We start from the raw sequence: 105,597 nt of genomic DNA, 5'->3' as shown, positions 1-105,597 counted from the left end.
CCCCGCCCCCCCCGCTCCCCCCCGGCCCGGGCCCGCGCCCCGCCCTCCCCGGGCGCCGGCGCCGCCGCCCCGGCCCGCCCCCCGGGGCGGGCGGGGGGCCCCCGCCCCCCCGCCGGGGCCACGCCCCGGGCTTCCGGAAGGCCCAGCAGCCGCTGCACGAACCAGGTCTTGCCGACCCCCGCCTCCCCCTCGACCACCACCAAGCCGGGCCGGCCGTCGACGGCCGATCCCAGCACTCTCCGTAGTCTCCGTTCGTTGACGCCTTCGCGCATCCGGTACCTTCCAGGCTCTGGTCATGGGTCGGCGCCTTGTCGCGAACGTGTTCGCGGCAAGGCGCCGAGTGGGGAACTGGCTTCGGGGACATCCCGGCAGTGCGGGCGTCCGGAGTCAGGCGTGCCGCCATCTGATGCTGAACTGGTCGCCGTCGAGCTGGGAGTTGGCGGTCAGCCGGGTGCCGCTGCGCGTGAGGTCGGTGGAGTTGGGTGTGCCGGCATCGCCGAGCGACTGATCGTTCGCGGTGGCGTCGGTGAAGTTCAACGCTCCGAAGTCGGCGACCGGCTGGATGCCGCTGCCGAGGTCCTCGAGTATCACCTCGGCGGAGTTGAGCTGGTAGTCGCCGGTCTCGTGGTAGGTCTTCGACCAGCCCTGGGTGCTGTCGGTCTCGGTGAGCGTGAAGTCCTGGCCGTCGACGTCGACGGAGGCCGCGATGTGGTCGCCGGCCTCCATGGTCTCGTCGAAGTAGACCGAGTGCTTCGGGTACATCTCGACCCACGGCTCGTACTTCACCCTGCCGTTGCTGCAGTCCTGGTCGAAGCCGATCTGTTCGACGGTGTCGGAGTCGAAGCCGTCCAGTCCGACCCAGGGCGAGACCACGCTGTCGGGAGTGGAGTCGCAGTCCAGGCTCGGCACCCTCCACTGGGCGCTGACCGAGGTGAACGTGTCACCGGTCTCGGTGTAGCCGGCCCAGAACTCGTCGGCGCGCACCCCGTGGTCGAAGTGCGGGAACCCGCCTCGGGCCGCGGCAGCGGCGGTCGGGGCGGAGGCGGCCAGTGCCGCGGTGAGCAGGGTGGCCGCGACGGTGGCCAGGGTCAGGGCCTTGCGGCAGTTGATACCGGTCATGACCGATGTCTCCTTACTGGTGTGGCTTTGCAGGGTCGTAGAATTCACCGAAATCACCGGCGAAATATATAGAGAACAGGCAAAAAGATTGCAAATAACAGTCAAGTCTCCCTCCACGGTGCATATACAGTTCCGCCGGGTCAGGATTTGTTTGCGTATGAGTGGTGCCGCAAATCCGTATTGCTCGCCCGCTCTCCGGTCGCGACCGTGGTCGGCACCGTCACCGGTCGCGGCACAGGCCGCGACCACTCAGGTCGACGGGCCCGACTCGCACTGGAGACGAGAATGTCCTCACGCCCCAAGTACCGCCGCGGTCTCGCCGCCCTCGGCCTCGCCATCGCCGCGCTCGGCCTCTCGGTCCAGCCCGGCCTTGCCGCCACCCCGGACGCCGGCCCCGCCGACACCGGCAAACTGACCTACCACGGCGGTCCGGTCCAGCACACCCCGCGGGTCTTCGTCGTCTACTGGGGCTCGCAGTGGGGCAGCGGCGGCATCACCAACGACCCGGCCGGCGAAGCCCCGTTGCAGCGGGACTTCCTGAACGGCCTTGGCACCCCGCACGACAACTGGAGCAGTTCGGTGACCCAGTACTGCTCCGGCATCCCGGCCGGATCCGCCGACTGCTCGGGTGCCACCGACTTCGCCGGACGCGCCTCGTTCTACTCGCTGCTCGGCATCTGGCTCGACGACAGCGCACCCGCGCCGGCGGCGCCGAGCAGCGCCGACATCCAGGCCGAGGCGGTCAAGGTCGCCCTGCGCTTCGGCCTCAACCAGTCGGAGACCCAGATCGTGATCGACTCACCCACCGGCGTGGTGCCGGCCGGCTTCGCCGCAGGCACGGCGGGCGGCTACTGCGCCTGGCACGACAGCGCGACACTGCCGGACGGCAGCCAGATCTCCTACACCAACATGCCGTACGTCTCCGACGCGGGTGCCGCCTGTGGTGCCGGCGCCGTCGACCCGGGCGACAGCGGGGTGAACCCCGCCACCGAGGGTGTCACCGAGGTCGGCGGACGCGAGTGGGCCGAGAGCGTCACCAACCCGATCGTCGAGCCCAACGCCACCGGCTGGGCCACCGACAACGACGCCGGCACGGACAGCGCCGACAAGTGCTCGTCGGACAGGAGCACCTACGGCCTCGTCACGCTGGGCGGTCAGAAGTTCGCCGTCCAACCGCTGTGGAGCAACAACGCCGCCAACGGCGCCGGCGGCTGCGACCTGTACTACAACTCGCCCACCGACCAGGGCTGAGCCGCTCCGGGCGGGCGGGTCCGCCAACCGGCCACCCGCCCGCCCGGCCCCTTCGTGACGACCTGAGGCACACACCGTGACCCACCGCGGAACCACCGGCGCAGCCCGCGCCGCTCTGCTGCTGCTCCTGACCGCGGGCTGCGCCGGCCCCGTCGCCCACGCCGCCGCTCCGACCACACCGGCCGCGCGGCCCTGCCGGGCAGCCGGCGAAGCCGTGCTGCCGCACACCGCCGGCACCCTCACCCAGGCGGACGGCGGTGCCCGCATCTGCCTGCGCACCGGACAACAGGTGGCCGTACTCCTGCACTCCCCGGCCACCGATCCGGCCGGGCGGTGGCAGCCCATCCAGATTCGGCCGGATGGTCGGGTCCGCCGGGGCGACAGCGGGGTGATGACCCCCTCGATCGGCACCACGACGGGCCTGTTCACCGCGACCGCCCCGGGAGAGACCGAGCTGACGAGCCGTCAGACCTCGGGTGCGGTATGGCAGCTGACCCTGGTGGTGAGCTGACCGGCCTCGGGGCCGACCCGGCATGGGTGCACGGGGGACGTGGCCCGACGTGGCGCGAGAGGCGGTGCATCGTGCCGCGGGCGTCGACGGCCCAGAGCGTGTCGGCGGCGTGCTCGCGCCGGGCCATCCGGACCGTCGCCGGGCGGCCGTCCGGCAGGTCGATCGTGCGGCCGACCCACTCCTGCCAGGCCGGATCGGAGCTGACCAGCATCGCACTCACCACTTCGCAGCCGGCGGAAGTTCCAGCACCTGGCAGCCGACGACGCCGAGTTGCCGGGTCACGAACCGGGCCTCCTGGTCATCGAGCGAGAAGACGAACGGCCCCGGCACCAGGACGGTGCGAAAGCTCCCCAGGGCCGCGAGCCGGATGAGCCGGTCCAGCGCCGGGCGCGGGCCACGGGACGGGCAGCCGTTGTCCATGAACACGGCCGGCTCCGCGACGCCCAGCTGACGGGCGTAGAGCCGCAGTGCGGCCCGATGGAAGACCAACTGCGTGGCGTCGTAAGGAAAGCAGCGCAGGTACATCGCGCTGTCGGCGTACCCGCCGTTCACCGGGTCGACCTCGACCGTCTCCTCCTCGGCGGTGGCTCGCACCACGTCGTGTCCGACGGGGTCCGGCCCCGCGACGGGGATCTCCAGCCGGTCGAGCAGCGCCTCCAGGCCGCCGGCCGGGCCGCGCTTGCGCACACCTGCCGGACCGGCCCGGCCGTCCGCGCCTGCCTCCTTCGACCGCTCCCAGCGTTTGGCCGCGGGTGTGGCGGGAGCCCGCTTGGTCGCGGCCGAAGGCAGTTGCACGATCCGGCGGCAGCCGGCAGCGCTGAGCATCCGGATCGCCAGGCCGGCTCTGGCGTCGTCGGCGGAGAAGACCCACTGGCCGGGCACCATCACCAGCCGGTGGGAGCCCTCCAGGACGGCTCGGGCGAGCCGCTCGAAGGCGGGGCGGGAGCCGGTGGACGGGTAGCCGTTGTCGATGTAGAACGTGGGCGCCGGCACGCCCAGGCGGGCGGCGAAACGGCGCATCGCCTCGCTCTGGTGCTCCACGGCACCGGAGTTCTGGGGGAAGATCCGCAGGTAGGCGGCAGGTACCAGGTCAGCTGACATCAGGAGACTCCGTTCCAGGTCGTGCGGTGGGGGGAGGGTATTTCCAGCACTAGGCAGCCGGCCGCGAGCAGCCGTTCGACGGTGTGCCCGGCTTCGACGTCGTCCAGGGAGAAGACGAACGGCCCGGGCACCAGCACGACGTCGACCAGGCCGAGGGCCGCCTGTTCCAGCAGTCGCTCCAGTGCCGGCCGCGCCTCGCACGACCGGGCGCCGTTGTCCAGATACAGCACCGGTTCCGGTAGACCGTTCTGACGGGCGAGGGTGCGCAGGGCGTCCTGGTGGCAGCCCATTCCCCAGGTGTCGGCGGGGTAGCAGCGCAGGTACATCGCTGCCCGGACGCATCGTTCTCTTGCTGCGGCTCTGGACATCGCTGCCTCCCACTCCATGGATTCCGGCCCGAATGCGGCCGAATTCCCGAGTGCGGGACAGGCTCTCCGGCGCACTTCCATGGAAGATCCGCGCGGCCCGCGAATCAATGAACCGCATGCCCGACTGAGGTCACGACTCGCACCGACCCTGCGGGAGACCATGCGTACGGCCGCGCCGGACACTGCGCAGTGGTCTGGGTAGTGACATGGGTAGTCGCCGGTCGTCCGGCGGGCAGCGGAAAGCGCCCCACTCGCGTGCTCCCGTTCGGTGGTCCGTCCCGGCGCGCGCGCGTTCGCGGCACGGCCCGGACGGTGCTGGCTCCGCCCAGGCTGGCGGCCGCCGGCACTCGGGATCAATCAGGGAGACGTGCGGCACGGATACCCGAACAGGGCGCGAACGTCAGTCCCACTCCCAGCGGATCCCGACCCGGGACGGTGCCTGGTCCAGCCAGACCGCGTGCACGGCCGCCGAGGTGTCGAGCCGCAACATGCTGCGCTCCCGGTCGGCGCCCGCCCCCGGATCGCCCTCGTAGCGGTAGCAGTACGCCGGGGTGACGCCCGGCGGGAACTGGGCCTCGAGCAGGTACTGCCGCACCGGTACGGCGAAGCGGCGTCCGCACCGGGTCACCGGCGTGCGGGCGGCGGAGTGGACCTCGTACTCGAACACCGCCGTGTCACCGGCGCCGAGCGGCGCGTCGAGCAGCAGTTCCGCGGCGACCATCCCGGACTTGGACCGGGTCCGGACCCGGCCGAGGCGGGCGTGGTGGAGCGCGGTGATGACCGGCGGGCCGGCGTCGGCGTCCTCGGCGGCGTGCACCACCAGGCAGCGGGAGACGCCGTTGGCGGTGGCCCGGACCACCTGGCCGGTGCGCGTGATGCACTCGCCGCGCCGGGCGTCGAAACGGAAGAGGTCATGGACGGAGAGCCGCTCCAGGTGGTCGCCCGGTACCGCCTCGAACTCCTCGGCCACCTCGGCCAGCCACGGCTCGCCGGGCCAGAGCTCGGCCGGCCTGAGCGGCCGGGACCACAGCCTGGGCGACGACTCCTTCCCCCAGCGCCCGCGCGGCCGGGGCGGCCCGATCAGGCTGCTCAGGCTGCTCGGCGGCAACTGGAGGATCTCCTCGATCAGTTGGACTGCCGGCATCGAGGATTCACGTTCCGGTTGGCTGCGGCCGCGCCGCCAGTGGCTCAGGGTGGTGGTGCTGATCCGGATGCCGCGAGCGTCCAGCTGACACCGGATGCGCTCCAGGCTGAGTCCGCTCGCCTCGATGGCGGCGCGAAGCGCCTCGGCGAAGTCCGTGCCGGGGCCGGCGGCCGGGCGCGGCGATGCGGCGGTGCGGCGATGGGACGGCGGCATGGCGCCCTTCCTCAATCCGTGGGAAAGCGAACGAATCGGTCCGGAGTGGCCGGGTCCGGGGACAGTACGTGCGCGGCACAGCGCGTGTCACTACTGCACGGGTCTCGCTTTGCTCGCGATGGACCCCGTACGCCCGCCGGGGTGGGCCCGGCGGGCGTACGGGGATGACGATCAGGTCACGGTTCGCAGGGTCGGCCTCCCGGCGTCAATTGCCGCCGCCCAGCAGGGCGCCGGCCAGCCCGTCGGCGATCGGCGAGCCCAGACCGGTCACCTCGTCGTAGCCGGGGCCGGCCGCGAAGCCGCCGTTGCCCTGCGGGACCTGGCTCGACTTGTTGGTGCCGGTGGTGATGTCGTTGAACGCGCCGGGGTAGCCCGGGCCGGCCGCGATCCGGTAGAGCGCCGGGTTGGCGAAGCCCAGGTTCGACTGCTTCTGCGCCTGCGCCTTCTGGTTGTAGAGCACCGCGAAGCCGGCCCAGAGCGGGGCCGCCGCGCTGGTGCCGCCGTTGGTGGGGGACCAGGCTGGCGCCGGGTTGTTCCTGCCGCCGGCGGTGTAGAGGCTGAAGCCGCTCTTCGGGTCTGCGACCGAGGCGACGTCCGGCACCGTGCGGCCGCCGCTACCGGGCTGCCAGTCCGGCTTGTCCCACACCGCGGACTCCCCGCCACCGCCGCCGCTCCACGCCGACTCGGAGTTGTAGGAGCCGTCGGGGTTGAGGCTGAGCGTGGTGCCGCCGACCGCCGTGTCGTACGGGCTGGAGGCGGGGAAGTCGACAGCCGCGGCATAGCCGTCGACGGGCTTCCCGTCGGCGTCCTTGGGGTTCGGGTCGTCCGGGCTGTAGCAGTCCTGGTAGCCGTAGTCACCCGTGGCGCTGAAGGTGCTGATGCCCTGCGCGGCCGCCTCCTTGAAAATGTCGTTGACGGCGTCGAGGTGGGCGTCGGCCTCTACGTCCTCGCACTCGCCCCAGGAGTTGGAGATGACCGTCGCCCGGCCGTCGGAGACGATCCGGTTGTAGATGTCGATCTCGCCCTGGTCACTGTTGGGTGCTTCGTAGACCACCTGGGTGGCCTGGGGTGCGACGCCGCGGATGATCTCGCTGTCCATCTCCACCTCGTCCTCGCCCGAAGTCCAGGCGGGGCCGTCGTAGTGGGCACCGTCGAGCGAGACCGTGCTGACGGCCGGGCCCTTAAGACCGTACTGCTGGTCGTAGGTGGCGAGGTTGGCCGGGTTGTAGCCGGCGAGCTCGAACAGCGCGACGGTCTGGCCGTCGCCGTGCCCGCCCACCTTGTCGAGATGGTAGGCGGAGTCGTACTGGCTCGGGGTGAGGCCCGGGGTGGGAGCCGCGCTCGCGCTCTCGTCGGCCCTCGTCACGGCACTGTGGTGGTGGACCGCGACGTTGTCGAGGCCGGATATGCCGGCGACCACGGAGGCCACGCCGGCCGGCAGCGAGACGGCCTTGTCGGGGGCGTAGAAGGTGCGCCGTTCGGTCCGGTCGAGGTAGCTGGCCTCGGTGGTGTGGAACGCCGCATCGATGCGGGCCACGCTGCCGGTCACGTCGACCACCTGCCGGTTGGCGCTGACGGCGGTCGTGGTCAGACCCTGGCCGCGCAGATAGGCCTGCACCCGCTGGACGTCGGACTGGCTGGGGGCGTACTGGGCGGTGAACTGCGCAGGCGTGAGGTAGTGGCCGTGCTCGGCGGAGCCGGGGGTGCTGACCTCGGCGATGAACCTGTCCAGCTCGGCGGAGTTGCGCAACTTCAGGCTGACGGCCACGGACAGCTGCTGCCCGGCCGGCAGCGCGCCCTGCCGCTGGGCGCCGACGGTGGCCGGCGTGACGGTCCCGGCCAGGGCCACCGTCGGCTCGGCCGACGCGGTGCCGGCGAGGACCGGGCTGCCGAGCGGCAGCAGCGAGAGTGCCGCGACGGCGGCGAGGTGACGGAGCTTCACGAGGTCCTCCTGGTGCCAGGCGTCCCAGCGAATCGGAACGCGCGGCCGAAACATGGCAGACGGGGGCCATCCAGGTGGACGGGAAGAAGGTAATGATTCAGCAAAGAACAGTAAGGCCCTGAATTCCCTTCCCTATACAGTTATGAGCCGCCCGGCCGATCGGGTCGGAACAAGTGCTCGCGGATTTCTCTTGACTCCGGTTCGCACCGCCCCGCACACTCCGACTCGGCGACCTTCCGCAGGATCTGCCGCGAGTGCCGAAGCATCGCCGCCCCGCCTGCGCGACGCCCGAATTCAGGCAAGTCCAACACCGATGCAACTCCCCATCCCCAAGGCTCATCGGAGGTTTGTCATGTCCTCACCCAAAGTGCACTCCCACCGCCCGCTGGTCGCGGCGGGTTGTGCCGCCGCGCTGGCGACCGGAGCTCTCGGGCTCTGGTCCTCCGTCCCCGCGCACGCGGACACCCTCCCCTCCCCCGACCACGTGGTGGTGGTCGTGATGGAGAACCACGCCTACGGGCAGATCCTCGGCAGCTCCGACGCCCCGTACCTCAACTCCCTGGCGAGCGGCGGCGCCACCCTCACCCAGTCCTACGGAATCACCCACCCCAGCCAGCCGAACTACTACGCGCTGTTCTCCGGCGACACCCAGGGCGTCACCGACGACAGCTGCGTCGACACCGGCTTCACCAGTGCTCCCAACCTGGCCTCCGAACTTCTCAACTCCGGCAAGAGCTGGGGTAGTTACAACGAAGGCCTGCCCTCCCAGGGCAGCACCACGTGCAGCAGCGGCGACTACGCCCAGAAGCACGCGCCGTGGTTCGGCTTCGACAACGTGCCGACCAACACCGAGCACACCTTCAACCAGTTCCCGAGCGACTTCTCGCAGCTGCCGAAGGTCTCCTTCGTGGTCCCCGACCTCTGCGACGACATGCACGACTGCAGCGTCGGCACCGGGGACAGCTGGGTGAAGGACAACCTGGACTCCTACGCGCAGTGGGCCAAGAGCCACAACAGCCTGCTCGTGGTCACCTACGACGAGGACGACCTCAACTCCGGCAACCAGATCCCCACCCTCCTCTACGGCCAGCACGTCGCCCCGGGTTCGAGCTCCAGCAGCAGCTACAACCACTACGACATGCTGCACACCCTGGAGGACCTGGCCGGCCTGAACACCCACGCCGGCGCCTCCGGCGGTGCCTCCGACATCACCGGTATCTGGAACTGACGCCTATGTACCTTGCAGACCGTTGTCGCTCCCTCCCCGGCACCACCGGGAGCAGGGCCGCCGTTCCGAGCGCCGTTCTGGCGCTCGGGGCGGTGAGCCTCATCACCGACGTCTCCTCCGAAATGATCACCGCCGTGCTGCCGCTCTACGTGGTGGCCGGCCTCGGCCTCTCCCCGCTCGGGTTCGGCCTGCTGGACGGCGTCAACAACGGCGCCACCGCCCTGGTCCAGCTGCTCGGCGGCGCTCTCGCCGACCGCGGCGGCGGCCGGCACAAGGCGGTGGCCGCCTTCGGCTACGGCCTGTCCGCGCTGTGCAAACCCCTGCTGCTGCTCGCCGGCAGCGTGCCGGCGATCGGCGCGGTGCTCGCCGTCGAGCGCACCGGCAAGGGCCTGCGCACCGCACCCCGGGACGCGATGATCTCGCTCGCCACCGCCCCCGAGCACCGCGGCCGGGCCTTCGGCGTGCACCGCGCCATGGACACCGTCGGCGCGCTGCTCGGCCCGCTCATCGCGTTCGCCGTACTCGCCGCCGCCGACGGTTCGCAGGGCGGCGCGAGCGCCGGTACCGACGGCTACCACGCGGTGTTCACCGTCAGCGCGTGCGTGGCGGCGCTCGGCGTCCTGGTCCTGCTGCTGTTCGTCCCGTCCCGCCGCGCGGTCGGCCCCGCCGCGAAGCCGCCACTGCGCCAGACCCTCGCGCTGATCCGGGTACCGGCCCTGCGCCGGCTGACCCTGTGCGCGGTGCTGCTGGGCCTCAGCACGGTCAGCGACGCCTTCGTCTACCTCCTGATCCAGCGTCGGACCGGCCTCGCCGTGGGCTTGTTCCCGCTGCTGCCGCTGGGCACCTCGGCCGCATTCCTGCTGCTGGCCGTGCCGTTCGGCTCGCTCGCGGACCGCATCGGCCGACCCAGGCTGTTCCTGGCCGGACACGGCGCGCTGCTGCTCGGGTACGGGCTGCTGCTCTGCCCGCTGTCCGGCGCCGCGCCGGTCCTCCTGGTACTCGCCCTGCACGGCGCGTTCTACGCGGCCACCGACGGCGTCCTCGCCGCCGCCGCGTCCGGCACCGTCCCGGCCGAGCACCAGGGCGCCGGGCTCGCCCTGGTGGGCACCGGCCAGGGCGCCGCCAGGTTCGTCTGCTCGCTCGCCTTCGGCGCGGCGTGGAGCGCCTGGGGCGGGCACACCGCGCTCGCGCTCGCCGCAACCGCCCTGGCGACAACATCAGTTGTGGCCTTCGGCATCCTCCGCACCCACCAGGAGGCAACGACATGACCCGGCGCGTGCTCCTGCTGCTGTTCGCCGTCCTGCTACTCGGCGGCGTCGGCACCACCGCCGTCCTGAACGCCTCCGCGAACGCGGGCCAACGGGAGCACCAACAGGCCGGCGGGCCCGCGGTGCGCAACGGCAACCTCACGCTCCGGCCGCCGAGCGGCCGGGAACTGGTCTTCCGCAACATGACCTGGGGGCCGTACCGCGACGACCTGGTCACCGTCCCGGCCGACCGGCCGGACGCCCCGCGCACCGCCTCCGGTGTCAAGTGCCTGCGCTTCTACGCCGCTTCCGGCACCGGTGTCTGCCTCCAGGCCGAGCACGGCACGCTCGGGGACAGCTACCAGGCCGTCATCCTCGACGCCGGGCTGCGCGAGCTGCACCGCTTCCCGCTGGCCGGCATCCCGACCCGGGCCCGGGTCTCCCCCGACGGCCGGCTCGCCGCGTGGACGGTCTTCGTCGGCGGCGACTCGTACGCGGGGACCAACTTCTCCACCCGCACCTCGATCGTGGACACCCGCACCTGGAAGCTCGACGACAACCTGGAGACGTTCACGATCATCAAGGACGGCCACCCCTACCGGGCGAGCGACATCAACGTCTGGGGCGTCACCTTCGCCGACGACGACCGCTTCTACGCCACCGTGGCGACCGGCGGCCAGACCTACCTGGTCCAGGGATCGCTCTCCGCCCGCACCCTGACCACCCTGCACCAGAACGTCGAGTGCCCCTCGCTGTCGCCCGACGGCACCCGGATCGCCTACAAGAAGCGCGTCCCCGGGGCCTCCCCGGACGCCCCCTGGCGGCTGTACGTCCTGGACCTGCGCACCATGACCGAGACCGCGACCGCCGAGCACCGCAACATCGACGACCAGGCCGTCTGGTCCGACGACTCCACCCTGGTCTACGCCCTGCCCGGCAACTACGGCACCGACCTGTGGACCGTCCCCGCCGACGGCACCGGCGCCGCCCGTCTCCTCACGAAGGCGGCCCTGGCACCCGCCTACCTCCAGGCGAACTGACCGGGGCGTACCGCCGGACCGCCGGATGATCCGGCGGTCCGGCGAGCGCTCACTGCTGGGTCGAGAGGACGATCCGGCCCGCGGAGTCGGTCTGCACCAGCATGCCGCCCGGGCCGAGGACGACGACGTCCTTGATGGTGGCAGCGTCCTGCGGCGACACCATCCGCACCCCGGCCGCCGCCAGGTCGGCGAAGTCGCCGAGCGAGGCGCCGGTGACGGCGGGGCTGTCGGAGGCGTCGATCACCACCCGGACCGGCTGCCCGGTCCGCGCGGCGTAGACCTTCAACTTCTCGCCGATCTTGGCCTTGACTCCGGCCTTGAACGCGTCGGCGGACTTCGGCCCGGACATCCGCACGCAGTCGCCGACGAAGCTCTGGTCCAGCGCGACATAGTCGGGCGTGAGGCCGCTCGCCACCGTCCCGCCCGGCTGCAGGTCCGTGATCCCCGCCTCGTACATGCGCTTGGCCGCGATGGTCTCGCGGGCCACGTCGAGGTTCGCCTTCGGCAGGTAGGTCATGGTGACGCCCTGCCGGTTCGGCGCGGAGAACGCCGCCTCGAGCCGGTCGAACCGCGCCATCGCGTCGGCCGCGGTACGGGAGGGGGACTTCAGCGAATCGGTGAAGTCCTTGACCATCTGCTGGTACTTGGCCGGGCCGCCGGCCACGGTGCCGATCTTCCCGGAGTTCGGATCGAGCAGCTTGGCGATCCCCACGTTCTTCGGACCGAGCACGCCCTTGTCCGCACCGAGGTCGGCGGCCGGGTTCTGCCAGAAGCCCTGCCAGTTGGACTCGGCGGCCGAGCCCGCGGTCATCGCCGTTCCCACCCCGTCGAAGGAGCGGATCACGGCGTCGGAGGGGACGTCGCCCTCGGCGTAGGTGTTCGAGACCTCGTTGGCCGCGTTGAGGAAGCCGTCGGCGGCCGACTGGACCTCGGTGTTGATCCAGTCCGCCAGCTCAGCGGACGTGCGGGTGCCGTCGTACACCTGCTGGAGGTCGGCGGCGAGGTCGAGGTCGTGCTGCCGGGCGAGGTCGACGAGGTGCTGTGCGTCGGCCGGGTCGAGTCCCGGCTCGGCGATGGTCTCCTCGATGAGGTCGACGGCGACCTCCAGCTGCGCGTACGCCTGGGTCGAGGTGCTCTCCAGCGACCCGAACCTCGTCGAGACCGGCGAGATCCCCGACGGCAGGGTTCCGCGGGACAGTCCGACGCCCTGGAACGCGTTGCGGAACGTAGCGGGGCGCACCGGGCCGGCCGGGCTCAGACTGATCGCGAAGGCGATCCAGTTGAACACGTCCAGGAAGGTCGCCAGCCTCGGGTTATTCGCCCGCCACTGCGCGCTCTCCCGCGCCATGCACTGGCTGTCCGCGCAGACCGGGGCAGCCGAGGCCCGAACGGTCGGAAGGCCGGGCGCCACCACGAGGAGGCCGGCCAGCACGAGCGAAACGGCTGTTCCGGTGGCCTTGTTGATTGCTGTCATAGTTTTCTCCCTTCATCCTTGGCCGGACGCTATTCCCGCCGAGCCGGGCCTCGGCAGCGTCGAACTACCCGTGGCGGTACGCGAGTCAAGGGCGAGACGAAGGGTCATCCCAGGTGGCCTGGGAGTAGATCGGGTATCCGCAGCGCGGTCCACCTGATTGATCACCGGCAGCGGCAGCGGGAACGTGGTCCTCGTCCCGCCCGACCACGCACACCGGATCATTGGACTGATGGACCGTGCCCCCACACCCGGTCTGACCCCATGGACGACTCACGACGCCGACCCGGCAACCTCCCCGCGGACACGACCAGCTTCGTCGGCCGCCGCCGCGAACTCACGAGCGCGCGCGCCCTGCTCTCCCGGACCCGACTGCTGACCCTGGTCGGCCTGGGCGGCATCGGCAAGACCCGGCTCGCGCTGCGCCTGGCGACCGAGGTCCAGCGCTCCTACCCGGCCGGGGTGTGGCGGGTGGACGTGGCCGCCGTCGAGCGGGCGGATCTACTCGAACACGCCACACTGGCCGGCCTCGATCTCGAACACGCGGCAGCCCGCCCGCCGCTGGCGGCGCTCACCGACCAGTTGTACGGCCGGCGGCTCCTGCTGCTCCTCGACAACTGCGAACACCTGCTCGACCCCTGCGCGCTGCTGGTCAGCCGCCTGCTGGCCGCGCTGCCCCACCTCCAGCTGCTGGTCACCAGCCGGCAGGCTCTCGGGGTCGACGGCGAATGCCCGCTGCCCGTGCCGCCGCTGGCCGCCCCGCACCCGGACCGGCCCCGGACCGGACCCGACATGCCCAATGAGGCGCTGGAGCTCTTCGTCGACCGGGCCGCGGCCGCCCTCGGCGAGTTCACCCCGACCCAGCCGCAGGCGCACGCCGCCGCCCTGATCTGCCACCTGCTGGAGGGCATACCGCTCGCCGTCGAGCTCGCCGCCACCCGTCTGCGAACCCTGACCTGCCGGCAGATCCTGGACCGGCTGGACCGGCGCTTCGACCTGCTCACTCAGGGAAACCGGGCGGCGCCGGCCCGTCAGCAGACCCTGCGCGCTGTCCTCGACTGGAGCTTCGACCTCTGCACCCCGCAGGAGCGGATCCTGTGGACGCGGCTGTCCGCGTTCGCCGGCAGCATGGACCTGGAGGCCGCCGAGGCCGTGTGCCCGGACGCCCAGCTGCCGCCGGCGGCCGTGCTCGACCTGGTGGCCGGCCTGATCGACAAGTCCGTCCTGATCCGGGAGGAACACGGCGCCCGGGTGCGCTACCGGATGATGGAGACCATCCGCCAGTACGGCCGCCTCCACCTCGGCGAGCCGGACGAGCGCCAGGCCCTGCGCCGCCGGCACCGCGACCACTACCTGACCCTGGTGCTGCGCGCCGACCACGAGTGGTTCACCGCCCAACAGGCCACCTGGGCCTGCCGCCTGGACCAGGAGAGACCCAACCTGCGCGCGGCCCTGGACTTCTGCCTGGACACGCCGGGCGAGGCGGGGGCCGGCCTGCGGATGGCCGCCGCCCTGTGGAGCCCGCAACTCGGCGCGGACCACCTCGAGGAGAACCGGCTCTGGCTGGCCCGGGCCCTCGCCGCCGACACCGCCCGCAGCCCGGCCCGGATCGCGGCCCTGCGGGCCGACGGGTGGCTTGCCCTGCTGGTCGGCGCGGACGAGGCCGCAGCCGCCCGGGTCACCGAGTGCCGGGCACTCGCCGCCGAACTGGACGAACCGCGGGCGAGCGCCCAGGCCGAGCAACTCGCCGGTCTGGCCGCCCTCTTCGCCGACGACCTGGCCACCGGTGTCCAGCTGCTGGAGGACACGCTCGCCCGTCACCGGGCCGACGGCGACCACGGCGACGCCTGGTCCGCGCTCTTCCTGCTCGGCCTGGCCTGCTGTCTGGCGGGGGACAGCCGGGCGAGGGCCCTGTGCCAGGAGGGTCTCGAACTGTGCGAGCGGCAGCAGGCGCAGTGGGCCCGCTCCTGGGCACTGTGGCTGAGCGGCCTCCAGGAGCTCCTGCTCGGTGCGACCGCGGCGGCCGCACGACGACTCCAGGAGAGCCTGCGCTGCGGCCCTCCCGCCCACAACCGGCTCGGCGTCGCCCAGTGTCTGGAGGTCCTCGCCTGGACCCGGGCGCAGCAGGACCGCGCTCCGGAGGCCGCCGAGCTGCTCGGGGCCGCACAGTCCCTGTGGCAGCAGCTCGGTACCAGGCTCCCGGGGGTCGGCCGGCTCCTCCGGCACCACACCGACTGCGAGGCCCGGCTCCGCCGGGCTCTCGGCGACGAGGCCTTCACCCGCTCGGTCCAGGCCGGCCGGGCACTGGCCGTCGAACAGGCCGTCGACCGCGCGCTGGAGCGAACGCCCGGGTGCCGGAGCGCCGCAACGGCCTCCCCGCTCACCGGGCGCGAGCAGCAGGTCGTCCGGTTGGTCGCGCAGGGGCTGACGGACAAGCAGATCGCCGCTCTGCTGGTCGTCTCACCCCGCACCGCGCAGGGCCACGTCCAGCGCATCCTGGTCAAACTGGGCTTCACCTCGCGTACCCAGATAGCCACCTGGACGACCCGGTCGCAGCGCTGAGAGCCCGCTCGGTCGATTCGACCGAGCGGGCTCGGGGATCCGCCGATCCCCCTCTACCGCCGCCTGCGGAGCGACGCGTCAGAGGCTCACTCGAGAATGCCCCCGTAGTCGGGCAGCTTGAAGTGCTTCTCGAAGTAGCCGCCCTCGAAGTCGGTGTCGCGGTTACCGATGTTGGCGGTGATGGTGTAACCGTCCTCGGTGAAGTCCTTCCGGCAGCGCGCCTTGCCGTCCGGCGTCGACTCGCCGTGGTGGCGGGTGCAGACGCCGTCCACCGGGTAACCGGCGTCCTGCATGTCCTGCCAGGCCGACGACGAGTCGGTGCGCGCGGTGACGACCAGCACGTACATGTCGTGGTCCTCCGCCCACTGGGCAACCTTGAGCACCGGCACGTTGGGGTCCCCCGGGTGGTAGTACGACTCCAGCGAGGTGTTGTCGATGTCGAGCACGATGGCCAGCTTGCTGCCGCCCTCGTCGACGCGGTTCTCCAGCCACGGGATCGCGGGAGCGATGTCCTTCTTCACGTCGTGCTGCCACGTCGAGTAGCTGGGCGCCGAGGCGGCCTGCGCCCCGGTGGCGGTACCCAGCGACACGGCCGGCACCGCGAGTGCGAGAGCGGCGAGCAGGGCAATGCGGAACTTCTTGGTCGACATTTCCATTCCCTTCGGTGAGGGGTTTCCGAGCGGATGGGGTAGCGCTCGTTCTGCTGGCCTTATTCACGCAGTTCACCCCTCGGGCGGACATGAGGGACGACCCCTAACCTTTCTCGCCCCCACCCCAACGCCGAGCGCTGATCCGATCGGGTGACATGACGGCGCGCATGTCAAACGCAGCGCCCAGGACGGAAACACTCTGGTCACTCGGCTGCACCGGCCGAAATCGGGAACCGCCCGGGCCGTACGGGAATGCGGGTCCGGGCACCGCAGAGAAAGAAGAACCGATGAGCGAACGACGTCGGCGCCGCGGAGTGAGAGCACTGGCAGCAGCAACGCTGCTGATCGGCTCCGTCCTGCCGTCAGTGGTGGCGGCCGCACCGTCCGCGGCTGCGAACCCATCGCTGGACCACGTCTTTGTGATCATGCTGGAGAACCACTCGTACGACAGCATCATCGGAGACTCGCACGCCCCCTACTTCAACCAGCTGGCCAACCACTACGCCCTGGCAACCAGCTACTACGGCATCACGCACCCCAGCGAGCCGAACTACATCGCGGCCACGTCCGGCCACAACTGGTGGCTGAACAACGACGACCCGGACAACCGCGTCGACCATCGCAACATCGTCGACGAGCTCGAGGCGAACAACGTGCCGTGGGGCGCCTACATGGACGCCATGCCGTCCACGGGCTTCACGGGGAACAGCGCCAACGGCGGGCTGTACGTCAACCGGCACAACCCCTTCATGCTCTACACCGACGTCCGCGACGACAGCGCCCGGCGCCAGCACATCAAGCCCTACACGTCCCTCAGCGATGACCTCAACGGCCGCAACGGCACGATCCCCCGGTACGTCTGGATCAGCCCCGACATCTGCAACGATATGCACGGCGGCGTCGACACCGCCGTCCCGGGGCACCCCGAATCGCCGTGCCCCCTGGCGGACAGCAAGGACGACGCCAACGACATCGCGCTCAAGTCCAAGGCCGAGACTTTCGTGCGCAAGGCGGTCGACACGATCACGGCCAGCCAGGCCTGGAACAACGGCTCGACCAACGCGATCGTCATCGTGCCCGACGAGTCCGATGCCTTCGGCCCCGACAGCACCGGAGGCTACGCGGACACCCACTACTGCTGCGACTCCCCGATCACACCGGCCGGCGACCCGGACATCTCTCCCGACTGGCCCGGCGGGCACTACGGCGGCGGGCACATCCCGGCGATCGTGATCTCCAAGAACGGCCCCCGCAACTTCAAGGACGACTCCGACTACAACCACTACGCCCTGCTGCAGACCATCGAGGACGGCTTCGGTCTGAACCGGCTGGCCCTGACGGCCGACACCAACCGGGTCCATCCGATGTGGCCTCTCATCCTGCCGTAGTGACCCCACGACCGGACACAGGTAGCCGAACAGGTATTCCTCCGCAGGCGCCGCGCCCTGGCGTCGGTGGATGCTTCTCACGTCCGTGATCGGACATACACACCGGCAGCCGGACCACGAGGCCCCCAGCTCGTGGTCCGGCTGCCCGGTCATGCCTGCCCGGGTCGCTGCGGAACAGCCTTCCCCGGCCAACCCGGGCTTCCCGCAGGACACCTGTGGTGTCCGCAACCCGGAAAGAGCGTGCACAGTGGGCAATCGTCCTCAGAAGAAGCGCCGCCGCCTGATAGGCCTCGCCGCCGCCCTGGCGGTGGGGGGAGGATCCGTCGTCCTGCTTGCCCCCGACGCCGCCGCCGGCCCCACCCCGGGCACGTACACGTACTACGGATTTCCCTCCGGAACCGGCGCCCTGCACGACGTCACCTGGACGACGACGCCGCAGACCGACCCCGGCTACACCGCGAACATCTTCTGGAGCCACCAGTTCGGATTCGACAACGGCCAGGGCGCCTACTTCGGCATGCAGAGCAACGGCGGCGACAAGCGCACGCTTCTCTTCTCCGTGTGGGACGCCACGGACTCCAGGCCGGGGCCCGACAGTTCCTGCGAACCGTTCGGTGGGGAGGGCGACGGCCAGCACTGCCAGGCACACGTGGACTGGACGGCCGGCCACACCTACGAGTTCACGGTCGCCCCCCAGGGCCAGGGCTGGTTCACCGCCACCGTCACCGACTCCACCACCCGCACCAGCTACGAGGTCGGCAGCATCAAGGCCGACAAGGGCCGGCCGGCGGCCGGCATCTCCTCCGACGGGATGATGGACTGGACCGAGTACTTCGAGTGGAGCAGCAGCCAGTCCAACTGCTACAACCAGCCGGCCACCGCCGTCGCGTTCGGAGCGCCGACCGCGAACGGCGGCACGGTCAAGGCCACGGTCTCCGGCACCCACGTCAACGACACCTGCGGGTCGGCCGCCAGGGTCGACACCACCGGGCAGGGCACGGTGCAGCGCGCCGCCGTCGACAACACCGCGCGGGGCGCGGTCGAGAACGGCCAGAAGTGCCTGCGCTCTCCCGGCGACGGCAACGCCGCAATGTCCGACTGCAACAGCACTGCCGGTGACCAGGCCTGGGTGTACGCCGCCGACCAGACGCTGCGTCTGAGGTCCGACAACTGCCTCAGCGCTCAGGGCTCCGCCACCGCGGTCGGCGACTGCCAGGGCGACAGCGCCGCCGAGGGCAAGGTCACCGACCCGGTCAAGCGCTGGACCTACGACGCTGCTGCGAAGACCTTCAGGAACCTCCAGTCCGGGCTCTGCCTCACCGCAGCCACCGACGGCACGACCACCGCCAAGGACTGCGCCGGCACGGCAGACCAGCAGTGGACCCTGCCGAGCCCCGGTAGCACGGATGTCCCGGTCCCGTCACCGACAGCGGCCCGCTGACTGGGCCGACCCCAACTCACCTGCAGCTGGCGGTCATCCGCCTGCGGTCCGTGCTTCGGCTACGCGGGTCGTCCCTCCGCAGGCGCGAGCTCTTGTCCCATTCACCCGCTGTGTCCGCCGGGCCCCACCTGGCGGACACAGCCTGGCCTGCAACCGGCAGGTCACCGTCCTATGGGTGGTAGAGCTCGTGGGCACGGGCAGAGTCGATGGGCCTGTCCTGGTACAGGTGCAGGAAGTGGTCGAGCTGCCAGGCTTGCGTGCTGCCGGCCTGGCGGTTGGCGATGGTCACCCAGGGCGGGTAGACGCGGAAGGCTCGTTTCCCGCCGGAACCGTTCACCGATACCACACCGTGTTGGCGGAGCACGTCCAGGGGAAAGACGAACTGGCCAAAGTGGTGACGGTCACGGGTGCTGATGACGAAGAGGTCGACGGGGTCGGTGATGTCAAAGGGCTGGATGGGCCCGCCTGAGGACCTCTTCCATACGGTGACGAACTGGCCGACCTTGGTGGGGGTCGTCTTTCCTGCGCGGAACCGGATGGAGAGTCCGTCAACGGTGAATGCGTGGGCGGCGTACTCGGCACTCTCGGCCTCGGGGACCGGCTGTGTGCAGGTGAACCCGCAGGCGTCGTAGACGAGCACTTTCGCCGCACGTAGATCGCTGTGGACCAGGGCGGTGTCCAACCACGGTTCAAGGCGAGTGGGGCGGAGATGGGATGAGTACTCGTGGTTCGTCGCCATTCGTCCACTCTGTCAGGGTGCTCTGTCAGTCGCGGACTGGACGTGGGAAGCTCGTCCGCCGCCACGGCTGAACGCTTCTGTCGCCCGGCATTCGACGAATGCCGGGCGACAGACGACAGTCCTCTCGACTCAGTTGCAGGTAGGCCAGGTCGGGGTGCTGACCGGTTGGTAGACGGTGGTGCCGGGGCCACCGCTCGGGTTGTTCGCGAGCGGAACGGTGATGGTGTCGTCGGCCGTCCACGAGTACCCGCCGACATCGAAGGTCCAGGTGCCCGTCACCTTGGTCGCCAGCAGCGACAGCGCCACGTAGTTGTACATGCCGGGTTGAGCCGGAATGGTGACCGAGTTGCTGACGGTACTCGAGCCGCTCCAGGTGTGGCTGTAGGACGCCTTGAGGGTGACCGATACCTTCGCGACCAGCTCCGCTACTTTCCCGGTCTCCAACGATGTGCTCAGCTCGGTGCCGGCAGTGTTCGACCAGCCCGTCATGTCCTGCACCGAGAAGGCGTAGGGGAACGGATTGGGCTGAGAATTGTACCAGACAGCTGAGACGCACTTGCTCGGCAGGGGAGCCGCGGGGGACTCGCTGGACTCCACCCAGTAGCAGGTGGAGGTGTCCTGCTGACACTTGTTGGCGGCGTAGTCGACGGCCAGGTTCCTCAGGGCGGCATAAGCGGTGGTATCCACCCAGGTGATCTGTCCTCCAGGAATGACCGGAGACCAGTCCTGGTTGGGGGTTCCGTTGCAGCTGTACTGTCCGACCCAAGCAGTGTCCCAGTCGTTGCCGTTGAAGAGGTCCATGCACTGTCCGGTGTCAACCTGACGGAACATGAAGTCCTTCCAATCCCCCTGTACAGGCTGGACGTACCATCTCTGGCTGCTCTGCCCCCTGCAACTCCACTCGGTGAGGTACCAGTTGGGCGACGAACCCTTGTCGATGCACTTGCCGGTCGAGTTGTTCACGATCGTGAACGTGGAGTCCGCCGGGTTGACGTTCAGGCGCCAGGACTGGGCATGACCGGTTTGCGCCGCGTAGGTTTCGACGGCAGTCCCGTCGTTGGACGAACCGCCCCCAAGATCGAGGTTGCGGTTCGTGTCGGCCTGAAAGAACAGGTTCTGGAGGGGGCCGGCCGCCTGGGCCGACGTCGTGGTGAGCGGGGACACGGTGATCCCCAGGGCGATGAGACAGGCCGCCAGGACAGTGACGATCAGGCGGGCCGACGGCGCGGCCCGGCTCGGGCTCAGCGTCATGGTAGTTCCCTTCTTCTCGGGGCTCCCGTTCTCGCCGCCGGGAGCACGCTCGCGGTGCGGCCGAAACGACGCACACCGCAGGGCACATGAAGGTGGTTCAGACAGATCAGGACAGCTCGGGCGACGCACCGCCGGGAAGCGCCGGATACCGACCCGACCGCCTGATCTCCGTCCGGTTGAGGACGGGATCAGCATCCGCCCGAGTCACGGCGGAGCACCGGCGTACAACCACCCGTGCCGGTACCTGAATCCGCGGCCCACTGTCCATCCCCTGCAACAGAGCTCGGCCATGATCCTCGATCTGTTCAGCGCCGACGCCCCTCCCCCTCCTGCCCCCGGCAGCGCCAACGGCACCCCGCCCAACATCGGCAGTTCCGGCGCACCGGGCAAGGACGGGTGCGTGGTACTCGCCTTCCCCGACAACTGACGCTGAGGCTGGGAGCTGTGCAGCAGAACGCCGCCACCGGCGCCTGCATCCGCCGGCACGACACCCAGGCCGAACCGGAACTCACCCGCACCTCGCGGCTTGCTCGTCCGCAGTTGAACCCGCCCAGCTCCTTGCGGGTGGTCACTCGGCCCAGGGAGAGTCCAGGATCGTGCGGACGAAGTCCCAGCGCTCGAAGCCGGGCACGTAGTGCGCGAGCACGTCGGCGTTGACCGTGCCGAGCGTGGTCTCCGGCCGGGGTCGCATGCCGTCGGTGAAGGCACCCAGGATGCGCTGCTTGAAGTCGGGGCGCGGGTGCAGGGCGACAACCGCGGCGCGGTCCGCCTCGTCGACGTCGTGGTAGCCGATGCCGAGCACGTCGTACTCGACGCCGGCGGTCACCAGGGCCACCTCCGGCTCCATGAACTCGGGGATGCCGGGGGTGGTGTGCAGCGCGATGGCCGTCCACACCCGTCGGATGCTGTCCTCCGGCACCTGCCGGGCCTGCAGGAACCGGCGGGCCTCGTCGGCGCTGTCGACCTCGAAGCGCCGCCCGCCGGCGCGGAAGGCTTCTCCCAGGCCGAGGTCGTGGAACAGCGCCGCGACGTAGAGCAGTTCGGGGTCGAAGCTGAGGTCCCGGTTGCGCCCCTGGAGGCTGCCGAAGAAGAACACCCGGCGCGAGTGGTCGTAGACCAGGTCACTCGCGCTGTCCCGGACGAGCTCGGTCGCCTCGCGGGCGAGCCTCGAGTCCGGCACGCGCACCCCAGCCGGTGCGGAGAAATCGCCAGTCACTGCAACCCCTTGTCCTTCGCTCTGCCGGCGCCTCCGGCAACACCTCCAGTCTCCGAACCACCAGATCGCTGCGCCATGGCTGTCGGTCCATATAGCCCACAGGCACGATCCCGCTGTTGGCACGGCGGGTGGAGGTGCGCGCACGAGCGAGGCGAGCTGTGCTGCTTGCCGGAGTCAAACCGCCGGCCGGACCTCGCCGCGCGGCTGTGTGCCGAGCCCGCTCTCTCGCGCCGGCCAGCGGGCTGGTGCTCCAGCACCGCAGCCCGTACCCCGGACACCTTCTCCAGCAGCTCGGGGGTGAGCACCTCATCCGGGGTGCCCGAGGCGACCACCGCGCCCTCGTGCGGTTTTGCCCCTTTTGCGTTCTAGAGTGATCGGCGTGCGGCCCGGGCCCCGGCGAGAGCTCCGTTCACCGTGGGGCGCCGGACGCTGCCATCGACCGTGACAGGAGTGAGCGACGCCGTGCCACTGGACCCGACTCTGCAGAAACTGCTCGACGGCATGCCGACCACCGACTTCGACACAGTTCCGCTGGAGGAACTGCGCCGCGCCAACATCGCGAACGCCATCGCACAGCCGCGCGTCGTCGAGCTGCCGCGTGTCGAGGACCGCCGCGTCGACGGGGTGGGCGTGCGCATCTACTGGCCCCAGGCCGATGCGGCCGGCCTGCCGGTAGTCGTGTACTACCACGGCGGCGGATTCTTCATGGGCAACCTCGACACCCACGACAACGTCGCCCGCACCATCGCCCACCGAGCCGACGCGGTCGTGGTCTCCGTCGACTACCGGCTCGCCCCCGAGGACCCGTACCCGGCCGCGCTGGAGGATGCGTTCACCGTGCTGCGCTGGACCGCCGCCCACGCCCGCGAACTCGGAGCGGACCCCGACCGCATCGCCGTGGCCGGCGACTCGGCCGGCGGGAACCTGGCCGCCATGGTCGCCCTGCGCGCCCGCGACGCCGGCGGGCCACCGCTGCGCTTCCAGCTGATGTGGTACCCCTGCACACACATCGACCCCACCCTGCCCTCCGAGACGGAGAACGCCAACGCGCCCGTCCTGCCCCGCCGCGCCGTCGAACTGAGCGTCGGCTGGTACCTGGGCGACCGCGACCCCAAGATCTCCGGCGCCGCACCCGCCTACGCCCAGAGCCACACCGGCCTGCCACCCGCCTACATCGCCACCGTCCAAGGCGACGCCATCCGCGACGAAGGCATCCGCTACGCCCAACTGCTGCGCGCAGCCGGCGTCCCGGTCGAGCACCGCAACCACGAGGACCTGGTCCACGCCTTCTGCACCCTCGCCCCGCACGTGCCCGCCGCGGCGAGGGCGCTGGACGACTCCCTCGCCGCACTCAAGACCGGCCTCGCCTCTACCTGATGGCCAGCCAGGGCCTCGCGGACCGATGCACCAATGCCCACGTCGAGCGCGCACCCTCCCACCCGGAGCGCTGGAGCGACCACGCACTCGTGTGAGCTCACATGCCGTCCACCGCGGCGCGGTAGGTGCGGATTCCCTCGATCCGGCAGCTGCCCGCCGTGAAGGCGACGGTGGAGTGGTCACCTGTCAGCCGGACGCTGAGGGGTCCGGAGCCGGCCTGGCGGATGTCGTAGGTGTGCAGGCCGGTGTGGTCCCAGCCGTGGATGTCCAACTCCTCGACGTGGGAGAACACGAGGAAGAACTCCAGCGCGTTCACCCCGCCCTCGAACAGCGGGGAAGCCGCCGCTCCCGGGACCTCGGTGGTGGCGAAGCCCACGGTGATCCCGCTGTCGGCGCGCTCGTCCACGAGCAGGCCGAGCAGGTCGAACTCCGCGAGCGGCACGGGCCCGTGGAAGAGCTGGACGAGGTCAGCCGTGCCGGCGACGAGTTCGGTCCAGTCAGGCGCGGTCATAGTAGTTCTTCTTCCAGGTCTCCGGCGGTGCGGTGTGGAGCCTTCGGTCGAGCGGGCTGAGGTAGTGCCGGGTCGGCTCGCGGTCCGAGCTCCGGGAGTTCCAGGCGCTCAGGCGGCCGATCGTGACGGATCGGTGGCAGGAGAACCCCAGGCGGACGGACTCGCCGCGCACCGCCAGCTCGACCCGGCTGCGCTCCAGCTCGCGGATGTCCAGCGTGACGGTCGCGGGGAGGCGGTGGCCGGCCATCGAGAAGTCCGCGATGTCGAGGAACTGGAGGTGGAACTCGACCGTGTCGCAGTGGGACGCCACCCACTGCGCCGGCGGGTGGTCGGGACGTCCGCTGGTGCTGACCCGCTGGGTGAGCGTCGGGCCGCGCCGGTCGAGATTGACCGAGCGCAGCACCAGCGGCTGAACATCCGACAGGTCCTGGTAGAGCGCGGAGATCCGCTCCGGGTTGCGCAGCAGGTCAGCCCAGTGTGGGGTCATCGTCGTAGTGCGCTTCTGCTGGGGGCGGGAGGACGCCGTTTCGCGGGTCATCGAGGGGTCTTGGTCGAGGGTACCCAGTCCTCGCCTCCCCGGATTCCGCGGCTCCCCAGCCCGCTCGCCCCCCGAATGCGAATCACCACCAAGAGTAATAGCGTGGGAACCCAGTGTAGTTTCCATTGCCATGTCCTGGTGCCCACGAAAAGGGGAAACATGACCAGCAAGGCCAGCATCGTCTTCGCCCACGGACTCTGGGCCGACGGCTCCTGTTTCAGCAAGCTCATCCCCACGCTCCAGGCCGAAGGGCACGAGGTCCTCAGCTCGCAGCACGGCCTCGACTCACTCGAAGGCGACGTCGCGTGCGTCACCCGCGCCATCAACCACGTGCCCGGCCCCGTCGTGCTCGTCGGTCACTCCTACGGCGGGACCCTGATCACCAAGGCCGGCATCCACGACCGCGTGGGTGCTCTGGTCTACATCGCCGCGCTCGCCCCCGACGAGGACGAGACCTCGCAGGATCAGCAGGACAAGTTCGCCCGCATGCCCGTCTTCGGGCACATCGACGTCGCCGACGGCCGCATCTGGCTGCTCGAGTCGGGCATCGGCGACTTCTGCGGCGACCTGCCGGCAGCCGAGCAGAAGCTCGTCCTCGCGACCAGCGCCGTGCCCGTCCCGGACCTGTTCAACCAGCAGGTTCCCGGCACCGCCTGGCGTACGAAGCCGAGTTGGTACATCGTCGCGAACAACGACCGCACCGTGAACCCGGACCTGGAACGGGCCGCTGCCGAGCGCATCGGCGCGAAGACCTACGCCGTCGACAGCAGCCACGTGCCCATGCTCTCGCACCCCGACTTCGTCCTCGACGTCATCCGCGACGCCGCGAAGACCCTCGAGGCATAAGGGCGTGTCCTGATCGCCCTGCCGGGTGTGCGCGAACCGCGCCGCGGCGTGCCGGCCGGTCCGGGGACCGCGGACCGGCCGGCGCGTCAGGTGCTGGGTCAGGGGAAGGAGACCACGTTGCTGGGCACGGTGCTGCCCGTGGGCGTGATCGCTCCCGTGTCGTTGATGACATGGGTGATCGTGCCCTTGCCGCCGAGGGAGACGGTGAACGTGTCGTGGAGCTTCACACCCTGGGTGGCCGGTACCTCGAATGCGTGGTAGCTGTTCACCGACGGGTTGACGTTGAAGTAGCAGTAGCTGCCCAGGCCCCACGCCTCGTGCGAGGTGACGTTGTCGCCCACCTTGTAGGCGGCGTAGCCGTTGACCCCGGTCGGGCTCATCCAGGCGGCCTGGTTCGGCACGTCGTAGGGCATCTCGTTCTGGAAGAAGATCGTCTTGCCGTTCTGGCCGTTCCAGGTGACGTCGTACTTCTGGTAGTGCTCGACGAACAGGCCCGTTGCCTCGACGTTGTCGCCGTTGACGATCAGGCCGTTGTCAGCCGTGTTGACACCCCAGCCGACCGTGCCCGCGTTGCCGTGGTCGGCACGCCAGGCCCAGATGTCGTCGATGATCGCGTCGTTGCTGTTGACGACCAGGCTCGCGGTCGCCCTGCCCGCGATCTCGCCACCGATCCGGAAGAACACGTCCTGGATCGTCGTCGGGTCGGCCGCATGGCTCGCGCCGGATCCGGAGGCCCCAACGGTCAGCAGCGCGGCCGAGTTGGTGGTACCGGCATCGAACAGCAGGCCCTTGAGCCGGACGCCGTCGACGTCGGCCACCTGCATCGCGTTGACTCCGTTGTCCGGCACGAACGTCGGGTAGCCGATGCCCAGGACTACCGTGTCGGCCTTGGTGACGTTGAGCGTCCGGTCGAGGTGGTAGACGCCCGGGGTGACGAACAGGTTGCACCCCTGGGCGAGCGCCGCGTTGATGGTCGAGGCGGTGTCGCCGGCCTTGACGACGTAGAACTGGTTCATCGCCAGCGAACTGCCCGGAGTGCTGCCGCCCGCCCAGCTGGGGCCGGAGGCGTTGGTGCGCAGCGAGGGCAGGAACACCCGGTACTTGCCGGTGCCGTCGACGTACAGGTAGGGCACGTCACGCGAGACGGGGGTGGTGCCCAGAGTGGTCTCCGGTGGGTTCGGGAAGGTGTTCGCCGGTGCGCCGCTGGTGCCGGAGAAGACCATGTTCCACACGCCGCCGTTCCAGCTGCCCAGGTTGCTGTCCCGGGTGTACCACTGCTGCTGCGAGGCGGAGGACGCCTGACCCGTCACCCTGGTGTCGGCGAGGTAACCGCCGCTCGCCCAGCCGTAGCTGGCGGGGTAGAGCTGCAGGTCACCGTGAACGTCGATGCGCCGGAACGGCGCCGCCTGCGCCACCGCCCAGCGGTCGCCACCGGCCGGGTTGATGGCCAGGTTCTCCGCCGATCGCCAGAAGTTCTGCGTCGCGTTGCCTGCGTCCGAGGCGTTGAACGCGTCGACCGTGACGTGGCCGTTGATGGTCACGTCGTCCGGGTTCTGCCCCAGGCCCGCGACCGAGGTGTAGAAGCCGACGTTGTCCTCCACGCTGTACACGCCGGGCTTGAACAGGTCGGCCACCCGGTTCTCGGAGAACTGCGCGGTGTTGGTGTCCTTCATCTGGGCGAACTGGGCGTCGAGCTGGGACTGGACGGTGGCGCTGGACATGCTGGGGTCGAAGACGTGCACGTTCGGCCCGAAGTCCGGGGTGTCGGACTGGGTCGGGCACCCCGGACCGCCGCCTCCGCCCTGCGTGTAGGTGAAGTGCGGGGTGTCGTACTGCGGGCCGTTCTTCTCGTAGGTGAACCAGTACTCGACCAGCGTGCCGGTGGTGAGCGAGCTGATGGTCTGGGTCCAGTTACCGGCGCCGTTCGCCATCCGGAAGTTCTGCTGGCCCGCGCCGTTGATCAGGTAGTGGATGTCGACGTAGAGGGCCGGCGTCGTCGGCGTGAACGTGATCTGTGCCTGCGAGGCGTTGAGCGGGGTGGCGCTCTGGGTGTAGTCGCTGGACGCGGCGGCCGCGGTCCCGGACGTGGACGTGAGGCCGACCAGTCCGGCGAGCGCCAGGGCGAGACCAGCGAGCAGCGCCACGGTGCGTTGACTCCACCCAGGGTGCGACGGCCTGCGGCTCGGAAGGGCAGTGCGATGCATGCGGTGAGGTCCTCTCGTCTGTGTTCGCGAAGTGAACGCCAGATCGGGCCTGTGGAACTGCTGGCATCACCTCGGAGCGTGACTCTCGGCCGCCGTGGGGTAGCTGCCTTCGAATCAGTTCACAAGGGACGTCGTCCAACAGCCGATCGGGGGCGAGCGCGTTCGAAGGGGAGTCTCTTGGTGGTCTGGACCACCGTCAAGAGGTAGCGCAACGTTCACCTTCTGAATGAGGCTGGACGCAGCGTTCAAGGGATCAACGAAAGGGTGGCTTTGGCGAGCCTTAATGCCACACCTCTTGACTCAACCACGCCAACTGGCCAGAGTGGCAGACCATCTGGACCTGAACCGCTTCTCCCCGGGAGTGCTCCGTGATCGCCCGTAGAACACTGATCGGCGCCTCGATCGCCGCCCTGGCCGCCCCGATCGTGCTCACCGCTCAGGAGCGACGTGCCAGGGCCGCCACACCGGCCACGCTGGCCGTGGACCTGTCCAACAACGCGTCCTCGGACACCGTCTACGCCTATGTGCTGGGGCTGGACATCGCTCAGGGCAACACCTGGGCCTTCCTTCAGGCGGACGGCCGGACGCTCTACCACCCGCCCTCCCCCTCCGCCCCCGGAGCCCCGCTCGGCGTCGACTGCGCGATCGCCCTGCCACCCGCCGGAGCAGCGCCCCGCACGATCTCGCTTCCCCGGCTGGCGAGCGGCCGGATCTACTTCTCCATCGGAAGCAAACTCGTGTTCCTGGTCAACCCCGGGCCCGGTATCGCCATGCCGTCGGTGAGCAACCCCAGCGATCCGAACATCAACACGGCTTACAGCTTCTGCGAGTTCACCTACGACCAGAGCCAGCTCTACGCCAACATCAGCTTCGTCGACTTCGTCTCCGTGCCCATCTCCTTCAACCTGCAGACCTCCCAGGGAACCCAGACGGTCCAGGGACTGCCGGCCGGCGGACTCGACTCCGTCTGCTCCGCCCTGCGCACACAGGCTGCGGCGGACGGCAGCGACTGGGCACATCTGATCGTCCAGGACTCCGCGGGGAAGAACCTGCGCGTTCTCAGTCCCAACCTCGCCATCGGGTCGAACAGTTCGCTCTTCGCCGGGTACCTCGACTCCTACATCGACGACGTGTGGCAGAAGTACCAGAGCACGGACCTGGTGATCGACACCCAGTACACCTGGGGCACCGTCAGCGGCCGTGTGAGCAACGGGGTGCTGACGTTCCCCGGCATGGGAAGCTTCACCAAGCCGTCCACCGCAGCCGTCTTCAACTGCAGCAGCGCGCCCTTCACCACGGGCAACGACGAGATGGGAAACCTCAGCGCACGTCTCGCCGCGGCTTTCAACCGCACGACGCTGCTGACCGATCCGAACCAGCCCGACGGCGAGAACCCTGCCGCCTTCTACACCGAGACTCGGAGCAACCACTACGCGCGCATCCTGCACGCGACGACGTCCGACCACCTCGGCTACGCATTCCCCTACGACGACGTCCACCCAGCCGGCGTCGACTTCGAGGGCAAGGTCCAGTCCTCCACCCCCACCCTGTTCACCATCACCGTCGGGGCGGCGGCCCAGGACCCCGGCAACCCGCCACCCCCGGGCGGCAGCAGCGCCTACCGCACGATCCAGGCAACGGCCTACACCTCCCAGTCGGGCACCCGGACCGAGGCATGCAGCGACGTCGGTGGCGGCCAGGACGTCGGTTGGATCTCCACCGGCGACTGGCTCGGCTACGCCGGCATCGACTTCGGCGCCACCGGCGCCACCCAGTTCAAGGCCCGCGTGGCCTCCGGTGCGGCCGCCAACGTCAGCGGCCTCGTCGAAGTCCGGCTCGACAGCCCCACCGCCCCGCCCGTCGGCAGCTTCGCCCTCGCGAACACGGGTGGCTGGCAGAGCTGGACCACCGTCCCGGCCACGATCGCCCGCGTCACCGGCGTCCACACCGTCTACCTCACCTTCACCAGCGGCCAGCCCGCCGACTACGTGAACGTCAACTGGTTCACGTTCGCGGCCAACTGACGACACCGAGCTCCGGAGCACCCGCCGAGCCGGGCTGCGGCGGTCCCGAGCTCTCGCCGCCCGGCGACCTGCTGATGGGGACGGCAGGGACGGAGAGCCGCACGGTGGCCGCAGCAGCCCTTCGAGCGTTCCGACCCGCGCGTATGCCCTCGGCCCCCAACTCCTTGCCGTCAGGCATGTTCAGCCGACGAGTTCCAGATCCCGCCAGGCTCGCCCGGGACCGCCGCCGGCCCAGGTGCCGAGGAGGCTCCTGACCTCGTCCATCGGCGCTGCGAGCGAGACCTGCTGAGTGCCGCCGTGCACGCTGCGCTCCTGCTCGTGGCTGCCCTCACTGCAGCACTTGCACAGCAGGTTGACGCTGCTCGCCGGTTCCGCACCGTAGCCCCGCTCGGCGAACATCTCGACCAGCGCCTCCAGGTCGTCCGGCGCCGGGGCGTTCAGGCTGACGGTGTGCGTCGGCAGGTCGGAGAGCTCGAACAGCATGATCTCGTCGAAGACACTGTGGCTTCGGCCGTCGACGATGCGCTCGCCGGTCGGCGCCCCGTCGTGCAGCACGATCTCACCGAACCGGCGTCCCGACGTCACCGGGACACTGACAACCCGTGCCCGCGTCGGGCACAACCGCTGCGCCCAGACCACCTCGTACTCACCGGCGGTCTCCAGCCGCACGCAGGCCATCCCGAAGCGGCCGACGATCTCTCCCTCGCCTTCGGGCAGCGTGATGCCGAAGCCTGACCAGGCGTCACGGGCCACCGGCCAGTCACGCAGCACCGTCGCGGCGATGCCCAGGTTCCAGTACGCGGGATCGCCCTCCCCGCGCGGCGCCCGGGCCGCGGCCTCCTTGCCGAGCTCGAACGCCTTGTCCCAGTTGCGGAGGAACTTGTGCGCCAACGCGGCGTCGAACCACCAGACACCGCTCGGCTCCTCGTCGGGGTAGTGCCGCAGCACCTCCTCGTAGCGGTCCGCGGAGAGCTGCCACTGCTCCGCCTCCCACGCCGCCCGAGCCTGCTCCAACAGGGCCTTCGCCTCACCCTTGCGCACCGACGCCACTCCCGGTTCAACCGCGCCCAGGCCTGCCACCTGGGCTTCCGCCGCCGAAGTCTTCCACGGGCCCACCCGAGCACCACACCGGGGGCGGCCGCAGGGCCGCACCCGGATGTCCTGACCCGGACCCCGCCAGGAGCTGCGCCGACCAGAGGCGATCCGGACGGTGGTTGCGGTACGGAGTCGAAGCCCGAACCCGGACCGGTTCCAGAACGCAGCCTCACCAGTAGCGGTCGACCCACTCCGGCGGGCCTGCCGGGTCGCGGATCAGAGCCGACCGCACATCACTCCGGGCGCCCCGCACCTGGCTCAGCCGAAGGAGTCATCAGCCCGCCCGCACTACCGAGCTGATCGGGAACGGGCGACGGTGCGCCGCCCAGCATCGCCCTCGTCTCCCGGGCCAACCGGTGCAGAGCCGCTGTCGGGCGGGGCAGCTCCGGCAGCAACGCGGCCCCGGCCGCGAGCGCTGCCCGGGCGACGGCGGGCAGGCAGATCGTCGCGGCTTCGTGGGCGATGCGGAAGTGCTCCTCGGTGACCCTCAGGCCGAGACCCAGCGCGCGCCAAGTGAGAGTAGGGCGCTGCGGTTCCGGAAGGTTGAGGTCGAGTGCCAGTTGGTCCGTGGGCGGGGGCGGGGGCGGGCCGTCGAGTGCGGCGACGGCCCGCTGGAGGGAGCGCCAGGCTGCCTCGATGTCGCCGGCTCTGCGCTGCAGCGAGGCGAGATCGACCAGCGCCGCACCGCGATGCGCGGGGTCGTCCTGGAGGGACGCGTGCAGGTGCCGGGCGCGAGCTGCCTGCGTGAAGTCCCCGAGTCTTGCGAGCTCACCGGCAAGGCCTGCGAGCAGCGCCGCGTCACGTGGTCCGGCGTCGTCGAGCAGACGCAGCAGCGCGGTGCGGGCCAGCTCGGTGCGCCCCTGGCGGCGGGCCAGCTCTGCCCAGGTGAGCTCAGGCTCGTCTCCCGGGTCCATGCCGTGATTGGACTCGTCGAACTCGGCCGCCCAGCTGGTCAACTCCGCTGTGGTGTCCGGGAATCCTCCGAGCAGGTAGTGCGTGTCGACGTTTGCCTCGCGGAGCGTCCGCAGGAGCTGGTGGTCCTGCTCCTGGCCGTGCAGGCCCACGAGCACGGCGGCCAGCCGCAGCTCCTCCGTGGCGCCGTGCTCGTGGGCCTCATGCTGGAGCAGAACGCGCAGGAACGGCAGATCCGTCGCGCGCCGGTCGTACTGGGCCGCGCGCAGGGCCGTCGCCCGCGGCGCCGCACCGCCCGCCACCTCGGACCAGCGGGTGCGATCGGTGCGCAGCAGGGCCAGGTCCGTCCGCCCGGGCTCAAGGACGGTCTGCCACAGCGGTGGGCGGGGCAGCCGGTCCAGGAGCGTGTAGGCGCAGCCCTCCTGCGCGTTGAGGAGCAGGAAGTCGGGCTCGGTGCGCAGCAGGGCCTGGTGCAGGCGGCGGATCAGCTGCGGTTGCGGGAGCTCGCGCAGTCCCAGCGCGGCGAGCAGGGCGCTGCGGTCGGCGTCGAGGTCCGGGCCGTAGTACTCGTGCAGGTCATCCTCGGTGTCTGTCGCCGTTGCCGCGAGCGTGGCGTCGTCGGCGTGGGGGTCGAGGCCGGTGTAGTCGTGCCAGCCCGGCAGGCCGATCAGCACTTCCAGGGCCTCGTCCACGCTGTCGGCTACCAGTCCGGCCTCACCCTCGGAACCGGCGTACAGCACCTCCCCGCCCGCGCAGACGAAGAACGTCCCGCCGGTGTCGTCCCCCGCCACCGCCACCAGCCCCGCACCCGAGGCCAGCCGGACGGCCTCGACGTGCTCGTCCCGGGCGATGTCGAAGTTGAACGGGTACGCCGCGAGCCCCGCGAGATCGGGACGCTCCCGGAGCAACTGGAGAACACGGTGATGGCCTGTCATGGCGGGACGCTAGCAGGCGACTCTCCAGCCGGCCGTACTGCCCTTGATGTAAGGGGTTGGACGATCAGGACCGCAGGCCACCGCGTCCCCGGGCGGATCGAGGGGCCTGGGCGCCGGTGGCCGTGTCGGCGGGACCGGTTAAGGTACGGCGGTGATCACCGCCGACAATCCCCAAGCGCCCTCGCTGACCGCCGCCGTTGCCGACCTGGAGCAGGCAGTCGCCGCCCGCGACGGTGCACGCACCGAGGAGGCGTTCGGCGCAGTCTGGCACGCACTGCAGCATGCCCCGGCAGACGAGGGCGCCCGGGTCGGGCCGCAGCTGGCCGCGCTGGTCCCGGACTTTCCGGCCACCGCACCACGAGCGATGCTGGCGCTGATGGCCGGCGCCTGCGTGGAACGCGGGGCCGACCCGCTCGCCTGCGCCGAGCCGATCCTCACGGGTGTACGCGAAGCCGTAGCCGATGCGTTGGAGTTCGCGCGCCGCTGGCAGAGCACGGGCGAGGACGACCTCCCGGAGGCCGACGACGCCATCATCGACGAGCCACTGCTGAGCCGACTGAGCGGCACACGCGCGGAGGCCCTGCGGCTGGCGCTGGCCTGGACCTCGATCGACCAGTGGCAGCCGCCCGCGCTGGCTGTGCTCTGCCGCAGCCCGCAAGCGCGGCGCGAACTCACGGAGCAACTCGCCGAGTGGGTCGATCAGCTGTGGTCGCTGGAGCGACACGACCTCAAGTGCCTCGCCTACGCGCTGGAAATCCTGGACGACGAACCGCTCGTCGTGCTGCACCGCCCTTCGGGCGCAGGGTTCGAGCTGCGGATCGGCGGCATCGGCGACAACTTCCAGTTGCACACCCTGCTCGCCCACGTTCTGATCGGCGGCGGACACCTGCCGGGCGAGGCGCCCGCAGCCGAGGCGGTGGGCCTCGCCCTCGACCAGAAGTTCGACCCGGCGGCCGACTTCGGCGGCCTGGTCGCATACGGTGCGTTCAACCTGGCCGCACCGGACGGCGAATGGATCTGGAACGAAGGGAAGCCGAGCGACATCCCGGTGGTCGAGAACCGACGCCTCCTGGTGCTCGACCAGCAGCCCTACGAACGCAGCTGGAACGTCGGCCGGTTCTTCCCGATGCTCGAAGGCTCGATCAGCCTCACCCGGGTGCTGTCCGCCGAGGAGGCGCAGGCATGGTTCCGCCATGTGCGGCCGGGCCGGTGAGGGTGACCCGAGATGCGCAGCATCGACCTGAAACCGATCTTCCGGAACAACCGGCAGCTGATGCGGCGGGTGCTGGCGCTCCTGGACCAGAAGCACATCCGCTAGCTGTACCTGCGACGCGAGTTGGACCCGAAGGACCCCGGTCGGGCACTGGCGCACGGCCGGGAGACGTGAAGCCAGAGGGCCGGGCGGGCACCCCGGCCGCGTAATCTCACCCGAAGCAAGGGGGTGTTGGCTGTTCTCTGCGGCGTGACACTCTGTACGGACGACTCTTCCGGCACGCACAGGTCCGGCCGTGCCGGATCAGATTGCGTCGCGACCCGGATCTCGGGCCCACTCCTCGCGCGGCCGCAGGCGCGCGAGGATCCTTTGCGCCTCATCACGGACATCGGCATCGCTGTCCATTGCCAACTCCCGCAACTGCTTGATGAGCCGGTCTGCGCCCTCGGCCGTCAGCCAGTCGGGGTCGCAGTCCAGAGCCGCTTGGATTTCATCAGCGGTCCAGGTCGCCGCGGCGCAACTCCTGGCCAGCAGCACATAACGCAGACCCGTGGTGTCCTTGCGGGCCAGCAGCGCCGCGGCCGTCTCCGAGGTGACCGCGCTGTCCTGGGCTTCCAGGAGCAGACGATGGAGGACGTCCGCCGCCTCATCGATCCTGTCCGACACCGCGAGCTGCCGCCCGGCTGCAGCACGAACCGACCAGGCGGGAGATTCGGCATTCTTCAGTGCCGTACTCAGTTCTTGATCATCGGAGGACGCCATGCTCCCAGCTTGCCAGGGAGGGTGTCGCCATCGCAGGACGGAGATCGGGAACACACGCGGCACGTACCGGGAATCGCTCATCGCTTCCTTCTGGCGGACGGGATCCGGTGTCTTTCCGAACGTGACACCCCACGAGGCAAGTACGCTGCACCAGCAGCGGACTTGGCTTCTGGGAGGAACAGTGCCGGAGCCCTTGCGGGTCGTTCTGATGTCCTATGGCGCGGAGGGCTTCGCCGACCTCCGTGACCCCTGCGTTGCGGCGGGCCATCATCCGGTCGCGTACGTGTACGCCGCTCCGCGAAGGCCGGGCGGGCAGGCCGCGTCCGCAGCGGGAGCAGCGATCGGCAGCATCCTGGCGCAGCTACCGCCGGGCCCGGACCTGTTGCTTCCGCGTAGCCTCGCCGGCCTGGCCCGTGCGCTGGCTGTCGTCCAGCCGGACCTGGTGGTGTGCAACGGGTTCCCCTGGAAGCTGTCGGCCGAGGTCCTGCGTGTTCCGCGCCTCGGTGTGCTGAACGTTCATCCCTCACTGCTGCCGCGCCACCGTGGGCCTATGCCTGTCCACTGGGCGGTGCGACACGGTGATCCGGAGACGGGTGTGACGGTTCACTGGATGGACGAGTCCTTCGACACGGGGAGGATCCTGGTCCAGCACGGAGGTGTCGGGCTGCCGGGCGACCTGGATGGTGACAGCGTCTTCGCGCAGATCCAGGCTCTTTCCCGCGAGCTGCTCTCGGAGGCACTGGAGTTGGCTGTCAGCGGCTGCACCGGCACAGTACAGAGCACAGAAGGCGCGAGTTACGAAGGCATGATGGGGCCGCAGAGCGCGGTCATCGACTGGTCGGCGAGCCGCCACGACATCCACAATCTCGTCCGCACCTTCCGGTTCGGGCGGTTCCCGGTCCCCGGCCCCCTTGCCGTTGTCGATGGTCGCTGGGTATCCGTCCTCAATTCCCGTACCGAGCCTGGTGACGGAGTGCGGATGGAGTGCGGGGACGGTCCGCTGTGGATCGTGGAGTCGGTCCCCGTGCCGTCGCGGGATGCCTGGCTCTCTGCGAGCTGACGGGCAATTCAGGCGTCTTCGCCCCGCGCGTTCGTGATGCGTTCGCGCAGACGTAGTGCGCCCGGGTCTGTGAAGTCGTCGAGCAGCGTCAGCGCTTCGCGTCTGTACTGCTGCACGTCTGAAGGCGCGTCACTGGCGTCCAGCGCGTCCGCGAGGCAGCAGAGGGCCACGGCGTGCTGCCACCGGTCACCGAGCTCACGGTGCACGGCCAGCGCGCGGCGGTGGAAGTCGCTCGCTTCCTGTGCGCGGCCGAGTTCGAGGTACGCCTGTCCGGTGCCGTCCCAGGCCAGGGCCTCGCGGCTGCGGTCCCCGAGGCGCCGTTGGAGGACGGCTGCACGGTGATAGGAGACGAGAGCATCAGCGGGTCGGCCAGCGGCACGTTGGGCGTGTCCGAGCTGGGTCAGCCAGTGGCCCTCCGCGACGTCGCTGTTCAGGTCCAATGCGAGGTCGACGGCCCTCTGGGCACTGTCCAGTGCCTCGCTCCCGTGTCCGGTTTCGGTCTGGATCAGGCTGAGGATCCGCAGCGCGTTGCCCTCGGCCCAGCGGTCGCCCTTCTCCCGGAAACGTCTCCAAGCCGGCGTGGACCAGCGGCTCTGCCTCGGCGGGCCGACCGAGCGCCACCTGGACCTCGGCGAGGTTGACCGCTGTTCGCGGCTCCCAGTAGGTGTCATCAAGATGCTCGAACAAGGCATGGGCCTGTTCAAGGGCGTCCTGCGCGCCCAGCAGTTGGTGGCGGCGCAGCTGTAGCAGGCCGAATCCGTTGAGGGTCAGGGCCTCGCCGGCGGGATCGTCGAGCTCTCGACGGATGTCCAGCGCCGCGTGGTACTGCTCGGCTGCCTGGTCGAGGCGATGGGACTGGGCACAGGCCATGCCGAGGCTTTCGTGCAGCTCCGCCTGCGCGTGCCGATCACCGTCGCGCCGGGCAGCCTCCAGACCCAGCTGCGAGGTTGCAAGCCAGTCGTGAAACGGATTACGGATCATGTAGAAGGCACGCAGGACGATGGCGAGCTGCCAGGCGCACTTGCTGCACGAGCTCCTCCGGATCGTCCCCGCTGCGGTAGTCCGCCGTCACCGCCCGTAGGAGCTCGACAGCATCATGTTCCGCCAGTACCTCCACCGTCAGATGCCGAGCCCCCTCCCGCACGCTGAGACCCGAGAGCCGATGACGGCTGGTCACCACGACCAGACAGCCCGGGGCACCGGGCAGCAGCGGGCGAACCTGAGCCGCACTTGAAGCGTTGTCGAGAACGATCAGCATCCTACGGCCCGCTACCAGAGATCGATAGGTCGACGCCATCGCATCGGGATCGGCGGGAATCGCGGCAGCAGGTACATTCAGGGCCCGCAAGAAGCGCTCGAGTATCTGCACGGGCGCCACCGGCGCCTGCGGGTCGTAGCCGTGCAGGTTCGCGTACAGCTGCCCGTCCGGGAAGTGCCCTCGGACGGCGTGCGCCCAGTGCAACGCCAGGGAGGTCTTACCGACCCCCGCAGTACCGGTGATCACCAAGACCTGGGCCGCCGGCGGATGCTCAGCCAGTAGGCGGTCCATGGCCTCCTGCTCCGCTACCCGGTTGACGAAACCACGCAGATCCGTGGGCAACTGCCACGGCACAGGCTCACTGCGCTGGGCGGCCTGCGGTGCCGCATGGACGTGGATCGTTCCCCGTATATCTCGGGCCTGCACGACGTTCCCGGCCGATCCCGACATCGATGAACTGGTCTCGCCGGACGACCTCTGTGATGCCTCCCGCACCACTACTCAGCGCTCCGCTGACAGCCGGGTCGGCAACAGATCAGCTGCCTGACGGGCCATGAAACTGCCGACGTCCTCGCCTTGGTCATACAGGTGGGCGATGAACTGCACGACCCGCTCCCTGAGCACGCGATCCATGTAACGGGTCGCGCCATCGGCAAGACCGGCCGCGTCGTACGAGATGTCGTAGACGGTGTCCGGGCCCAGGGTAATGAGCTCCGGCAGCTGCCCGTCCAGTTCATACCCGGCGATCAGCTCAGGGCCGAGGACGCGAATGAGCTCCCCGCACTCGGCACGCAGGCGCAGCAGCCGCAGTTCCCAGGCCAGATAGGGGGTGAGCGGGAACTCGACGACGCGCACCCGCAGCAGACGACACTCGTGATCAGCGGCCAGGCAGGAGAGCTGGATCAGGTCATCACGCCTGGCCTCGATCAGCTGCAGCGCCTGCGCACAGTCCCCTGCGGCATAGGCGCGCCAGCTGGCGTCCTCAGGCTCCTGGAACTGCTGGCGGCGCTCCAGCTTCCAAGAGTCATAGCCGTCGACCGCGAAGTCCCGCTTCCGGAAATCATCTCGGTAGACGTCGAGAGCGAGCCGGTCACCTGGCGCATCGCCGAGGAGGTCACGCATCCGGCAGGTCCGCCTTCGCGGCGAGGAGGGTGACCCGAGGAATGACCACGAGGCGCTCACCCTCGCCGACAAGGAGGTCCTGAGGGAGTCGAGCCCTGTAGGTCGCAGTCAGGTCGCGTCCGACAACAGCGATGTCGCCATTGTCGAGCTCCCAGATATCGGGACAGCCGTCCCGTCCCCCAGTCGTACCCAGCTCGGTCGGCGACCTGCCCAAGCGCCGGGTCAGCACGGCGTCGGGATCCGCATCCCACGGCTGGCCCATCGCTCCTCCAGAGGTTCGCGTGACGATGCGACTACGTAGCGTACAAATCGATCTGACTCAACGTCAACGTTCAGTGATCGACATCAGCAACCCTGGCCGAAAAAACCCGTGGCGTCCCGCCTCGGCGTGCGGGCAGGATGGTCGGCATGTACCAGTACGCCATCGCCGAGTTGCCCGCAGTCGCGGGCGCGATGGCTGCTGCCCCGGCAGTCGCAGCCGCATTCGACGGCGCACGAAGCTGACCTTCCCCGGGATGTCCCGGAACCTCGGACGGGGAAGGTCGGCCCGTCGCTGAGGTTCCGTCACCAGGCATTCGACTCACAGGGAAGACCCCGTCATGGCCAAGCAGGCCTTCGTGCGCACCAAGCCGCACCTCAACATCGGCACCATGGGTCACGTCGACCACGGCAAGACCACCCTCACCGCCGCCATCACCAAGGTCCTCGCCGAGCGCGGCGGCGGCACCTTCGTCCCGTTCGACCGGATCGACCGGGCCCCGGAGGAGGCCGCGCGCGGCATCACCATCAACATCTCCCACGTCGAGTACGAGACGGCGACCCGCCACTACGCCCACGTGGACATGCCCGGCCACGCCGACTTCGTGAAGAACATGATCACCGGCGCCGCCCAGCTGGACGGTGCGATCCTGGTCGTCTCCGCGCGGGACGGTGTGATGCCGCAGACCTCCGAGCACGTGCTGCTGGCCCGGCAGGTCGGCGTCGAGCACGTCGTCGTCGCGCTCAACAAGGCCGACGCCGGCGACCCCGAGCTGCTGGAGCTGGTCGAGCTGGAGGTCCGCGAGCTGCTGACCACCCACGGCTACGACGGCGCCGCCCTGCCCGTCGTCCGGGTGTCGGGACTGCGCGCTCTGGAAGGCGACCCGCAGTGGTCGGCGGCCCTGCTGGAGCTGCTGGACGCGGTGGACGTCCACGTCCCCACGCCCGTGCGCTACACCGACGCGCCGTTCCTGCTGCCGGTCGAGAACGTGCTCACCATCACCGGTCGCGGCACGGTCGTCACCGGCGCGGTTGAGCGCGGCCGGGTCCGGATGGGCGACCGGGTGGAGGTTCTCGGCTACGGCTCGGACCTGCAGTCCATCGTCACCGGCGTCGAGACCTTCGGACGCACGATGGAGTCCGCGGAGGCGGGCGACAACGTCGCGCTGCTGCTGCGCGGTGTGCAGCGCGGGCAGATCCGCCGCGGGCAGGTCGTGGCCGCGGTCGGCAGCGCCTCGGTGCACACCCGCTTCACCGCACGGGTGCACCTGTTGTCGACGGCGGAGGGCGGTCGGCGCACGCCGATCACCAGCGGCTACCGCCCGCAGTTCTACCTTCGCACGGGCGACGTGGTCGGCGACGTCGAGCTGGGCGAGGGAATCTCGGTGGCGCTGCCGGGTGAGACCGTCGACATGACGATCACCCTCGGCCAGCCCGTCCCGCTGGAGCCCGGCCTCGGCTTCGCCGTCCGCGAGGGCGGCCGGACCGTCGCCGCGGGCACGGTACAGACCGTCTCCGAGTAACCCCTGCGCTAGGCCGGGCGGCCGCCCACTGTGGTGACGGCGGCCGCGCCGGCCCGGCAGCCGGCGGTGGTGGCTTCGGTGAGGTCGGCGCCGGCCAGGCGGGCGGCCAGGAAGGCGCCGCTGAAGGCGTCGCCGGCGCCTGTGGTGTCGACCGGTGAGGCGGGGACGGCCGGGATCCGGGCCACCAGCGTGCCGTGGCGGGCGGCGAGTGCGCCTTGGTGGCCGAGCTTGACCACGGCCTCGCCGTAGCTGGCGCTGAGGTGTTCGGCGGCGGTGACCGGGTCGGATGTTCCGGTCAGTAGTTGGGCCTCGGCGAGGTTCGGCAGGAGCAGTTCGGCTCCGGTCACGGCTGCCAGGAAGGCGGCGGGGCCCAGGCGTTGGAGGAAAGCGGTGGAGGCCGGGTCGACACTGATCGGCAGGCCCCGGGCGCGGGCGGCCGCGAGGGCGAGGACGGCGAGGCGGCGGCCGGGTTCCGTGAAGAGGAGGTAGCCCGAGAGATGCAGGCGCGCGGCGCCCTCAAGGAGGGCCGGGTCCCAGTCCTCGGGGCCGAGCCGGGCGGCCGCACCGCTGTCGGTGACGAAGGTGCGTTCGGCGGCGGCGTCCACCAGTGAGATCACGACGGCCGTCGGCAGCTCCGGATCGAGCACCAGGTGCGGCCGGACGCCCGTGGCGAGCAGTTCGGCCCGGTGCCAGTCGGCGGAGTCCGCGCCGACCCGGGACAGCAGGCGCACCTCGGCTCCCGAACGGGCGGCCCACGCAGCCGTGTTGGCGGCCGAGCCGCCGGGCCGTACCGTCGTGCGGGCGGCGTTGTCGGTGTGCGGGGTGAGCGCCGGGCCGTGCAGGGCGACGACGTCGGTGACGACGTCGCCGATGACCAGGAGAGCGCCGCCGGCCGTCATCCCCGCGTCCCGGCCCAGTGCGCGGCGATCTCGGCGCCGAGTCGCACATTGCCGCGCACGGCCGCCAGGTTGGCCTCCAGCGAGGCGCCCGCGGTGTGCTCGGTGAGGTAGGAGAGCAGGAACGGTGTGGCCGCCTGCCCGGTGGCGCCCGCGCGCTCGGCGGCCGCGAGTGCCTCGGTGAGCACCATGTCGTGCAGCTGCGGGTCGAGCTGCTTGTCCTGGGGGACGGGGTTGGCGACGATCAACGCCGATTCCAGGACGCCGAGTTCGTCCTGCGCGCGCATCACGGCCGCCACCTGCCCGGCGCTCTGCACCGTCCAGTCCACCGGTCGGCCCGAGCTCGACAGGTAGAAGCCGGGGAACTCGGCGGTCCGGAAGCCCAGCGTGCTGACGCCCAGTGTCTCCAGGCGCTCCAGGGTGGCCGGGACGTCCAGGATCGACTTCACGCCCGCGCACACCACGGTGATCCGGGTGCGGGAGAGCAGGCCGAGGTCGGCGGACTCGTCCTGGCTGGTCACCCAGTCGCGGTGGACGCCGCCGAGCCCACCGGTGGCGAAGACCCGGATCCCCGCGCGGGCGGCCAGGAACGCCGTCCCGGACACCGTCGTCGCCCCGCTCGCGCCGGTCGCCACGGCCGGCGCGAGATCGCGGAAGCCCAGCTTGCGCAGCGAGGAGTCGTTGGCGACCCGCTCCAGCTCCGCCTTGCCGAGCCCGACGTGCGGGACGCCGTCCAGCACCGCGACGGTCGCCGGGACGGCGCCGGCCGCCCGGACGATCTCCTCCAACTCCGCTGCCACGCCGAGGTTGCGTGGCCGGGGCAGGCCGTGCGCGATGATCGTGGACTCAAGGGCGACCACCGGGCGGCGGCTCGCCAGCGCGTCGCGCACCTCCTCGGTCAGGCGCAGCAGGGGGGAGGACGACGGGGGCGGGAGGAGTTCGGTCATCTTCTATTCCTGGCGGGCGGATAAGCCTGCCAAACCTGCCGGTTCCTGAGACCATGTCAGCCTGGCGCTCAGGATGAGAGGCGGACGTGGGGATGACCGAACCGAATTCAACGGTTTCGCCATCGAGCTCACCAGGACCCACCAGCGCGCCACCGCACTCTGCGAGGCCGTCAAGGCGGCCGAGAACCCCGCGGCTCACATCGACTCCCATGCCCTTGCCCGCAGTTGCCGGGAACTGGCCGACCTGCTCGCCGCCAACCTCGCCGATGCCGAGGACCGCCGCCTGGTCACCACCGTGGAACTCGCGGCACTGATGTCCCAGGAGCCGGAGTAGTCACACCCCGGGTGGCGGCGCCGCCCTCGTGAGCAGATCGGTCACCAGCGCGAGCGGCGGCCAGTCGAGGCGGCCGTGCCGGGCCACCGCGTACGCCCGCAGTTCGACGTCGGGGACGGCCAGGGGGACGAGCCGCACTCCGGGCAGCGTCGGGAAGTCGACCGGCAGCAGCGCCACGCCCAGGCCGGACGCGATCATCTCCTGCACCAGGTCCAGGCTGTCGGCCTGGTGGGTGACGCGTGGGCGGAACCCCGCCATCGAGGCGAGCGTGCGGATGACCTGCTCGTCCGCCGTGTTGCGGGAGTTCACGATCCAGTCGTGCGCCCGGAAGCGGGCGAAGGTGTCCAGTGTCGTTCCCTCGCCGGCCTCGGCGTCGGCCGGCACGCCGAGCCCCCACCGGGCGGTCCACAGCGGGGTCGCGCTGAGCGTGGGATCCTCGGCAGCCGGAGCCAGGTTGTAGTCGTAGGTGAGCGCGAGATCCACTTCGTCGGTGGCGAGCAGCTCCAGCGACTCGGCGGGCTCGTGTTCCCGGATGAGGACGTGGACGAGCGGACTGGTCGCGGCGAGGTCGACCACGACGGGCAGCAGGTACCCGCGGATGGCGGTGGCGAAGCCGGCGACCCGCAGCGTGCCGTTGGGCTCGGATCCCGGGCCGAGGTCGCGGCGCGCCGTCTCGACCGCGGCGAGGATCGTCACCGCGTGCTCGGCGAGCCGCCGACCCGCGGGCGTCAGCCGGACCAGCCGCCCGACGGGCTCGATCAGCGCGGTGTCCATCTCGCGGGCAAGGGTGGCGACCTGCTGCGAGACCGTCGAGGTGGTGATGCCGAGCACATCCGCGACCGCGCGCATCGAGCCCAGTCGGGACAACTCCGCCAGGATCTGCAGCCGCCGTGTCTCCATCGGGCCATTGTTCAGCTTTCCCGAACGGATTGTCCATGATCGGCACGTGGACGCGAGCGGTGGGTGCGCCATCTACTGATCCCATGATCCCGTTGGCAGCCGTCACCCGTCGCTTCCCCGCCCGTCCGCAGCTGAGCGGTGCCCAGAGTGGCGCCCTGATGGCCATGGGGGCGATGTCCTCGGTCCAGCTCGGGCTGGCCCTGTCGGTACCGCTCTTCGCCCAGCTCGGCGCCGTCGGGACGGCCGGACTGCGACTGGCCTGGGCCGGCGTGCTGCTCCTGGTGATGGTCCGCCCGCGTCCGCGCGACTTCGAGCGCCGGGACCTGCTGGCCTGCGGGCTGCTGGGCCTGGTGACCGCCGGCATGGTGATGCTCTTCATGCTGTCCGCCGCACGCATACCGCTGGGCACCGCGAGCGCGCTGGAGTTCCTCGGCCCGCTGTCGATCTCCCTGCTGCGCCCGGGCGGTGGGCGCAAGCACTGGGCGGCGCTGGCCGCCGTCGGCGTCGTGCTGCTGACCGAGCCCTGGCGCGGCGGCATCGACCCGGCCGGCCTCGGTTTCGCACTGGGCGCGGCGGCCTGCTGGGCCGGGTACATCCTGCTGACCCAGCGCGTCGGTGACCAGGTCACCGGACTGAAGGGCTTGGCGATCTCGCTGCCGGTGGCGGGTGTGGTCGCCGGCCTGGTCGCCGCACCGTCCGAACTCGCCCGCGCGACCTGGCCGCTGCTGCTCGTCATGCTGGGGCTGGCCGCGCTGAGCACCGTACTGCCGTTCTCGCTCGAATTCCTCGCGCTGCGCCGCCTCAACGCCGGCGCCTTCGGCACGCTGATGAGCCTGGAGCCGGCGATCGCGCTGCTGATGGGCGTCCTGGTGCTCGGCCAGATCCCCGGCCCGGCACCGGCGGCCGGCGTCGTCCTGGTGGTGATCGCGGGCGCCGGCGCCACCCGCAGCGGCGGGCGGGAGGCAACAGCAGCAGCGGAGGCGGAGGAAGCGGAGGAGGCGGAACCCGAAGTGCGGGTGCCCGCGCTGTGCGCCTGAGGTGAGGCCACCCAATGAGACGGTGCGCCACAGACGTTGAGATGGCTTCAACAAAATGTGACACTACGGGGTGCCCGGCAGGCAGCGCCTGACATCGTCCGGGCCTGCTCGGGAAAGGAACCGATCCCATGTCGGCACGCACCATCGCAAGCACCTCCGTGGAGTCCGTCTACGCGGAGATCCTGCGGCGCAATCCCGGTGAATCCGAGTTCCACCAGGCGGCGCGCGAGGTACTGGACAGCCTCGCACCGGTGCTCGCGGTGCGCCCGGAGTACGCCCAGGCCAGGCTGATCGAGCGGATCGCCGAGCCGGAGCGGCAGGTCATGTTCCGGGTGCCGTGGATGGACGACGCGGGCGTCATCCAGGTCAACCGCGGCTTCCGGGTCGAGTTCAACAGCGTGCTCGGCCCGTACAAGGGCGGTCTGCGCTTCCACCCGTCGGTGAACCTCGGCATCGTGAAGTTCCTCGGCTTCGAGCAGATCTTCAAGAACGCCCTGACCGGCCTGAACATCGGCGGCGGCAAGGGCGGCAGCGACTTCGACCCGCGCGGCCGCAGCGACAACGAAGTGATGCGCTTCTGCCAGTCGTTCATGACCGAGCTCTACCGGCACCTGGGTGAGCACACCGACGTGCCGGCCGGTGACATCGGCGTCGGCGGCCGCGAGATCGGCTTCATGTTCGGCCAGTACCGCCGGATCACCAACCGCTGGGAAGCCGGCGTGCTGACCGGCAAGGGCCTGAACTGGGGCGGGTCGCAGGCCCGTACGGAGGCCACCGGCTACGGCAACGTGCTGTTCACCGCCGAGATGCTCAAGAAGCGCGGCGAGGATCTGGACGGCCAGACGGTCGTCGTCTCCGGTTCCGGCAACGTGGCGATCTACTCGATCGAGAAGGCCCAGGCGCTCGGCGCGAACGTGGTCACGGCGTCCGACTCGCAGGGCTACGTCGTGGACGACAAGGGCATAGACGTCGCCCTGCTCAAGCAGATCAAGGAGGTCGAGCGCGGGCGCGTCAGCGACTACGCCCAGCGCCGCGGCGGCTCTGCCCGCTACGTCGCCGGCGGCAGCGTGTGGGACGTCCCCGCCGACGTCGCCCTGCCCTCGGCCACCCAGAACGAGCTGGGCGCCGAGGCCGCGGCTGCCCTCGTGCGCAACGGCGTCAAGGCCGTCTCGGAGGGGGCGAACATGCCCACCACCCCCGAGGCCGTGCGCATCCTCCAGGAGGCCGGTGTCGCCTTCGGCCCGGGCAAGGCCGCCAACGCGGGCGGCGTCGCCACCAGCGGTCTGGAGATGGCGCAGAACGCCGGGCGCGACGCCTGGTCGTTCGCGCAGGTCGAGGAGCGGCTGGCGGGCATCATGCGCGACATCCACGACACCTGCTTCGAGACCGCCGCCCGCTACGGCACCCCCGGCGACTACGTGGCCGGCGCGAACATCGCCGGCTTCGAGCGCGTCGCGGACGCGATGCTGGCCCAGGGCCTGATCTGACGCGTCCGCCCCACCAGCGGCAGCCCCGGTGCACCGGGGCTGCCGTGGAACTACAGCTCGGTCAGCTCCCCCAGGCCCAGGCTGCGCAGCGTGTGGTCGGCCATCTGCCGGTGGCCGGCGGCGTTCGGGTGGGCCGGGTCGTCGTCCAGCCACGCGATCGGGTCGGCATCGCCGAACCGGGCCAGCCAGTACGCCTCGTGGTCCACCAGGAGGGCGCCGGTGTCGGCCGCGATCTCGCGCACGACCCGGCAGTAGGACGGGAGTTCGGCACGGGCCGGCCGGCCCGCCGCACTGACCACCAGCGGCGTGTGCAGGACGATCCGGGCACCGCCGGTGCGGGCGACGATCGCGCGCATGGAGTCCTCGAACTCGGCGAGTCCGGCCAGGCCGGCCCGGGCGTCATTGGTGCCCAGCGAGATCGAGAGCACGTCGGGCTCGAAGCGGCCGATCAGATGGTCGTACGCACCGAGCACGTCCCGGGCCCGCCAGCCGGAGACGCCGGTGTTGACCACGATGTCGGTCAGCCGGTCGAGCTGCCAGCGGATCCGCTCGTGGACGTGCTCCACCCAGCCGCGTGCGCCGTGGGTGTGCAGGACGGCCTGGGTGATACTGTCACCGGTCATCACCCAGGTCATCGGCTCGGCTGTCAGCTCGATCATGTGCTGGTCCCCCTGCTGTTCCTGTGCTGTTCCTGCTGGTTGCCGCCGGAATCGCATGATCATAACCAGCGACGGGGCGAGCTCGGGAAGAGCGCGGATTCGGCGGCGCCGCGCGGCCTGGCATGATCGATGCATGGTCGAACGAGTCATCGCAGCCTGTGACGGAGCTGCCAAGGGAAATCCGGGTCCGGCGGCCTGGGCCTATGTGATCGCGGACGGTAGCGGAGTGCCGCAGCGCTGGCAGGCCGGTGCGCTCGGGCACAACACCAACAACGTCGGCGAGCTGACGGCGCTGGAGCAGCTGCTGATCGCAACGGACGCGAGCGCGGCGCTGGAGGTGCGGCTCGACAGCACGTACACCCGCGACGCGGTGACGAAGTGGCTGGCGGCCTGGAAGCGCAACGGCTGGAAGACCGCCGCGGGCAAGCCGGTGGCCAACCGCGAGCTGATCCAGCGCATCGACGCGCTGCTGGAGGGCCGGGACGTCACCTTCGTGTACGTCCCGGCCCACCAGGTGAACGGCGACCCGCTGAACGCGATCGCCGACAAGGCCGCCAGCGACGCGGCCAGGACCCAGCAGGACGCCGGCGGCACCGCAGCCGACCTCCCGGTGCCCGACCCGGCCGCCGCCACCACCGCCCGCAGCCGCCCGGCCGCCAAGACCGCGACGGCGAGCACGACGGCGAGCGCGACGGCGAAGCGCTCCGGATCGCGGACCCTGGCGGCGCGCTTCCCGGGCACCTGCCCCTGCAGCCGCCCGTACGCCAAGGGCGACACGATCACCAAGGTCGGCAGCAGCTGGGGTCACCCCCAGTGCGCCGCCACCCAGGCCTGAGCCGGATCAGGGCCGGCGGCTCACACCGCCGGCTGCTGCTGGGTGACGCAGTGGATGCCGCCGCCTCCCGCTCCGATGGAGTCGATGTTGAGCTGTTCGACGGTCCGGCCCGGGAAGAGCTGGGCCAGCGTCGTCCTGGCGGCGGCGTCGGCGGCGCTGTCGCCGAACTGGGCGGAGATGACCGCGCCGTTGCAGAGGTAGTAGTTGGCGTAGGAGCCGACGAAGTTGGGGTTCGTCGAGCGGATGAGGTTGTAGTCGGGGCCCTGGATCTGGCTGACCGCGATCGGGTCCCCCAGTGCGTCGGTGGAGCCGGAGAGGATCTGGTTCTGCTGCCGCTCGTCGTTGGACCAGATGTCGGTGTCGGCCGGCTGGGGGATCTGGACGGCGGCCGCCCCGGCGCCAAGGAAGCGGGAGGTGGCGTCGACGTGGTCGTCGGTGATGTCCTGGCCCGAGATTCCGGGGAACCAGATCACCTCGGAAGCACCGTAGGCCGCGCACATCGCGGCCTCGATCTGGGCCTGTGACAGGTTGGGGTTGCGGTCGGAGTTGATGATGCTGCTCCGGGTGGCCATCAGGGTGCCGGCGCCGTCGGTTTCGATGGCGCCTCCCTCGCAGACGAGGCCGGCGGCGGTGAAGGGGATGCCGAGGTAGGCCGCGACCCGCTGGGCGACCAGGGCGTCGTTCTGGTGCGGGTTCTGCTTTCCGCCCCAGCCGTTGAAGTTGAGGCCGACGGCGTCGAGTCCGCCCGTTGCGTCGGTGCGGAAGATCGGGCCGGTGTCGCGCATCCAGCAGTCGTCGACCGGGATCGAGCCGATGACCGTGACGCCGGGGCCGCACAGCGACCGGGCCTTGGAGACGCTCGCCGGGTTCGCGCACATGATGACCGGCTCGTACTTGGCGATGGTCCTGGCGACGAGCGCGATGTTCGACTGGACGCCGCTGAGCTGCCTGCGCCAGATGGTGGTGTTGTCCGGCCATGCCATCCAGGTCCGGGTGTGCGGAACGCTGTCCAGCGGTACGGAGTAGCCCGTCGTGGCCGTTGCGCGAGCCGCAGCCGCAGCCGGAGCCGCCCGACGTATGGCTGCCACCGCCCGGCCGCCGGTCGCGGCGGTGACTGCGGCGCCGGCCGCGGCGAGGCCCGCGGCCGTCAGGAATCCGCGTCGTGCGAGCCCGGCGGGCGGCCGGGGTTCCAGGTACTCGTTCATTGCTGACCTCCAGTCAACTGCCCGTGGATTCACCATGGTTGAGAGGGAACATAAAACTGACCAAGCGCTCGGTCAAGACTTCTCGCGGATCGACTCGTTAGAGTGGCGGCATGGCCGTGCGCGCGAAGGACGTCACCACCGCAACTCCCGGGAACGGTCCGGCTGTCCCGCCGGGGCCGGCCCTGCGGCCGCGGACCTCGGCCAAGGGCGAGCAGACCCGCGCACGCCTGCTCGCGGCCGCCCGGACGCTGCTGGCCGGCGAGGGCGGCGAGCGCTTCACCACCCGCAACGTGGCTGCGCTGTGCGGGATTTCGCACGGCATGTGCCACTACCACTTCGCGGACCGGACCGATCTGATCGTGGCAGTCGTCGCGGACATCCGGCCCGACTGGATCGCACCGCTGGAGGCGGCGGTCGACGCTCCCGGTACGTTCGCCGAGCGCGCCGAGCGCATCCTCGCGCTGCTGACCCAGCCGGAGGGGCCGGACCTGGCCCGACTGCACTCCGCACTGCACTGGTTCGCCCTCCACGACGAGCGCGTACGGGTCGCCCTGGACGCCGAGTACCGCCGCTGGCGGGCCTGCTTCGTCAGGCTCTTCGCGGTGCTGGCCGAGGAGCGCGGAGGCGGCATCGATCCGCGGCCGCTGGGCGAGGCCGTGGCCGGAGCCGTCGACGGGCTGGCGGCGATCCAGTCCCTGGACCCCCAGCTCGACGCTGCCGCCGTCCTGCGGGGCCTGGTTCTCGCGCTGGCCGCCAGTACCCGGGCCTAGAGTGCGCGCCGGGCTGCGGCGATCTGCCGGGGGTCCCAGCCCGGTCGGGGCACGGAGTCCAGCAGCAGCCGCGTGTACGGGTGTCGGGGTGCGGCCAGGACTTCGGCGGTGGCCCCGGACTCGACGATTCGCCCGTGGCGCATGACGACGACGTCGTCGGTGACGCAGCGGACGACGCCGAGGTCGTGGGTGATGAACAGGTAGCCGATGCCGGTCTGTTCGCGGATGTCGGCCAGCAGGTTGAGGACCTGCGCCTGTACGGAGACGTCCAGGGCCGCGACGGCCTCGTCCAGGACCATGACCGCGGGTTCGACGGCCAGCGCGCGGGCGATGGCGACGCGCTGGCGCTGACCGCCGGAGAGCCGGCGGGGCAGCGCGTCGGCGGCCCAGCTCCCGAGGCCGACCTGGTCGAGGAGTTCGGCGATCCGGCGGGCGTGGTCGATGTCCGGGAAGTGCAGGCGCAGGGTCTCGCGCAGCGCCGCCTGCACGCTGGTGCGCGGGTCGAGGGAGAGGTAGGGGTCCTGGAAGACCATCTGGATCTGGCGGGCCCGCGCCAGGCGTTGGGCTCTGCCTCTGGCGCGCTCGGTGCGGTCGCGCCCGTGCAGCAGCACCTTTCCGGCGTCTGGCCGGTCCAGGCCGACGATGATCCGGGCGGTGGTGGTCTTGCCGGAACCGGACTCGCCGACGATCCCGAGGGAGCCGCCTTGGGCGAGCGCGAAGGAGACCTCGTCGACGGCCCGGACGGTTCCGAACGTCCTTTGCAGGGCGGTGACTTCGAGCACGGTGTCAGGCATCAGCAGCACCTTCCGCCAGACGGTCGCTGTGGTGGCACGCGGCCAGGTGACCGGGTGCGCCGGGTGCGGCCTGCGGCTGCGGGGCCTGCGTGGTGCAGAGCCCGGTCGCGAAGCGGCACCGCGGGGCGAACGGGCAGCCGGTCAACTCCTGGCGCAGATCCGGTGGTTGGCCGTCGATGGCGGCGAGCCGCCGACCGGGCTCGATCAGCCGCGGGCTGGCGTCGAGCAGGGCACGGGTGTAGGGGTGGCGCGGGTCGGCGAACAGGGCCTCGGCCGGGCCCGTCTCGACGATCCGCCCGGCGTACATCACGTAGACCCGGTCGCTGATGGCTGCGGCCAGACCGAGGTCGTGCGTGACGAACAGCAGCCCGGTGCCGAAGCGTTCCTTCAACTCACCGATCAGCGCGACCACTTCCGCCTGGCTGGTGACGTCGAGGGCCGTGGTGGGCTCGTCGGCCAGCAGCAGCACGGGGTCGCCCATCAGGGCGGCGGCGATCATGACGCGTTGCAGCATGCCGCCGGACATCTGCCCGGGGTAGTGGCGCAGCACTGCGCCACTGAGCCCGACGGCTTCCAGGAGTTCGCCGGCGCGGCGGGTGGCGTCCTGCTCGCTCAGGGTGCCGGTGAGGCGCACACCCTCGGTGAGGAAGTCGCCGACGCGGCGCAGCGGGTTGATGGCGGCCCGCGGATCCTGGAAGATCATCGCGACTCGGCCGGTGCGCAGGGCGTGCAGTTGCTGCGGGGTCATGGCGAGGACGTTCTCGCCGGCGACGTCGACCTCGCCCTCGGTCTCGGCACCCTTGGGGAGGAGGCGGAGCACCGTTCGCGAGGTCAGGGTCTTGCCGGAGCCGGACTCGCCGACCAGTGCGACGGTTTCGCCGGCCGCGATGTGGAGGTCGACGCCGTCCAGAACGGGCCGGGCGGTGTCGGGCAGGCGCAGGCGCAGGCTCTTGATGTCGAGGGTGCGGGTCATCGGTCCCTCCGGGCGACCTGGTCGGCCCAGCGTTCGCCGACGACGTTGAAGGCGACCACGGTCAGCACGATCACCAGGCAGGGCAGGATCGCGGAGAGCGGGTAGCCGCGTTGGATGGCGGTCTGGCCGTCGAAGACCATCCGGCCCCAGTCGGGGGTCAGCGCCGGGACGCCGAGTCCGAGGTAGGACAGGCCCGCCAGGTCGATCAGGGCGTAGCCGAAGTTGACGGTGGACTGGGCGAGGACGACGGGGGCGATGTTGGGGATGACGTGCCGCAGGCAGATCTGCACCGAGGAGTGACCCTGGACCAAGTAGGCAGCGACGTAGGGGCGTTCACGTTCGGTGAGGACGAGCGAGCGGGTCAGCCGGGAGACGTAGGGCAGGTAGGCGATCGCGAGGGCGAGGACCGGGGCGAGCAGTCCCTCGCCGTAGACCGTGACGATGAGGATCGCGAGCAGCAACCCGGGGAAGGCGAAGACGAGTTCGGTGCTGCGCGAGAGGACGGAGTCCAGCCAGCCGCCGCGCCAGGCGGCGGCGGCGCCGACCGCGACGCCGGCGACGGTGGAGAAGACGACGACGCCGAGCGGGCCGATCAGCGAGGTGCGGGCGCCGATCAGCAGTCGGGAGAGCGTGTCGCGGCCGGCCGTGTCGGCGCCGAGCAGGTGGCCGGCGGACGGCCCGGCGAGCACGTTGCCGAGGTCGACGGCGTTCGGGTCGCTCGGGGCGATCCACGGCGCGAGCAGCGCCGCGAGGACGACCAGCAGGACGAAGCCGAGGCAGGCCAGGTAGAGCGGCTGCCGGGCGGCCCGCAGGCGGGCGAGGCCGGGTCGGCGGGTGAGGGCGAGGGTCATGCGGTGGACCTCCGGGCGCCGAGGGTGACCGTGGGATCGACCAGCGGGAAGAGCAGGTCGACGATCAGGTTCACGGTCATGAACAGCCCGACGATGAGCAGCGAGATGGCCTGCACGGTGGGGAAGTCCTTGGTGGTGGTGGCGAGTTCGAGGAGCTGTCCGATGCCGCCGATGCTGAAGGCGGACTCCACCAGGACGGTGCAGATGATCAGGGTGGAGACGATCAGACCCCCGGTGGTGAGCACGGTGCCCAGCGCGTTGCGCAAGACGTGGCGCCAGATCACCTGCCGCTCCGGAACGCCGCGGCTGCGGGCCACCGCCACGTGTTCGCCGCCCAGTTGCTCCAGCATGGCGGCGCGGGTGACCCGGGCGAGCATGCCGATCAGGTAGAGGGCCAGGGCGATCGCGGGCAGGGTGAGGTGCCAGACCATGTCGCCGAAGCCCTGGCCGGTGCCGCTGGTGGGGAACCAGCCGAGGCGGACGGCGAACAGCCCCTGGAGCAGGATGGCGGCCACGAAGGACGGGGTGCCGACCGCGACGGTGGTGGTGACCAGGATCGTGGAGTCGACGGCCCCGCCGCGCACCGCACCGATCCAGCCGAGCGCCAGGCCGGCCGCGACGACCAGGACGAGCGCCATCGCGACCAGCAGCAGGGTGCTGGGCAGCCGGTCGGCGAGCAGCTTCGAGACGTCGGTGCGGTACTCGATCGAGCGCCCGAAGTCGCCGTGCAGCAGCTGGCCCAGCCAGCGGAAGTACCGTACGAAGAAGGGGTCGTCGAGGTGGTACTGCTGGTTGATCGCCGCCAGCGCGGCCGGTGAGGCCGACCGCCCGGAGAGCAGGAAACTCGCCGGATCACCCGGTGCCAGGTACATCGCACCGAAGATCACGAAGGAGGCGCCGAGCAGGGTGGCGGCCATCTCCAGCAGCCGCCGGGCGGCGAATCTCGCGAAGCTCACCTGGCCGCCCCCACGTCGGCCGCCCACGGGTAGTACAGGTAGGAGATCGTGGTCGGGGCGCCGGTGATCCGCTTGTTCATGTACAGCGAGGTCGGCCACTGCGCGACCGGGATCCACAGCACCTGGTCGGCGGCCTGCCTGTTCAACTTGGCCTCGATGCCCAGCCGCTGGGCCGGGTCGTAACTGCCGACGGCCTGCTTGACCAGGTCGTCGTAGCCCTTGTCGCTGTAGCCGGCGTAGTTCTGGTAGGAGCCGGTCTGGAAGTTGGTGAGCAGGTCCATCGGGTCGCTGATGGACAGGTAGTACGTCTCGGGGAACATGTCGATCCCGGCGCGCGCCTTGGGGTCGGTGAACAGCGCGGTGAAGGCGTCCGGGGCGATCGTCTTCAGCTGGATGTTCAGCCCGATCCTGGTACCCGCCGACTGCACGGCCGTGGCCAGCAGCGAGACGTCCTGGCCGATCGAGCTGGTGGCCATGGTGAGGGTCTTGCCCGTCGCACCGGCGTCCTTGACCAGTTGGGCAGCCTGGGCGAGGTCCTGCGCGGTCGGCTGGAGACCGTCGAGGGCCGCACTGCGCGTCGCCGGGTCCGCTGCGGCCCACGCCGCCGCGGTGGTGAGCGAGGTGGTCACCGTGCCGCTGCCGCCGAGGCCGGTGTTGACGAAACCGGCGCGGTCGATCGCCAGCGAGAGCGCCTTGCGGACCCGGACGTCGCCGAGCGGGCCCTGCATGTTGGTGACGTTGACGTTGACGGTGCTCAGGCCCTCGCCGAAGTAGAGGGTCCCGGCACTGCTGCTCCTCAGGCGGGCGTAGCTCTCGGTGGGGATCAGGTAGCCGCCGTCGGCCTCGCCGGTGAGCAGGGCGTTGGTGCGGGCGGAGGGGTCGGTGAGGAACTTGAAGACGACCTTCCCGGACTTGGCCCTGGCGCCCCAGTAGTCGTCGAAGCGGTCCAGCTCGATCGACTGGCCCTTGGTCCAGGTGCCGAGCCGGTACGGGCCGGTGCAGTCGAGGCTGCCGCTGGTGCCGTAGTCCTTGCCCGCCGCCTGCACACCGCGCGCACTGGCGACCACGCCGGCGGCGGTGGCCATGTACTGCGGGAACTGGGAGTCGGGGGTCTTGAGTTTGACGGTGACCTGGAGCGGTCCGGTGCGGGCGATGGTGTCGACGTTCTGGAACTCGTTCGCCCAGGCGCCGCCGTTGTCCGGGTTCATCTGCCGGTTCAGGCTGAACACCACGTCGTCCGCGGTCATCACACTGCCGTCGTGGAACTTCACGCCGGGGCGCAGGTCGAAGACCCAGGTGGTGGGGTCGGGGTTGGTCGCCTTCGTAGCCAGGCCCGGCTGCTCCTTGAGCTGGGGCGTCCAGCGCATCAGGCTCTCGCAGACGTTGGAGAGGATGGTGTTCTGCGGGTAGTCGAAGGCCTGGATGTAGTCCAGGGTCGGCGGCTCGGCGTAGAGGGCCCAGCTGAACGAGTCGATATCGCCCTTGGCGGCCGGGGTGTCCGCCGACAGGGGGTAGGCGTTCTGGCCGCCGGGGCCGCTGGTCTGCGGCGGGCCGGAGCAGGCAGCGACCAGCACGAGGGCGCTCAGGGTCGTAGCTGCCAGGGTCGTCCGGCGTCTTCCGGGGCGCGGCGGTGTGGGGGGCATCGCGCTTCCTTTCGTTCGGGGGGCGGGTCGTCAGGCAGTCGCGGGGGCGGCCGGGACCTGTTGGGTGATGCAGTGGACGCCGCCTCCGCCGTACGCGATGACCCGGGTCCGCACGCCGACGACCTTCCGGCCGGGGAAGGCGCGGGCGAGCACGGCCAGCGCGCCCTCGTCCTCGGGGTGGTCCGCGACGGGGGCGACGACGCCGCCGTTGGCGAGGTAGAAGTTCAGGTAGCCGACCTCGATCCGCTGGCCGGCGACCTCGACCCAGGCGGCCTGCGGGAGGTCGATGATCTCGAACGGTCGGCCCTGGGCGTCGGTCGCGTGCTCCAGGACGGCGCGGTTGGCGCGCATCCGCAGGTAGTCGGGGTGCTCGGGATCGGCCGGCAGCTGGACGACGACCCTGCCGGGGGCGACGAAGGCGCAGACACCGTCCACGTGCCCGTCCGTCTCGCTGTCCAGCAGCCCGCCGTACGGCAGCCAGATGACCTTGGTGACACCGAGCCGGGCCTTCAGCTCGGCTTCGATCTCCTCACGGCTCATCCCCGGGTTGCGGTTGGGGTGCAGCAGGCACTGCTCGGTGGTGATCAGGGTGCCTTCGCCGTCGACGGTGATCGCACCGCCTTCCAGGATCATCTCGGAGCGGATCACCGGAAGGCCGAGGTGCTCCAGCAGCAGCGCGCTCACCTGGTCGTCGGCGTCCCACGGGTGGTGCTTGCGGCCCCAGGAGTTGAACCGGAAGTCGACGCCGGCGCGGTGGCCTTCCTCGTCGAGGACGAGGATCGGCGCGGAGTCGCGGAACCAGGAGTCGTCCATCGGCAGCTCCACGACCGTGACGCCGTCGCCGCACCGCTCGCGGGCCTCGGCGCCGTGTCCGGGCGGTGCTGCCATGGTGACCGGCTCGAACTGGGCGATGGCCCGGGCGACCGCGGCGTACTCGTGCTTGGCCTCGTCCAGGGTCTCGCCCCAGAGGTCCGGCCGGACCGGCCAGCCCATCAGGCAGCCCTCGTGCTCGGTCCATTCGGCTGGCATACGGAAACTCACGGCAACCTCTTCCTGTGGCGGGCGTTGTGCAGGACCTGCTTGGCCCCGCATCCTTCACCGAACTGAAAATTCAGTCAAGACTTCCGTCCTCACGAGACCTCATCGCAACCCGTGACAGGAACGATCACCGGCGTCAGGCCGCCAGTCTGGCGACCATGGCGGCGATGACCAGGGGTAATAGACCCCGACCATCCCTGATTAATAAGTCAGTAACCTGCTAGGGTCAGCGCTCATGTCGGACCGTCGGACGGAAATACTCAGGGCAGCCACCCGCGTCATCGCGCGGCGCGGCGTGCGCGGACTGCGCGTGGGCGAGCTGGCCCAGGAGGCGGGGGTGTCGACCGCGCTGATCTACTACCACTTCACCGATCGCGCCGGGACACTGCGCCGAACCCTGGAGTTCATCAGCGACCGCGCCGACCGCTACACCGCCGAGCGCAGTCCCGGAACGCACCCCGACGACGCCCGGGCCGACCTGGAGCAGGTCCTGCTGCTCGAACTCCAGGACACCCCCGAGGTGCGGGAGAACAGCACCGCCTGGGGAGAGCTGCGCGCCAGCGCGGTCTTCGAGCCCGACCTGCGCGAGGACCTGGCCCGGGCCACCCACACCTGGGTCCACGAGATCGCCGACCTGCTCGCCCGCGCCGATCCGCTGGGCACCGCCCCGGCGCACGCGGCCGCCGCCGAACGTCTGACGGCCCTCATCGAGGGCCTCAGCGTCCGCTGGCTCAGCGGCTCGCTGCCGCTGGACCACGCCCGGCACCTGCTCGAAGGCGCCATCGACGCCGAGCTGGGTTCCGGCTGAGCCCCTCCTGGTATTCCGGTCAGTGGGCCGCCCCGGAGGTCGCGTAGGGTGTCGGACCATGGCCGGTCGTAGAACAGCAATCATGGAGGCCGCCGCGCGGGTGATCGCACGGCGCGGGGTACGCGGGCTTCGCGTGGAGGAACTCGCCGCGGAGGCCGGCGTGTCCACCGCGCTGATCTACTACCACTTCAAGGACCGCACCGGGATCCTCCGCCAGACGCTCGAGTTCATCAGCGACCGCGCCGAGCGCTACACCAGGCAGCAGCTGGACGGCGGCGAACCCCTCAGCGCCCGCGAGGAGTTGGAGCTGGCCCTGCTGCTCGAACTCCAGGACACCCCCGAGGTGCGGGAGAACAGCACCGCCTGGGGAGAGCTGCGCGCCAGCGCGGTCTTCGAGCCCGAGCTGCGCGAGGACCTGGCCCGGGCCACCCTGATCTGGATCCAGGAGATCGCCGAGATCCTCGGGCGGGTCCAGCCGATGGGATCGGCGGTGGCACTGGCCGGCGCGGCCGAGCGGCTGACCGCCCTGCTGGAGGGGCTGAGCGTGCGCTGGCTCAGCGGCAGCCTGCCGCTGGAGCACGCCCGCGCCCTGCTGACCGCCGGCATCGACGCCGAGGTCAGCCGACTGCGCCCGTAGGCGCCCGGCGTTCGATCCGGGCGCCGACACGCACCTCGATGCTTGACTGAATTTTCAGTCAGTGCCACAGTGTCCCCATGAGTGAGCCGCACACGCGCCCCCAGGTGCCCACGGACGACGTCCCGCACACCCGGACGTGGATGTCCTGGCCGTCGCGCAAGTCGGTCTGGGGACGTCAACTGCGCGGAGTGCAGCAGGACATCGCACTGATCGCCGGCACGATCGCGCGCTACGAGCCCGTGGTCATGTGCGCACCGGACGACTACTCGGTCGCGCAGGCCCAGCACGCCTGCGGCCCCGCCGTGTCCGTGATCGGCTCGATCCCGACCGACGACCTGTGGATGCGCGACATCGCGCCGGTCTTCCGGCGTGACGGTCGCGGCGGCCTCCAGGCCGTCGGGCTGAACTTCAACGGCTGGGGCAGGAAGCAGGTCCACGCCGACGACGCCCGCGTCGCCGAGAACGTCGCCCGCCTGATCGGCCTGCCCTTCGTCCGCGCCGACTTCGTCGGTGAGGGCGGCGGCATCGAGACCGACGGTGACGGCACCGTCCTGGCGACCGAGAGCAGCCTGGTCAACAAGAACCGCAACCGCGGCTGGAGCCGCGACGAGGTCGAGGCGGCCGTGCTCGACGCCTACGGCGCGGACAGGATGATCTGGGTGCCCGGCATCAAGGGCCGGGACATCACCGACAACCACATCGACGTCACCTCCCGCTTCGTCCGCCCGGGCCTGGTGCTGGTCCAGCTGCCGCCCGACGACCGCAAGGACGCCTGGGCGCGGGACGCGCGCGAGCAGTTCGCCGTCCTGAGCGCGGCGACCGACGCGCGCGGACGCCGACTGGAGGTCGTCCGCGTCGACGGCCCGGACAGCGTCCGCTCGCGACGCTCCGACTTCGTCGACTCGTACCTCAACTTCCATGTCGTCAACGGCGCCGTCATCGCCGCCCAGTTCGGCGACGCCGCCAAGGACGCAGCCGCCCGCCGGACCCTGGAGGCGGCCTTCCCCGGCCGTGACGTCGTCCAGCTCGACGTCGACCGCCTGATGGCAGGCGGTGGCGGCATCCACTGCTCGACGATGCAGGAACCACTCCCGTAACACGCAACCCCCGGAGAACCAGATGTCCCTGTCCGCCCTTTCCCGCCGCAGTGTGCTGCGGTCCCTCGCCGGCGCCGGCGTTGTCGCGCTCGGCGCCACGGCCTGCAGCGGGCCCGCCGATGCGGCTGACCCCGACGCACCGGCCGGGCCCGCCCAGACCGGTCCGTCCGGCGCGATACCCGGGCGCAGGCTCGGTGCCGAGTGGGAGAAGCACGCACGTACGTTCATGGTCTGGCCCGCGTCAGCGGACGTCTGGGGCGGGCAACTCGACGCCGTCCGCCAGGACATCGCGAGTGTGGCGCGGGCGATCGGCAGCCGCGAGCCGGTGGTCCTGCTGGTACGGCCCGGCCAGGAGGCCTCGGCGCAGAACGCCTGCGGCTCGGACGTCGAGCTCTTCCCGACCCCGGTGGACGACCTGTGGGCGCGCGACACCGCGCCGGTGTTCGTCGAGGAGGCCGGGAAGGTCAAGGGCGTCGACTTCAACTTCAGCGGCTGGGGCGGCAAGCAGCAGCACGCGAACGACGCCGGCGTCGCCCGCGCGATCCTGGCCGAGTACGGCATCGACCGGATCCCTACCCCGATCGTCGCCGAGGGCGGCTCCTTCGAGAGCGACGGCCAGGGCACCCTGCTGGTCACCGAGAGCTCGGTCGTCAACGACAACCGCAACCCCGGCAGGAGCCGCGACCAGGTCGAGGAGGAGCTCAGGAGGGCCCTGGGCGTGACCAAGGTGATCTGGCTGGCCGGCGTGCGCGGCAAGGACATCACCGACGCGCACGTGGACTGCCTCGCCCGCTTCGCCGCCCCCGGCGTGGTGTTCCTGGACCAGGCCTTCCCCGGCACGCCGGCGGACGTCTGGTCGCGCTCGGCCGACCAGGCCCGGTCCGTCCTGGCGGGCGCCACCGACGCGACGGGCCGCAAGCTGACGGTCATCGAGATCCCGCAGCCGGACCCCGACCGGATCACCGGCCGCGGCGACGCCTTCGTCTCCTCGTACCTGAACTTCTACGTCAGCGACAAGGGCGTCTACCTGCCGCTGTTCGGCGACCCGAAGGCCGACGAGCACGCGCAGGCACTCATGAAGGACCACTTCCCGAACCGCGAGATCGTCCCGATCCAGATCGACACCATCGCCTCCGGCGGCGGCGGCATCCACTGCTCCACCCACGACCAGCCGGCCGGGTGACGCCGTGCAGCTGACTCCGACCGAGCGCGACCGGCTGCTGATCTTCACCGCCGCCGAACTGGCCCGGGCCCGCCGCCTGCGCGGGCTGCGGCTCAACGTGCCCGAGGCCACCGCGCTGATCGCGGACACCGTCTGCGAGGCGGCCCGGGACGGCCTGCGGCTGGCCGAGGCGATCGAACGCGCCCGCTGCGCACTCGGCCCGCAGGACGTCCTGCCGGGCGTGCCGGACCTCGTCACCGAGGTCAACGTCGAGGCGGTGTTCGCCGACGGCACCCGACTGGCGGTGGTCGCCGACCCGTTCGGCGGCGGGAGCCTGGGCGAGGCCGCGCCCGGTGCCTTCATCTCCACCGCCGACACCACCTACCTGCCGCGGCCGGTCCACACCCTGACGGTCCGAAACACCGCGACCGTGCCGGTGAGCGTGACCTCCCACTTCCACTTCTTCGAGGCCAACCCCCGCCTCGACTTCGACCGCGGCACCGCCTACGGCATGCGTCTGGCCGTCCCGGCCGGTTCGTCCGTCCGCTTCGACCCGGGCGCGGTGGTCGAGGTCGGGCTCGTCCCGATCGGCGGCGCCCGCGTCGCGATCGGCTTCGCCGGCCTGGTCGACGGCCCCCTGGACGCCCCGGGCGCCAAGCAGCAGGCACTGCACAGAGCCGCCGCGTGCGGCTACCTCGGAGCCCTGACCGACGAACCGGAGGACGATCGATGAGCACGACGATCGAACCGCACGAGTACACCGCCGTGCACGGCCCGCGCGCCGGCGACCGGGTGCGCCTGGGCGACTCCGGCCTGGTGGTGCGGGTCGAGTCCGACTCGCAGCTGCCGGGCGAGGAGTTCCTGGTCGGCTTCGGCAAGACCGCCCGCGACGGCATGGCCCTCAGGGCCGCCACCGTCCGCGACACCTGCGACGTGGTGATCAGCAACGTGCTGGTGATCGATGCGGCGCAGGGCATCCGCAAGACGTCCATCGGCATCCGCGAGGGCCGGATCGCCTCGATCGGACGGGCCGGCAACCCGGACACCCTCGACGGGGTCGACGTGGTGGTCGGCACCGGCACCACGATCGTCTCCGGCGAGGGCATGATCGCCACCGCCGGCGCCATCGACACCCACGTCCACCTGATGTCCCCGCGGATCATGGAGGCCTCGCTCGCCTCCGGTGTCACCACCATCATCGGCCAGGAGATCGGCCCCGCCTGGGGCGTCGGCGTCAACTCGCCCTGGGCGCTGCGGCACGCGTTCAACGCCTTCGACGCCTGGCCGGTCAACATCGGCTTCCTGGGCCGCGGTTCGTCCTCCGACCCCGGTCCGCTGGTGGAGGCGCTGGCCGAGGGCGGCGCCTGCGGCTTCAAGGTGCACGAGGACATGGGCGCGCACACCCGTGCGTTGGACACCGCACTGCGCGTCGCCGAGCAGCACGACGTCCAAGTCGCCCTGCACACCGACGGGTTGAACGAGTGCCTCTCCGTCGAGGACACTCTCTCCGTCCTGGAGGGCCGCACCATCCACGCCTTCCACATCGAGGGCTGCGGCGGCGGACACGTCCCCAACGTGCTCAAGATGGCCGGCGTCCCGAACGTCATCGGCTCCTCCACCAACCCCACCCTCCCCTTCGGCCGGGACGCGGTCGCCGAGCACTACGGCATGATCGTCTCCGTTCACGGGCTGAAGACCGACCTGCCGGGCGACGCCGCGATGGCCCGCGACCGGATCCGCGCCGGGACCATGGGCGCCGAGGACGTCCTGCACGACCTCGGCGTCATCGGCATCACCTCCTCCGACGCCCAGGGCATGGGCCGGGCCGGCGAGACCGTCCGCCGCACCTTCGCCGTGGCGGCCAAGATGAAGGCCGAGTTCGGCCCGCTGGAGGGCGACGGGACCGACGACGACAACGCCCGCGTCCTGCGCTACATCGCCAAACTCACCATCAACCCGGCCATCGCACACGGCCTCTCGCACGAGGTCGGCTCGATCGAGGTCGGCAAACTCGCCGACCTCGTGCTCTGGCGGCCCGCGTTCTTCGGCGCGAAGCCCCAGATGGTCCTCAAGGCCGGCTTCCCCGCCTACGGCGTGACGGGCGACCCGAACGCGGCCACCGACGCCTGCGAACCGCTGGTCCTCGGGCCGCTGTTCGGCGCCCACGGCGGCACCGCCGCCGACCTGTCGGTCGCGTTCGTCAGCCGTGCCGCCGCCGAGTCCGGCTCGCTCGGGCGTCCGCACGACGCCATGACCACCCGGCGGCGCCGGGTGGCGGTCGCCGGAACCCGGGGGATCGGCCCGGCGGACATGATCCGCAACGCCCGCCTGGGAGACGTCCAGGTCGACCCCCGCAACGGCCTGGTCACCCTCGACGGCTCCCCGGTACGGTCCGAGCCAGCGCAGACCGTACCGCTCAGCCGCCTGTACTTCCTCTGACCGCCGGCTGCTGCTGCGTCGCGCAGTGGATACCCCCGCCCCCGGCGGCGACCGCGTTGATCGACACCTGGACGACCTGCCGTCCCGGATGGAGGTCGGCCAGGATCCCCGCCGCCCGGTCGTCGGCGCTCTGGTCGCCGAACTTCGGCGCGATCACACCGCCGTTGACCACGTAGAAGTTCAGATAGGTCGCGAGGAAGTCCTTGCCCTGCCCCTCGGTCCTGGTGGGGTCCGGCTCGGTCAGCTCGACGACCCGCAGCTTGCGCCCCTTCGCATCGGTCGCCGAACCGAGCACCTGGAGCGCCTGGTCGGAGGCCTGGGACCAGACGTCCGGCGGGGTGTCCGGCGCCGGCCGGTGGAGGACGACCACGCCCGGCTCGGCGAACCTGGCCAGGGCGTCGATGTGGCAGTCGGTGATGTCCTGGCCGGCGACGCCCTGGATCCACAGGACCTTCCCGACCCCCAGCAGCTCCTTCAGGTCCGCCTCGATCTGATCGCGGGACCGGCCGGGATTCCGGTTGGCGTTGACCCAGGAGCTCTCCGTGGCCATCAGCGTGCCGTCACCGTCCACCTCGAGGGCACCGCCCTCACCGGTGAGCGGTGCCTGGACGCGGGGGATCCCGTACCTGTCGAGGAGGTTGCGGGCGACCAGGGCGTCGTCGGCGTGCGTCTGCTTCCCGCCCCAGCCGTTGAAGTTGAGGTCCACACCCGACAGCCCCTGCGGTCCGGTGACGAACGTCGGACCGGTGTCCCGGGCCCACAGGTCGTCCACCGCCAACTCGATCACCTCGACCGAGGAGCCGCACATCTGCCGAGCCTGATCGGCCTGGTCGGACCGTGCCATCAGCACCACGGGCTCGAACCCGGCCACGGCCTTCGCCACGTTCGCGATGTCCTGGCGAACCGCCGGAAGCTGACTCCCCCACACCTCCTCCAGCGCCGGCCAGGCCATGAACGTCCGGGTGTGCGGGAGCCATTCGGCCGGCATCGAGCCTCCGGTGCTGCTCGCGCTCGCACCGGAGGAGCCCGACGAGCACCCGCCTGCCATCGTCAGCGCCGCACAGGCCGCACCGGACCGCAACAGCGCCCGCCGGGAAAGATCACGGATCTCCATGCTCACGGCACCGTGACGACGACCTTGCCGCGGATGTGCTTGCCCGCGAAGTCGGCGACCGCGCGGGCCGCGTCGGCGAGGGGGTAGCTCGCGCCGATCTCCACCCGCAGCGTGCCCTCGGCCGCGCGGGCGGCCAGCTTCTCCAGGTCTCCCGGCTCGGAGGTGAAGCCCCCGATGTAGACGCCCGACACCTCGCGGCCCAGGTCATCGGGGCCGAAGAGCGGGGAGACCAGCCGGCCGCCGGGACGCGCCGCGCGCGCCGAACCGACCAGTCCCTCACCGCGGTTGACCAGGTCGAGCACCACGTCCACCCCGCCGGGCACCAGGCGCAGGGTCTCCGCGACGACGTCCGCGGCCTTGTAGTCGACCGTGCCGGCGGCGCCGAGAGACCTCATGTACTCGGCGTCCTCCGCCGTGGCCGTGGCGATCACCTGGGCTCCGAGTGAGGAGGCGACCTGCACGGCGTACAGGCCGATGCCGCCGGTGGCGCCCACCACCAGCAGGCTCTCCCCCGCGGCGAGCCCGACCGCGCGCAGCAGGCACATGGCCGTCAGCCCGGACTCGGGAATCGCGGCGGCCTGGGCGGCGGCAAGCCCCGGGGGCCGCTTGGCGAACCTGTCGGCGACCGTCGCCACCGTGTACTCCGCGACGGTCCCGCCCTGGCCGACGAAGGCGAGCACCGGGTCGCCGAGCGCGTACTCCGTCACGCCCTCCCCCAGCTTCGCGACGGTGCCGGCCACGTCCATGCCGATGACCAACGGGTGCTCAACGGGGAACATGTCCTTCATCGCGCCCGTGATCAGCGCGAGGTCCAGCGGGTTGAGCGCGGCGGCCTCCACCTTGACCAGCACCTGCCCCGGCCCGGGGGACGGTGTCGGGTGGTCGGTGACGGAGATCCGGTCGAGCGTCGCGTACTCGGTGGCCACCAGGGCTTTCATCGACGAACTCCATTCCCAAGGCAGAAGACAGGCAGAGGACAGGACGGCCCAGCGCCGCCGCCCCCTTTCTACGCCGCGCACCGCCCGCGCACGGGGAGGCGGTGCCGCAGGCGTGCCGGTCGTCCCCGCTCCGGCGGATGGAACCGGCGGGCGCTCCGATCCGTCCAAGGCCCGAAACCGCAACAGAAGCCCGCACAGCATGGGAGCACCGACAGATGAACAGGCGCCTGGCAGCCCTCGCAGTGTCCGCAGCGATCGTCGCAGCCCTCGCGGCCTGCTCCTCGACGGCCAAGCCACTGCCCTCGCACACCTCCCCGTCCCCGATCGCGTCCTCCTCCAGCGTGCCGGTCGGCACCCCCACCGCCACCCCCACCTCCTCCAACACACCCACCGCCACCCCGACGCCTTCGGCCGGTCCGACCTCCGCCGGTACGCCCTCGTCGACGCCCGCGCCCGGCAGCAGCACAGGGCCCGTCACCGTCCCGTCGAGCGGCAGCCAGTTCCCGGTCGATCCGATCCACCGCCACAGTGCGTCGCCCAGCCCGTCCCGCTGACGCCGAGTCACCCCCCTGGCAGGTGCTGGACAACGAATAGATCAATATTTGACCTACCGGCACCGGCGCACCCCACGCCGTGATCGAGTCTCCCTCGCCGGTGCCGCCGAGCAGGAATCCCCCTGCCGGCGGCATCGCGAACCGTCAATGACGACTGGGAGGTTCTGTTGTCGGCAGCACTGCGCACCAGGCGATGGCTCACGATCTGCGCCCTCGCCGCAACCCTGGGACTGGTCGGCTCACCAGCCGGCGCCACCCCGCTGCACCCCGCCCTGACCCATCCCCCACTCAACTCCGCCCTACGGCCGCTGGACGGCGGCACGGGTGACGGCGGCGGCGAGGCTGACGAGATACAGGAGGGCGCCGACCAGCGCGCCGAGGCCCGTACGTCCCCCGGCACCGTCGCACCGGGCGCCTTCTCGGCCGCCTGGAGCGCGCTGCAGGCACTGCCGGGAACCGGCGGCGCCTGGAAGCACCTGACCGGCCTGCCCTACAACTCCGACGACCCCCGCTACCGTGACGTCTCCTCCAACTCCAGTGCGGGGATGGGCAACGTCACCGGCCGGATGGCGGCCGTGGCGGCCGACGACTCCGGACACGTCTACACCGGCAGCGCCGGCGGCGGCGTCTGGCGCTCCTCGGTCGGCGGCGGCCAGTGGCAGCCGATCAGCGACCAGCTGCCCACCCAGGCCACCGGCGCCCTGGCCCTGGACGCCCGGGGCCGGCTCTGGCTCGGCACCGGCGAGGCGACCACCAGCTCGGACGCCTACCTCGGCAGCGGCGTCTACGTGCTCGACCACCCCCAGCAGGGCACCTTCAGCACCCGCAGCCGGGTCGGCGGCGCCGAGCTGGACAGCACCACCATCCACGAGCTGCGCTTCGGCGGCGACCGGGTCTGGGCCGCCACCAGCAAGGGCGTCTGGAGCCACTCCATGACCGACCTGCGCGGCGCATGGACCCTGGAGTTCGCTCCCAACCCGGCCTACCTGCCGGGTGGTTCGCTCGCCACCGACCCGAGCGCGCCCTACCAGAACATCACCAACGACGTCGCGATCGACCCCAAGGACCCCTCCAAGGTGGTTCTCGCCGTGGGCTGGCGCAGCGGTGACGCCTACAACGGGTTCTACAGCAAGGCAGCGGACGGCAGTTGGCAGCGGCTGACCGCGCTCGGCGACCTGCCGACGGATGCCGCGAACGTCGGCGAGGTGACCTTCGCCCGCTCGGCCGACGGCTCGCGCTACTACGCCATCGACCAGTCGCCCGCGCTCCAGGCGACCAACCCGGACAGTGCGCTGGCCGGCATCTTCGTCTCCAAGTCCGGTTCCCCGCTGGGCCCCTGGACCAGGATCGCGGACGACAAGAAGCTCGCCGCCTCCGGCTCCGCGCTGACCATGCCCGGGGACCTGCCGGGCCTCCAGTCCTGGTACGACCAGTCGCTCCAGGTCGACCCGAGCAACCCCGAGCACGTCTACGCGGGTCTGGAGGAGGTCTTCGAGACCACCGACGGCGGCTCGAACTGGAACACGGCCGGACCGTACTGGAACTTCAATTTCCCGTGCTGGAGCATCGATCCGACCCAGCAGAGCGGCAGCTGCCCGCAGACCACGCACCCCGACCAGCACGCGCTGGCGGTCGGCAGCTACCACGGCACGCCGTTCCTCTTCGCCGGCAACGACGGCGGCATCTACCGCCGCCCGCTGAACGGCGCGGTGGACGCCTCCGGCCACGGCACCGACTGGGCCTCGCTGAACGACGGCACCATCGACACCCTCCAGTACTACTCGGTCGGCGTCGGCAAGGACCTCACCTACGGCGGCGTCTCGGTCACCGGCGGGCTTCAGGACAACGGCCAGTCGATGCTGCGCGGCCGCGACACGGTGATGGGCTCCAACTTCGGCGGCGACGGCGGCGAGACGCTGACCGACCCGGCCAACGGCTGCAACATCGCCCAGGAGTACGTCTACCTGGCGATCAACGTCACCCAGAACTGCGCGGTCAACGACGGCAGTTACCTGGTCGACCCGACCAAGGCGACCACCTTCTCGGTCGCCCCGCCCGACAACGCCCTCTCCGGCGCCGGGGCCCGCTTCATCGCCCCGCTCGCCGCCGACGGGCAGAACGGCAACCTCTGGATCGCCGGCGGCCGACACGTCTGGGTGCAGAACCAGGGCTACGCCATCCGCAGCTCCAGCGCCTGGACCAGCGCCTTCGACCTGGGCGCCGGGCATGTCGCCACCGCCGTCGCGGCCTCCGGCGGCAAGGTCTACGCGGCCTGGTGCGGACCGTGCGACAGCCAGGGCTTCGCCCGCGGAATCGCGGTCGGCAACGCCGACGGCACCGGCTGGCAGCAGCTGAACCTGCCCGTGGACGCCACCGTCCCCAACCGCTACCTCTCCGGCCTGACCGTCGACCCGGCCGACTCCGCCCATGTGTTCCTCACCGTCAACGGCTTCTCCCGCGCGTGGACGGCCGGACCGGGCGCCGGCGTCGGCCACGTCTTCGAGTCCACGGACGCCGGAGCGCACTGGAGCGACATCTCCACCGACCTGCCGGACGTCCCGGCGGACTCCCTGGTCCTCACCAAGGGCGGCGGACTGGCCCTCGGCACCGACCTCGGCGTGCTCTACCGCGCCCCGGGCCGCACCGACTGGAACCGCGTGGGCCGGCTGCCGGCCGTCGCCGTCGACCAGCTCGAACTGGGCCCGGACGGCCGCCTCTACGCGGCCACCCACGGTCGCGGCATCTGGTCGATCTCCCTGCGCGACTGCGGGGAGCAGGACTAGCAGCTAGCAGAACAGCAGTGGGAGCCGGTCCGCCGACCGGCTCCCACGACCGAGCGCACTGGTACAGGCTTTCGGCCTGTACCAGTGCGCTCGGTTGCTTGTCAGGTGCTACCAGGTGCTGCGGGTCAGGAGACGTTCACCGCGGCGTCGTCGATGACGAAGCTGGTCTGCGCCGAGGAGGAGTTCTCGACGCCGGTGTACTTCAGGGTGACCGTCTGGCCGGCGTAGGCCGAGAGGTCGACGGTCTCCTGGGTGTAGCCGGTGTTGGCGTTCACGTTGGAGAACGTCTGGAGCGTGGTGCCGTTGGCCGTGACGGTGAGCTTGTCGGCGGCGGTGGTACCGGTCTTGGCGGTGTCGATGTGCAGGAAGTAGGTGAAGCTGGCCTTGCAGCCGGCCGGGATCTTGACGGCCTGCGACAGGGTGTCGGTGTGGGCACTGCCGTAGCCGTCCAGCCAGGCGTCGTAGCTGCCGGAGTTGGCGGGCTCGGAGGTGGTGTCGCTGTTGATCACGCCGGAGGTGGCGGTCCAGGGAGCGGCGCTACCGGTCTCGAAGCCGCCGTTGCCGATCAGCTGGGCCGGGGTGCAGCCGGTGGAGACCGGGGCGACGGTGAAGCTGAAGGTGCTGCTGCCCGTGGCGCCGGTGCTGTCCTTGGCGGTGACCGTGACGGACGAGGTGCCGGCGGCGGTCGGGGTGCCGGTGATCAGGCCGGTGGAGCTGATCGACAGGCCGGCCGGCAGGCCGGTGGCCGAGTAGGTCAGGCTCTGGGTCGAGTCGCTGTCAGTGCCCTTGACCTGCAGGCTGACGGCGGTGCCGACGGTGCCGCTCTGGTTGCCCGGGGCGGTGACGGTGACCGTGTTGGAGCCGGTCGAGCCGCCGCCGACGATCGGGTGCGAGATGGAGCACGCGTTGGTGTCGTTGGACCAGCTGGCCTGCTCGGCGAAGGTGCCGGTGCCGAACGCGACGTTGGCCGCGCCGCCGGTGGTGCCGGGCTTCAGCCAGGCGCACTCGTCGGAGTTCTCCTGGCCGTTGTAGGTGGCGTCACCGGTGTGGTTGGTCCAGCCGCCGGCCGGGTTCTGGTCCGACATCATCTCGTGCCACTCGTGGCCGAGCGTCATGGTGTAGCCGTCGAGCGTACCGGGCGAGTTGACGAAGCCGACGCCGCAGCCCGCGCCCTGGTCCACGTTGTACGGCTGGTTACTGAACGCGATGTCGCCGTAGGGCGAGCTGGCCGCGCCACCGTTCAGCGTGGTGTCGCCGTTCCAGTCGTGCCAGGCGCAGTAGCCCGTGTTGGGGTCCTGGTAGCCGTCCGGGTCGGTGCCGTGGGGCGACAGGACGATGTAGTAGGCGTCGCGGTTGGCGGCCGGCGTGGTGTTGCCGAAGTGGCCGGCGGCCTTGACACCTTCCTGGGCCAGCTGGTTGCCGGTCGCGGCGCTCGGCGAGGCGGCCGAGTTGTCGTACCAGATACCGGAGAGCACGCCACCGGCCTGGTACGGGATGAAGTTGGCGTTCGACGGGCAGCTGGTCGCGCCGCTGGCCACGTTCGGGCCGTCGCACCACTGGGTCAGGTCGGCCGACCACAGCTCGTTGTTGGTGCCGATGCCCTTGAACATCTTCTGGGTGACCGGCGCGGTGCCGCTCGGGTCACCGGTGAAGGTCGCGTTGCCGCTGGAGTCCGTGCCCTGCGTGCCCCACTGGCTGCCGTAGAACACCAGGTAGACCTTGGAGTGGCCGCTCTGGACGCCTATGCCGTCGACGCCGCCGCCGTAGGACAGCGTCTCGGGGCCGGTCGCCGCGGTGGTGGCGGCGTGGCTGGTGGCCCAGCTGTTCATCTGGGTGTGCTGCTTGAGCGTCGGCACCGCGCCGTGGCGGTACGCGTGCTGGTACGACGGGCTGAACGGGTTGGCGCTCTGCGACGCCGCGGCCGGCGCGCTGGGCGCGGCGGCCTGGGCCGGAGCGGCCATCAGGCCGGCGGCGGCGACGGCGAGGGAGACTGCGCCGGTCAGCGCGGCCCGCCGCGCGAGGCGCGTGGTGTGGGGGCTACCCATGGGGGAGGGTTCCTCTCGTGAACCCGCCGTCCACACTCCGATCGGGAGTCGGGCGGCGGCTTTCCAGAACGTGGGCCGATTGGCCCGCCGGGACCGTGCTCTCGCCATTCCGCTATGCGCCCGGGTGGGGAAAACGGGCGCACTGAAGAGGGTCGCGGAAAGGAATAGAGGTCTGGACCACGACAACTGTCGGTCAGTCACTACCAGGTCGGTGATGCCGCCGCCGTCGCGCTGAAGCAAATCAGAACAGCTGAACAGCGGTCAACAGGCAATTCTCAGGTTTCCACCGGGCAGTTCCCAGATGTGCGGGAAATCCGCAGGTCAGCGTGATCATCGCGCGTAGCACCGACCCCCCGGAATAGCACTTTGGGGCATCTGGAAACAGATTTGAATTCACCACGGTTGCATCACAGTGGTATTCACTGAATAACAAACGGCAGAGACAGGCACATTCGGTTCTGCCCGCTTTTCGGCTGACTTCGGCTCAGCCGCCGGCGCCCGCGTCGCCGTGGTCGCAGGCGGTGCCGTCGTGGTCGGTGTCCAGGCCCAGCCGGTCGCGGCCGTGGACGGCCAGAGCGGGGTAGCCGTGGGCCAGCAACCAGCGGCACCCGTCGCCGGGGGCGGTGCCGGCCGCGGCCGGAAACGTCCACGGCACGCAGACGTTGATGTCGCCGTAGGCGTGGTCGCACCCGTCGGCGGTGGCCGCGACGGGCGCGCCCCCGGCCTGCGGCACGGCCGCCGACCGCCTCGCCGGGGCGCTCAGGCCCTGGGCGAAGTCCATGACGTGCGGGGCGGGCCGCTGCCGCTGCTGCGCCGCGCCCGGCGGGACCGGGCGGGACTGGGCGCCGGTGGCCGGGAGCATCAGGGACACGCCCACGGCCAGGCCCACGACGGTCAGCAGCCCGGCGGTCTTCGTACCAGGAAGGTTCACACGAGTCTCCTCGGAGCAGGAAGATGACGGAACGTCACATCAGATGGACCCACTGCGCCACCGAGGGCACGCCGTTCGCGTTGACCGCGAAGAGCATGTAGTACCCGGGCGGCGCGAGGTTCGGGTTGCTGGTCACGTTGAGGTTGACGCTGCCGTCCCCGTTGACGCTCAGCGGCAGGTCCACGAAGCGCTGGTTGGGGTCGGAGGAGTGCGTGACGGCGGCCGGGCGGATCAGCTCGGCGCGGACGATCGGCGCGTCCACGGTGATGTGCTGGCTGGAGCCGTAGGACCACATGGTGTCGGCCACGCTGGTGATCTGCGGGCGGGCGCCCTGGTAGAGGTAGGGCGGGGTGTAGAGCGAGACGTGCATGTCGAAGCTGCCGTTGCCCGGGTTGTCGCCCACCGTCATCACCCGGCCGTCGGGCAGCAGGAAGGAGGCCGAGTGGTAGGTCCGCGGGATCGGGTCGGTGGCCATCGCGGGGGTGAAGGTGTTGGTGGTCGGGTCGAACATCGAGGCCTCGAAGACCGGATCGGCCCGGTTGTGCAGGCCACCGTTGGTCTCGAAGACCTGGCCGTTGGGCAGCAGCACGGTGGAGACGTACATCTTGCCCTGGGCGCCCGACTCGGGGCTGCCGTCGGCCAGTTTGCCCTGCGGAAGCAGCGGACCGGGCGTGTACGCGGGGGCGGCGGCCTTGAGGTCGACGATGTCGGTCTGCCGTCCGGCGTCCACGTTGCTGACGATGTTGCCGCCGCCGACGGTGAGCACCCGCTGGTCCTGGGCGGGCGGCAGCATGACGCTCATCGACTGGTCGCGGGTGTCCTTGCTCTGCAACCCGGGGACGTCGGTGACGGTGTTGGCGTTGTAGTCGTAGATCGAGGCACCCGCGCCGGGCGTGCCGTTGCCGAAGACGTGGCTGCCGGTGTAGAAGAGCCGGCCGTCCTGCATCAGCACCATCGAGGGGTACAGGCCCCAGAAGTTCCAGCTCTGGTGGACCTTCCAGGTCGGCTGCCAGGTCTGCGCGGCGGCGGAGTACAGCTCGGTGGTGACGCTGCCGCTGGAGTCCCCGCGCAGGCCGCCGAAGCTGACGATGTCGCCGTCGCCCATCTCGGTGGCCGAGGGGTACCAGTGGCCGTCGTTCATGTCGTTGGTGCGCGTGTAGGCCTGGGTCGCCGGGTCGAAGACGTACCCGGTGTTGAGGCCCTCGTAGCCGTGGCTGGCGTCGGCGGCGGGGTAGGACTTGGTGCCGCCCACGATCAGCACCCGGCCGTCCGGCAGCTGCACGTGGCCCGAGCAGAACATGTCGGCGGGCGTCGGGATCTGATGGAACGTGCCGTTGGACGGGTCGTAGACGGCCGAGGTGAAGGTACCGGCGGCGAAGGCCATCGGGTCGTTGCCGGAGCCCGCCATCAGCAGCACCCTGCCGTCGTGCAGCACGATGGCGTGCATGCTGCGCACCGGGTTCAGGAACGGCATCACCTGCCAGGAGCCGGCGGTGCAGGCGCTGCCGGCCGTGCAGACCGAGCCGGTGGCCGGCACGGTGGCGTCCTCCATGGTGTAGTCGTCGGTGGTCAGCGTGCCGTTGCCGTACACCGTGACACCCCAGCTGATCTGGTCGGTGTTCGGCGGGACGACCGGGGTGCGCACGCTGGTGTGCGTGTAGGCCGAGGCGACCGGCAGGGTCGCCAGGTCGGTCCAGTACTGCCAGCCGCCGGCGACGTCGTGCCGGAAGGCGGTGACCACGGTGTCGGGCGTCGTGGTGGTGTACCAGACACCCAGGTCGTACTGGTGGTCCGGCGTCACCGACGGGGCGCAGGACGGGTTCTCCACCATCATCGCCTTGCGGTCGCCGCTGGTGACGCCCGCGACGGTGATCCGCATGGCGTGGGTGCCGCTGTGCGAGTCGGAGGTGACGGCGTAGTTGACGGTTCCGTTGCCCCAGCCGGACTGCTCCCAGCAGACCGGGAACCCGTTGGCGTCCAGCGCCTCCAGGCTCGGGTTGACCACCAGGTCGGCGCCGGCCCAGACGGGCTGCGCGCCGAGCATCAGCGCCAGCAGCGCGAGCACCGCGGCGTAGACGGGCACGGCTTTGGGTCGGGATGTGCGGGTCACAACTCAGCTCCTCCAGGGGTCGGGTGCGGGTCCTACTGCGCGGCGTCCTTGACGATGCGCCGTATCTCGATCCGGTCCGCCTGCGTGTCCCCGAAGGAGGCGACGACGGCGGAGTGGGCGAGGGCCGCGCGGACGGTCGGCAGGTCGTTCGGGTCCTGGCGCAGGGCGGGGGTGGAGACGATGTAGTCGAGGCTGCGCCAGCCCAGCGGCAGCGTGGCGGCGACGGCCGGGTCGAGGTCGACCTTGTAGAACCAGATCACCCCGCTGCCCGGCACGAAGCCGTCGCGCACCAGGTCCAGCCAGAGCGCGTCGTCCACGGTGATCCGGGTGTGCGCCGGGTCGGGGAGCTCGGCGCGGATCCAGCGGGCGGTGGCGTCGTACTGGGCGTTGGCGTTGACGGTGAGCGCGGTCCGGTCCCCCGCGTACCAGCGCGGCACCGTCCAACCGGCCGCGAGCACGGCGGCCAGTGCCAGCACGGCCCAGCGCAGCGGGCGCAGCCCGACCCGGGGGACGGCGTGCAGCACCAGGCGCGCGCCGTGGTGGGCCGCGCCCGCCAGGGCGAGCGCGAGGAAGGGCAGCGCCTGGATCACGTACATCGCCGGCAGGTAGCCGGCGCCCGGGCGCAGCACCACGGCCGCCAGCAGCAGAACGGCCAGCGCGGGCGCCCGCAGCCGCCGCGAGCCGAGCAGCGCCAGCGCGGCGGCCAGGCCGCCGGTGATCAGCACCCGGTCGTAGTAGAGCCAGGAGTCCAGCACCCGGCGGGAGCCCGAACCGGGCGTCAACACCGATCCGGAGCCTGCCCGTTGGAGCTGGAACAGCAGCCCGCCGAGCAGCGAGACATGGCCCGGGCCCGGTATCAGCTCGCCCTTGAGCGCGGCGTACATCGGGTAGCCCAGGGCGACCAGGGCCAGCGCGCTGCCGAAGCCGACCAGCGAGAACTTGCGGGTGCTGCGGTCGCAGTGCTGCCAGAGCAGCAGCATCAGCGCGGGCAGCAGCACCGCGGCGGTCTCCTTGGAGAGCACCGCGACACCGGCGCAGACGCCCGCCGCGACGTGGTGCCACAGGTGCTTGCGCGGGGAGGCGGCCAGCGCGAAGGCCGCCAGTATCCAGAGCACCGCGAAGTTGTCCAGGAAGAGCTCGCGTTGCAGGCCGACCGCGAGCGGGCTCAGGCCGAACAGCAGGACGGCGAGCGCAGCGGCCCAGCGCGGCAGGCCTGTTCGGCGGGCCAGCAGGTGGAGCAGCAGCGCACTGGCCGCGGTGACCGGGAGCATCGCGATCCGCAGCTCGGCGGTGAGGACGTGCTCGGGGGAGGCCAGCAGCTCGGGCAGCCCGGAGAGCACGGCCAACTGCACCCAGCCGAGCGGCGGATGGTCGTACCAGTAGGTGTAGGGAGCAAGTCCCCGGTGGTGCTGGACGGCCCAGGCCTGGGCCAGGTACGTCCCCTCGTCGTCGCTGACGGCGGGGAACCCGGCGATGTTCCAGGCCTGCACGGCGAGGACGGCGAGTGTGACGGCGAGGGCGGACCAGCCGTCAGGTCCGAGCCGGCGGACCGAGCGCTTCAGGAGGGGTGGCCGGACTTCCGGTGGGGTGATCGGCGGGCGGGCGGCCGTGTCCAGCAGCGCGGTCAAGGATCTTCCTTCTCAACGGAGCGTAGGCATGGGAAAGCAGCGTCGAATAGCCGACCGGTATCGTTCGGCTCCCGACTGTCAGCACAGGATGTTTCGGGTTTTCACTGGAATCCCGTGGCCTGTCGGCGGCGGATTCCCGCGCACCTCAGCCGAGATGCGCGCCCACGTGTCTGGTCAGTTCCCAGCCGCGCTGGCCGCGGTGCTCGCGCCAGACCGCGCGCAGCGCCGCCCCGGCCAGCACCACCTGGTAGAGCGGGCCGCCCGCGATCAGCTTCAGGTAGTGCACGGGCCGCACCCGCAGGTCGTACTGCACGCCGAAGTCGTGCAGGGCGACGGCCTCGAAGGCGATGGTGGCGAGCGCCGGAACGGCGGGGACGAAGGAGAAGAGCGCCACCGAGACGGGCAGCTTCACGCTCAGCGCGAGCAGCAGGTCGATCGGGATCACCACGCCCGAGAACGCCTGCAGGAACGGCGTGGTGAGGGTCCATCGGGCCAGCAGCCGCTGGCGCAGCGAGGGCAGCCGCCGCCACTCCTTCTTCCGGTAGACCTGGAGGAAGCCCTGGTTCCAGCGGGTGCGCTGCTTGAGCAGGCTGTAGAGGGTGCCCGGGGTCTCCTCCCGGGTCACCATCGCGCTGTCGTACGCGACCACCACCTTGGCGCCGCCGCTGGAGAGCCGGACGCCCAGGTCGCAGTCCTCCGCCAGGCAGTCCTGGTCCCAGCCGCCGGCCGCGCGCAGCACCTCGGTCCGGACGAAGACGGTGTTGCCGCCGAGCGGGATGAAGCCCTTCCTGGCATGCAGGTGCAGCCGGCTGCGGAACCAGAAGAAGTACTCCAGGCAGTTGCGCAGGCTGTACCAGCTGGAGTGGAAGTTGATCAGCTGCACGCCGCCCTGCACCACGGCGGCGCCGCTGGCCCGGAAGGCGTGGTCGACGTGGGCGAGCAGGTCCGGGTGGACCTGGTCCTCGGCGTCGAAGACGCCCACCACCTCACCGCGGCAGTACGGGAGCGCGGTATTGAGGGCCTTCGGCTTGTTCTTGACCTCGTGGGTGTCCGTGACCACCCGCACCCGCTCCGGCGCCCGGTCGGCCATCCGCAGCGCCACCTCGGCGGTCTGCGGGTCGTCGTGGCCGACGATCACGAGGATCTCGTACGCGGTGTGGCCGGATTCCAGCAGCCGTTCGACCGTGCGCTCCAGCACCTCCTGCTCGTGCCGGGCCGGGACCAGTAAGGAGAACGAGAGGCCGCAGACGCCGTCCGCGGGCCCGAAGCCCGTGCCCGCCAGCGTCTCCGGCGTCCGCCAGGCGTGCAGCATCCACCAGAGGGTGAGTGCCGCCATCCAGAACAGTATTCCGGACACCGTGATCATGAATAAGGAAGTCAGCATCTGCCCTCCATCGGCCACCGGCCGACGCCCGCCCCTGGGTTGAATCCGCTCACCCGAGATTAGATACCTTTTGACCAACGGTTGGTGGAGGTTTCCCCGAGAATTGTCCTGTTCTCTTCACACGGCCGACCGAAATGCTCAGCCGGTGGATCAGCTCAGCGCCTGGCCGAGGAGGTGTAGTCCTCACGCAGCGCGACCAGTGCGGTCAGCAGGTCACTGGTGTGCAGCAGGGCCCGTCCGTCGAAGGCACGCACGTCCCACAGCGCGTCGCCGGAGCGGACGGCCGCGCCCAGCGCGAGCGGGCGGGTGATGTCCGTGACGTCGCTGACGATGATCCGCTCGCCGGCGGCGCTGGTCTCGTAGGTGCGGCCCATGCACTTGACCAGCACCCGCCGCTCGCCGGCCTCCTCGCAAGGGGCGTGGCCCGCAGGGCGGGCAAAGGACGTCAGCATCGCGCTCGTCACTCCAGGCAATCGATCGGAAACACAGTGTTAACTGTGCCACAGTCGCGCCTCCTGCTCAAAACCGCCCCGGCCGTGCGGCGCACGGCGGGACGGTGCAGGGTCGAAGCATGGACAAGCTGCTGACCATCCTGCTGGAACTGGAGTCCTCCACCGAGGTGCTCGGCGCGGACGAGGTCGACATCGGCGCCCGGGTCCGCTGGGTGCACGCCGCCGACGCCTCGCAGGCCCCGCCGCCGCGCACCCTGTGCGGGCTGGACGCGACCGTCCTGGACGAGGAGGCCTACCGGCCGGCCTCCCCCGAGGACCCCTGGTACCCGCCCGCGCACGCCACCCGGCGCTGCCCCGCCTGCGACGCCGCTTTGCGCAGCACGCCTGCTCAGTGACCGCCGGCGTCCATGACCTCGACGCCGCGGATGTTCCGCTCGATCTCCTCCACCGGCAGCGAGACCGCCAGCGCCCAGTAGTAGGTCACCAGCGCGAACACCACCACCACGCCGATGTCCCACCAGAGCGGCAGGTTCTTGGTGGCGCCGACGCCGAACTGGCCCTGCCAGGAGATCACGCCCATCCCGACCAGGTAGACCGGCAGCCACTGCCCCGCCCGGAAGTCCATCCGCGGCGCGCCCGGCAGGCGCTTGGACTGCGCGTAGGCGGCGTACGAGCCGAGCAGCAGGTAGCCGAGCAGGATCGAGGCGCCCAGGCGCCAGAGGGTGTCCCAGCCCGCCCAGTAGATGACCAGGCTGGCGATCGCGAAGGCCACCGGCGAGACCACCGACCCGGCCGGCAGGCGGTAGGGCCGCTCGGTCCCCGGCATGCGCTTGCGCAGCACGCCGAAGGCCAGCGGGGCGCCCGCGTACATCAGCACGACCGCGGAGGTGATGAAGCTGACCAGCTTCTGCCAGCTCGGGAACGGCAGGAAGCAGAGCACCCCGGCCACGAAGGCGACGATCAGGCCGATCCACGGCACCGCGCGCCGGTCGGTGGCCTGCATCAACTCCGGGGCATAGCCGTTGCGGCTCAGCCCGTAGGTGATCCGCGAGCTGGAGGTGATGTAGATCAGGCCGGTGCCGCCGGGCGAGATGATGGCGTCGATGTACAGCAGGCTGGCCAGCCAGCCGAGCCCGATCACCGTGGCGAGGCCGGCGAACGGGCCGCTGATGCCCGTGTAGGTGAGGTGGGACCACCCGCCGGCGAAGCTCTCGGCCGGGAGCGCCCCGATGAACACCACCTGGAGCAGGATGTAGACCAGGCTGCCGATCAGCACCGACCCCAGCACCGCGCGCGGGATGTCACGGCGCGGGTTCATGCTCTCGCCGGCCCACTGGATGGCCTGCTCGAAGCCGAGCAGCGCGAAGATCACCCCGCTGGTGCTGATCGCCGACAGCACGCCCCGGGCGCCGTACGGCGCGAAGCCCTGGGAGGTGAAGTTGGAGCCGTGGAACTCCTTCACCGCGAACACCAGGATGGTGAGCAGCGGGATCGCCACCTTCCACCAGGTCGCCGCACTGTTGGTGTTCGCGAGCCACTTGACGCCGAGGAAGTTCACGGCGACGAAGAGGGCCAGCAGCAGCATCGCGACGACAAAGCCCGAGGCGGTCAGCGTGCTGTCCTTGTGCTGGAAGCCGTCCGCCCAACTCCAGTGCCGGGCATAGCCGATCATCGCCTGCACCTCGATCGGCGCGATGGTCGCCGCCTGGAGCCAGGAGAACCAGCCGAAGGACATCCCCGCGAAACCGCCGAAGGCGTAGTGCGGGTAGCGCGCGGTGCCGCCCGCGACCGGGAAGAGCCCGCCCAACTCGGCGTGCACCAGGGCCAGCAGGATGATCGCCACCGCGCCGATCCCCCACGAGACCAGCGCGGCGGGCCCGGCCGCCGTGACGGCCTTCTCGGCCCCGAAGAGCCAGCCCGAGCCGATGATCGCGCCCACCGACGCCCAGAGCAGGCCGATCATCCCCACCTCTCGGCGCAGGGCGTGCTTCGGCGAGGAGGGTGGGGTGAGCTGGCCAGTCGATGCCATGGATGCGGCCTCTCGGATCGCGGCGATACGATCCGAACAGTGCCGCAGAGCTACCGACGCACCGCGGGTGCAGCGCTGGCACACGCCGAAACGGCCACTCGTCCGGCCGAGTTGTCAGACTGACCGGGATCGGGCAAGCCGCGTTGGCCTCAGGCGTACTCGGTCAGGTCGATGGCGTGCACCCGCAGCGGGAAGCCGGAGACCGGGTGCGTCGTCTCGTGGTCCAGCTCCATGCCGAGCTTGTGCGCCACGTTCTCCGAGGCATCGTTGCCGAGCCTGATGATGCTGATCACCCGGTCGAGCCCGCGGTCCTCCAGGGCGAACTCCAGGACCGCGTGGGCGGCTTCGGAGGCGTAGCCCTGGCCCCAGAACTGCCGGCCGAGCCGCCAGCCGATCTCCACCGCGGGCAGCACCTCCGGAAGGAACTCGGGGACGGACAGACCGGCGAACCCGATCAGCTCGCCCGAGCCCAGCAGCTCGACCGCGAAGAGGCCGAAGCCCTCCTCGTCCCACTCCTCCTCCCAGTGCTCGATCGACTCGGCCGTCTGCTCCAGGTCCCGCGGGTTGCCGTCGCCGATGAACTGCATCACCAGCGGGTCGGCGTTGATCTCCGCCATGGCGGCCAGGTCGTCGTCCTGCCAGCGGCGCAGCAGGAGGCGGGGGGTGAGGATCTCGGTCATGCCCCCATCCTCCCATTGCGCCGGACCAGGTCAGACCGCCTTGGCCTGGGCGTCCAACAGTGCTGCCGCGCGTGCGCGTTCGTCATCCATGGCGCCCGCCCCAGGAGCCCGCCGCAGCCCGGCCAAGCGGGTGAATGCTGTGCGAATGTACCGAGTCCCCTCGCATCTGCGGCCTTAGGCTCAGCCCGCCCGCCCCTCGCACCCACCATGAGGAGACCCCTGTGCCGTCCCGTACCGTCCGCCTGGCGCTGGCGGCGGGCTGTGCCGCCGCCGTGCTGGCCGTCAGCGGCTGCTCCTCCGGTTCGTCGTCGAGCGCTGCCTCCTCCGCCGGCTCGGCGTCCGCCGCCGCGAGCGTCAGCGGCACGATCACGGTCTTCGCGGCCGCCTCGCTCCAGGACACCTTCACCACGCTCGGCAAGCAGTTCGAGGCGACGCATCCCGGCACCAAGGTGGTCTTCAACTTCGCCGGCAGCGACGCCCTCGCCGCCAGCATCGTGGCCGGCGCCCCCGCCGACGTCTTCGCCGCGGCCAGCCCGGCGACCATGAAGACCGTCACCGACCAGAGCGACGCGGTCGGCACGCCGAAGGTCTTCGTGCGCAACGAGCTGGAGATCGCCGTGGTGCCCGGCAACCCGCAGAAGATCACCACCCTCCAGGATCTCGCCAAGCCCGGCCTGAAGGTCGTGCTCTGCGCGAAGCAGGTCCCCTGCGGCGCCGCCGCGCAGACCGTCCTGACCACCGGCAACGTGCAGCTGACGCCCGCCAGTTACGAGGCGGACGTGAAGAGCGCGCTGACCAAGGTCGAACTGGACGAGGCCGACGCCTCGCTCGTCTACCAGACCGACGTGCTGGCCGCCGGATCGAAGGTCACCGGCGTCAACTTCCACGAGGCCTCCTCCGCCATCAACGACTACCCGATCGCCCCGCTCACCCACGCCCCCAACAGTGCCGGCGCGGCGGCCTTCGTCGCCCTGGTCGAGTCGCCCGACGGCCGCAAGGTCCTCACCGCCGCGGGCTTCATGCCGCCGTCCTGATCAGGCGGTGGGCGACGGCGTACCCGGCGGTGACCCAGCGCGTGCCCGATCGCCCGGATCGCCCGCATCTGCTCCGCCTTCCACTCGGTCGGACCAGAACCTAGCCCGATCGGTTCGTATCTGCCCGCAATCTGCTGGGTCGCCCGCGTCGCTGGGGACTCCTCAGGGATCTCCTCCTGAAAGGATGTTCATGTCGGAGCAACTCCACATCCGGGCCGCGCGAGCGGCCGCCGTCACCACCCTCACCTTCGCCGCGGTCCTCGGCGGGGTGGGCCCGGCGGGTGCGACCTCGCCCGAGGACCACCCGATCGAGGTCAGCCTGGGTGCCGCCGGCATCCAGGTGCCGGACGGCAGCCACACGGGCGGACTGGTCAGCTTCCGGGTGGCGACGGACGACGCGAGCGGCCGCCAGCTCCAGCTGCTGCGCCCGCACGACGGTGTCACCCCCGAGAAGGCGATGAGCGACCTGGCCGCCTCCGTCAGCGCGGATCCGGCCACCGCGGCCGCGGGGATCAAGGCCTTCCGCACCGAGGCCGACGCGCTGGGCGGCGCGCTGGTCACCCCGCAGGTCCACGAGCAGTTCACCGAGGAGATCTCCCCCGGCGCCGTCTACCTGGTGGACCTCACAGCGCTGCGGGCCGACCCCGCGCACCCGGTGACGAAGCGTCTGGACCTGGTGGGCACCAGCGGCCAGAGCGCCAACCAGGCCCGCTTCCAGGACGGCATGGTGATCGAGCGCGACTCGTTCGCCGGCCCGCGCTTCCAGACCGAGGACCTCGACCACGCGCACCTGGCCTACCTGGTGCACAACGAGTCCACCGAGATCCACGAGATGCAGCTGCGTCCGGTCGCCGCCGGGACCACCGACGCCCAGTTGGACGCCTACTACGCCGCCCTCGCGGCCGGTGGGAAGCCGGCGTCCCCGTTCACCGGCCCGGGCACCGGGTTCGGCGGCATCTCGCCGGACCACAGCGCCGCGATCCAGGCCCACGGCCTGCAGCCGGGCACGTACGCGCTGCTCTGCCTGGTGCCCGACGAGACGTTGGGCGTGCCGCACGCCGCCCTCGGCATGCGGCGGATCGTCACCCTGCAGTAACAGCGGCCCTGCTCATCCCGGCCGGGCTCAGCTGCCGGCCGGGATGAGGGTGGAGAGCCACTTGAAGACGGTCGGCACCATCGGCTTCCAGGTGCTGATCAGATGGGCGCCCGGGTTCTCCACCGCGGTCACGGCGGTGGGGGCCTTCGCCGCCTGCTGGAGTGCGAGGGCGTCCTCCAGGCCGTCGCCCTTGCGGCCGGTCTCGTAGATCGCCACGTTCGGCGGGGTCGCGGCGTGGGTCAGGATGTAGAGCGGGTTGGAGATCTCCCGCAGGTGCGCGTCCTTGGCGGTCAGCGACTTGGGCTCGGCCATCGGGTCGTTGTAGCCCGACATGCTGACCGCGGCGCGGAAGCGGTCGGGGTGGGACAGCGCGAGCCGGGTGGCGCAGTGCGCGCCCGCCGAGTAGCCGGCCACCGCCCAGCGCGCGGCGGAGGCGTCGACGCGGAAGTTGTCGAGCACCATCTGCGGCACGTCGCGCGCGAACCAGGTCTCCGCGTTGATCTTGCCGGGGACGTCGGCGCAGCCGGTGTCGGTGTCCCCACCGAGCAGGGTGACGCGCGGCGAGACCAGGATGAAGGGCGTCACCTGGCCGGAGGTCATCAGCGGCGCGAGCTGCTTGGAGACGTCCATGCTGCCGAACCAGGCGCTGGAGGAGCCGGGGAAGCCGGCCAGCAGTTCCACCACCGGGAAGGTCTTGTCCTTGTACGCCGGGTCGTTGTACTGCGGCGGCGTCCAGACCACCACCTCGCCGTCGACACCGGAGAGTTGACCCTTCAGGTCGGTGGTCCGCACGTCGCCGGGCACCGCGCTGTCGCCCACCGGCTGGAAGTTCTGGATCACCTTGGCCCGCGTCGTGTCGGCCACCAGGCCGTGGTCCGGCGGCGGCGCGGCCACCGTCCGGACGTGGTTCGCGGTGCCCAGCAGGTCGCCCCAGGTGTCGTAGAGCTGGTTGGCGTTGTTGACCAGTACGAAGACCAGCATCACGGCGGTGGCCTGGCAGAACAGGATCGAGGCCAGGTAGCCGACGGTCCGCAGCGGCCCGCGCGCGGCTGCCCGCTCCCGTCCCCGCCGACGGCCGGCGGCCCGGCCCGCCGCCCGGCCGCCCGCCCGGCCCTGCGGCTGGACCTGCTCGCGCGGGGCCCCGCCGGCCCTGCTCCACTGCATCGCGGCCAGCACGATCGAGCCCACGAAGAGCACGATCGTGAGGAGGAGGAAGGGGGTGCCTGTCAGCTGCATGCGTGCTCTCAATATCCCGGGTCGGACCGCGCGGTTCACGGGCAAGGACGAAGCCGGGGGCGCGTTCGGTTACGCCCATGATCATAAGAGAGATGAGAAACACGTCACAGCGCAGGGGCCCCATGGGGCTGTTACAGCCCTGTTATGCCCGTGGCGCGAGAGTGATCCCGTCAGTCAGTACTCGCACCATGACGGGAGCCGCTCATGCCGACAGCGAGCGCAACCAGCACGCGCGCGGCCCGGCATCGGGGCAGGCCCGCGGCTCGGCCGCCCGGGCTGCCGGGGGTGCCCGGAGCCGGGGCCCTGTGGGAGCGGGCCCTGCTGCTGGTGATCTGGTCCGGGGTGCCGGCGGTGCTCGCGGTGTGGTGGCAGAACACCATCCCGGGCTCGCTGCGCGGCCCCGGTGACTGGCTGACCGCGAGCGGACGGATCTCCGGACTGCTCGCCGCCTACCTGCTGCTGGTGCTGGTCGCGCTGATGGCGCGGGTGCCCTGGCTGGAGAACCGGGTGGGCTCGGACGTCGTGGCCCGCCACCACCGCAAGCTCGGCGAGTACACCGTGGCGCTGGCGGTGGCGCACGCGGTGCTGATCATCCTGGGCTACGCCTGGCAGGCGGGGACGAACCCGGTCTCCGAGGGCGTCACCGTCGTCTTCGACTACCCGGACGTGCTGCTGTCCGCCGTCGCGCTGGTGCTGCTGGTGCTGGTGGGCGTCGTCTCGGCCCGCGCGGTGCGCCGCAAGCTCGCCTACGAGACCTGGTACCACGTCCACCTGCTGGTCTACGTCGCGATGGGCCTGGCCTTCGCGCACGAGTTCGCGGTCGGCGCGGACTTCTCCGCCTCCGCGCGCAACCGGCTGCTGTGGTCGGGCGCGCACCTGGCGGTGGCTGCGGCCGTGCTGGTCTTCCGGATCGGGCTGCCGCTGCGGCGCTCGCTGCGCCACCGGCTGCGGGTGGCGCGGGTGGTCCGGGAGGGGCCGGGCGTGGTCTCGATCCACCTGACCGGACGCGACCTGGAGCTGCTGAACGCCGAGGCCGGGCAGTTCGCCCGCTGGCGGTTCCTGGCCCCCGGCCAGTGGTGGCAGTCGCACCCCTACTCGTTCTCGGCGGCGCCCGGCGCGGGCACGCTGCGCATCACGGTGAAGGACCTGGGCGCCTCCAGCGCGTCGCTGGCGCGGCTGCGGCCCGGGACCCGGGTCTGGTTCGAGGGCCCGTACGGCGCCTTCACCGCGCGCCGGGCCGGCCGGAACCGGCGGGTCCTGCTGATCGCCGGTGGCGCGGGCATCACCCCGATCCGGGCGCTGTTCGAGACGCTGCCCGGCCGCGGCTCGGACGTGATCCTGCTCTACCGCGCCTCCAGCGAGGCCGACCTGGTGCTGCACCGCGAGCTCCAGGCGATCGCCCAGCGGCGCGGCTTCGGCCTCTACCCGCTGGTGGGGCCGCGTGCGGCGGGCACCGACCCGCTGGCCGCCGGGCAGCTGCGCCGGATGGTGCCCGACCTGGCCCACCGCGAGGTGTTCCTGTGCGGACCCGCCGGGATGACCGAGAGCGTCACGGAGCAGCTGCGCTACGCCGGGGTGGCGCAGGGCCGGATCCACACCGAAGCGTTCGAGTTCTGAACCCGAAGTCCTGATTCGAGGAGGGCCACGCCCATGCGCAAGACCACCATGGCCCTGTGCTCCACCGCCGCCGGCATCACGCTGCTGCTCGGGGTGAAGGCGCAGTCCGGCGGCTCGCCGCGCTCCGCGCTGGCGGATGCGCCGCAGCCCGCGGCGGCGGCGCCGTCCACCGCGCCGTCCACCGCGCCGTCCTCCGGTGCCGCGTCCGGGGGCACGCCCGGCAGCGGGAAGTTCACCGGCAGCGAGATCGACACCCGCTACGGCCCGGTGCAGGTCCAGGCCGTCGAGTCCGGCGGCAAGCTGACCGACATCGTGGTGCTCCAGCAGACCTACGGCGGCCACAGCTCGCAGATCGACTCCTACGCCCTGCCCGTCCTGAAGTCCGAGGCGCTGACGGCGCAGAACGCGAACATCGACGTGGTGTCGGGCGCGACCTACACCTCCGAGGGCTACGCGCAGTCGCTTCAGGCCGCCCTCGACGCGGCCGGGAAGTAGCCCCCGATGCGCACCGCGACCGCGACCGTCATGGGCACCGTCGTCTCGCTGGCCGTCCCCGACACGGTGAAGGCGACCGTTCTCGGGGCGGCGGCCGACGCGGCGTTCGGGTGGCTGCGGCACGTCGACGAGGTCTTCTCGCCGTTCCGTCCCGACAGCCCGATCAGCCGGATCCGCGACGGCAGGCTGCCGCTGAGCGCCGTCGACGGCTGCCCCGACGGCCCCGAGATCCGTGAAGTGCTCGCCCTGTGCGAGGAGTTGAAGCAGGACAGCGACGGCGCCTTCGACGCCTGGGCGGTCGGCGACCCGCCCGGGTTCGACCCCTGCGGCGCGGTCAAGGGCTGGGCGACCGAACGGGCCGGCGAGCTGCTGACCGAACACGGGCTGACCCGCCACACGCTCAACGCGGGCGGCGACGTCCGGCTGCGGGTCGGCGAGGAGGACCGGACGCCCTGGCGGGTAGGGCTGACCGATCCGCACCGGCCGGGCACCGTGCTCACCGTCCTGACCGTCCGCGACGGCGCGGTGGCCACCTCCGGCACCGCCGAGCGCGGCGCGCACGTGTTCAACCCGTCCAGCGGCCGGCGCGCCACCGCGCTGGCCCAGGTCACCGTCACCGGACCCGACCTGGCCCGCGCCGACGGCTACGCGACCGCCGCCCTGGCGCTGGCCGACGGCCCGCACGGCGCGGCCGCCGCCCGCGACTGGCTGAACGACCTGGCCGAGCGCACCGGCTACCAGGCACTGACCGTCGACCCCTCCGGGGCGACCTGGTGGACCGCCGACCTGGCGGCCCTCCTTCCGGCACGGACTGAGAGAGGATGAGCCCATGCGGATTCTGGTCGTCGAGGACGAACAACGCCTGGCCGCGCGCATCGCCGAGGGACTGCGTGACCAGGGCATGGCGGTCGACGTCAGCCATGACGGCACCGACGCTCTCGACAAGGCCGAGCTGAACACCTACGACGTCCTCGTCCTGGACCGCGACCTGCCCGGCACCCCCGGCGACGAAGTCTGCAAGCGGCTGTCGGGGCGCGCCGCCGCGCCGATGATCCTGATGCTGACCGCGCTGTCCGGCACCGACGACCGGGTGGACGGCCTGACCCTGGGCGCCGACGACTACCTCGGCAAGCCGTTCTCGTTCACCGAGCTCACCCTGCGGGTGCGGGCGCTGGCCCGCCGGGGGCGCTCGCACCCGGCGCAGCTGACCTGCGGCGAGCTGACCATGGACACGCTGCGCCGCACCGTCCACCGCTCGGGGCGGCCGATCACGCTGACCGCGAAGGAGTTCACCGTCCTCCAGGTGCTGCTCAGCGCGAACGGCGCGGTGCTCAGCCACGAGCAGCTGCTGGAGCGGGCCTGGGACGAGCACACCGACCCGTTCACCAACACCGTCCGGGTCACCGTGAACCGGCTGCGCCGCAAGCTGGGACAGCCCGACCTGGTGGAGACCCTGGTCGGCGCCGGCTACCGGATCGCGCCGTGAGCGCGCGCGGGCCGTCAGGGTGGCGACGGCTGCGGTCGTGGCTGGTGCACCCGCCGCTGACGATCCGCGCGCGCCTCACCCTCACCTACGCGGCCCTGTTCACGGTCGGCGGCAGCGCGCTGGTGCTGGCCATGACCACGGCGTTCTACCACGCGATCTTCCGGCCGCTGCCCGCCTCCGCGATCCCCGGCCGGCTCGATCCCGACCACGACCACATCCTCAGCCTGAGCGACCAGATCCGCGACGCCGCCGTCTCGCACCTGCTGCGCGACGCCCTGCTGCTGCTCCTGCTGGTGGTCGCGGTCTCGGCGCTGCTGGGCTGGTGGGTGGCCGGCCGGATGCTGCGGCCGATCAAGGACATCACCGCGGCGGCCCGCCGTGCCAGCGGCACCACGCTGCACGAGCGGCTGAACCTGCCCGGGCCGCCCGACGAGCTGAAGGAGCTCGGCGACACCTTCGACGAGATGCTCCAGCGGCTGGACGCGGCCTTCGCCACCCAGCGGCGGTTCGTCGCCAACGCCAGCCACGAGCTGCGCACGCCGCTGGCGGTGAGCCGGGCCGCCGTCGAGGTGACGCTCGCCAAGCCCGACCCCACCCAGGCGCAGTGGCGGGCGATGGCCCAGGACGTCGCCGACTCCACCGAGCAGGCGCAGCGGCTGATCGACGCGCTGCTGGTGCTGGCCCGCTCCGAGCAGCGGGTCACCGACTTCGAGGACGACGACCTCGCGGACGTCGCGGCGGAGGCGCTGGACCAGGTCGCCGCGCGTTGCCGGGCGCGCGGCCTGCGCCTGGAGAGCGAGCTGATCGCCACCCCGCTGCGCGGCAACCTCGCGCTGCTGGGGATCGCGGTGACCAACCTGTTGGAGAACGCGGTGAAGTACAACCGCGAGGGCGAGCTGCTGGCGGTGGCCACCCGCGAGGTCCGCGGGTCCGACGGCACCCGCTGGGTGGAGCTGACCGTCGCCAACGACGGACCACCGGTGGATCCCGGGCAGCTGGACCAGCTCTTCGAGCCCTTCCACCGCGGCCGGCACACCCGCCACAGCGCGGGCGCGGGCGATGCTCCGGACGGTGCCGGGCTGGGTCTGTCGATCGTCCGGGCGGTCGCGCTGGCGCACGGCGGGCTGGTCGAGGCGGTGGTGCGCCCGGGGGGCGGGCTGACGATCGCGCTGCGGCTGCCCGCGAGATCCACTTCGTCTACAGCGATGTAGACACTCTGGGTGGGATTGTGCCATTCTGCCTCACATGACGACAGCTCAACTCCAGCAGAACCGCCCCGCTGCCCACGTCAGGCAGATGACGAGCAAGGTGCCGGAGGTGACGGCGCTGTTCTGGATCATCAAGGTGCTGACCACCGGGATGGGCGAGACGTTCTCCGACTACCTGGCGCACGTGATGGACCCGATGATCGCGGTGGCGGCCGGCGGAGTGGGCCTGGTCCTCTGCCTGGCGGTGCAGCTCAGCGTGCGGCGGTACGTGGCCTGGATCTACTGGACCACCGTCGTCATGGTCAGCGTGTTCGGCACCATGGCCGCCGACGTCCTGCACGTCGGCCTGGGCGTGCCGTACCTGATCTCCTCCCCCTTCTTCCTGGTGGCCCTGGCCGCGGTCTTCGGCGCCTGGTACGCGACCGAGCGCACCCTCTCCATCCACAGCATCCGCACCCGGCGGCGCGAGCTGTTCTACTGGGCCACCGTGCTGGCCACCTTCGCGCTCGGCACCGCCGTCGGCGACCTCACCGCGACCACCTTCGGCCTGGGCTACCTGGCCTCGGGCGTCATGTTCACCGTGCTGATCGCCCTGCCGGCCCTCGGCCACGCGCGGTTCCGGCTCGGCGCGATCCCCGCCTTCTGGTGCGCGTACGTGCTGACCCGGCCGCTCGGCGCGTCCTTCGCGGACTGGATGGCCGTCAGCCACCAGCGCGGCGGGCTCAACCTGGGCCTCGGGCCGACCACGGCGGGCTGGAGCCTGGCGATCCTGGTCCTGGTCGGCTACCTGGCGGCGACCCGCCGGGACACCGCCGCCCGCTGACGCCGTCCCGCTCTGCCCTCCTGCGCCCGGCGCCGCCTTCGGCGTACCGTCGGGCGCAGGAGGATCGCGATGACGTATCACGAGATCCGCGGCGCCGGCCACCCGCTGGTGCTGCTGCACGGCGGGATGCACACCGTCGAGCCGAGCTTCGGACCACTGCTGACCCCGCTGGCCGAGCAGCACCGGGTGATCGCGGTCGAACTCCGAGGACACGGCCGCACCGCCGACATCGCCGACGATGTGGCCGCCCTGCTCGCGCACCTGAACGTCGACCGGGCCGACTTCCTGGGGTTCAGCCTCGGCGGCCTGGTTGCACTGGAGCTCGCGGTGACCCGCCCCGCGCTGGTGTCCCGCCTCGTCCTCGCCTCCACACCGGCCGAGGGCCACACCGCCGACGAGCTGCGGGCGCTGCGCGCGCCCACCCTGCTGCTGGTCGGCGACCACGACTTCGTCCGGTTCCCGCACACCGCCGAGATGCTCGACCTGATCCCCGACGCGCAGCTCGCCGTGCTGCCCGGCACCGTTCACACCGACGTCCCGCGGCGGCCCGAACAGCTGCTCGCGCTCGTGCTGCCGTTCCTCGACCCGGCGCCGGCGCCCGAGGGCTCCCTCGGCGCGGTGCTGACCGACTACCTGCGCGGCCGACTCTCCGAGCTCACCGCGCTCGACGCCGCCGTGCGCCGCGACGAGCCCGACGCCGTGCACCAGATGCGGATCTGCGTCCGCCGGCTGCGCAGCGCGCTGACCGCCCACCGCCGCCTGCTGGAGCGCGAGCGGACCGACCCGCTCGGCGAGGAGCTGCGCCTGCTGGGCAAGATCCTCGGCCGGGCCCGGGACGCCGAGGTGCTCGGGGAACGGCTCACCGCCCAGGCCGCCGCCCTGCCCGCCGCCGCGCACCCCGAGGAGCTGGCCGCGCGGATCCGCACCCGCTTCGACCGCCGCTACCGCACCGCCCACCGCGCCGCCCTGCGCGCCCTCGACAGCCCGCGCTACCGGGCCCTGCTGGACGCCCTGGAGGAGACCGCTGCCCGCCCTCCGCTGCGCGAGCGGGCCGCCGCCGCGCGCGGCGGAGCCGAGGCCGAGCGGACCCTGCGCCGCGAACGCCGACGCACCGGCCGCCGCGCCCGCCCCGCCTTCGACGAACCCCCCGGCCCGGCCCGCGACGGCGCGCTGCACCAGGCCCGCAAGGCCGCCAAGCGGGCCCGCTACACCGCCGAGAGCGTCCTGCCGCTCACCGGAAAGGCCGGATCCCGCTTCGCCGGGCGCATGAAGGAGTTGCAGCAGGCGCTCGGCCGCCACCAGGACGGCGTGGTCGCCGAAGAGGCCGTCCTCGCCCTCCTCACCGACGCCCGCGCCCACCGCCAGGACACCTTCGGCTACGGCCTGCTCTTCGCCGCCCAGCGCCGGGAGGCCGAAGCCGACCTCGCCGCCGCCGAACGCGCCTGGCACCGAGCCCGCCGCGGCTGAGGGCCTCCGGCCCTGCCATGATCCTCGGGTGCCGATACCCAGCCTCCTGCGCCGAGCCCTCCCGGCGGCCCTCCTGCTGGCCGCAGCCCTGTCAGGACATGTACCGGGGAATGACCGGAGGTTGGCGGGAGGACACGGGTCGGTGTTCACCGACGACGCGGTCCACGGCCTGGGCTTTGCCCAGAGCCAGGTCGACGGCAAACACCAGTTCGTGGTCGACGCCGCCGCTGTGCGCGGGAACACCCTCTGCTTCGTCAACTACTACTCCGCCACCTCGGACCGGACAGCCGCACAGGACCTGCTCAAGCGCCAGGTCGACGCCCTCGGGCACTGATCAGCTGCGGATCGTGGACCGGCGTGAGGTGCCTGTCAGTTGATCTGGGTGAGGGCGTCGAGGACGTCGGTGTAGCGGGACCGACGGTCGGGGCGGGCGTGGTCGGCCGCGCGCCGCAGGGCGGGGACCGCCTGGGCGCCCAGCGCGATCAGCCCCTCGGTGGCCGCCCGGCGGACGGCCGGGTGGGCGTGGTCGAGCAGGGCGGCCACCGCCGGGATCGCGGGTGTCCAGCCCGCGTGGCAGAGGGTTCGGACGGCCGAACGCACCACGCTGGGCTGGGAGTCGTCCAACAGGGCTGCCGTGTGCCGCAGATAGCTCGGCCGGTCGAGCACGGCCCGGGCGGTGCGGTGTGCGTGCAGGCGGACGCCGGCCCTGGGGTGCTTGAGCAACTCGCCGAGCAGGTCGCTGAGTTCAGCGTCCGGGGTGGTGCCGGGCGCGGCCAGCGCGGTGAGCGCCCGGCGGATCTGCTCCGGGCTGCCGGTGCGGGCCTGGTGCAGCAGCTCCTGCCGGGTGGCGGGGCGCGGCGGCTCGGGAGGGAGGTGCGGCTCGGGGGCAGCGGTGGAGGGGGCGGGGGCGGCGGGATCGCGCAGCGGCCCGTCGAGCAGGCGCAGGCGGTCCGCGAGGTCGTCGCGGCCTTCGGCGCGCAGGCGGTGGCGGGTTCGCTCCAGCGCGGGGGTGCGCAGCAGCGGGCGGCTGCCGAGCAGGTCGAGCACGCCCCAGGCGCCGGCCTCGAGCCGGTCGGCGAGGCAGCGCGCCAGTTCGTCGCCGGGAATCCCGCGCAGCGCCTGCCAGGCCGCCGCGCGCACGGCGGCGTCCTCGTGCTCGCCGTACTCCAGCAGCAGCGGGACCAGGGGGATCCGGTCCCACGGGTCGATCCGCTGGGCCAGCAGCGCCACCCGGTCGGGGCGGAACCCGTCGGCCCGGAGTTCTGCGGGGGCAAGCGGGACGGGGTGGAGCGCCAGGGTCTCGACCCGTCCGTCCAGGTAGGCGTGCAGCAGGTGGCGCGCGACCTCCGGTTCGGGCCAGTCGCGCAGGGCCAGCGCGGCGATCTGGCGGCGCTCGGTGGCGGGCGCTCGGAGCATGGCCAGCAGGCGGTTCCGCAGGGCTGCCGACCTGGGCTGGTCGAGGTCGTCGGCGCGGACGGCGCGCGGATCGGGTGTCTGGGTGCTGCGGGCGCTCTCGGCGATGGTCCAGGGCGGTGCGTCCAGGGGCTGAAGGTCCGTCATCCGGTCGAGCAGCGCGTCGCGGGCCTCGGTGGGGGCCGACGGGTAGGCGTCGATCAGGGCGGACAGCCGGGTGCGCGAGTCCGGCTCTGCGGCTGGCTCTGCGGCTGGCTCTGCCGGGAGGGCGAAGGCGTCGCGCAGCACGGCGGCCTCCGCCCGCCAGGGGTCGGCGCCGAGCCGGGCGGCGGCGAGGGCCTGGTCGAGGTCGGCCCGGACGAGCACCGCGCCGCAGCGGCGCAGCAGGGCCAGGGTGCGGACGTCGCCCGCGGGCGCGGCGGCGGGCGGCAGGGCCCGGACGGCGGTGACGACGGCCATCCGTTCGACGGCCGAGAGCAGGGGCGCGACGGCTTCGAGCAGGGTGTGCACGTCCGGAGCGTCGGCGAGGGCGTCGAGCAGCAGGAAGGTGGCACGGGCGTAGCTCGCCAGCTCCTCGGGCGTCCACGGTGCCGGGCAGGCCAGCAGCGCGAGCCGCAGCACGCGGGAGCGGGCCGACCGTTCGGTCGCGGACCGGGCCAGCGCCAGGAACTGCGCCAGCAGCGGCCGGAGTTCGGCCAGGCGGTCGGGGCGCGGGGGCTGCCCCCGCTCGGCGATGCGCAGCGCGACGAGCGGGTTCCAGCCCTCGGCGAGCAGCGACCGGACGTCGTGGTCCGCCGCAGCGGCCGGGCTCGGACGAGACGCGGCGGGCGCGGGGAGGCCGTGCCGGGCGAGCGCCGGTGCCAGCTGCTCGACCGTCCCGGCCGCGAGACCGATCCGGCCTGCTGCCAGTAGCGCGAGCAGGGCGGGGACGACCGGGGATGCCTGCGCTTCCAGCGCGAGGACCGCGCGGGCGGAGAGCGTGCCGTCCAGGGCGAGCAGCAGGAGTTCGAGTTCGCGGCGGTCGGAGCTGTGCTCGGTGCCGGCGGCGGCTTCGGCTTCGGCAGCGGCAGCGGCTTCGGCGGCGGCGAGCAGGGTCGCCGGGTAGGCGTCGCCGAGGACGGCGCGCAGTGCCTCGGTGAGCGAGCCACGCAGGCCCGGGTTGTCGTGCCGGCCGAGCCAGCGCAGCAGTTGCGGCACCGCCTGCGGCGTACCCGCGCGCACCAGCGCCTCGGCGGCGGTCTTCTTGATGTTCATCGTCGGGTGGTCGAGGCAGTCCGCGATCGCAGCGCCGGCCCAGTCGGCGCGCGCATGGCCGAGGGCGATGAGCGCCTGACGCACGGTCTGCACGTCCGCCGCGGTGGTCAGCGTGATCAGGCTCGCCGACAGCGCCTGCGCGTCCTCGCCCGTGGCGTCGCGGGCGAGCAGCGCGATCGCGTGCTTGCGTACCTGCGGGTCGCGGTGGCGCAGCAGCCGGTGGACGCGCGCGCGGGTGCCCGGCCAGGGCGCGCGGAGCAGCAGTTCGAGCAGGACCGCCTGCTCGGCTGCCGACAGTCCGGGGCTCTCCAGCAGGTCCAGCGCGAGGGTCGCGACCAGGGCGCGGCCGGCCGCGTCGGCGTCCGGCGCGCCGAGCAGGCAGGACGGCCGGATGCTGCCGCGCTCGTACAGGCGGCGGCCCAGCGCGTGCAGGGCGTCCAGCGCCTGCTGCGGGACGGCGGGCTCGGGCGTGGCCGCCGGGTCGGCGGCCGCGGCGGCCACCAGTTGCCGCAGCAGCTCGGTGACGGCGGGCAGCGTGCCGGCGCCGCCGCGCGCCGCGCGCGCCTCGAGTGCCAGCAGCGAATCGCCGGGTGACGGGCGGGAGTTCAGCAGCGCCAGTTCCTGTTCGTCCGGGCCGCCGAGCAGGACCGCGATCCGGTCCGGCAGCTCGGCGGGGTCCAGGCGGGCCAGCAGGGCGCGGCGCTCGGCGGGGTCCTCGGTCAGCTGCCACAGCAGCATGAGGGCGCGGTCGCGGACGGCCCGCAGCCACGGTGCGACGACGCCCGCTCCCCCGTCGAGGTCGCCGTCCGCGCCCAGGCCGAGCGCCGTTCGCAGCGCCGACACGGTGGGTCGGCCGCCGATCGCCTCCAGGGTGGCCAGCGCCGCTGCCGGCGCCGCGGGCAGCAGGGCCAGCACGGCGGCCTCGGCGGCCGTGTGGCGCAGCGCGCGGAGGGCGGCCAGGAAGGGCTCGGGCCGCGGGGCGGTCGGCAGCAGTCGCGTGATCGCCTCCCCGATCGGCAGCTCCGCCGCGCCCTGCCCGGCCAGCGCGACCAGGAGGTCGAGGCGGCGCGGCCAGTCGGCGGCGCCGGCCTGCACCGCCGCGTCCGTCAGTACGTCGAGCACCGCCTGACGGCAGGTGAACAGGACGGTCGCGACCTCGCGGGCGGGAATCACGTGGTCGGCCAGCGCCAGGGCGAGGACGGACGGGACGGCCGAGTCCTGCGGGAAGTGCCCGCGCCGGTGCAGGCCGCGCAGGCAGTGCAGCGCCGGGCCGCCGAGCAGCAGCGGGTCGGTCAGCGCCAGGTCGGTCAGCGCGGTGATGTCCGTGCGGTCGGCCAGGTCGCCGAGCAGCTCCACCGCGCGGCGCCGGAGCGCGGGCGGCAGCGCGGGGTCCCCGGCGGTCTGCCAGAGCACGCCGCCGTGGCCGTGCCGGGCGGCGACCGCGAGGGCGGCGTCGGCGGCGTCGGGCTCGGCGGCCACCGCGTCGGCGGTCAGGAACGCGGCGAGACGGCCCATCGGCAGCGGAGTCAACGCCGCCCAGGGCTCGGCGAGTTCGCTGAGGGCAGCAGTGGCGACGGTGCTGTCGGTGTCGGTGTTGTGGTGCAGCGCCAGCCGCAGAAGGTGCGTCCGGACCAGGGCGGGCGCCAGCAGGCCGGCGTGCAGCCCCTCACGGAGCAGCCGCAGCGCCACCGTGTGCAGCACCGGGTCGGCGCTGTCTGCGAGTTCGGCCACCAGCTGGTCGGGCCGGCGGGCGTCGGTGAGCGCAAGGTCGCGCACGGCCTGGTAGAGCAGCTCGCCCGGCTGCTCGCCGCGCAGCGCCGCCGGTTCGTGCAGCAGCTCGGCGTGCAGCCACGCGATCCTTACGGTGAGCGGCAGTTGGGGCATGACGGTGTGCCGGACCGGTCGGCGCGACGGTGCAAGGTACGGCCAGAGCCGTTCGTGGAGCCGCGCCAGGAGAAGCGCAGCCTCCGCCGAGTCGGTCGCCGACTGCGGTAGCAGCGCCGCGAGTTCGACGGCCTCGCCCTCGTCGGCGGGCCGCTCGGTCAGCAGGACGAGCCCGAAGTACCGTACGGCGGCGTCCTCGTGCCGGATCAGCCGGCCGAGGGCCGCCACCGGGCAGAGCCGCGCGTCGAGGTGCGTGGAGAGCCACCCGAGGTCGGCGCGGCGCAGCGCGTCGTGGAGGGCGTCATCGGGCGTTGTCGTCACCGTCGCGATGCTAGCCGGGGTCGGCCGTGAAGTAGCCGCTCGGGGTGGTGCCGAGGGTGCGGCGGAACATCGCGGTGAAGGCGCTGGGTGTGGCGTAGCCGAGGTCGGCGGCGACGGCCGTCACCGGGGTGCCGGCTGCCAGCAGGGTCACCGCCCTGATCAGCCGGGCCTGTTGGATCCAGTGCGCGAGGGTCATCCCGGTCGCGGCCGGGAAGCGGCGTTGCAGGCTGCGCGTGCTGAGGTGGGCGTGGGCGGCGGCCGTCGCGGTCGTCCAGTCGCCTCCGGGGTCGGCACGGACGGCGGAGCAGAGGGCGTCCAGGTCCCGGTCGCCGGGGGACGGCAGGTGCAGTGCGGGGACGGGGTGCGGCTCCAGCTCCAGCAGGAGCAGGTCCATCAGCCGACCGTCGCGCCCCTGGAGGTCGTACTCCAACGGGACGCGGGCCGCGGCGACGATCAGCTCGCGCAGCAGCGGGGTGATCGAGACCACGGTCGGTTCGGCGGGCAGGCCGGTGGCCGCCTGCGGCTCGATGTAGAGGGTGCGCATCCGGACCGCGCCCGTGCAGGTCATCGCGTGGTCGACGCCGGCCGGGACCCAGACGCCACGACTCGCGGGCACCACCCAGAGCCCGCGCTCGGTGGACACCGTGATCGCGCCGCTGGCGCCGTAGATCAGCTGGGCGCGCCGGTGGTGGTGGGTGGGGATGTGGTGGCCGTCGGGGAGGTCGCGCGCCATCGCGGCGAGCGGCCTCGGGACGCGCTGGTAGTCCTCGCGGTCCTCGCTCTTGCCGAACATGGCGTCCCTCCCACAATGGCGCGATCTCGACAGTTGACGGCACAACGGCGAAAGCATGCCAGACGCGGCCTGCCTAGCGTGTACGCATGTGACCGAGCAACGCGACACCACCCCCCTCACCCGGCCGCTGCTCCTGCTGCTGGCGGCGACCAGCGCGGTGACCGCCGCCAACGTCTACCTCAGCCAGCCGCTGCTGGGCGCCGCCGCCCGCTCGCTGCGGGTGGGCCCCGAGGCGCTGGGAGCCGTGCCGACCGCCACCCAGCTCGGCTACGCCGCCGGCATCGCGCTGCTGGTCCCCGCCGGGGACAGCCACGACCGGCGCAGGCTGATCCTGGCGCTCTGCGCGGCCTCCACCCTGGCGCTGGCCGCCGCCGCCCTCGCGCCGACGGCGGGGTGGCTGGTGCTCGCGAGCTTCGCGATCGGCGTGCTGTCACCCGTCCCTCAGCTGGTGGCGCCGCTGGCCGTCGCACTCTCGGACGGTCAGCCCCGGGGCAAGGTCGTGGGCGTGTTGCAGGGTGGCCTGCTGGTCGGCGTGCTGGCTTCCAGGAGCTACGCCGGGGCGCTCGCCGAGGCGGCCGGCTGGCGGTCCGTCTACTGGTGCTCGGCGGCGGCTACCCTGCTGCTGACGCTGGTGCTCCGGTGGACGTTGCCCGCCGCCCCGCCCTCGCACGGCGCCGGCTACCGCGCGACGGTCCGCTCGCTGCCGCGCGTGTTCGCCGCCTACCCGCTGGTCCGCCGGATCACGCTGTCCGGGGCGCTGGTCGGGGCCTCGTTCGGGGCGTTCTGGACCGCGCTGACCTTCCTACTGGACGAGCACTACCGCTACGGGCCCACCGGCGTGGGCCTGTTCGGACTGGTCGCGGTCGCCGGAGCACTCGCCTCCCCCGCCGCCGGACGGCTGGCCGACCGGCTGGGCAGCCGGGCCGCGCCGGCCGCGCTGATCGCCCTGGTGCTCGCCGGCTGGGCCGTGCTGCTGCCCGGCGGGAGCGGCGTCGGCTGGCTGGCGGCCGGCACGGTGCTGCTGGACGTCGGCACCTGGGGCAATCAAGTCACCTGCCAGAGTGCGCTGTTCACGCTCGATCCGGCCATCCACAGTCGCCTGAACACCTGCTACTTCACGCTGCGCTTCCTCGGCATCGCGGTCGGCTCGGCGGTCGGTTCGACTGCGTGGCGGTACGGCGGTTGGCCGGCGGTGGCCACTGTCGGAGCGGTGACCACGGCCGCCGCGCTGCTCGTCGTGCTGCTGCCTGGATCGGGCCGGTCGGCCTCAGATGACCCCGGTGCGCAGGGCGTAGACGACGGCGTGGGTGCGGTTGCGCAGGCCCAGCCGCGTCACGACGTCGTGCACGATGCTCTTCACGGTTCGTTCGGAGTAACTGAGCTTCGCTGATATCTGGTTGGTGGTCAGGCCTTCGGCCAGCAGACCGAGCACCTCGACCTCCCGGTCGACCAGACCGGCGATGTTCAGCCCGTGCGGGACCAGGGCGTTGTCCCTGATCGTCCTGATGTGGGCGATCAGGGCCTGCTGAACTCCGGGAGCCGATTCCTGGTCGTCGCCGGCCGCCGCGTCCACGACGGCCCGCCTGATCTCCTCGAATCCGCTCTCCTGGCGGTGCAGGAAGCTCACCAGTCCGAGGTCGATCGCCCGCAGCATATGGTGTTCGGGAAACTCGTGTGCGACCAGCACCATCGGCAGCGCGCTGTCCGGAGTTTCGTGCTGGACCCGTTCCACGCGCGAGAGCGTGTCCCCGGTGACCTCCGTCGCCAGGACCAGCAGGACGTCCGCCGGGTGGCGCCAGGTCCAATAGCTCGCGGTGATGCCCTTGCATGTCGACAGCCACGAGACCGCGCCCTCGCCGGTTACCGGGTCATTGGCCAGCACGGCCACGGTGACGGGTTTCACGCTCTTGGCGTTCATGATTCCGCACGACCCCGGCACAGTCCGAGGAATTGTCCTAAGGGCATGGCAATGGCTCCTGACGGCAGGCCGGACCAAGGAAGTTCGAGCCGGACCGAAGAAGTCACAACGGTCCCTGGCAACGCAAAAAGGCTAGGATGATCATGAGAAATACGCAAGTAGCCTCACGTTGTCTGCCCGTTCGGCCCACCCGTTCGACCCGCCTGTGTGCACCCCGGGCCCGGTAGCCCAACTCCCCTGCCCACAGCCTCTGCTGTCAGCCATGGCAGCAAGGACGCCACGCGGCGCGAAACCCGCCGACGGCCGTCGCGGGCGTGAACATCTCCCCCGTTGGTGGGCGATCGATCCCTCCGGTGCCCCTAGGTGCAGCCAACTGCTCCCCAAAGGGTAGGGCCGCTTGCGTTCCCTCTGTTCGGCCGTTCATCTTGGGATCAGCGCAGAGACCGGGAATCAGCGAAGTCCTTTGCACCGCACCCGGACCGAGTCGCTTCGACCCCAGTACTTCGGACAGAGAGGAAGCCTGCGGCGATGAACCCCGACGGGAATTCAGCGGACGACGGCACAGTGCGGCACAGCCAGCTGGAGCAAGCGATCACGCGGATCTGGGAGGACGTTCTGCGCCTTGACGGGCTCACCACCGAGGACGACTTCTTCGAGCTGGGCGGGCATTCGCTGACCGCGTCGCAGGTCATTTCCCGGATGCGCCGCTCCCTGGAGGTCGAGGTACCGCTCGCGGTCTTCTTCCAGTTCCCCACCATCGGCGGGCTCGCGGCCTACGCGCAGCGCCAGGGGGGTGTCCGCTAGCGTGCAGCAGGACTTCTCGCCGCTCTCGTCGGCGCAGCAACGGCTCTGGTTCTTCTGGCAGTTGCGGCCCGACGGCAGTGAGTACAACGTACCGAAGGCCACCCGGCTGCGCGGCGGACTCGACGCGCCCGCCCTTGAGCGGTCGATCGCCCACCTGGTCGCCCGGCACGCCCAGCTCCGCGCCACCTTCCCGACCGTGGACGGCGCGCCGGTGCTGCGGATCGCGCCGCACGCCACCGTGCCGCTGACCCCGGTCGACCTCACCGACCTGCCGGGCGCCGCACGCGAACGCGCACTGGCGGCGGAGGTGGACCGGGCGGCGCTGGCGCCCTTCGACCTGGTCAACGGGCCGGTGTTCCGGGCCCGGTTGATCAAGTTGGCCGCCGACGAGCACGTCCTGGTGCTCGCCTTCCACCACATCGTGGTCGACGGCTGGTCGCTGGGGATCGTCGAACGCGACCTGGCGGCGGGCTATGCGGCCGAGCTGGCCGGCACCGCGCAGGCGCCCGAGAAGTCCACGGCGGCCTACGACTACCGGGACTATGTCGCCGACGAGCAGCGGATGTTGGCCGGCTCTCGGCGCGTCGAGGCGCTGGCCTACTGGCGCGACCAGCTCGCCTGCGCGCCGCCACAGCTCCAACTGCCCACCGACTGGCCGCATCCGCAGCTTCCGAGCCACCAGGGGGACACCAGCTCCTTCCTGGTCTCCCCCCAACTCGGCCAACAGGCCCAGGCGCTGGCCACCCGCACCCGGGTCACCAGGTTCGTCGTACTGCTCAGCGCGTACGCGGCGCTGCTGTCCCGGCTGACCGCCACCGAGGAGGTGGTGATCGGCGTGCCGGTCAGCGGGCGCACCACGCTGGAGGTCGAGGGCGTCGTCGGGCTGTTCGTGAACATGCTGCCGCTCTGCGTCCGGGTGCGGCCCGGGATGACCTTCGTCGAGCTGCTGCACCACGTGCGGGACACCTTCCTGGCCGGCTACGAGTACCAGGACCTGCCCTTCCAGCAGGTGGTGGAGGAGCTCCAGCCCGAGCGCCTGACCTCGCGCCACCCGGTCTTCCAGAGCGTCTTCACCTACGAGGACGCGGCGGCCGGCGCCGACTCGGCACTGGCCGGGCTGCAGACCAGCCCGGTGCCGATCCGGATCGAGACCGCCAAGTTCGAGCTCACCCTGCACCTGGCGTGGAGCGCCGAGCGGGTCGAGGGCTGGATGGGCTTCCAGAGCGACCTCTTCGACGCGCGCACCGCCGAGCTGCTCGGCGAGCGCTACGTGCGCCTGCTGTCGGCCGCGCTGGCCGCGCCCGAGGAGACGGTGGCCCGGCTGCCGCTGCTGGGCGCCCGCGAGGAGCGCACTGTCCTGTCCGGCGGCGGCGAACCGCCCGCCCCCGGGGCCGAGTGCGTGCACCTGCTGGTGGCACGCCGGGCCCGCGAGCGGCCGACCGCCGTCGCCGTCCGCTGCGCCGAACAGGAGCTCAGCTACGCCGAGTTGGATCGTCAGGCCGAGCTGATCGCGGCGCGGCTGCGCGCCGCCGGCGCGCGACCCGGGAGCCTGGTGGCCACCTGCCTGCCGCGCGGCGCCGACCTGGTGGTCGCCGAGCTGGCCATCCTCAAGAGCGGCGCCGGCTACCTGCCGCTGGACCCGGCGAACCCGCCGTCCCGGCTGGCCGCCATCCTCACCGAGGCCGCGCCGCTGCTGACCCTCACCGACCGCCGGCGCAGCGCTCTGGTCGGCGCCGGCGCGCTCCTCACGCTGGAGGAGGTCCGCGCGGACGTCGCCGCGGACAGCCGCACCGCGGCCGAGCAGGCCGGTCCCGGCGACCTCGCCTACGTGATCTACACCTCCGGCTCCACCGGCACACCCAAGGGCGTGATGGTCGAGCACCGGTCGCTGGCCAACCTGGTCGCCTGGCACCGCCGGGAGTTCGACCTCGGTCCCGGCGATCGGACCACCCTGATCGCCGCCCCCGGCTTCGACGCCTCGGTCTGGGAGATCTGGCCCGCGCTGAGTGCCGGCGCCACGCTGGAGGTGCCGGACGCCGAGACAGTGCTGTCCCCGCACGACCTGACCGCCTGGCTGGTCGCACGCGAGGTGACCAGCTGCTTCGTGCCCACCCCGCTGATCGAGCGGATGGCCGAGGCGGCATGGCCGGACGCCGGCGCGCCGCGCACCGTGCTGACCGGCGGCGACCGCCTGCACGGCGTCGGGTCGCGGGAGCTGCCCTTCCGCCTGGTCAACAACTACGGGCCGACCGAGAGCACGGTGGTCGCCACCTCCGGGACGGTCCGCACCGACCTGGCCGGCCGCGGCGCCCTGCCGGACATCGGGCGCCCGATCCCGGGCGTGGAAGTGTACGTGCTGGACCAGGAGTTGGGCCCGGTGCCGACCGGGATGCCGGGCGAGCTGTACCTCGGCGGGATCGCGCTGGCCCGCGGCTACCTGGGCCGGCCCGAGCTGACCGCCGACCGCTTCGTGCCGCACCCGTTCAGCCGCACCCCCGGCGCCCGGCTCTACCGCACCGGCGACCTGGTCCGGCTGCGCGCCGACGGCAGCCTCGACTTCCTCGGCCGCAACGACCACCAGCTGAAGATCCGCGGCTTCCGGATCGAGGCCGGCGAGATCGAGAACGTGCTGCGCGCCCATCCGGGCGTCCGGGACGCCGTCGTCACCGCCACCGGCACCGGCACCGGCACCGGCACCGGCACCGAACCGGCCCTGGCCGCGTACCTGGTGCTCGCCGACCCGGCCGCCGCTCCGGACCGCGACGAGCTGCACGCGCACGTCGGGCGCCGACTGCCCGGCTACATGCGCCCGCACGAGTACCTGCTGCTGCTCGAACTGCCGCTGACGGCCAACGGCAAGGTGGACCGCGCGGCGCTGGCCGAGCACGCGGTGCCGCTGGCCGGCCGTCCGGCGGCCGAACGCGGCGCGGCCGCGCCGTGGGAGCGCGAGATCGCCGCCGTCTGGGCCAGGGCGCTGGGGCACGACAGCTTCGGCCCGCAGGACAACTTCTTCGACATCGGCGGCCACTCGCTGCTGCTGGCAGCCGTACGGGAGTTGCTGGCACAGGAGTTGGCGCGCGAGGTGACGATCCTGACGCTCTTCGAGCACCCCACCGTGGCCGCTCTGGCGCAGCACCTCGGCGCCACCGAGGCCGCGCGCGCCACGGTCGCCACCCCCGACGCACCCGCCGCCGACGCGGCGGCAGCACGCCTCAAGCGCGGAAACGCCCGGCTGCGGGCGATGCGCACCCAGAACCGTGGAAGGACTGACTCTTGAGCGGCAACGGCATCGGCATCGGCATCGGTGAGGACATCGAGCACGCCGAGGACAACGACACGCACATCGCGATCGTCGGCATGGCCTGCCGGCTCCCGGGCGCCTCGACGCCCGAGGAGTACTGGGCGAACCTGGTCGCCGGCGTGGACTCGGTGCGCCCCTTCACCGCGCAGGAGCTCCAGGAGTGGGGCCAGGACCCGGAGTTGCTCAACGACCCGCGCTACGTCCCGATGCACGGATCGGTCGACGGCATCGGGGAGTTCGACGCCGAGTTCTTCCAGTTCTCCGGCCGCGACGCCACCCTGCTCAACCCGCAGCACCAGCTCTTCCTGGAGTGCGCCTGGGAGGCCCTGGAACGGGCCGGCTACGACCCGCGCGCCACGCCCGGCACGGTGGGCGTCTACGCCGGAGCGGGCCGCAACGGCTACGCCTCGGTGGTCCAGTCCCAGGCGGACCGCTTCCCCGGCGTGGACGACCTCGCGCTCAACCTGGCCAACGAGCCCGAGCACCTGTCCACCCGGGTGTCCTACAAGCTCGGCCTGACCGGGCCCAGCATGGCCGTGATGACCGCCTGCTCGACCTCGCTGGTGGCCGTCCACGAGGCGAGCCGGGCGCTGCTGGCCGGCGAGTGCGACGTCGCGCTGGCCGGCGGCGTCTCGCTGCGCCTGCCGCGCTCGGGCTACTGGTACCGGGAGGGCGGCACCATGTCGCCGGACGGGCGCTGCCGCACCTTCTCCTGGAACGCCCGCGGCATCGTGGCCGGCGACGGCGCCGGGGTCGTCGTGCTGCGCCGCGCGCAGGACGCGATCGACGACGGCGACCACGTGCACGCCGTGATCCGCGGCTCCGCCGTCAACAACGACGGGCACCAGCGCGCGGGCTTCACCGCACCCGGCGTGCGCGGCCAGGCGGAAGTGATCCGGCTGGCGCACGCGGCGGCCGAGGTGAGCCCCGCGTCGATCTCCTACGTCGAGGCGCACGGCACCGGGACCCCGGTCGGGGACCCGATCGAGGTCACCGCGCTGACCCAGGCGTTCCGCACGGTCCCGGTGGCGGACGGCTCGGTCGCGCTGGGCTCGGTCAAGACGAACATCGGCCACACGGACACCGCCGCCGGCGTCGCCGGGCTGATCAAGACCGTGCTCGCGCTGGAGCACCGGACCATCCCCGCCACGCTGCACTTCGACGGCCCCAACCCGGCCGTCGACTTCACCGACACCCCCTTCACCGTGCCCACCGAGACCCGTAGTTGGGAGTCGGACGGCGCGCCGCGACGGGCCGGGGTGAGCTCCTTCGGGATCGGCGGGACGAACGCGCACGTGGTGCTGGAGGAGGCGCCGCGCGCCGCCGCCCCGGCCGCGCCGACCGGCGGCCAGCTGCTCGTGCTCTCCGCCCGGTCGCCCCAGGCGCTGGACACGATGGCCCTGCGGCTGGCCGAACACCTTTCCCGGAACCCCGAGTTGCCACTCACCGAGGTCGCCTGGACGCTGCAGACCGGACGGCACGGCTTCGCCCACCGCCGGTACGTGGTCTGCACCGACCACGCGCAGGCGATCGAGGCGCTGACGGCCGCCGCTCCCGCCCGCCCCGGCGCGGCCCCCGCCCTGAGCCCCGAGGCCCTGCTGAGCGAGCTGGACCGGGTGGCGGCCGGCGGCCTGCCGGAGGGCGAACTCGCCTCGCTGCTCGACACGGTGGGACGCCTGTGGCAGGACGGGACGGCGATCGACTGGTTCCGCCTGCACGGCGAGACCGTGCACCGCCGCGCCCTGCTGCCCAGCTACCCGTTCGAGCGACGGCAGCACCTGGTCAAGCCGGCGCCGTTCGCCCGCGCGGACGCCGCCGCACCCGCCGAGGCACCGGCCGCTCCGGCCACGCCGGCCGCTCGGATCGCCGACGCCTCCGTCGAGGAGCAACTCGCGCTGCTCTTCGGCAAGGTGCTGGGTGACAGCGAGGACATCGCCGAGCGGGACTTCTTCGAACTCGGCGGCGACTCGCTGAGCGCCGTCCAGCTGCTCTCGCTGGTCGAGGACGCCTTCGGGGTCGCGCCGCCGATGGAGGCGATCTTCGACGCCCCGACGGTCCCGGAGTTCGCCGCGGTCGTCGTGGACCTGCTGAACACCCTGAACGCCACCGCGGCGGACAGCGACACCCGGGAGACCTCGTGACGCACACAGAACAGGACGCCGGGCGGACCGTGATCGCGCCGGCGTCGTTCGCCCAGCGGCGGCTGTGGTTCCTGGACCACTTCACCAACGGCAACAGCGCCTACAACCTGGTCTCGGCGCTGCACCTCCAGGGCCCGCTGGACACCGGCGCCCTGCACCGCTCGCTGCAGCGGATCACCGACCGGCACGAGACGCTGCGGACCACCTTCCTGGTCGAGGACGGCGAGCCCTACCAGCGCATCGCGCCCGCCCACGCCCTCGCCCTGCCGGTCACCGACCTGACGGCGGTCCCGGCGCCGGAGCGGATCGCCAGGGCCACCGCGCTCGTCGAGGCCGACACCCTGCGCGAGTTCGACCTCACCCGGGGACCGCTGATCCGCACCAGCCTGCTGCGGCTGGACGCCGAGGAGCACGTCCTCTCGGTGGTCTGCCACCACAGCATCTGCGACGGCTGGTCGATGGGCCGCTTCCACCTGGAGCTGTCCGCGCTCTACACCGCCGAGTTGACCGGCATCGACGCCCAACTCGACCCGCTGCCAATCCAGTTCGGCCAGTACGCCGAGCTGGAGCGCAAGGAGCTGCTCAGCCTGCGGGCGCAGGAGTCGCTGACCCGGCTGCGGGAGCGGCTGGCCGGGGCGCCGGCCGTGCTCGAACTCCCCACCAGCTTCCCGCGACCCGCCGTCCAGGGCTACGCCGGGGCGACCTTCGACCTGGCCCTGGAGCCGGAGCTCTGGCAGGCCACCGCGCGCACCGCCCGGCAGCACCGGGTCACCCCGTTCATGACCCTGCTCTCCGCCTTCGCGGTGCTGCTCTCCCGACTCTGCGGCACGCAGGACCTGGTGATCGGCAGCCCGTCCGCCGGACGCACCGGCACGGCCGTCGAGCCGCTGATCGGGATGTTCGTCAACACCCTGCCGCTGCGCCAGGACCTGTCCGGCGACCCCGACTTCGCCGAGCTGCTGCTGCGCACCCGGCGCGGCACGCTGGCCGCCTTCGGCGACCAGGGCGTTCCGCTGGAACAGCTGGTGACCGCACTGGAGTTGGACCGCACGGCCAGCCACGACCCGCTGTTCCAGACCATGTTCGCCCTCCAGCAGCCGGCCTCCGTCCCGCAGTTGGACGGGCTGTCGGCGCAGATCCTGCCGGTCCGCCCGCCGACGACCTTCACCGACCTGTGGCTGGAGATCCGCCCGAGCGGGGACGGCGCGGTCGCCACCTTCCGCTACCGGACCGAGCTCTTCGACGCACCGACCGTGCAGCGCATCGCGCAGCAGTACCGGAACCTGCTGCGGGCCGCCGTCGACGCGCCGCAGACGAAGGTCTCCGCGCTCTCGCTGCTCGGCCGGGAGGAGGCCGAGGAGATCCTGCACCGGTGGAGCCGGACCGACGAGCCGCACCCCTGGGACGGTCCGGTCCACCAGCTGATCGAGCACCAGGCCGCCCGCACGCCGGAGGCGACCGCGGTGGTCTTCGAGTCCACCCGGCTGAGCTACGCGCAACTGAGCGCCCGGACCCGGCGGATCGCCCGGCGGCTGGCCGAGCAGGGGGCGAGCCCGCGCTCGGTGGTCGCACTCTGCCTGCCGCGCGGCGTCGAGCTGCTGCCCTCGATCCTGGCCGTGCTCAGCGGCGGCGGCGCCTACCTGCCGCTGTCACCCGAGGACCCGCCGGGGCGCCTCGCCCGTCTGGTCCAACTGTCGGGCGCCACCCACGTGCTGACCACCGCCGAGCTGTCCGGCGCCTTCGCGCAGGCCGGCGTCCCGGTGCTGGCGGTGGACGCCGACGCGTCCCCGGAGGCCGCCGAGGCCGCCGAGGCCGCCGTCCCGGTCGAGGTGGCGCCGGACGACCTGGCGTACGTGATCTACACCTCCGGCTCCACCGGCGAGCCGAAGGCGGTGGGCGTCCCGCACCGCGGGCTGGCCAACCGCATCCACTGCCTACAGGACTCCCAGCACCTGACGCCCGAGGACCGGGTGCTCCAGAAGACCCCGTACACCTTCGACGTCTCGGTGCAGGAGCTGCTCTGGCCGCTGACGGTCGGCGCCACGCTGGTGGTCGCCGAGCCGGGCGGGCACCGGGACCCGGCCTACCTGGTCGACCTGATCGAGCGCGAGGCGATCACCACGGTGCACTTCGTGCCGCCGATGCTGGAGGTCTTCCTGGAGGAGCCCGACCTGCACCGGTGCGCCTCCCTGACGCGGGTGATGTGCAGCGGCCAGGCGCTGCCCGCCCAGCTCAGGGACCGCTGCCTGGACCGGCTGCCGGTGCGGCTGTCCAACTTCTACGGCCCCACCGAGGCCTCGATCGAGGTCACCGAGTGGGAGTGCCCGCCGCGGACGCCCGGCTCGGACGGCCCGCGCGACGCCCGGGTGCCGATCGGGCGCCCGATCGCCGGCGTCGAGGTGTACGTCCTGGACGACCTGCTGCGCCCGGTGCCGGTCGGCATACCCGGTGAGCTGTTCCTCGGCGGCGTCGCGCTGGCCCGCGGCTACCTGGGCCGGCCCGAGCTGACCGCCGACCGCTTCGTCCCGCACCCCTACAGCCGCACCCCCGGCGCCCGGCTCTACCGCACCGGCGACCTGGTGCGCTGGCGGGCCGACGCGACCATCGACTTCCTGGGCCGCAACGACCACCAGCTGAAGATCCGCGGCTTCCGGATCGAGCCCGGCGAGATCGAGAACGCCCTGCGCAGCCACCCCGGCGTCCAGGACGCCCTGGTCACCACCACCCTCGCCACCACCCCGGGGTCCGAACCCGCCCTGACCGCCTACCTGGTGAGGATCGGGACAGCCGGGCAGGACGGCCCGGACGAGGAGGCGTTCACGGCCGCGCTGCGCGAGTGGCTGCGCGACCGGCTGCCCCGGTACATGGTCCCCGGCCAACTCGTCGTGCTGCCGCGCTTCCCGCTCAACCCGAGCGGCAAGGTCGACCGCGCGGCCCTCCCGCTCCCCCGGCAGGCCCGCCCCGAGCAGCTGGTGGGTCCGCGCGACGAGCTGGAGCGGACCCTGAGCGACATCTGGAGCCAGGTGCTGGGACGTGAACAGACCGGTGTCGCCGAGGACTTCTTCGAGATCGGCGGCGACTCGCTGAAGAGCATCCAGGTGGTGCACCGCGCCCGCGAGGCCGGGCTCACGCTCAGCGTCAGCCAGCTCTTCCACCACCCCACGGTCGAGGAACTCGCCGCCCAGCTACGGCAGAAGGCAGCGCAGTGACCAGACGCTGGCTGCTGCGGTTCCCGCCGCGCCCGCAGGCCCGGGTGCGCCTGCTCTGCCTGCCCGGGGCGGGCGCGGCCGCCGCGATGTTCCGCTCCTGGTTCGAGCTGCTGCCGCCCGAAGTGGAGGTCTGCGCCGTCCAGTTGCCCGGCCGCGGCGCCCGGCTGCGGGAGGCGCCGTACACCGCGATGGAGCCGCTGGCCGACGCGCTGGCCCAGGCGGTGCTGGCCGAACCGCCGCTCCCGACGGTGGTCTTCGGGCACAGCCTGGGCTCGGTCATCGGCTTCGAGCTGGCCGACCGGCTGAGCCGCGACCCCGCGCGAACCCCGCTCGCGCTGGTGGCGGCCGCGCACCGGGCCCCGCGGCTCGGCAGCGCAGGCCTGCCGTACCACCTGCTGCCCGATCCGGATCTCGCCGAGGTGATGGTCCAACTCGGCGGCACCCCCCGGGAGGTGCTGGCC

General features: G+C 71.7%; 90 protein-coding genes and 2 pseudogenes (1 of these 92 cut by a window edge). 46 read left to right on the top strand and 46 right to left on the bottom strand.

What is annotated here, in order from left to right; genetic code table 11:
• Positions 1-387: 387 nt before the first annotated feature.
• Positions 388-1,119: a G1 family glutamic endopeptidase gene (locus P3T37_RS04585; RefSeq protein ID WP_280670046.1), complete on the bottom strand. Its 732-nt coding sequence runs from the start codon at positions 1,117-1,119 to the stop codon at positions 388-390.
• Between the two features lie 285 nt (positions 1,120-1,404).
• Between P3T37_RS04585 and P3T37_RS04580 the strand changes: the two genes are divergently transcribed.
• Both P3T37_RS04580 and P3T37_RS04575 read left to right on the top strand, forming a co-directional pair.
• On the top strand, positions 1,405-2,370 hold the full coding sequence (locus P3T37_RS04580; RefSeq protein WP_280722100.1) for a hypothetical protein: 966 nt from the start codon (positions 1,405-1,407) through the stop codon (positions 2,368-2,370).
• Positions 2,371-2,446: 76 nt separating this feature from the next.
• On the top strand, positions 2,447-2,881 hold the full coding sequence (locus P3T37_RS04575; RefSeq protein ID WP_280722099.1) for a hypothetical protein: 435 nt from the start codon (positions 2,447-2,449) through the stop codon (positions 2,879-2,881).
• A 216-nt stretch (positions 2,882-3,097) separates the two neighbouring features.
• On the opposite strand, the gene P3T37_RS04570 is transcribed toward P3T37_RS04575, so the two are convergent.
• The 4 genes from P3T37_RS04570 to P3T37_RS04555 form a co-directional block, all read right to left on the bottom strand.
• Positions 3,098-3,982: a recombinase family protein gene (locus P3T37_RS04570; protein ID WP_280722098.1), complete on the bottom strand. Its 885-nt coding sequence runs from the start codon at positions 3,980-3,982 to the stop codon at positions 3,098-3,100.
• Complete coding sequence (locus tag P3T37_RS04565; RefSeq protein WP_280722097.1) at positions 3,982-4,350, bottom strand: recombinase family protein; 369 nt, start codon at positions 4,348-4,350, stop codon at positions 3,982-3,984. Before P3T37_RS04565 ends, P3T37_RS04570 begins: the two co-directional genes overlap by 1 nt.
• A 400-nt stretch (positions 4,351-4,750) precedes the next feature.
• Positions 4,751-5,707 (bottom strand): helix-turn-helix transcriptional regulator, encoded by a 957-nt coding sequence (locus P3T37_RS04560; protein WP_280722096.1) that lies wholly within the window; start codon positions 5,705-5,707, stop codon positions 4,751-4,753.
• Positions 5,708-5,912: 205 nt separating this feature from the next.
• Positions 5,913-7,649 (bottom strand): S53 family serine peptidase, encoded by a 1,737-nt coding sequence (locus P3T37_RS04555; RefSeq protein WP_280722095.1) that lies wholly within the window; start codon positions 7,647-7,649, stop codon positions 5,913-5,915.
• 352 nt (positions 7,650-8,001) lie between these two features.
• On the opposite strand from P3T37_RS04555, the gene P3T37_RS04550 reads away from it, so the two are divergent.
• Genes P3T37_RS04550 through P3T37_RS04540 form a run of 3 tightly spaced genes read left to right on the top strand, consistent with a single transcriptional unit; the run spans position 8,002 to position 11,164 of the window.
• On the top strand, positions 8,002-8,877 hold the full coding sequence (locus P3T37_RS04550; RefSeq protein WP_280722094.1) for an alkaline phosphatase family protein: 876 nt from the start codon (positions 8,002-8,004) through the stop codon (positions 8,875-8,877).
• A gap of 5 nt (positions 8,878-8,882) precedes the next feature.
• Positions 8,883-10,145, top strand: a complete 1,263-nt coding sequence (locus tag P3T37_RS04545) for an MFS transporter (protein ID WP_280722093.1) — start codon at positions 8,883-8,885, stop codon at positions 10,143-10,145.
• Positions 10,142-11,164, top strand: a complete 1,023-nt coding sequence (locus P3T37_RS04540) for a TolB-like translocation protein (RefSeq protein ID WP_280722092.1) — start codon at positions 10,142-10,144, stop codon at positions 11,162-11,164. Before P3T37_RS04545 ends, P3T37_RS04540 begins: the two co-directional genes overlap by 4 nt.
• A 49-nt stretch (positions 11,165-11,213) precedes the next feature.
• On the opposite strand, the gene P3T37_RS04535 is transcribed toward P3T37_RS04540, so the two are convergent.
• Entirely contained in the window at positions 11,214-12,638 is a 1,425-nt protein-coding gene (locus P3T37_RS04535) for a hypothetical protein (RefSeq protein ID WP_280722091.1), read from the bottom strand.
• Positions 12,639-12,899: 261 nt separating this feature from the next.
• Here P3T37_RS04535 and P3T37_RS04530 point away from each other — a divergent pair, with 261 nt between their 5' ends.
• Positions 12,900-15,197, top strand: coding sequence for a LuxR C-terminal-related transcriptional regulator (locus P3T37_RS04530; protein WP_280722090.1), 2,298 nt, complete (start codon positions 12,900-12,902; stop codon positions 15,195-15,197).
• An 86-nt stretch (positions 15,198-15,283) separates the two neighbouring features.
• Here the strand turns inward: P3T37_RS04530 and P3T37_RS04525 are convergent, their stop codons facing one another.
• Complete coding sequence (locus P3T37_RS04525; protein WP_280722089.1) at positions 15,284-15,847, bottom strand: HAD family acid phosphatase; 564 nt, start codon at positions 15,845-15,847, stop codon at positions 15,284-15,286.
• Between the two features lie 287 nt (positions 15,848-16,134).
• On the opposite strand from P3T37_RS04525, the gene P3T37_RS04520 reads away from it, so the two are divergent.
• On the top strand, positions 16,135-17,235 hold the full coding sequence (locus P3T37_RS04520) for an alkaline phosphatase family protein (protein WP_280722088.1): 1,101 nt from the start codon (positions 16,135-16,137) through the stop codon (positions 17,233-17,235).
• A gap of 247 nt (positions 17,236-17,482) precedes the next feature.
• The gene (locus tag P3T37_RS04515) at positions 17,483-18,676 is read left to right on the top strand and encodes a ricin-type beta-trefoil lectin domain protein (RefSeq protein WP_280722087.1); all 1,194 of its coding nucleotides are present in this window, start codon (positions 17,483-17,485) and stop codon (positions 18,674-18,676) included.
• 169 nt (positions 18,677-18,845) lie between these two features.
• Here P3T37_RS04515 and P3T37_RS04510 read toward each other — a convergent pair whose 3' ends face one another.
• Both P3T37_RS04510 and P3T37_RS04505 read right to left on the bottom strand, forming a co-directional pair.
• Positions 18,846-19,415, bottom strand: coding sequence for a MepB family protein (locus tag P3T37_RS04510; RefSeq protein WP_280722086.1), 570 nt, complete (start codon positions 19,413-19,415; stop codon positions 18,846-18,848).
• Between the two features lie 129 nt (positions 19,416-19,544).
• Complete coding sequence (locus P3T37_RS04505; protein ID WP_280722085.1) at positions 19,545-20,666, bottom strand: RICIN domain-containing protein; 1,122 nt, start codon at positions 20,664-20,666, stop codon at positions 19,545-19,547.
• A 289-nt stretch (positions 20,667-20,955) separates the two neighbouring features.
• Here P3T37_RS04505 and P3T37_RS04500 point away from each other — a divergent pair, with 289 nt between their 5' ends.
• Complete coding sequence (locus P3T37_RS04500) at positions 20,956-21,093, top strand: hypothetical protein (RefSeq protein ID WP_280722084.1); 138 nt, start codon at positions 20,956-20,958, stop codon at positions 21,091-21,093.
• Positions 21,094-21,234: 141 nt separating this feature from the next.
• On the opposite strand, the gene P3T37_RS04495 is transcribed toward P3T37_RS04500, so the two are convergent.
• Both P3T37_RS04495 and P3T37_RS04490 read right to left on the bottom strand, forming a co-directional pair.
• Positions 21,235-21,882, bottom strand: a complete 648-nt coding sequence (locus P3T37_RS04495; RefSeq protein WP_280722083.1) for an HD domain-containing protein — start codon at positions 21,880-21,882, stop codon at positions 21,235-21,237.
• Positions 21,879-22,226: pseudogene (locus P3T37_RS04490) on the bottom strand (hypothetical protein); the annotation flags it as partial. The pseudogene P3T37_RS04490 and the gene P3T37_RS04495, both read right to left, overlap by 4 nt.
• 106 nt (positions 22,227-22,332) lie before the next feature.
• Between P3T37_RS04490 and P3T37_RS04485 the strand changes: the two are divergent.
• Entirely contained in the window at positions 22,333-23,259 is a 927-nt protein-coding gene (locus tag P3T37_RS04485) for an alpha/beta hydrolase (protein ID WP_280722082.1), read from the top strand.
• A gap of 97 nt (positions 23,260-23,356) precedes the next feature.
• Here P3T37_RS04485 and P3T37_RS04480 read toward each other — a convergent pair whose 3' ends face one another.
• Both P3T37_RS04480 and P3T37_RS04475 read right to left on the bottom strand, forming a co-directional pair.
• The gene (locus tag P3T37_RS04480; RefSeq protein ID WP_280722081.1) at positions 23,357-23,770 is read right to left on the bottom strand and encodes a hypothetical protein; all 414 of its coding nucleotides are present in this window, start codon (positions 23,768-23,770) and stop codon (positions 23,357-23,359) included.
• On the bottom strand, positions 23,757-24,257 hold the full coding sequence (locus P3T37_RS04475) for an Imm50 family immunity protein (RefSeq protein ID WP_280722080.1): 501 nt from the start codon (positions 24,255-24,257) through the stop codon (positions 23,757-23,759). The genes P3T37_RS04480 and P3T37_RS04475 overlap by 14 nt, the downstream gene beginning before the upstream one ends.
• Before the next feature lie 210 nt (positions 24,258-24,467).
• On the opposite strand from P3T37_RS04475, the gene P3T37_RS04470 reads away from it, so the two are divergent.
• Entirely contained in the window at positions 24,468-25,154 is a 687-nt protein-coding gene (locus P3T37_RS04470; RefSeq protein WP_280722079.1) for an alpha/beta hydrolase, read from the top strand.
• Positions 25,155-25,252: 98 nt separating this feature from the next.
• Here the strand turns inward: P3T37_RS04470 and P3T37_RS04465 are convergent, their stop codons facing one another.
• Entirely contained in the window at positions 25,253-27,298 is a 2,046-nt protein-coding gene (locus tag P3T37_RS04465; protein WP_280722078.1) for a coagulation factor 5/8 type domain-containing protein, read from the bottom strand.
• Between the two features lie 428 nt (positions 27,299-27,726).
• On the opposite strand from P3T37_RS04465, the gene P3T37_RS04460 reads away from it, so the two are divergent.
• Positions 27,727-29,382: a beta-1,3-glucanase family protein gene (locus tag P3T37_RS04460; protein WP_280722077.1), complete on the top strand. Its 1,656-nt coding sequence runs from the start codon at positions 27,727-27,729 to the stop codon at positions 29,380-29,382.
• A 180-nt stretch (positions 29,383-29,562) separates the two neighbouring features.
• On the opposite strand, the gene P3T37_RS04455 is transcribed toward P3T37_RS04460, so the two are convergent.
• Both P3T37_RS04455 and P3T37_RS04450 read right to left on the bottom strand, forming a co-directional pair.
• Complete coding sequence (locus P3T37_RS04455) at positions 29,563-30,423, bottom strand: tetratricopeptide repeat protein (protein ID WP_280722076.1); 861 nt, start codon at positions 30,421-30,423, stop codon at positions 29,563-29,565.
• Between the two features lie 287 nt (positions 30,424-30,710).
• On the bottom strand, positions 30,711-32,324 hold the full coding sequence (locus tag P3T37_RS04450; protein ID WP_280722075.1) for a hypothetical protein: 1,614 nt from the start codon (positions 32,322-32,324) through the stop codon (positions 30,711-30,713).
• 151 nt (positions 32,325-32,475) lie between these two features.
• Here P3T37_RS04450 and P3T37_RS04445 point away from each other — a divergent pair, with 151 nt between their 5' ends.
• On the top strand, positions 32,476-33,537 hold the full coding sequence (locus P3T37_RS04445; protein WP_280722074.1) for a hypothetical protein: 1,062 nt from the start codon (positions 32,476-32,478) through the stop codon (positions 33,535-33,537).
• Between the two features lie 303 nt (positions 33,538-33,840).
• Here P3T37_RS04445 and P3T37_RS04440 read toward each other — a convergent pair whose 3' ends face one another.
• Positions 33,841-34,299, bottom strand: coding sequence for a hypothetical protein (locus P3T37_RS04440; RefSeq protein ID WP_280722073.1), 459 nt, complete (start codon positions 34,297-34,299; stop codon positions 33,841-33,843).
• A 181-nt stretch (positions 34,300-34,480) separates the two neighbouring features.
• On the opposite strand from P3T37_RS04440, the gene P3T37_RS04435 reads away from it, so the two are divergent.
• Entirely contained in the window at positions 34,481-35,359 is an 879-nt protein-coding gene (locus tag P3T37_RS04435) for a formyltransferase family protein (RefSeq protein ID WP_280722072.1), read from the top strand.
• A gap of 8 nt (positions 35,360-35,367) precedes the next feature.
• Here the strand turns inward: P3T37_RS04435 and P3T37_RS04430 are convergent, their stop codons facing one another.
• Entirely contained in the window at positions 35,368-35,799 is a 432-nt protein-coding gene (locus P3T37_RS04430) for a tetratricopeptide repeat protein (protein ID WP_280722071.1), read from the bottom strand.
• A gap of 88 nt (positions 35,800-35,887) precedes the next feature.
• Between P3T37_RS04430 and P3T37_RS04425 the strand changes: the two genes are divergently transcribed.
• Positions 35,888-36,106 (top strand): hypothetical protein, encoded by a 219-nt coding sequence (locus tag P3T37_RS04425; RefSeq protein ID WP_280722070.1) that lies wholly within the window; start codon positions 35,888-35,890, stop codon positions 36,104-36,106.
• Between the two features lie 223 nt (positions 36,107-36,329).
• On the opposite strand, the gene P3T37_RS04420 is transcribed toward P3T37_RS04425, so the two are convergent.
• From P3T37_RS04420 to P3T37_RS04410, 3 genes are read right to left on the bottom strand one after another with little or no spacing between them, the layout of a single operon-like run.
• Positions 36,330-37,067, bottom strand: coding sequence for an ATP-binding protein (locus P3T37_RS04420; protein WP_280722069.1), 738 nt, complete (start codon positions 37,065-37,067; stop codon positions 36,330-36,332).
• A gap of 51 nt (positions 37,068-37,118) precedes the next feature.
• Positions 37,119-37,739 carry a DUF6879 family protein gene (locus tag P3T37_RS04415; protein WP_280722068.1) on the bottom strand — a complete coding sequence of 207 codons (621 nt, stop codon included), beginning with the start codon at positions 37,737-37,739 and terminating at the stop codon, positions 37,119-37,121.
• Positions 37,732-38,001, bottom strand: a complete 270-nt coding sequence (locus P3T37_RS04410; RefSeq protein ID WP_280722067.1) for a hypothetical protein — start codon at positions 37,999-38,001, stop codon at positions 37,732-37,734. The genes P3T37_RS04415 and P3T37_RS04410 overlap by 8 nt, the downstream gene beginning before the upstream one ends.
• A gap of 337 nt (positions 38,002-38,338) precedes the next feature.
• Between P3T37_RS04410 and tuf the strand changes: the two genes are divergently transcribed.
• Complete coding sequence (gene tuf / locus P3T37_RS04405) at positions 38,339-39,520, top strand: elongation factor Tu (protein WP_280722066.1); 1,182 nt, start codon at positions 38,339-38,341, stop codon at positions 39,518-39,520.
• An 8-nt stretch (positions 39,521-39,528) separates the two neighbouring features.
• Here the strand turns inward: tuf and P3T37_RS04400 are convergent, their stop codons facing one another.
• Together P3T37_RS04400 and P3T37_RS04395 are read right to left on the bottom strand one after the other, a co-directional pair.
• Positions 39,529-40,419 (bottom strand): PfkB family carbohydrate kinase, encoded by an 891-nt coding sequence (locus P3T37_RS04400; RefSeq protein ID WP_280722065.1) that lies wholly within the window; start codon positions 40,417-40,419, stop codon positions 39,529-39,531.
• Positions 40,416-41,363, bottom strand: a complete 948-nt coding sequence (locus tag P3T37_RS04395; protein WP_280722064.1) for a pseudouridine-5'-phosphate glycosidase — start codon at positions 41,361-41,363, stop codon at positions 40,416-40,418. The genes P3T37_RS04400 and P3T37_RS04395 overlap by 4 nt, the downstream gene beginning before the upstream one ends.
• Before the next feature lie 73 nt (positions 41,364-41,436).
• On the opposite strand from P3T37_RS04395, the gene P3T37_RS04390 reads away from it, so the two are divergent.
• Positions 41,437-41,697, top strand: a complete 261-nt coding sequence (locus P3T37_RS04390; RefSeq protein ID WP_280722063.1) for a hypothetical protein — start codon at positions 41,437-41,439, stop codon at positions 41,695-41,697.
• Here the strand turns inward: P3T37_RS04390 and P3T37_RS04385 are convergent, their stop codons facing one another.
• Positions 41,698-42,597 carry a LysR family transcriptional regulator gene (locus P3T37_RS04385; RefSeq protein WP_280722062.1) on the bottom strand — a complete coding sequence of 300 codons (900 nt, stop codon included), beginning with the start codon at positions 42,595-42,597 and terminating at the stop codon, positions 41,698-41,700. It lies immediately after the preceding gene.
• Positions 42,598-42,680: 83 nt separating this feature from the next.
• Here P3T37_RS04385 and P3T37_RS04380 point away from each other — a divergent pair, with 83 nt between their 5' ends.
• Together P3T37_RS04380 and gdhA are read left to right on the top strand one after the other, a co-directional pair.
• Entirely contained in the window at positions 42,681-43,634 is a 954-nt protein-coding gene (locus tag P3T37_RS04380; protein ID WP_280722061.1) for an EamA family transporter, read from the top strand.
• Between the two features lie 128 nt (positions 43,635-43,762).
• Positions 43,763-45,121, top strand: a complete 1,359-nt coding sequence (gene gdhA, locus P3T37_RS04375) for an NADP-specific glutamate dehydrogenase (RefSeq protein ID WP_280722060.1) — start codon at positions 43,763-43,765, stop codon at positions 45,119-45,121.
• A gap of 50 nt (positions 45,122-45,171) precedes the next feature.
• Here gdhA and P3T37_RS04370 read toward each other — a convergent pair whose 3' ends face one another.
• Positions 45,172-45,780 carry a GDSL-type esterase/lipase family protein gene (locus tag P3T37_RS04370; RefSeq protein WP_280722059.1) on the bottom strand — a complete coding sequence of 203 codons (609 nt, stop codon included), beginning with the start codon at positions 45,778-45,780 and terminating at the stop codon, positions 45,172-45,174.
• A 133-nt stretch (positions 45,781-45,913) separates the two neighbouring features.
• Between P3T37_RS04370 and P3T37_RS04365 the strand changes: the two genes are divergently transcribed.
• Positions 45,914-46,615 carry a ribonuclease H gene (locus P3T37_RS04365; RefSeq protein WP_280722058.1) on the top strand — a complete coding sequence of 234 codons (702 nt, stop codon included), beginning with the start codon at positions 45,914-45,916 and terminating at the stop codon, positions 46,613-46,615.
• 20 nt (positions 46,616-46,635) lie between these two features.
• On the opposite strand, the gene P3T37_RS04360 is transcribed toward P3T37_RS04365, so the two are convergent.
• Positions 46,636-47,820, bottom strand: coding sequence for an agmatine deiminase family protein (locus P3T37_RS04360; protein WP_280722057.1), 1,185 nt, complete (start codon positions 47,818-47,820; stop codon positions 46,636-46,638).
• A gap of 110 nt (positions 47,821-47,930) precedes the next feature.
• Here P3T37_RS04360 and P3T37_RS04355 point away from each other — a divergent pair, with 110 nt between their 5' ends.
• Positions 47,931-48,590, top strand: coding sequence for a TetR/AcrR family transcriptional regulator (locus P3T37_RS04355; protein ID WP_280722056.1), 660 nt, complete (start codon positions 47,931-47,933; stop codon positions 48,588-48,590).
• Here the strand turns inward: P3T37_RS04355 and P3T37_RS04350 are convergent.
• From P3T37_RS04350 to P3T37_RS04325, 6 genes are read right to left on the bottom strand one after another with little or no spacing between them, the layout of a single operon-like run.
• On the bottom strand, positions 48,587-49,384 hold the full coding sequence (locus tag P3T37_RS04350; RefSeq protein ID WP_280722055.1) for an ABC transporter ATP-binding protein: 798 nt from the start codon (positions 49,382-49,384) through the stop codon (positions 48,587-48,589). The two genes, P3T37_RS04355 and P3T37_RS04350, sit on opposite strands and share 4 nt — an antisense overlap.
• Positions 49,377-50,357 carry an ABC transporter ATP-binding protein gene (locus tag P3T37_RS04345; protein ID WP_280722054.1) on the bottom strand — a complete coding sequence of 327 codons (981 nt, stop codon included), beginning with the start codon at positions 50,355-50,357 and terminating at the stop codon, positions 49,377-49,379. Before P3T37_RS04345 ends, P3T37_RS04350 begins: the two co-directional genes overlap by 8 nt.
• Positions 50,354-51,208, bottom strand: a complete 855-nt coding sequence (locus tag P3T37_RS04340) for an ABC transporter permease (protein ID WP_280722053.1) — start codon at positions 51,206-51,208, stop codon at positions 50,354-50,356. Before P3T37_RS04340 ends, P3T37_RS04345 begins: the two co-directional genes overlap by 4 nt.
• Positions 51,205-52,164 (bottom strand): ABC transporter permease, encoded by a 960-nt coding sequence (locus P3T37_RS04335; protein ID WP_280722052.1) that lies wholly within the window; start codon positions 52,162-52,164, stop codon positions 51,205-51,207. Before P3T37_RS04335 ends, P3T37_RS04340 begins: the two co-directional genes overlap by 4 nt.
• Positions 52,161-53,807: an ABC transporter substrate-binding protein gene (locus tag P3T37_RS04330; RefSeq protein WP_280722051.1), complete on the bottom strand. Its 1,647-nt coding sequence runs from the start codon at positions 53,805-53,807 to the stop codon at positions 52,161-52,163. Before P3T37_RS04330 ends, P3T37_RS04335 begins: the two co-directional genes overlap by 4 nt.
• Before the next feature lie 30 nt (positions 53,808-53,837).
• Positions 53,838-54,836, bottom strand: coding sequence for an agmatine deiminase family protein (locus P3T37_RS04325; RefSeq protein ID WP_280722050.1), 999 nt, complete (start codon positions 54,834-54,836; stop codon positions 53,838-53,840).
• A gap of 244 nt (positions 54,837-55,080) precedes the next feature.
• On the opposite strand from P3T37_RS04325, the gene P3T37_RS04320 reads away from it, so the two are divergent.
• From P3T37_RS04320 to P3T37_RS04295, 6 genes are all read left to right on the top strand, one after another.
• Positions 55,081-55,653 carry a TetR/AcrR family transcriptional regulator gene (locus P3T37_RS04320; protein WP_280722049.1) on the top strand — a complete coding sequence of 191 codons (573 nt, stop codon included), beginning with the start codon at positions 55,081-55,083 and terminating at the stop codon, positions 55,651-55,653.
• A gap of 58 nt (positions 55,654-55,711) precedes the next feature.
• On the top strand, positions 55,712-56,290 hold the full coding sequence (locus tag P3T37_RS04315; protein WP_280722048.1) for a TetR/AcrR family transcriptional regulator: 579 nt from the start codon (positions 55,712-55,714) through the stop codon (positions 56,288-56,290).
• 77 nt (positions 56,291-56,367) lie between these two features.
• Positions 56,368-57,387, top strand: a complete 1,020-nt coding sequence (locus P3T37_RS04310; RefSeq protein WP_280722047.1) for an agmatine deiminase family protein — start codon at positions 56,368-56,370, stop codon at positions 57,385-57,387.
• 22 nt (positions 57,388-57,409) lie between these two features.
• On the top strand, positions 57,410-58,570 hold the full coding sequence (locus P3T37_RS04305) for an agmatine deiminase family protein (protein WP_280722046.1): 1,161 nt from the start codon (positions 57,410-57,412) through the stop codon (positions 58,568-58,570).
• A gap of 4 nt (positions 58,571-58,574) precedes the next feature.
• Positions 58,575-59,282 (top strand): urease subunit gamma, encoded by a 708-nt coding sequence (gene ureA, locus P3T37_RS04300; RefSeq protein ID WP_280722045.1) that lies wholly within the window; start codon positions 58,575-58,577, stop codon positions 59,280-59,282.
• Positions 59,279-60,988, top strand: coding sequence for an urease subunit alpha (locus P3T37_RS04295; protein WP_280722044.1), 1,710 nt, complete (start codon positions 59,279-59,281; stop codon positions 60,986-60,988). The genes ureA and P3T37_RS04295 overlap by 4 nt, the downstream gene beginning before the upstream one ends.
• On the opposite strand, the gene P3T37_RS04290 is transcribed toward P3T37_RS04295, so the two are convergent.
• On the bottom strand, positions 60,966-62,102 hold the full coding sequence (locus P3T37_RS04290) for an agmatine deiminase family protein (protein ID WP_280722043.1): 1,137 nt from the start codon (positions 62,100-62,102) through the stop codon (positions 60,966-60,968). The genes P3T37_RS04295 and P3T37_RS04290 overlap by 23 nt on opposite strands.
• 2 nt (positions 62,103-62,104) lie before the next feature.
• Positions 62,105-63,040 carry an NADP-dependent oxidoreductase gene (locus P3T37_RS04285; RefSeq protein WP_280722042.1) on the bottom strand — a complete coding sequence of 312 codons (936 nt, stop codon included), beginning with the start codon at positions 63,038-63,040 and terminating at the stop codon, positions 62,105-62,107.
• Positions 63,041-63,255: 215 nt separating this feature from the next.
• On the opposite strand from P3T37_RS04285, the gene P3T37_RS04280 reads away from it, so the two are divergent.
• Entirely contained in the window at positions 63,256-63,594 is a 339-nt protein-coding gene (locus tag P3T37_RS04280) for a hypothetical protein (protein WP_280722041.1), read from the top strand.
• A 167-nt stretch (positions 63,595-63,761) separates the two neighbouring features.
• Positions 63,762-66,377, top strand: a complete 2,616-nt coding sequence (locus tag P3T37_RS04275; RefSeq protein ID WP_280722040.1) for a glycosyl hydrolase — start codon at positions 63,762-63,764, stop codon at positions 66,375-66,377.
• A gap of 125 nt (positions 66,378-66,502) precedes the next feature.
• On the opposite strand, the gene P3T37_RS04270 is transcribed toward P3T37_RS04275, so the two are convergent.
• The 6 genes from P3T37_RS04270 to P3T37_RS04245 all read right to left on the bottom strand — a co-directional run bounded on the left by P3T37_RS04270 (position 66,503) and on the right by P3T37_RS04245 (position 74,927).
• Complete coding sequence (locus P3T37_RS04270) at positions 66,503-68,422, bottom strand: putative Ig domain-containing protein (protein ID WP_280722039.1); 1,920 nt, start codon at positions 68,420-68,422, stop codon at positions 66,503-66,505.
• Between the two features lie 484 nt (positions 68,423-68,906).
• Positions 68,907-69,353, bottom strand: coding sequence for a hypothetical protein (locus P3T37_RS04265; RefSeq protein ID WP_280722038.1), 447 nt, complete (start codon positions 69,351-69,353; stop codon positions 68,907-68,909).
• Between the two features lie 34 nt (positions 69,354-69,387).
• Positions 69,388-71,397, bottom strand: a complete 2,010-nt coding sequence (locus P3T37_RS04260) for a galactose oxidase early set domain-containing protein (protein ID WP_280722117.1) — start codon at positions 71,395-71,397, stop codon at positions 69,388-69,390.
• Positions 71,398-71,495: 98 nt separating this feature from the next.
• The gene (locus P3T37_RS04255) at positions 71,496-73,025 is read right to left on the bottom strand and encodes a glycosyltransferase family 39 protein (RefSeq protein WP_280722116.1); all 1,530 of its coding nucleotides are present in this window, start codon (positions 73,023-73,025) and stop codon (positions 71,496-71,498) included.
• A 211-nt stretch (positions 73,026-73,236) separates the two neighbouring features.
• Complete coding sequence (locus P3T37_RS04250; RefSeq protein ID WP_280722037.1) at positions 73,237-74,475, bottom strand: glycosyltransferase; 1,239 nt, start codon at positions 74,473-74,475, stop codon at positions 73,237-73,239.
• 155 nt (positions 74,476-74,630) lie between these two features.
• Entirely contained in the window at positions 74,631-74,927 is a 297-nt protein-coding gene (locus tag P3T37_RS04245) for a hypothetical protein (protein ID WP_280722036.1), read from the bottom strand.
• Positions 74,928-75,046: 119 nt separating this feature from the next.
• Between P3T37_RS04245 and P3T37_RS04240 the strand changes: the two genes are divergently transcribed.
• Positions 75,047-75,322, top strand: coding sequence for a hypothetical protein (locus tag P3T37_RS04240; RefSeq protein WP_280722035.1), 276 nt, complete (start codon positions 75,047-75,049; stop codon positions 75,320-75,322).
• Here P3T37_RS04240 and P3T37_RS04235 read toward each other — a convergent pair.
• Together P3T37_RS04235 and P3T37_RS04230 are read right to left on the bottom strand one after the other, a co-directional pair.
• Positions 75,316-76,956, bottom strand: a complete 1,641-nt coding sequence (locus P3T37_RS04235) for an APC family permease (protein WP_280722034.1) — start codon at positions 76,954-76,956, stop codon at positions 75,316-75,318. The genes P3T37_RS04240 and P3T37_RS04235 overlap by 7 nt on opposite strands.
• 149 nt (positions 76,957-77,105) lie before the next feature.
• Positions 77,106-77,636: a GNAT family N-acetyltransferase gene (locus P3T37_RS04230; protein WP_280722033.1), complete on the bottom strand. Its 531-nt coding sequence runs from the start codon at positions 77,634-77,636 to the stop codon at positions 77,106-77,108.
• Between the two features lie 221 nt (positions 77,637-77,857).
• Between P3T37_RS04230 and modA the strand changes: the two genes are divergently transcribed.
• Positions 77,858-78,670: a molybdate ABC transporter substrate-binding protein gene (gene modA, locus P3T37_RS04225; protein ID WP_280722032.1), complete on the top strand. Its 813-nt coding sequence runs from the start codon at positions 77,858-77,860 to the stop codon at positions 78,668-78,670.
• Positions 78,671-78,860: 190 nt separating this feature from the next.
• Positions 78,861-79,766 carry a hypothetical protein gene (locus P3T37_RS04220; protein WP_280722031.1) on the top strand — a complete coding sequence of 302 codons (906 nt, stop codon included), beginning with the start codon at positions 78,861-78,863 and terminating at the stop codon, positions 79,764-79,766.
• Between the two features lie 27 nt (positions 79,767-79,793).
• Here P3T37_RS04220 and P3T37_RS04215 read toward each other — a convergent pair whose 3' ends face one another.
• Positions 79,794-81,002: an alpha/beta hydrolase-fold protein gene (locus P3T37_RS04215; protein ID WP_280722030.1), complete on the bottom strand. Its 1,209-nt coding sequence runs from the start codon at positions 81,000-81,002 to the stop codon at positions 79,794-79,796.
• Positions 81,003-81,206: 204 nt separating this feature from the next.
• Between P3T37_RS04215 and P3T37_RS04210 the strand changes: the two genes are divergently transcribed.
• The 8 genes from P3T37_RS04210 (at position 81,207) to P3T37_RS04175 (ending at position 88,432) form a co-directional block, all read left to right on the top strand.
• Positions 81,207-82,619 carry a ferric reductase-like transmembrane domain-containing protein gene (locus tag P3T37_RS04210; RefSeq protein WP_280722029.1) on the top strand — a complete coding sequence of 471 codons (1,413 nt, stop codon included), beginning with the start codon at positions 81,207-81,209 and terminating at the stop codon, positions 82,617-82,619.
• Positions 82,620-82,652: 33 nt separating this feature from the next.
• Entirely contained in the window at positions 82,653-83,114 is a 462-nt protein-coding gene (locus P3T37_RS04205; protein ID WP_280722028.1) for an FMN-binding protein, read from the top strand.
• A gap of 6 nt (positions 83,115-83,120) precedes the next feature.
• A complete protein-coding gene (locus P3T37_RS04200) occupies positions 83,121-83,939 on the top strand; it encodes an FAD:protein FMN transferase (protein WP_280722027.1) in 819 nt (272 codons plus the stop codon).
• 4 nt (positions 83,940-83,943) lie between these two features.
• Positions 83,944-84,600, top strand: a complete 657-nt coding sequence (locus tag P3T37_RS04195; RefSeq protein ID WP_280722026.1) for a response regulator transcription factor — start codon at positions 83,944-83,946, stop codon at positions 84,598-84,600.
• Positions 84,597-85,811 (top strand): HAMP domain-containing sensor histidine kinase, encoded by a 1,215-nt coding sequence (locus P3T37_RS04190; RefSeq protein WP_280722025.1) that lies wholly within the window; start codon positions 84,597-84,599, stop codon positions 85,809-85,811. The genes P3T37_RS04195 and P3T37_RS04190 overlap by 4 nt, the downstream gene beginning before the upstream one ends.
• Positions 85,812-85,845: 34 nt before the next feature.
• Positions 85,846-86,631, top strand: coding sequence for a hypothetical protein (locus tag P3T37_RS04185; RefSeq protein WP_280722024.1), 786 nt, complete (start codon positions 85,846-85,848; stop codon positions 86,629-86,631).
• Between the two features lie 69 nt (positions 86,632-86,700).
• Entirely contained in the window at positions 86,701-88,098 is a 1,398-nt protein-coding gene (locus P3T37_RS04180; RefSeq protein ID WP_280722023.1) for an alpha/beta fold hydrolase, read from the top strand.
• Positions 88,099-88,240: 142 nt separating this feature from the next.
• Positions 88,241-88,432 carry a hypothetical protein gene (locus P3T37_RS04175; protein ID WP_280722022.1) on the top strand — a complete coding sequence of 64 codons (192 nt, stop codon included), beginning with the start codon at positions 88,241-88,243 and terminating at the stop codon, positions 88,430-88,432.
• Between the two features lie 35 nt (positions 88,433-88,467).
• Here P3T37_RS04175 and P3T37_RS04170 read toward each other — a convergent pair whose 3' ends face one another.
• Together P3T37_RS04170 and P3T37_RS04165 are read right to left on the bottom strand one after the other, a co-directional pair.
• Positions 88,468-92,970, bottom strand: a complete 4,503-nt coding sequence (locus P3T37_RS04170; protein ID WP_280722021.1) for a HEAT repeat domain-containing protein — start codon at positions 92,968-92,970, stop codon at positions 88,468-88,470.
• Between the two features lie 10 nt (positions 92,971-92,980).
• The gene (locus P3T37_RS04165) at positions 92,981-93,763 is read right to left on the bottom strand and encodes a helix-turn-helix transcriptional regulator (RefSeq protein ID WP_280722020.1); all 783 of its coding nucleotides are present in this window, start codon (positions 93,761-93,763) and stop codon (positions 92,981-92,983) included.
• Between the two features lie 88 nt (positions 93,764-93,851).
• Here P3T37_RS04165 and P3T37_RS04160 point away from each other — a divergent pair, with 88 nt between their 5' ends.
• Positions 93,852-95,153: an MFS transporter gene (locus tag P3T37_RS04160; protein ID WP_280722019.1), complete on the top strand. Its 1,302-nt coding sequence runs from the start codon at positions 93,852-93,854 to the stop codon at positions 95,151-95,153.
• Here P3T37_RS04160 and P3T37_RS04155 read toward each other — a convergent pair.
• Positions 95,112-95,417: pseudogene (locus P3T37_RS04155) on the bottom strand (LuxR C-terminal-related transcriptional regulator); the annotation flags it as partial. The gene P3T37_RS04160 and the pseudogene P3T37_RS04155 sit on opposite strands and share 42 nt — an antisense overlap.
• A gap of 792 nt (positions 95,418-96,209) precedes the next feature.
• Here P3T37_RS04155 and P3T37_RS04150 point away from each other — a divergent pair.
• The 5 genes in view from P3T37_RS04150 to P3T37_RS04130 are tightly spaced (at most 1 nt apart) and all read left to right on the top strand, a layout consistent with a single transcriptional unit that may run on beyond the window.
• Positions 96,210-96,485: a phosphopantetheine-binding protein gene (locus tag P3T37_RS04150; RefSeq protein ID WP_280722018.1), complete on the top strand. Its 276-nt coding sequence runs from the start codon at positions 96,210-96,212 to the stop codon at positions 96,483-96,485.
• 1 nt (position 96,486) lies between these two features.
• Entirely contained in the window at positions 96,487-99,762 is a 3,276-nt protein-coding gene (locus P3T37_RS04145) for an amino acid adenylation domain-containing protein (protein ID WP_280722017.1), read from the top strand.
• Positions 99,759-101,927 carry a beta-ketoacyl synthase N-terminal-like domain-containing protein gene (locus tag P3T37_RS04140; RefSeq protein ID WP_280722016.1) on the top strand — a complete coding sequence of 723 codons (2,169 nt, stop codon included), beginning with the start codon at positions 99,759-99,761 and terminating at the stop codon, positions 101,925-101,927. Before P3T37_RS04145 ends, P3T37_RS04140 begins: the two co-directional genes overlap by 4 nt.
• Entirely contained in the window at positions 101,924-105,136 is a 3,213-nt protein-coding gene (locus tag P3T37_RS04135; RefSeq protein ID WP_280722015.1) for an amino acid adenylation domain-containing protein, read from the top strand. Before P3T37_RS04140 ends, P3T37_RS04135 begins: the two co-directional genes overlap by 4 nt.
• Positions 105,133-105,597, top strand: partial view of an alpha/beta fold hydrolase gene (locus tag P3T37_RS04130; protein WP_280722014.1) — the 5' portion only. It continues 282 nt past the right edge of the window; the window shows 465 of its 747 coding nt (coding positions 1-465); it begins with the start codon at positions 105,133-105,135; its stop codon lies off the right edge, out of view. Before P3T37_RS04135 ends, P3T37_RS04130 begins: the two co-directional genes overlap by 4 nt.

Source organism: Kitasatospora sp. MAA4, assembly GCF_029893355.1.
Classification (GTDB): Bacteria; Actinomycetota; Actinomycetes; order Streptomycetales; family Streptomycetaceae; genus Kitasatospora.
This window is presented reverse-complemented; position numbering and strand designations above follow the sequence as displayed.

Coding starts and splice junctions, on each gene's coding strand:
- P3T37_RS04585 (WP_280670046.1), bottom strand. CDS start 1,119: ATGACCGGTATCAACTGCCGCAAGGCCCTGACCCTGGCCACCGTCGCG.
- P3T37_RS04580 (WP_280722100.1), top strand. CDS start 1,405: ATGTCCTCACGCCCCAAGTACCGCCGCGGTCTCGCCGCCCTCGGCCTC.
- P3T37_RS04570 (WP_280722098.1), bottom strand. CDS start 3,982: ATGTCAGCTGACCTGGTACCTGCCGCCTACCTGCGGATCTTCCCCCAG.
- P3T37_RS04565 (WP_280722097.1), bottom strand. CDS start 4,350: ATGTCCAGAGCCGCAGCAAGAGAACGATGCGTCCGGGCAGCGATGTAC.
- P3T37_RS04560 (WP_280722096.1), bottom strand. CDS start 5,707: ATGCCGCCGTCCCATCGCCGCACCGCCGCATCGCCGCGCCCGGCCGCC.
- P3T37_RS04550 (WP_280722094.1), top strand. CDS start 8,002: ATGTCCTCACCCAAAGTGCACTCCCACCGCCCGCTGGTCGCGGCGGGT.
- P3T37_RS04545 (WP_280722093.1), top strand. CDS start 8,883: ATGTACCTTGCAGACCGTTGTCGCTCCCTCCCCGGCACCACCGGGAGC.
- P3T37_RS04540 (WP_280722092.1), top strand. CDS start 10,142: ATGACCCGGCGCGTGCTCCTGCTGCTGTTCGCCGTCCTGCTACTCGGC.
- P3T37_RS04535 (WP_280722091.1), bottom strand. CDS start 12,638: ATGACAGCAATCAACAAGGCCACCGGAACAGCCGTTTCGCTCGTGCTG.
- P3T37_RS04530 (WP_280722090.1), top strand. CDS start 12,900: ATGGACGACTCACGACGCCGACCCGGCAACCTCCCCGCGGACACGACC.
- P3T37_RS04525 (WP_280722089.1), bottom strand. CDS start 15,847: ATGTCGACCAAGAAGTTCCGCATTGCCCTGCTCGCCGCTCTCGCACTC.
- P3T37_RS04520 (WP_280722088.1), top strand. CDS start 16,135: ATGAGCGAACGACGTCGGCGCCGCGGAGTGAGAGCACTGGCAGCAGCA.
- P3T37_RS04510 (WP_280722086.1), bottom strand. CDS start 19,415: ATGGCGACGAACCACGAGTACTCATCCCATCTCCGCCCCACTCGCCTT.
- P3T37_RS04505 (WP_280722085.1), bottom strand. CDS start 20,666: ATGACGCTGAGCCCGAGCCGGGCCGCGCCGTCGGCCCGCCTGATCGTC.
- P3T37_RS04500 (WP_280722084.1), top strand. CDS start 20,956: ATGATCCTCGATCTGTTCAGCGCCGACGCCCCTCCCCCTCCTGCCCCC.
- P3T37_RS04480 (WP_280722081.1), bottom strand. CDS start 23,770: ATGACCGCGCCTGACTGGACCGAACTCGTCGCCGGCACGGCTGACCTC.
- P3T37_RS04475 (WP_280722080.1), bottom strand. CDS start 24,257: ATGACCCCACACTGGGCTGACCTGCTGCGCAACCCGGAGCGGATCTCC.
- P3T37_RS04470 (WP_280722079.1), top strand. CDS start 24,468: ATGACCAGCAAGGCCAGCATCGTCTTCGCCCACGGACTCTGGGCCGAC.
- P3T37_RS04450 (WP_280722075.1), bottom strand. CDS start 32,324: ATGACAGGCCATCACCGTGTTCTCCAGTTGCTCCGGGAGCGTCCCGAT.
- P3T37_RS04440 (WP_280722073.1), bottom strand. CDS start 34,299: ATGGCGTCCTCCGATGATCAAGAACTGAGTACGGCACTGAAGAATGCC.
- P3T37_RS04420 (WP_280722069.1), bottom strand. CDS start 37,067: ATGTCGGGATCGGCCGGGAACGTCGTGCAGGCCCGAGATATACGGGGA.
- P3T37_RS04415 (WP_280722068.1), bottom strand. CDS start 37,739: ATGCGTGACCTCCTCGGCGATGCGCCAGGTGACCGGCTCGCTCTCGAC.
- P3T37_RS04410 (WP_280722067.1), bottom strand. CDS start 38,001: ATGGGCCAGCCGTGGGATGCGGATCCCGACGCCGTGCTGACCCGGCGC.
- tuf (WP_280722066.1), top strand. CDS start 38,339: ATGGCCAAGCAGGCCTTCGTGCGCACCAAGCCGCACCTCAACATCGGC.
- P3T37_RS04400 (WP_280722065.1), bottom strand. CDS start 40,419: ATGACGGCCGGCGGCGCTCTCCTGGTCATCGGCGACGTCGTCACCGAC.
- P3T37_RS04395 (WP_280722064.1), bottom strand. CDS start 41,363: ATGACCGAACTCCTCCCGCCCCCGTCGTCCTCCCCCCTGCTGCGCCTG.
- P3T37_RS04390 (WP_280722063.1), top strand. CDS start 41,437: ATGAGAGGCGGACGTGGGGATGACCGAACCGAATTCAACGGTTTCGCC.
- P3T37_RS04385 (WP_280722062.1), bottom strand. CDS start 42,597: ATGGAGACACGGCGGCTGCAGATCCTGGCGGAGTTGTCCCGACTGGGC.
- P3T37_RS04380 (WP_280722061.1), top strand. CDS start 42,681: ATGATCCCGTTGGCAGCCGTCACCCGTCGCTTCCCCGCCCGTCCGCAG.
- gdhA (WP_280722060.1), top strand. CDS start 43,763: ATGTCGGCACGCACCATCGCAAGCACCTCCGTGGAGTCCGTCTACGCG.
- P3T37_RS04370 (WP_280722059.1), bottom strand. CDS start 45,780: ATGATCGAGCTGACAGCCGAGCCGATGACCTGGGTGATGACCGGTGAC.
- P3T37_RS04365 (WP_280722058.1), top strand. CDS start 45,914: ATGGTCGAACGAGTCATCGCAGCCTGTGACGGAGCTGCCAAGGGAAAT.
- P3T37_RS04360 (WP_280722057.1), bottom strand. CDS start 47,820: ATGAACGAGTACCTGGAACCCCGGCCGCCCGCCGGGCTCGCACGACGC.
- P3T37_RS04355 (WP_280722056.1), top strand. CDS start 47,931: ATGGCCGTGCGCGCGAAGGACGTCACCACCGCAACTCCCGGGAACGGT.
- P3T37_RS04350 (WP_280722055.1), bottom strand. CDS start 49,384: ATGCCTGACACCGTGCTCGAAGTCACCGCCCTGCAAAGGACGTTCGGA.
- P3T37_RS04345 (WP_280722054.1), bottom strand. CDS start 50,357: ATGACCCGCACCCTCGACATCAAGAGCCTGCGCCTGCGCCTGCCCGAC.
- P3T37_RS04340 (WP_280722053.1), bottom strand. CDS start 51,208: ATGACCCTCGCCCTCACCCGCCGACCCGGCCTCGCCCGCCTGCGGGCC.
- P3T37_RS04330 (WP_280722051.1), bottom strand. CDS start 53,807: ATGCCCCCCACACCGCCGCGCCCCGGAAGACGCCGGACGACCCTGGCA.
- P3T37_RS04325 (WP_280722050.1), bottom strand. CDS start 54,836: ATGCCAGCCGAATGGACCGAGCACGAGGGCTGCCTGATGGGCTGGCCG.
- P3T37_RS04320 (WP_280722049.1), top strand. CDS start 55,081: ATGTCGGACCGTCGGACGGAAATACTCAGGGCAGCCACCCGCGTCATC.
- P3T37_RS04315 (WP_280722048.1), top strand. CDS start 55,712: ATGGCCGGTCGTAGAACAGCAATCATGGAGGCCGCCGCGCGGGTGATC.
- P3T37_RS04310 (WP_280722047.1), top strand. CDS start 56,368: ATGAGTGAGCCGCACACGCGCCCCCAGGTGCCCACGGACGACGTCCCG.
- P3T37_RS04305 (WP_280722046.1), top strand. CDS start 57,410: ATGTCCCTGTCCGCCCTTTCCCGCCGCAGTGTGCTGCGGTCCCTCGCC.
- P3T37_RS04295 (WP_280722044.1), top strand. CDS start 59,279: ATGAGCACGACGATCGAACCGCACGAGTACACCGCCGTGCACGGCCCG.
- P3T37_RS04290 (WP_280722043.1), bottom strand. CDS start 62,102: ATGGAGATCCGTGATCTTTCCCGGCGGGCGCTGTTGCGGTCCGGTGCG.
- P3T37_RS04285 (WP_280722042.1), bottom strand. CDS start 63,040: ATGAAAGCCCTGGTGGCCACCGAGTACGCGACGCTCGACCGGATCTCC.
- P3T37_RS04280 (WP_280722041.1), top strand. CDS start 63,256: ATGAACAGGCGCCTGGCAGCCCTCGCAGTGTCCGCAGCGATCGTCGCA.
- P3T37_RS04270 (WP_280722039.1), bottom strand. CDS start 68,422: ATGGGTAGCCCCCACACCACGCGCCTCGCGCGGCGGGCCGCGCTGACC.
- P3T37_RS04260 (WP_280722117.1), bottom strand. CDS start 71,397: ATGCTCGGCGCGCAGCCCGTCTGGGCCGGCGCCGACCTGGTGGTCAAC.
- P3T37_RS04250 (WP_280722037.1), bottom strand. CDS start 74,475: ATGCTGACTTCCTTATTCATGATCACGGTGTCCGGAATACTGTTCTGG.
- P3T37_RS04245 (WP_280722036.1), bottom strand. CDS start 74,927: ATGCTGACGTCCTTTGCCCGCCCTGCGGGCCACGCCCCTTGCGAGGAG.
- P3T37_RS04240 (WP_280722035.1), top strand. CDS start 75,047: ATGGACAAGCTGCTGACCATCCTGCTGGAACTGGAGTCCTCCACCGAG.
- P3T37_RS04235 (WP_280722034.1), bottom strand. CDS start 76,956: ATGGCATCGACTGGCCAGCTCACCCCACCCTCCTCGCCGAAGCACGCC.
- P3T37_RS04230 (WP_280722033.1), bottom strand. CDS start 77,636: ATGACCGAGATCCTCACCCCCCGCCTCCTGCTGCGCCGCTGGCAGGAC.
- P3T37_RS04220 (WP_280722031.1), top strand. CDS start 78,861: ATGTCGGAGCAACTCCACATCCGGGCCGCGCGAGCGGCCGCCGTCACC.
- P3T37_RS04215 (WP_280722030.1), bottom strand. CDS start 81,002: ATGCAGCTGACAGGCACCCCCTTCCTCCTCCTCACGATCGTGCTCTTC.
- P3T37_RS04210 (WP_280722029.1), top strand. CDS start 81,207: ATGCCGACAGCGAGCGCAACCAGCACGCGCGCGGCCCGGCATCGGGGC.
- P3T37_RS04205 (WP_280722028.1), top strand. CDS start 82,653: ATGCGCAAGACCACCATGGCCCTGTGCTCCACCGCCGCCGGCATCACG.
- P3T37_RS04200 (WP_280722027.1), top strand. CDS start 83,121: ATGCGCACCGCGACCGCGACCGTCATGGGCACCGTCGTCTCGCTGGCC.
- P3T37_RS04195 (WP_280722026.1), top strand. CDS start 83,944: ATGCGGATTCTGGTCGTCGAGGACGAACAACGCCTGGCCGCGCGCATC.
- P3T37_RS04185 (WP_280722024.1), top strand. CDS start 85,846: ATGACGACAGCTCAACTCCAGCAGAACCGCCCCGCTGCCCACGTCAGG.
- P3T37_RS04180 (WP_280722023.1), top strand. CDS start 86,701: ATGACGTATCACGAGATCCGCGGCGCCGGCCACCCGCTGGTGCTGCTG.
- P3T37_RS04165 (WP_280722020.1), bottom strand. CDS start 93,763: ATGTTCGGCAAGAGCGAGGACCGCGAGGACTACCAGCGCGTCCCGAGG.
- P3T37_RS04150 (WP_280722018.1), top strand. CDS start 96,210: ATGAACCCCGACGGGAATTCAGCGGACGACGGCACAGTGCGGCACAGC.